Consider the following 115,343-nt stretch of genomic DNA (forward strand, 5'->3'; position numbering starts at 1 on the left):
ACCGAGATGTCCTGCGGCGCGCTCGCCATGTCGCCGATCACGACCGGCACGCCGTCGAATTCGAACGAATCGACCTTGAAGCCGCGCACGAAGTACGCGGTGGTGAGCAGCACGTAAGGCTGAACGGTCACGCCGGCCGACTGCTGCATCACCTCGTCGAGCGAGAACAGGTTCTGCTGGTCGATCCGCTCGCGCGTCGTCACGCTGACCGACTGCGGAATCTCGCGCAGCGCGAGCGGCATCTTGCCGACCGTCGCCACCGACGGATCGTCGGCCACGCCCCGCGATGCGTTCACCGCAATCGCCTTCAGCTCGCCCGCGGCAGGCGGCGCGGCGCCCGCCTCTTCCTTGCGGACTTCCGCGCCGCCCGCCGGCGCCGCATCGGCGAACGCGGCCGCCGGGTGCGCGGCGATCAGCAGGCCGAGATACAGCGACGGACGCCAGCGCCCGAAACGGGCGACGCGCGCGCCCTTCATCATCGATCTCCCAGGTTCCCGTACCTCGTACCGCATTCACGCCCCCGTATTTGATAATCATTCTCATTATCAATTAGAACCGGCAGGCGATTTTTCGATCGAGGGGCTTTTCCTATCGATTCCGGGCACGGCGGCCCGCATTGTTCACGTCACTGTTCGGATTCGGCCGGACGGGTTTCCTCGCCCCGGCCGGCGGGCGGCGCCCCGTCGGGCGGCTGGCCGGCGCGGGCGAACGTCGCGTACCACGCATCGGTCTCGATCAGTTGCGCATGCGTGCCGGTCGCCCGGATGCGGCCCGCGTCGAGCACGACGATCGTGTCGGCGGCCGCCGCGAGCGCCGGCTGGTGCGTGACGACGATGCGCGTTCGCTGCCCGCGCAGCGCGACGAGACTGTCGCGCACGCGCCGCGCGCTCAGTTCGTCGAGGCTCGCGGTCGGCTCGTCGAACATCAGCACCGGCGCCCGCGCGAGCAGCGCCCGCGCGAGGCACGCCCGCTGGCGCTGCCCGCCCGACAGCAACTGGCCGCCCGGCCCCACGTCGGTGTCGAGGCCGTCCGGCAGGCGCTCGGCGTCGCGCAGCAGGCCGACCGCGTCCAGCGCGGCGCGCAGCTGAGCATCGGTCGCATCCGGCCGCCCCATCCGCACGTTCCACGCGAGGCTGCCGCGAAACAGCCCGTTGTCCTGGAATACGAGGTTGCGCGTCGCGGCGAGCGTCGCCTCGCTCAGGTGCCGCACGTCCGAACGGCCGAGCAGCACGCGCCCGGCGCACGGATCGTCGAGCCGCGCGAGCAGGCCGAGCAGCGTGCTCTTGCCCGCGCCCGTGGGGCCGACAATCGCAACGAAGCCGCCCGCCGGACAATGCAGGTCGATCCCGTCGAGCAGCGTCGCGCCGCCGACCGACCGATAGCCGACACGCACCGCATCGACGCTCGCATCGTGTACCGGCGTGCCGCGCTCGGGGCTGTCGAAACGCGGTGCATGCAGCACCGCGAGCACGGTGTCGAGCGCGCGCCAGCCGCCGCGCAATGCCTGGTCGAGCTGCGTGAGCTGCGCGAGCGGCTCGATGAAGCGCACGAGCAGCACGAGCACCGCCACGGCCGTCGCCGCGTCGAGCCGGCCGGCCGCGACGGCCCACGCGCCGCCGACCAGCATCGCGACGAACACGCCCTGCACCGCGCCCGCGAAGCCGAGTTCGATCGGCAGCGAGCGCCGCATCAGCGCGCGCGTGCGGCGATGCCGTTCGTCGAGCGCGCGCTGCAGCGCCGCGCGCGCGTCGCCGTCCCGGCCCGCGAAGCGCAGCAATCCCTGATGCGCGGCGAAGGTCTGAAGCTGCACGGCCATGTCGCGATCGCCGGCGGCGCGCGCCTGTTCGAACGCGAGCGTGCGGGCGCCGCCACGCTCCAGCAGCGCGAACAGCAGCCCGGCCGCCGCCCCGAGGCACAGCGCGATGCGCCAGTCGATCCACGCGAGCCCCGCGACCACCGCGAGCGGCGTGACGACCGCGCCGATCAACGGCCCGAGCAGATGCGCGGGAATCGCCATCGCCTGCATCACCGGCCCACGCAATAACCCGGCCGGATGACTGTCGCGCACGGTCTGCCACGACGCGACGCGCGGCAGGTGCTGCACGAGGCGTTCGACGAGGCCGACGGCCAGCGCGCCGCCCGCGCGATAGCCGCGAAGCTGCGCGACGTACAGCACGAGCGCATGGCACAGCGTCAGCGCGCCGAGCACGGCCGTCCAGTGCAGCGCGGCCGCCTGCGCGCCGGCAAACCACGCGCGGATCAGCGGCACGAGCAGCAGCCCGCACGCGCCGTCGAGCAACGCGGCGGCCAGCGCCCAGCCCACGCCGCGCCACAGCGCGCGGCGCGTGTCGCGCGGCAGGCACTGCAAACGTTCGAGCGACTGCATCATCGTGCGGCCTCCCCGCCTGCGGCGCCGCGTTCGCGCCAGAGCCGCGCATACAGCCCGTGCGCGGCGAGCAGCGCCGCATGCGTACCGCGTTCGACGATGCGGCCGCGTTCCATCACGAGAATCTGGTCCGCGTGCCGGATCGCATCGAGATCGTGGCTGACGATCACGCGCGTGCGCGTGTCGGCGCGCAGCGCGTTGCGCAACGCGCGCCCGGTTTGCGGATCGAGCGCCGACGCCGGTTCGTCGAGCAGCAGCAACGGCGCGCGCGACAGCAGCGCACGCGCGATCGACAGCCGCTGCAGTTCGCCGCCGGACAGGCGCACGTCGCGCCCGCACACGCAGTCGTAGCCGCCCGGCAATGCGTCGATGCGTGCGTCGAGACAGGCCGCGCGCGCGGCGGCGCGAATCGCGTCGCGATCGGCATCGGGCCGGTACAGCGCGATGTTCGCGGCAATCGACACATCGTCGAGCGCCGTCGCTTGCTGGAACACCATCGCAACCTGTTCGCGGCGCGTCTGCGATGTGAGCCGCCGCAGATCGGCGCCGCCGAGCCGCACCGTGCCGCGATCCGGATCCATGAAGCGCGCGAGCAGCATCAGCAGCGTGCTCTTGCCCGCGCCCGACGGCCCGACGATCGCCGTGGTCGTGCCGGCCGCGATCGTCGCATCGATGTCGCGCAGGATCGGCTCGCCGTCGATGTCGACCTGCACGCCGCGCAGTTCGATCGACGCATCGCGCGGCACCTGCGCCGCGCTGTCGGCGGGTTCCTGCAGGCCCGGCTGCGCGAGCAACGCGTCGAGCCGCGCGGCGGCCGCGCGCGCCTCGCGCAACGCATCGGCGCCATGACCGAGCGCGCGCACCGGCGCCGCGATGGCCCAGACCAGCAGCGCGAACGCGCACAGCGTGCCGGCCGGCAACTGCCCGGCCGTCAGCCACGTCGCGCCGAACACGACCCACGCAAGCAGGAACGGCGTGCCGAGCAGCACCTGCGTGCTGGCGCCGAGCCCGCCGATGCGGCCGACCCACGCCGAGAACGCGTGCGAGAAATGCCCGGCCGACGCCAGCGCGGCCGCCTCGATGCCGGCGCCCGGATACTGCCGCACGAGCGCCGGATTCTGCGCGAGTTGCGCGTAGTCGCCCATCAATCGTTCGAGCGCCGCGTTGCGCGCCGCGAAGGCCGGCGCGAATCGCGCCGAGCGCATCCAGCGGAACAGCGCCGCACCGGCGGCGAGCGGCGCGAGCGCGAACGCGAGCAGCACAGGATTCAGGTAAAGCAGGCACGCGAGCGCCGCGCACGGCACGACGACGAGCTGCGTGAGATCGGCCGGCGCATGCGCGACGAGCTGATGCAGCGCGCGCACGTCCTGATCGACGTGGCGCGCGACGCGGTCGCTGCCCGCGCGCGCGAACCAGCCCAGCGGCAAACGTTGCAGATGATCGGCGAGGCGCTTGCGCAGGCGGTCGCCGAGATCGGCGTCGACGCGGTGCGTCAGGTGCAGCGCGACCGTCTGGCCGCCCAGCCAGCACGCGCCGGCCGCCACGGCGGCGACGAGCCAGCCGCGCGCGGCCACATCGAGCTGCGGTGCGACGCGCCATGCGTCGGCGAGCTGCGCGAGCGCGAGCCACGGCACGAGCGACGCGATGCCGGCCAGCGCCTGCAACGCCACCGCGGCGACGAGCGGCGCCGCGAACGGCCGCAACATCGAAAGCAGCGGCCCGTTCATGCGGCACGCTCCAGCAGCATGCCGAGCGTCGCGGCGCGCGCATCGCCCGGCGGCTGCTCCGGAAAACCGAGTTGCGCGGTCAACTGCTGCCAGACGCGCGCCACGTCGATGCCGCGCTGGTTGCACGCATGCAGCCTTTCGCCGGACACGAGCCGGTCGACCGCACGCACGGCGGCCTGCGGCCAGCTTCGCGCGTGAATCTCGCCCCACGTGTCCCGCGCGTCGTCGCAGATCTGGATGCTGGGCATGGTGTCGCCGGCCGGCTCGCCGAAGATCGGAAAGAGGCCGTCCTCGTCGGTCGCCGGCTCGCGCAGCCCGGGCGCCCACCACAGCGGGCCGTGCGGCGACGCGAGCGTCCAGGTGCCAGCGTCGGTCGTCAGCGTGATGCTGAACAACAGGCTCATCCGGCCGTCGTCGGCCGCCGCCATCTCGTTGTGCACGCGCAGCGACACCGGCGTTTCGGCGAGCACCAGCGCGCATTCGCGCATCGACGACAGCGCCGGCCCGATCGGTTCGACCGACCACGGCCCGACACCCTGCAACGCGGCCGCAAGCACGTCGAGCGCCGCGTAGCTCGCCTGCACCGAGCACGCCACATCCGCATGCACGGGCGCGCTCGTCTCGCGCAGCCGTCGCGCGACCGCGATGAAGCGCGCGACGACCGGCAGGTTCGGATAGAAGCTGTTGAGCAGGCAGCGGCGGCCCTGGCGCGACGCGGTGCGCAGCACGCCGTCCCATTCGTCGGGCAGCAGCGGATGCTCGATCACGACGTCGATCCCGCGTTCGAGCAGCCGGCACGCGAGCGCGGCGCCTTGCTCGCCGCGCGCCGCGCCGCCGACGGCGACGCAGGCGACGCGCACGTCGTCGGGCAGCGCTTCGACGCGGTCGAACACCGGCGCGCCGACGCGCGCGGCCAACGCCGCGGTGCGCGCGCTGCCCCGCCCGAGAATGCCGGCGACGCGATACGAACCGGACGCCGCGAGGCCCGCCGCATAGAACTGGCCGAAACGGGAGCCGGCCACGACGACCGGCAGCGGATGGACCTTCATCGTGCCTCCTTCAGGTGCGTGTCGACGAACGCGGCGTTCAGGCAGTCGAAATGACCGCCGGGAATATCGACGGCGGTGATGCCGCCGAGCGTCTGCGCCGTCCAGTAATCGGTGAGCGCCGCGCGCTGCTGCGGGATCAGCGGGTTGCAGCGCTCCGGCACGAACAGCCGCAGCGCGCCCGCATACGGCGCGTCGCCGGCCCAGTGGCACGCCTGCACCGAATGCATGAAGAGCCGGTAAAGCCGTTCGCGCTCGTCGAGCAGTGGATACGCAAGTTCGTCCTGCATCGACAGGCCGGCCGCCGCGCGCAACACGCGGCGGCGCAGCGCATCGAGCGGCTCGCAGCAATCGCCGAAGATCTCGAGCTGCGCCTGCAGGCTGCCGGGCGCGAGCCGCGCGGGGTCGGCCTTCAACGCGTCGGCGAGCGCGTCGGCCAGCACGTACGTTTCCGGGAAGCCGAGCGCATCGAGCGGCAGCCCGAGCGTCGCCGCGAAGTTGAACAGCACGAGCCGTTCGTCCTCGACCAGATACGGAATCCGGTAGCTCGACACGATGTCGAGCGTGCGCACCGCGACGCCGAGCTGCACCAGCGACTTCGCCATTTCGAGCGCGACCAGCCCGCCCGAGCAATAGCCGAGCACGTCGACCTCGCGCACGCCGCTGCGCCACAGCGCCTCCGCGTAGCGCCGGCCCAGCGTCGCGTTCAGGTGGCGCACCGGCAGGTCGAGGTAGTCCTGCGCGTCGCGCACCGCGAAGCCGAGCACCGGGCCGAGCCGCGCGAGCGCGGGAAGCACCGGACGATACGCATGCACGGTGCCGAGCCCTTCGTGCACGATCACGCGCGGCACGCCGTCGCCGGGCGCGAGCGGAATCGGGCGCACCGCCGCGCGCACGCGCGGCGCCGGCGCATGGACGACCACCGATGCAGGCGGGGTGCGCGAGGCGGCGCGCGCGGCCGTCGGCATCGCGCCCGCCGGCTGCGCGCTCGCATCGCGCAGGCATTGCGCGAACGCGGCCGGCGTCGGCTGCGCGAGCACCCAGCGCAGCAGCCGGTCGAACGGATGCGCATGCGCGAGCGGTTCCTCGCCGCGCAGCCGCGACACGAGCTGCGCGATCAGCAGCGAATCGCCGCCCGCGGCGAAGAAGTCCTGATCCGGCGAGACGTTGCGCGTATCGAGCACGGTTTCCCACAGGCCGATCAGCCGCGCCAACAGCGGATCGGCCGCCGGTGTGGGCGCCGGTCGGGCCACGGCCGGCGCCGGTTCTCGGATCTCGGCGATGCCGGCCAGCGTGCGGCGGTCGATCTTGCCGTTCGCGGTCACCGGCAAACGTTCGAGCACGCGCAGTTGCGACGGCACCATGTAGCCCGGCACGCGCTCGGCCACGAACGCCAGCAGCGCATCCGGCGCGAGGCGCGCCGCGCCGCGCTTCACATGCGCCAGCAGGATGTCGTAGCCGAGCGCGGCGAGCGGCGTGCCGGGCGCGACGCAACCGAGCGCGCGATCGCCTGCCTCCGCCTGCAGCCATTCGAGCCACTGCGCGTGCGGCACGAACAACCGCGCGGATGCGGCCCGCGCGTCGTCCGGCGTCTCCATCATCAGCGCCTGGCTGATGCTGATTTCCGGATGCTCGGCCGTCAGCTCCTGGATCACCCACCACGCGTCAGGCGCCGACAGCGCGCGCAAGCCGGCGATCAGCGCGACCGTGTCGCGCGCATTGTTCAGCGCGCCGGAGCTGATCGTCATATCGACCGAATGCGGCGCGATGCCCTGCGCGTCGCATCGCGCGTTCATGTCGAAGCGCACGAAGCGCATCCACGGATACGCGGCGAAACGCTCGCGCGCGGCTGCGAGGAAGTAGCTCGACACGTCGCTGAACAGGTAATCGATGCGCGTGCCGGCTTCGACGAGCGGCGCGAGCGCATCGACGATCGCCCGCGTCGCGGCGGCCGTGCCCGCGCCGATTTCGAGGATGCGCCACGCGCGCCGAGGCTCGCGCGCGACGACCGCCCGCACGGCCTGCGCCATCCCGCGATGCAGCGCGCGGGCGTGCTCGCCGTCGCTGTACATCGCTTCGGCGATATGCGCGGTGCCTTCCGGGAACATCAGGCCGGCCGGCGATACGCTGCCGTCGATCTGCGCATCGAGGCATCCCGCGCTGGTGCGGAAATAATCGACGAGGACGGCCGGCCACAGATCGGGCGATGCATGCTGCGCGAATGCATCCCAGCATGCGAGCGCGTCGACGACGCCGGCATCGGGCCGCATGCGCCAGCCGTCTTCGCCGTCCGCATCCAGCACGCCGTGCGCGACCAGCATCGCGAGCCAGTGGCGCAGCAGATGCCGTCGCGCCGCCGGCACACGCAGCCGCTCGCACAGCGTCGCGAAGCCGGTCGAGCCGTCGGCCGTCAGGCCGCCGGCCGGCACGATCCACGCGGCGAGCGACGCCACGCACGCCGTTTCGAGTTGCGCGACCGAGCGCGACACGTCCGCCTGCGCGGGCCAGCGCGCCGTGTCGAATGCCGCACGCACATGCGTCGCGATCTCGTGCAGCGCATCGTCCTGCGCCGACGGAGGCGCGTCCGCGCCGTGCAGCGACACGAAGCTCGCGAGCCGGCGCTCCGCGCCGTCGCCGAGCACGATCGTCGCGGCCGCGCCGACGAGCGGATGCGCGGTCAGCGCCGCGTCGATCTCGGCCAGCTCGATCCGGTAGCCGCGGATCTTCACCTGATCGTCCTGCCGGCCGAGGAATTCGAGCGAGCCGTCGGCCCGCACGCGCCCGAGGTCGCCGGTGCGGTAAAGCCGGCGCCCGTCCGGATGACGGATGAACCGTTCGGCCGTGCGCACGGGATCGTTCGCATAGCCCGTCGCGAGCCCGACGCCGCCAATGTGGATCTCCCCGCGCACGCCGGGCGGGCACGGCCGGCCAAGTGCGTCGAGCACTTCCATCGTCTGCCCGGTCAGCGCGCGGCCGTACGGAATGCTCGCGAGCTGCGTATCCTCCGGACGGATCGGATGCTCGATCGACCAGATCGACGCCTCGGTCGCGCCGCCGAGGCTGAACAGCGCGCTGTCGGGCCAGCGGCGCCACCAGCGGGCCGGCAGCGTCACCGGAATCCAGTCGCCCGACCACAGCACGCGGCGCGGGCCCGGCACGTCGAGCGCCGGCTCGCCTTCGAGGTAGTCGATCAGCATCTGTCCCTGGGCGGGCACCGAGTTCCACAGCGTCACGCGGTGGCGCGCCATCAACTCGGCCCAGTGCGACGGATCGTTGCCGCGCGCCGGGTCGGGCAGCACGACGCACGCCCCGCGCGCGGTCGCGCCGAAAAAGTCGTACACGGACAAGTCGAAGCTCAGTTCGGCCAGGCCCAGCACCACGTCGCCCGCGCCGACCGCATGCCGCGCGTTGATGTCGGCGAGCGTGTTGCACACCGCCGCGTGGCTCAGCATCACGCCCTTCGGCTCGCCGGTGGAGCCCGACGTGTAGATCACGTAGGCCAACGCATCGGGGGCGACGTCGCGCACGGCGCGCGGCGGCCATTGCGGATCGATCGGCAACGCATCGATATCGATGCGCACGCAACCATCGTGTTCGAACGCGAGCGCCTGCACGCTGACGACCGCGCGCACCCGCGCATTGCGCAGGATCGCCTGCTGCCGCAGCGCCGGCTGGCGGCTGTCGACCGGCACGTACGCGGCGCCCGCCTGGACGATCGCGAGCACGGCCGCGAGCTGGTGCGCGCACTTCGGCATCAGCACCGCGACGGTATCGCCCACGCCGACGCCGGCCCGTTCGAGCGCGCCGCGCAGCGCCGCCGCATGTTGCGCGACCTCGCGGTACGTGCGTGCGCCCCGCGCATCGATCACGACCGGCGCATCCGGCGTGCGCAGCGCCTGCGCGGCGAACCCGGCCGCGAGATGCGTATCGGCGTCCGGATGCACGTCGGCGACGGGCGCGGCGGACGGCAATACGATGTCGCCGGCGCGCGACCACCATTCGGCATCGTCGGCCAGCCGGCCCAGCAGCGCGACATACGCATCGAACATCGCGGACGGCATGCCGTGCGGAAACAAGTCGTCGCGCACGTCCCAGCCGATTTCCAGCCCGCCGAACTGGTCGGTCACCTGGCAGTCGAGCCACACCTGCGGCGTCTGGCTGATCATGTAGCGCGGCGGTTCGGCGCGCGCCGCGTGCTCGCCGAGCAGGCGCCCGACGCTGCCGATCCCGCTCGTGAACACCACCGGCATCAGCGCCGCATCCTTGCCGCGCCGCCGCGCGAGTTCGCGCATCACGTCGACGCCGGTGAACGCGCGATGGTCGAGATCGTCGAACATCCGCGCGCCGATCGCGCGGGCACGCTCGACGAAATCGCGCCCGTGCGTCGCGTCGACGGCGAGCAGGCTCAATGCGGTGAAATCGCCGAGCACCGCATCGATGCGCGGATGCACGGGCGGACGGTTCAGCACCGTCAGGTTCAGGCAGAACGCCGGCGCCTGGCTCCAGCGGCCGACGACCTCGGCGAACGCGGCCAGCGCGACGCTCGCCGCGCTCAGCCCGAAACGGCTCGCATGGCCGCTCAGCGCGGCCCATTGCGCGCGATCGAGCCGCGCATGCCGATGCGTGAAGCGCGGCCGCCCGTCGGCGCGCATCGCGGGCACGATCGGCAGATCGGGACGTGCGGGCAGATCGTCGAGCCGGGTGAGCCACCACGCCTTGTCGCGTGCATGGTCGGCACGCGTCGCGGCCAGCGCTTCATGCATCACATAGTCGCGGAACGTCGCGTCGAGCGGCGCCGGTTGCCATTGCGGATCGTCGTAACGACGCCGCCATTCGGCGAGCAGCAATTGCAGGCTCGCGTAGTCGATCAGCGTGAAATCCACGGACAGGTGCAGCACCGCGCCGTCCGGCCCGACGCTCACTTCCGGCTGCAGCACCGGCCAGCGGTCGAGCGCGTGCACCGCATGGTCGAGGCGCTCGCGCACGCGGTTCAGGTGGGCGTCGAATGCGTTCGCGTCGGCGTCGCGCAGGTCGTGCACGGTGAGCGGCTGCCACGGCACGTCGGGCAGCACGCGCTGCCATGCGTTGTCCTCGACGATCGCGCGCAGCATCGGATGGCGGGCGACGCATGCATTCCACGCGGCTTCGAAGCGCACGCAGTCGAGATCCTTCGGTTCGTCGTATTCGACGTACAGATGGCAGGCGCTGCCGCCGAAGTCGAATGATTCGTGCCGGCCGAGCACGTACGCGGCCTGTACCGGCGTCAGCGCGAACCGTTCGTACTGGTGCGCCGGATCGCTGCGCCACGCGCCGCCCTGAAGGAAACGGACGAACGCATCGCGTTCGGCCTTGATGCGCGCGGCGAGATCCGCGTCGAGCGCGCCGGCCGGCGCGCGATAACGCAACTGGCCGCCGTCGTCGCACCACAGTTCGATCTGCCGTTCGCGGCAGAGATCGAGCACGTCGTCGAAGCTCACAGCACGCCCTCCTCGATCGCCGCGAACGATGCGTCGCCATCGGCAGGCGCCGCAGGCGTCAGTGCGTCGAGCTGCGCCGCGAGACCGGCGAGCGTCGGCTGCCGGTAGAACGCGGCCATCCCGATCCGCACGCCGAGCCGCTCGCGCAGTTGCGCGAGCAGCCGTGTCGCGAGCAGGCTGTCGCCGCCGAGCGAGAAGAACGTCGCGTCACGCGCGTTCGCCGCCCGGCCGAGCGCCTGCTCCCAGCAGGCGAGCAATGTCGCGTGCCGATCGTCGGCCGGCACGAACGCGTCGTGCGCGGCCGGTGCGTCGCCGAGTGCGCGCGCGAGCGCGTCCCCCACCGCCCGGCGATCGATCTTGCCGTTCGCGTTCAGCGGCCAGCGCGGCGCCCACCACAGCGCATCGGGGCGCATCGCGTCGGGCAACCGGTCGCGCAGCCAGTCGGCCAGCGCCGCCTGCGCGATCGGCTCGCCGGTCCGGCGCGCATCGATGCACGCGAACGCCGCCGAGCGCCAGCTCCGCGCATCGACCGCAAAGCCGCATGCGTGCGCGGCCGCCGCAAGCGCGTCGTGGGCGAACGGCCGCGGCGGCGACGCATCGCCCACGACGCCCGCGACGAGTTCGCGCAGCGGCGAATCGCGCAGCACGTCGGCGAGCAGCAGGCGGCCGTCCCGCGCGAGCAGCGCGGCCGCGATCCGGAACGTGTCGCGCGGATCGTCGCGCAGGTGCGCCGCCGCGAAACTGATCACGCAATCGAATGCGCCGAGATGACGGGCGGGCAGCAAGCCGTCCTGCATCGTCTGCAACGCGGGCAGCGTTCGCGTGAAGCGCGCCCGGGCGTCGTGCAGCAGGCCGGGCGACACGTCGAACAGCGTCACGTCGAAACGCGGATCGTCGAGCACGCCGAGCCCCGCATCGAGCGCCTGGCCCGCGCGCGCATCGAGCACCGCGACGCGCAATGCCCCTGCGTGTGCCGCGGCCTGCGCGTCCAGCGCGGCGGCGAACGCGCGCAACGCGCGGGCGCCGTCCGGCAAACGCGTCGCGAACGCGAGCGGCGCCACGCACGGGTCCAGCGGCACGCGCTGCGCGGCGGTATCCGGATCGGCGGCGAGCGCGCGCAGCGTGGCCGTCAGCTCGTCGAGACCGGTTGCCTGCCAGTCGAGCCGATCGAGCGCCGCGTCGACGGCCATCGATGCGTCGCCGTTTGCGTGCCAATGCGCGCGCAGCGACGGCGGCAGACCCGCGCCATCATCGAGCAGCCGGCTGGCGACGGCGCGCGCGACGGCCGCTTCCGCCGGCATCGTGTCGGCCATGCCGGCCTCGGCGAGCGATGACGGCGCCGTGTCCGCTGCCGCGCGATCGGCCGGCACGAACGCCGCGACGATGCGCGCGGCCTCGCCGTGGACGACGCTCGCGCACGCGCCGTCGATCAGCGGATGCGCGGCCAGCGCCGCCTCGATCTCGCCAAGTTCGATCCGGTGCCCGCGCACCTTCACCTGCCGATCCTCGCGCCCGAGGAATTCGAGCGTCCCGTCCGGCCAGTAGCGGCCGCGATCGCCGGTGCGATACCAGCGCCCCGACGCGTGTTGCACGAAGCGCTGCGCGGTCAGCTCGGGATCGTTCCGGTAGCCGCGCGCGAGACTGTCGCCGCCGATCAGCAATTCGCCCGGCACGTAATCGGGCGCATCGCGCCCGTCGCCATCGACGACGCGATACGCCTGCCCCGGCAATGGCCGGCCGTACGGAATCGAACGCCAGTGCGGCGGCACGTCGTGCACCGTCTGCACGTTGGACCAGATGCCGGCCTCGGTCGCGCCGCCGAGCGCGTGGAACGCACAGGCATCGCCGCAGCGCTCGCGCAGCCGCGCCGGCAGGTCGAGCGCGATCCAGTCGCCGGACAGCAGCGCCGCGCGCACGCTGCGGCACGCGTCGCTCGCCGCCGGCACGGCCAGCGCCATTTCCAGCAGCGCGGGCGCCGAGTTCCACAGCGTCACGCGGTGCTGCGCGATCAGTTCGAGCCAGCGCGCCGCATCGCGCGCTTCGTCCTGCGTCGGCAGCACGAGTTCGGCGCCCGCCCCGAGCGCGCCGAACAGGTCGTACACCGACAGATCGAAATCGAGCGCCGACACCGCGAGCAGCCGGTCGTCCGCGCTCACACCGAGCAGCGCGTCGATCGCATCGATCGTGTTGATCGCCGCCGCGTGCGTCATCTCGACGCCCTTCGGCACGCCGGTCGAACCGGACGTGTAGATCACGTAGGCCGTCGCCTGCGGCGCGACCGCGAGCGGCGCGGCCAGCGGTGCATGCCGCAGCAACGCGGCGATGCCGACATGCGGCAGCGGCCCGTCCGCGCATGCGATGTCGCCGATCGCCGCTTTCACGCCTGCCGCGCGCTCGATCAACGCCTTGCGCGCGACCGGCTGCGCGACGTCGAGCGGCACGTAGCACGCGCCGGCCGCCAGCACGCCGAACACGGCCGCGACCTGCGCGGGACCGCGCGGCAGGCTGATCTCGACGGCATCGCCGTGCCCGATTCCGGCCGCCCGCAACCCGCCCGCGACCGCGAGCGCCTGCGCGGCCAGTTCGCCGCGCGTCACCGCGCGGTCGCCGCATCGCAGGGCCACGGCGGCCGGCTCGCGCGCGGCCAGCGCGAAGAAATCGTGATGCAGCGTGCGCGCGCGGCCGCAGGCCGGCAACGCGTTGAGCGTATCGCGCACGCGCCGCTGCGCGGACGGCAGCTCGACCGCGATCGGCCACCGCCAGTCGCGATCGCACAGCGCCTGCACGAACGCGACATACGCGCCGAACATCGCGTCGATCGTCCCGTCCGGGAACAGGCCTTCGACGCTGTCCCACGCGAGCAGCGCGCCATCCGGCACGCGATAGAGCTGATGGTCGAGCCATACCTGCGGCGTCTGCGAAATCATGTCGTGCAGATCGCCGAATACTTGCGCGAACGCGTCGGGCACGAACGATTCGTCGCCGAGGTTGCACGAGAACACGACGGGCGCCGCGCGCGGCATGCCCTGCCGACGGGCATCGCGCAGCACGTCGAGCGCCGGATACGCGGCGTGCGCGATCGCACCGTGCAGCCGCTGCTGAAACGCACGCACCGTATCGGCCGCGCTCGCATCGGCGCGCACGTCGCATTCGACGAGCAACAGCGTCGTGAAATCGGCGATCACGCGGCCCAGGTCGGGCGCATCGCCGTGCCGGTCGAACAGCGGCACGTTCAGCAGGAATGCCTGCCGGCCGCTCCAGCGCGCGAGCACGGCCGCGAACGCCGCGCCGAACACCGACGACAGCGTGACGCCGTGCTGCGCGGCGCGCGCCTGCAGGCGCGCGAGCTCGTCCGTGCTCAGCGTATGCGCGACGCGGCTGAAACGCGGCGCGCGGATCGTTTCCGGCGCACGGGCGAGCGGCAGCGCGGGCCCTTCCGGCAACGTCGCGAGCCGCGCCTGCCACGCGTCGCGCGCCGCGGCGCGTGCATCGCGCGTTTCGGCCGCGCGACGCGCGAGCCAGGCCGGGAACCACGTCGACGGCGCGGCGGGCAGCGCCGACGGCTCGGCATACGCGACGCCGATCTCCTGCATCAGCAGCCGCACGCTGTCGACGTCGGCCGCGAGCAGATCGACACTGAGCCACACGCGATCCTCGCCGCCGGGCATCTGCACGAGTCCCATCATGAACACTTGCGCGTGCTCGACGTCGAGGCATTCGTGCGACCGGAACGCACGCAGCGACACCCATTCGGCCTGCGCATCGGCCGCCGTCCGGTCGCGCCAGTCCGCATGCGCGAACACCGGCGCATTCGACTCGGCGATGATCTGCTGGCGGCCGCCGTCGAAACGCGCGCGCAGCATCGGATGACGCTCGCGCACACGCCGGCATGCGATGTCGAGACGAACGGGATCGATCGCGCGGCTGCGGAATTCGAGAAACGCGTGACAGCTCACGTTGCCGAGCACTTCGCCGTCGCAGCGGCCGAGCCAGTACGCCTGCTGCACCGCGGACAACTCGAATGGCGCGTGCACGTCGACCGCTTCGGCAGCGACGACGGCTTCCGCCTGAGCGGCTCGAGCGGCCCGAGCGACAGGCGGCGCACTCGTGAGCAACGCGGCCCACGCGCCGAGCGTCGGCGTGCGCGCGAGCGCATCGAACGTCAGCGCATGGCCGAGCCGGTTCAAGCGCGTCTGCAGATACATCAGCCGGATCGAATCGAGGCCGCAGCTCAGCAGGTCCTCGTCGTCGTCGAGCGACGCGATTTCATCGACGGATTCGTCGAGCAGCTCGGCGATCAGCTCGACGAGCCGCGCGCGAAAATCAGTAGGAGAACAACAGGAAGGATCGGAATGGTCGGTCGTGGAATCGACAACGGTCTGGCTCATGGGCACGCCTTGTATGGGTCGTTCGGCGGCGGCTCCGCGCGGCGGCGGCCACCTGTGAATGAGAATCTATCTCATTAACACCCATGCGCCCGGTCGATTCCTTTAGGCTGCCGGTCAGTTGTTTTAGATCGCCGCGCCCGCCAGTTCCTCGTGGTCGATCGCGTTCGACGACACGCGAATATCGCTCGGCGAAATGCCGTAGCGCTTGCGGAACGCGATCGAGAAATGCGCGGGGCTGTAGCCGACGCGGTACGCGACGGTCGATACGTTCGCATCCTCCGCGCACAGCATCGCGTGCGCGGTCCGCAGCCGGTATTCCTGCAGATACGCGTACACGCTCGTACCGAACACCTTGCGGAAACCGGCCGTCAGCTTGCGCGAATTCATCCCGACGCGCGCCGCGAGCGCGTCGAGCGTCGGCGGATGCTGGAGCTCGCGCGTCAGGATGTCGCTCGCCGCGTACACGCGCTCGACATCCGACGACGTGACGCGCACGTCGGCCGGCGCGGACTGCCGCTGCGTGGCCAGCAACTGCGCGCTCAGCGCGGTCAGCTCGAACGCCTTCGCCTTCAGGTAGTACTCGCGCACGGCCCCCTCGAACGGACAGGTGGCGATCTGCACGGCGAGCGCCTGCAGCGCCTTCGACGCCGGGCAACTGACGATGCGCGGATCGCCGCCCGTCGGCGCGAGCAGCTTCTCCGGCAGCAGGCTCAGGTTGCGGTCGAGCGCATCGAGGCCGAGCTGCACGATCGTGTAGCGCAGCGGCACGTCGCGGTCGTAGATCTGGTGCGTCGTGAATTCGCCGTCGTTGGCGATCACGCACAGGCCCGGCCCCTTGATGCATTGCTCGGGCTGGCCCGGCACGCGGCAGCGCAACTGCCCGCTCTGCACGAGGACGAGCTTCAGCCCTTTTTCGAGCGGCTCCTCGTACCAGTCGCGGCTATCCGAGCACAGCGTGCCGCTCATGAGTTTCATGCCCGCGTCGATGTGCACCACGCCCGGGTGATTGCCGGGCACGAGCACCGGCGGGTGACGTCGTGACGAAGCGAAGGAGGTCGATCTCATCGGAGGTCCGTTGGTTAGGCGGCACGCGCGGACCGGCACGCACCGGCAGCCGGCCGATTGTCCGGCCGGATTGGCCGGGCGCCGCGCGACCGGCGCCTGATCGAACGAAATTGCCGCGATATCGAAAGAAACGGCGCTATCGCAGCACCCGTTCCAAATGATAATACCTCTCATTTACATTTTCTGACAACTTGCCGGAACCCAAGGTCAGCGCATGCAACCCTCCCCTTCCTCCCTGGCGGCGGCCGTGCCGGCCGACGCGCCCGACTGGCCCGACGACTTCGCGCGCCGCTATCGCGACGCCGGCTACTGGCAGGACACGACGTTCTTCGACGCGCTCGACGCGTGCGCGCGGCGCCATCCCGACGCGCTCGCCATCGTCGACGGCGCGCGCCGCCTGCGCTATCGCGATCTGCTGGCGCGCATCCGCCGCCTCGCGGGCGGCCTCGCACGGCTCGGCCTCACGCGCGGCGACGCGGTCGTCGTCCAGTTGCCGAACGGCGCGCGCTTCATCGAGACCTGCTTCGCGCTGTTCCAGCTCGGCGTGCGGCCGGTGCTCGCGCTGCCGGCCCACCGTCACTACGAGATCGGCGCGTTCTGCCGCTTCGCCAGTGCGCGTGCTTACCTCGGCGCGTCGCGACTCGGCGATTTCGACTGCCAGCCGCTGGCGGCCGCCTTGCAGGCCGACTGCCCGACGCTCGAGCACGTCGTGATGGCCGGCGACGATCACGCATTCACGTCGTTCGACGCGCTGTACGACGCGCCACCCGTGCACGCCTGCGCGGCGCGCGCCGACGACATCGCGTGCTTCCAGTTGTCGGGCGGCACGACCGGCACGCCGAAGCTGATTCCGCGCCGCCATCGCGAGTACCTGTACAACGTGCGCGCGTGCAGCGCCGCGAGCGGTGTCGATGCCGACACCGTCTACCTCGCCGCGCTGCCGATGGCGCACAACTTCACGCTGTGCTGCCCCGGCACGATCGGCGCGCTGCTCGCGGGCGGCCGGGTCGTGACGACCTCCCGGCCCGAGCCCGACCAGAGCTTCGCGCTGATCGCGCAGGAACGCGTCACGCATACCGCGCTCGTGCCGCCGCTCGCGCTGCTGTGGCTCGACGAGCAGCCGCAACGGCAGGCCGACCTGTCGAGCCTGCGCGTGCTGCAGGTCGGCGGCGCCCGGCTGATGGACCACGCGGCCGCACGCGTGACGCCCGTGCTCGGCTGTCGATTGCAGCAGGTGTTCGGCATGGCCGAAGGGCTCATCTGCTGCACACGGCTCGACGATACGCCCGAGCGCATCGCGCGCACGCAGGGCCGCCCCGTCTCCGAAGGCGACGAAGTGCGCATCGTCGACGAAGCCGGCGCACCGGTCGCGCCCGGCGAGATCGGCGAACTGCAGGTACGCGGCCCGTACACGATCCGCGGCTACTACCGGCTCGCGGAGCACGACGCGACGGCGTTCACGGCCGACGGCTTCTACCGCAGCGGCGACCGCGTGCGGCGCACCGCGGACGGCGACCTCGTCGTCGAAGGCCGCGACAAGGATCAGATCAACCGAGGCGGCGAGAAGGTCTCGGCCGAGGAAGTGGAGAACCTGCTGCTCGCGCATCCGCAGGTGCACGACGCGGCGGTCGTCGCGATGCCCGACCCGATGCTCGGCGAGCGGACCTGCGCGTTCGTCGTCGCACGCGCGCCTGCTCCGTCCAGACTGATGCTGAAACGCTACCTGCGCGACCGCGGGCTCGCGGCCTTCAAGATCCCCGATCGCATCGAATTCATGCCGCGCTTTCCGGAAACCGGCATCGGCAAGACCAGCAAGAAATCGCTGCGCGACCTGTTGCGCCGCCAGTTGCAGGCGGCAGCCGCATGAGCGCGCGCCCGACCGAGTCGAACTGGATTCGCGAGTTGCGGCTGTCGCCGTGCCCGCGCGCGCAGCTCGTCTGCTTTCCTCACGCGGGCGGCACCGCGAATTTCTTTCGCGGCTGGAGCCGGGCGCTGCCGTGGGACGTCGATCTGCTCGCGCTGCAGTATCCGGGCCGCGAGGAACGCTTCGGCGAGCCGTGCCTGCACTCGATCGACGCGCTCGCCGGCCCCGCCGCCGACGCGCTGCAACGCCATGCACACGCGCCGCTCGTGCTGTTCGGGCACAGCCTCGGCGCCGCGCTCGCGTACGAGGTCGCGGTGCGGCTCGAGGCGCGCGGCGCCGCGCCGCTTTACGTGGCCGTTTCCGCGCTGCCGCCGCCGCATCGCCAGCGCCCGTCGGATCTGCACCTGCAATCCGACGACGCGCTCATCGGCGACGTCGCCCGGCTGTCCGGCGAGCACGCCGCGCTGCTCGCCGACCCGGAAATGCGCGCGATCTACCTGCCGATGATCCGCGACGACTACCGCGCGATCGAAACGTATCGGCGCGAGCGTCCGCCGCGCATCGATGCGCCGCTCGGCGTGATGCTGCCGCTCGCCGATACCGAGCTCGACAGCGACGAGGCGCATGCGTGGCAGGACGTCGCGACGCGCCCGATCCGCGTCGCGACGTTCGACGGCGACCACTTCTACCTGCGGCACCAATACCCGGCGGTGATCGCCCATCTGGTCGAACGGATCGACCAGTCCCTTCGTTACGGAAAGGAGTACACATGAAAACACCGGACGCCTGCACGGGGCTTCCCGACATTCGCGAAGCGATCGATCGCCTGGACGCCGACATCATCGACGCGCTCGGCCGGCGCATGCAGTACGTAAAAGCCGCGTCGCGCTTCAAGCCGGACGAGGCGAGCATCGCCGCGCCGGAGCGGGTGGCCGCGATGCTGCCCGACCGGCGCCGCTGGGCCGAACAGGCCGGCCTCGACGCCGACTACGTCGAGACGCTGTTCGCCCAGCTCATCGCGTGGTACATCGCGCAGCAAACCCGATACTGGCGACAACAGCGGGGGCTCGCATGACCGCCGGTCTTCCGCTGCTGCACGACACGTTCGCGCGGGCGGCCCGCCGCGCCGCCGCCACCGGCACGCCGACGCTGGCGTCGGTCTCGGTGCCGCTGCGCGCGCTCGACTTCTTCGACCTGATCGCCGCGTGGGACGACGGCGTCACGCCGTGGTGCTTCCACGAAGCCGGCGATGCATCCGTCACGCTGTTCGGCTGGGACTGCGCAGTCGAACTGAGCGCCGCCGGCGACACGCGCTTCGCGCAGATCGATGCACGCTGGCGCACGCTCGTGCGCGACGCGGTCACGGCCGGCCCGCAGCCGCCGCGGCTCGTCGGCGGCTTCCGGTTCGATTCGCGGGGCCCGCGCAGCGCGCACTGGTCGCCGTTTGCCGATGCGAGCATGACGCTCGCGAAGCTGCTGATCGTGCGCGAAGGCGATGCGCACTGGGCCATCTGCCAGCAGGTCGTCTCCGCCCACGACGATCCGGCCGCGCTCGCGCATGCGTGTCTTGCACGGATCGACTCGCTCGGCGCCCTTGCGCCGGCCGCGGAAGACGAGGCGCCGCAACTGCTGCACACGCAGGCGCTGCAGGCGAGCGAATGGCAGCACGAAGTCCGTCGCGCGGTGGACGCGATCCACGACGGCGCATTCGGCAAGGTCGTGCTCGCGCGCGACGTGCTCGAACAGTACGCGCGGCCGGTCGCGATCGCGCCGCTGCTGCGCCGGCTGCGGCGGCGCGACGCGCATGCGCACCTGTTCGCGGTCCGTCGCGAAGGGGCGTGCTTCGTCGGCGCCACGCCGGAACGGCTCGCGCGCGTCGCGGCCGGCGACGTGCGCACGCATGCGCTGGCCGGCACGATCCGGCGCGGCGCGACGCCCGACGACGATCGTGCGCTCGGCGCCGCACTGATGGCTTCGGCGAAGGAGCGGCTCGAACACGCGCTCGTCGTCGACGCCATCCGCGCCGCGCTCGGGCCGCTGTCGCGCGCGCTCGACGTGCCCGATCGACCGTCGCTGCACCGGCTGCCGAAGCTGCAGCACCTGAGCACGCCGATCCGCGCGACGCTGAACGCGGATGCGTCGCTGTTGCAGGTCGTCGCCGCGCTGCACCCGACGCCCGCGGTCGCCGGCCATCCGCGCGCACCGGCGCTCGACCACATCCGTGCGCACGAAGGCTTCGATCGCGGCTGGTATGCGGCGCCGATCGGCTGGATCGATGCGCACGGCAACGGCGATTTTATCGTCGCGCTGCGCTCGGCACTGGTCGCGGAGGGCGCGTGCCGGTTGTTCGCGGGCTGCGGCATCGTCGCCGATTCCGAGCCGGCCAACGAATATCAGGAAACCGAACTGAAGCTGTCGGGCATGCGGGCGGCGATCCGCGTGCGCGATACGGCGGCGGCCGTGCGTGGCCGCACGCACGCGTCGGCCTCGTCGACGGTCGACTGATTCGCGCCGGCCGTCAAAGCAACGGCAGCGTTTGCCGGATATGGTCGGCGAAAGCGGCCGTCAGGTGCGACGGCCGCTTCCGGTCGAACCGCAGCGTAATGCCCACGGCCGGCAACGGCGGCAAGTGCGGGTCGCCGTTGACGATCGCGAGGTCGGCCGGCACGGCCGTCTGCGTCATCACCGCGAACGCCTGCCCCGAGCGCACCAGCGCGATCAGCCCGGCGAGGCTGCTGCTCGCATACGCGACGCGATAGTCGCGGCCGGCGCGGTTCAACGCGTCGCAGGCCGCGAGGTGATCGAGCGTATCGCGATCGGACAGCGCGAGCGGCAGCGGATCGAAATGCGCGGGCTCGAGCCCCGGATAGCCGATCCACACCAGTTGCTCGCGGCGAATGATGTCGTCGGTCGCGCCGTCGTCGGGCACGGAAATCATCGCCAGATCGACCGCACGCTTCTCCAGGTGTTCGACGAGCCGCGGCGTCGGCCCGCACACGACTTCGACGATCGCCTGCGGATGCTGGCTCGAAAACTGCCGCAGCAGCGACGGCAGCCACACTTGCGCGTAATCGTCCGGGCACCCGAACCGGATCGTCCCCGACAGCCCCGTGCCGCACAGGTCGGCCATCGCCTCGTCGTGCAGCCGCAGGATGCGCTGCGCATGCACGAGCAGCCGCTCGCCCGGATGCGTGAGCACCACGCCCCGGCCGGTGCGCTGGAACAGCGGCTGGTCGACGGCCTCTTCGAGCCGCTTCATCTGCTGGCTGAGCGCGGATTGCGTGCGGCCGACCCGCGCGGCCGCGCGGCTCAACGCGCGCACCTCGGCGATCACGACGAACGAGCGCAGCAGGTCGATTTCGAGCGAAAGCGCCAAGGTATTAGCCCCTCTTCTAGCTTGCATTAGAACTATTCGTTTCCATCAAACCAGACGCGCGCCTAGACTGCAAGCGATCCCTGCCCTTTGCCCGGAGCCGCCCGATGTCCCTGAACGACGACGCAACCTTCTGGCGCAACGCCACGCAGCACATGGTCCGCTACGGCGGCACGTTCGAGCCGATGATCGTCGAGCGCGCGAAAGGCAGCTTCGTCTACGACGCCGACGGCCGCGCGATCCTCGATTTCACGTCGGGCCAGATGAGCGCGGTGCTCGGCCACAGCCATCCGGAAATCGTGTCCGTCATCGGCGAATACGCGGGCAAGCTCGATCACTTGTTCAGCGGGATGCTGTCGCGGCCGGTCGTCGATCTCGCGACGCGCCTCGCCGACATCACACCCGCCGGGCTCGACCGCGCGCTGCTGCTCAGCACCGGCGCGGAATCGAACGAGGCGGCGATCCGGATGGCGAAGCTCGTCACCGGCAAGTACGAGATCGTGGGCTTCGCGCAGTCGTGGCACGGGATGACGGGCGCCGCCGCATCGGCCACCTACAGCGCCGGCCGCAAGGGCGTGGGCCCCGCGTCGGTCGGCTCGTTCGCGATTCCGGCACCGTTCGCGTACCGGCCGCGCTTCGAGCGCAACGGCGCGTACGACCCGCTCGCCGAACTCGACTACGCGTTCGACCTGATCGACCGGCAGTCGAGCGGCAACCTCGCCGCGTTCATCGCGGAGCCGATTCTCAGCTCGGGCGGGATCATCGAGCTGCCGGAAGGCTACATGGCCGCGCTCAAGCGCAAGTGCGAGGCACGCGGGATGCTGCTGATCCTCGACGAGGCGCAGACGGGCGTCGGCCGCACCGGCACGATGTTCGCGTGCCAGCGCGACGGCGTGACGCCCGACATCCTGACGCTGTCGAAGACGCTCGGCGCCGGGCTGCCGCTCGCGGCGATGGTCACGTCCGCGGCGATCGAGGAACGCGCGCACGCGCTCGGCTACCTGTTCTACACGACGCACGTGTCCGATCCGCTGCCGGCCGCCGTCGGCCTGCGCGTGCTCGACGTCGTGCAGCGCGACGGCCTCGTCGCGCGCGCGAACACGATGGGCGAGCGGCTGCGGCACGGCCTGCTCGACCTGATGGAGCGCTTCGACTGCATCGGCGACGTGCGCGGGCGCGGGCTGCTGCTCGGCGTCGAGATCGTCAAGGATCGCCGCACCAAGGAGCCGGCGGACGGGCTCGGCGCGAAGATCACGCGCGAGTGCATGAAGCTCGGGCTCAGCATGAACATCGTGCAGTTGCCCGGCATGGGCGGCGTGTTCCGGATCGCGCCGCCGCTGACCGTCAGCGAAGACGAGATCGATCTCGGCCTGTCGCTGCTGGAGCAGGCGATTACCCGCGCGCTTTGACGTCCTCCCCCGCCTCGCGCCATCGTCGCGACGCCGACCGCGTATCCGTCCCGCGATGCAGGCGTGGGAGCAACCCGATGACGACCGCGACGCACCGGGCCGGCGCGACCGACCACTGGTTCGTCACGCGCCGCGATGCGGACACCGGCATCGAAAGCCTGCATGCGCATTTCAACGGCCATCCGTACGATGGGCACGACCACGACGACACGCAAACCGGTTATATGGAACCGGGCGGTCGTCGCGGCCGCGCAGATTTCCCTACGCCATAGTCTTGCGTGACAGGCTGGCCTGATTCGCTTGAAACAAATCGCCGATCCTGATCCATCGAGCGGCCGTGACGGCAAGCGCACCAGCGTTCAGGTACAGGCACGACAACCAGTATGGAACGCTGACGAACTGCTTGAGCGTCGGCGCATAGTCGAACAGCCCCAACATCGAGACAAATCCCTCGCCAAGAGGACCGCATACGGCAAGCACCAACGACACGACGACGATCTGCGCACGGTATTCGGACGTCAACGCGATACGCACGACCCACAACGCGATAAGCGCCAACGTCAGCTCGGTCGGGTGGGAAATGCCCCAAATCCCGGAACAAAAGTATGCCGCGTGAACGATCGCGAACGGCAATAACAACTTGGAGAACGAAGAAGGCGTCGCGTTCTTCGTAAGGAAAGACGTGAAGGCCAGTATCAGCGTGATCGCGGCGACGAAGATCGGCCAGACGAATACGGATTGCGCGTCGATAAACGGGCCGACGTTGTAGCTCAAGATGCCATTGCGGACATGATAGAAATGGTCGCCGAAACTCAATAGCCCCAATCCACCAAGCAGCACGCAGATCAAAGCCCTGTAACCAGCGGATCGTGTATCCCCGCCCGTCTCCATTGTCGTGTCGTTCATACGAGTCTCCTCCGTTTACCGGACTACGCGTCTGCGCCACCGACAACGCGCAACCATTACATTGACCACTGTAATTGTGGACGAGGCTGAGCCGTAGTCAAGGATGAAGTCGATAATTCGAGGAAGCTACCTAACGTCGTTGCATGCGTGAACGGCGCGCGCGATTCGCGATGATCGATCAGCGATGCACGGTCACGAGCTTGCCGAACGGATCGCGCACAAAGGGGCGCCGTACGCCCCTCGGCTCGTCGGCCGGGCCGTTCAACCCGCTTCCGCCGCCCACGCCTGCGCATCGGCGCCGGCCGGAATACGCATCGGGCTCGACGGATCGGTCGCCGCGCGCCACACGGCTTCGGCGACGTCCTGCGCGTGCGTGATCGGCCCCGACGCATCGAGCATCCGCGCCACGGCCTTGCCGACGAAGTCCGCATACGCTTCGTGCTCGAAGCCGTGCATGTTGGCCCGTGCGTTGTCCGCGAAACGCGTGTCGGGCGCGCGGCCCGGCAGCACCAGATGCGCGCGCACGCCGAACGGCGCGAGTTCGACCGCCATCGATTCGGTGAACGCATTCACCGCCGCCTTGCTCGCCCGATACGCGCCGACCAGCGGCAGCGCCTTCAGCGTGACGCTCGACGTGACGTTCACGACCACGCCGGCGCCGCGCGCGCGAAACTGCGGCAGCACGGCCTGCGTCACCGCGATCGTGCCGATCGTGTTGGTGTCGAACAGCGCGCGCACCGTGTCGAGCGGCGTGAGTTCGGCCGGTGCGGCCGCGCCGAAGCCCGCGTTGTTGACGAGCACGTCGATCGGGCCGGCCGCGTCGATCGCGGCGCGAATGCTGTCCGCGCTCGTCACGTCGAGCGGCAGCACGCGCAAGCGCTCCGACGGCGGCAGCACGTCGTCGGCCGGCTTGCGCATCGTCGCGACGACCTGCCAGTCGCGCGCCAGAAAATGCCGCGCGATTTCGAGGCCGAAGCCGGAGGAACAGCCGGTAATCAGTACGGTCTTCATGCGAACTCCTGGGGTGTGTTGAGCATGTGTTCGTACGATAGATGGCGGGAGCCGTATTCGCTACAATCGACAATCCGCTTTTCTTTTGCGAGAGTCCGGCGATGATCGACCCGCTGACCGAAGTCGTGACGCTGCTGCAACCGGGCGCGCGGTACTCGAAGTACGTGCGCGGCGCGAGCCCGTGGGCGATCAACCGCACGGTCGCCGGCGAGCCGTTCTATTGCGCGGTCCTCGACGGCGGCTGCCGGATCGCGATCGACGGGCATGCGCCGATCGAACTGCTGGCCGGCGACTTCATGCTGATTCCGGCGGCCTACGGCGTCGCGATGTCGAGCCTCGAACCGCCGCCGCCGGGCGTCGACACCGCCCCGCCCGTCATGCTCGAGCACGGCGAATACCGGATCGGCGATCCGGCCAACCCGGTCGATACGCGGATGATGGCCGGCAACTGCAGTTTCGGTTCGCCCGATGCATCGCTGCTGGTATCGCTGCTGCCCCGCTTCGTGCACGTGCGCGGCGAACCGCGGCTGACTACCCTCGTGCAACTGGTGCGCGACGAATCTCGCGCACAGCGGCCTGCCCGCGAGATCGTGCTGGCGCGTCTGCTGGAAGTGCTGCTGATCGAGGCGCTGCGGTTCACGACCGGCACGCACGCGTCGCCCGGGCTCGTGCGCGGGCTCGCCGACAGCCGCCTCGCGGCCGCGCTGCGCCGGATGCACGAACGCCCCGCGCACCCGTGGACGATCGTCGAACTCGCGAAGGAAGCCGCGCTGTCGCGCTCGACGTTCTTCGAACGCTTCAGCCGCGCGGTCGGCGTCGCGCCGATGGAATACCTGCTGACGTGGCGCATGGCGCTCGCGAAGGATCTGCTTCGCCGCAACGAAGGCCGCATCGCGGAAATCGCGGCGCGCGTCGGCTACAGCTCGGCGAGCACGTTCAGCGTCGCGTTCGCGCGGCATGTCGGCCGGCCACCCGCGCAATATGCGCGCGACGAACAGGCGGCGGTGAACGGAGCATGAACCGCACGCGCCTCCGCTGTTCCGCCGCCTGCTTACAGGTTCCGTCACACAACGACGACGTGAGAGGTAGCCGATGACGACAGATGCGAAAGCCACCGGCGAACCCGACCACTGGCTCGTCGCGCGCCGCGACGCGGAAACCGGCATCGAAAGCCTGCACGCGCATTTCAACGGCCATGCATACGACGCGCACGACCACGACGACATGCTGGTCGGCTTCACCGAACAGGGCGTGCAGCGCTTCCAGTGCCACCGCTCGCTGCACACGAGCGTGCCGGGCCGCGCGATCCTGATCGAGCCGGGCGCGATGCACGACGGCCACGCGCCCGAAGCCGGCGGCTTCACGTACGGGATGCTGTACCTGCCGCAGGCCTGGGTCGAGCGCGCCGCGCGCCGGCTCGACCTGCCGGGCCTCGGCAGCGTCGAAGCCACGTTCGGCCACACGCTCGTCGACGATCGCGGCCTCGTCGATGCGATCCGGAATGCGTTCTTCGCGCTCCACGACAACGAAGGCCGGCTCGCGCGCGACCAGACGCTCGACCGCCTGCTGATGCGGCTCGGCAGCCATCTGGGCGGCCCGCTTGTGCTGGAAAGCGGCGTCGTGCCGCCCGCGATCGCACGCGTGCGCGACCTGCTGCACGAACACATGGGCGACAACATCGGCCTCGACGAACTCGCGAGCGTCGCCGGCATCGACCGGTTCCGGCTGACGCGCATGTTCCAGCGCGCGTTCGGCACGTCGCCGCACGCGTACCTCGTGCGTTTGCGGCTGCGAGCCGCGCGCCGGCTGCTGGCCGCCGGCCGCACGCCCGCGCAGGCGGCCGCCGACGTCGGCTTCGCGGACCAGAGCCACCTCGGCCGCTGGTTCCGCCGCGCGTACCGGATCACGCCGGCCGCGTACCGGCAACTCTGCACAAACGTTCCAGACTGATCGCGCGCGGCGTCGGATCATGGGCGCTCCAACCAGGAGCAAGCATGTTCGATACCAAAGTAGCGCTGATCGTGCGCGACGATCTCGCCGCGTGGCAGAAACTCAATGTCGTCGCGTTTCTCGCGACGGGCGTCGCCGCCGGCGCACCCGAAGCGCTCGGCGAACCTTACGAGGACGCGGCCGGGCGCCGCTACGGCAGGATGCTGGGCCAGCCGATGCTGGTGTTCGCGGCCGATCTGAACGGATTGCAGGCCGCGCACCGGCAGGCGCTGTCGCGCGAACTGACGATCGTGCCCTACGTGCGCGCGATGTTTTCGACCGGGCACGATGCGGCCAACCGCGAAGCGTTTCGCGCCGAGGATGCGGAGAATCCCGATCTGGTCGGGTTGGCGTTGCACGGGCCGAAGAAGGCCGTGGACAAGGCGGTGAAGGGGCTGGCGTTGCATGCGTGAACGCCGGCGGCGTGCCCGGCCCGCCGTCGCCGGTCAGCGATGCGCGAGCACGTTGACGAGCTTGCCGAACGGGTCGCGCACGTAAAAGCGCCGTACACCCCACGGCTCGTCGGCCGGGCCGTATTCGACGGGCACGCCGGCCGCATGAACACGCGCAAGCGCTTCGTCGAGATCGTCGACCTCGATCGACAGATCGGGCGTCGGCGTGCCCGATCCGCCCTGCGACGCGAAGCTGATCTGCACGGCCATCTGCTCGGCGTTGCCGTAGGTCGCGATCCAGCCGTGGTCCATCAGCAGGTCGAGGCCGAAGATGTGCCGATAGAAGCGCTTTGCGTCGTCGATCGAGCGTGTGTCGATATTGGCGACGATTCGTTTGACCTTCATCGGTTTGCTCCGGGAAGCGAGGAAGTCGCCGATTCGACTACGATCGAAGCCGAATCGGCTGCGGATTCGCTACACAAACGGGAATGGCCCCCATCGTACCGACACATCCGGAAACAACGCTAAAAAGCCACCGGCCCGTTGCAGGCCAGCGGCTTCCCGCCGATCAACCGCCGAGATACGCTTGCTTGATCCGGTCGTTCGCGAGCAGGTTCGCGCCCGTGTCGGCCAGCACCACGCGCCCCGTTTCGAGCACGTAGCCGCGATCGGCCACGCCGAGCGCCTTGTTCGCGTTCTGCTCGACCAGGAACACCGTGACGCCCTCGTCGCGGATCGTCCGGATGATGTCGAAGATCTGCGCGATCACGAGCGGCGCGAGGCCGAGCGTCGGTTCGTCCAGCAGCAGCAAACGCGGCTTGCTCATCAGCGCACGGCCGATCGCCAGCATCTGCTGCTCGCCGCCCGACATCGTGCCGGCCCGCTGCGCCGCGCGTTCCTTCAGGCGCGGAAACAGCTTGAACACGTGCTCGATGCCGTCGTCGATCTCGTGACGGCTCGCGAAAAAGCCGCCCATCTTCAGGTTCTCGAGCACCGTCAGGCTCGGGAACACGCGCCGCCCTTCCGGCGAGATCGCCATCCCCTGCCGCATGATCTGGTGCGTCGACATCGCGGTGATGTCGTTGCCCTCGAACAGCACGCGGCCCGACGACGCGCGCGGCGTGCCGCATACCGTCATCATCAGCGTCGTCTTGCCGGCGCCGTTGCTGCCGATCAGCGTGACGATCTCGCCCTTGTTCACTTCGATCGACACGCCCGCGAGCGCCTCGACCGCGCCGTAGTGCGTATGGACCTGTTCCAGCTTCAGCATCACTCTTCCCCCAGATACGCCTTGATCACGCGCGGGTCGTTGCGGACCGCTTCCGGCGTGCCGATCACGATCGGCCGGCCGTGCTCCATCACGAGGATGCGGTCGGACACGCCCATCACGAGGCTCATGTCGTGTTCGATCAGCAGCACCGATACGCCGAATTCACGGCGCAGCTTGTCGATCAGGTGCTGCAGCTCGATCTTTTCCTGCGGGTTGAGGCCGGCCGCCGGCTCGTCGAGCATCAAGAGGCGCGGCTCGGTGATCATGCAGCGCGCGATCTCCAGACGCCGCTGGTGCCCGTACGACAGCGTGCCGGCCGGCCGGTTGGCGACCGCGGTCAGCCCCATCCGGTCGAGCCACACGGCCGCGCGTTCGAGCGCTTCCTTCTCGGCGCGACGATACGCGGACGTCGCGAACAGGCCGTGCAGCAGCCCGGCCTTCACCTTCCGATGCTGCGCGACGAGCAGGTTCTCGACGACGGTCAGCGACTTGAACAGGCGGATGTTCTGGAACGTGCGCACCAGGCCCTTCAGCGCGATCTGGTGGCTCGGCAGCCCGCCAATCGCGTGGCCGTCGAGCACGACATCGCCGCCGGTCGGCTTGTAGAAGCCGCCGACGCAGTTGAACACGGTGGTCTTGCCCGCGCCGTTCGGCCCGATGATCGCGAACACCTCGTTGCGGCGCACGTCGAAATCGATGCCGTCCACCGCGAGCAACCCGCCGAAGCGCATCTGCAGCCCGGCCACCTTCAACAGTTCTGCATTCGCGCTCATTGCGGCAGCTCCACGTGAGGACGGCTCGCGGGCAAGAGGCCCTGCGGACGCCACATCATCATCAACACCATCACCAGACCGAAGATCAGCATCCGGTACTCGGCGAACCCGCGCGCGACTTCCGGCAGCACGGTCAGCAGGATCGCCGCGAGAATCACGCCGAGCTGCGAGCCCATCCCGCCGAGCACGACGATCGCGAGGATCAGCGCCGATTCGATGAAGGTGAACGATTCAGGATTCACGAGGCCCTGACGCGCGGCGAAGAACGCGCCGCCGATACCCGCGAACGCCGCGCCGAGCGTGAACGCCGACAGCTTGATGCGCGTCGGGTTCAGGCCGAGCGAACGGCAGGCGATCTCGTCGTCGCGCAGCGCTTCCCATGCGCGGCCCATCGGCATGCGGATCAGGCGGCTCGTCACGAACAGCGTGAAGCCGACCAGCACCAGCGCGATCAGGTACAGGAAGATCACCATGTGCTCGCCGCTGTATTCCAGCCCGATCAACTCATGGAAAGTCTTCGCGCCTTCGACGCTCGCCGAGCGCGCCATCTCGAAGCCGAACACCGTCGGCTTCGGAATGCTCGAGATGCCGTCCGGGCCGCCGGTGAGGCTCGTCAGGTTGTTCGCGAGCAGGCGGATGATTTCGCCGAAGCCGAGCGTGACGATCGCGAGATAATCACCGCGCAAACGCAGCACCGGGAAGCCGAGCAGGAAGCCGAACGTCGCCGCGGCCACCGCCGCGATCGGCAGGCATTCCCAGAACGACAGCCCGAAATACTGGTTCAGCATCGCGTACGTATAGCCGCCGACCGCGTAGAACCCGACATAGCCGAGATCCAGCAGCCCCGCGAAACCGACCACGATGTTCAGCCCGAGACCGAGGATCACGTAGATCAGCGCGAGCGTCGCGACGTCCACTGCACCGCGCGAGCCGAAGAACGGCCACACGAGGCCAACGGCTAGCAGCACCCAGATGATCACGCGCTGCTGCTGCGCGCCCATCGCGGGCATCGCCGGCAGCTTCACCGCCGATTTCGCGCGCACGAGCCACGGCTTGAACAACTGGAACAGGAACACGGCCGCGACCGCGATCCACACCGGGCGCCAGTGCGGCGTCAGCACCACCTGATAGCCGTCGAGCTTCAACTGCAGCCCGAGCACAGGAATCGTGAGGATCGCCGTCAGGAGCGCGGCGGCCACGGCATTTTTCAGCGCCTGGCCGATCGATGCGTCGGCGGCCGGGCGGCGAACGGAAATGACTTGACTCATCTGCGTCTCCGTCAAACCTTTTCGATGTCCGACTTGCCGAGCAGGCCGGTCGGGCGGAAGAGCAGGATCAGCACGAGCAGGCCGAACGCGACCACGTCCTTGTACTCGGCCGGCATGTAGCCTGCGGCGAAGGTTTCGGCGAGGCCCAGCAGCACGCCGCCGAGCATCGCGCCCGGAATGCTGCCGATCCCGCCGAGCACCGCGGCGGTGAACGCCTTGATGCCCGCGACGAAGCCGATATACGGATTCAGCTTGCCGATCGTCAGCCCGATCAGCACGCCGCCGACGGCCGCCAGCATCGCGCCGAGCACGAACGTGAACGAGATCACCCGGTTCGTGTCGATGCCGAGCAGGTTCGCCATCTTCATGTCCTCGGCGCACGCGCGGCACGCACGGCCCATCCGCGAATGCGAGATGAACAGCGTGAGCGCGATCATCAGCACGATCGTCACGCAGACGATCAGCAGGCGCGCATACGGAACCGTCACGTCGTAGTCGCCGCCGAGATGGATCTCGAACGCGCCGGAGATCAGCACGGGCACCGACACGTCGCGCGCGCCCTGGCCGATCTGCACGTAGTTCTGCAGGAAGATCGACATGCCGATCGCGGAAATCAGCGGCACGAGGCGCGGGCCGCCGCGCAGCGGGCGATACGCGACGCGCTCGACCGCGAAGCCGTACAGGCCGGTGACGATCACCGACACGATCAGCGCGGCGCCGAGCACGAGCGGCAGCGGATAGCCGGCGGAGATGCCGATGGCCGTCAGGGTCACGAGGCCCACGTATGCGCCGATCATGTAGATCTCGCCGTGGGCGAAGTTGATCATGCCGATGATGCCGTAGACCATCGAATAGCCGATGGCGATCAACGCATAGATCGCACCCAGCGTCAGGCCGTTGACCAGCTGCTGGGCGAATTGAGGAAAGAAGTCAGTCATGTGCGGGAAGCTCCCGTTGGCGCTGGGCCGCGTGCCGTCGCCGGATCACGGCGGCCGGCCGCGCGCAGCGCACGGTGTCGTCTCGGGCCGCCCTTTGGCGCGCATGGGGCAGATGCGCGGCCAATACGCACCCGCCCCGTCCGGGTTTCGGGCGGGGCGGGTGCGCGAGCGGATACTCCGTTGTTACTTGGCGGCGGTCTTCGTCGCGTCCTTGTGCCACGTGTACACGACGAACTTGAACGCCTTCAGGTCGCCCTGCGCGTCATACGCGACCTTGCCGATCGGCGTGTCGAACGTCGTCTTGTGCATGTACGCGGCGACCTTCGTCGGGTCCGTCGTCTTCGCGCCCGCGATCGAGTCGGCGATGATCTTCACCGCTGCGTACGACGGCATCTGGAACGGGCCGTTCGGGTCGCGCTTCTTGTCCGCGAACGCCTTCACGAGCGCCGCGTTGGCCGGATCGGCCGAGAAGTCGGCCGGCAGCGTGACCAGCATGCCTTCCGAGGCCGGGCCGGCGATCGCCGTCACGTCCTTGTTGCCCACGCCTTCAGGCCCCATGAACGTCGCCTTCACGCCCTGCTCGCGCGCCTGGCGCATCAGCAGGCCCATTTCCGGGTGGTAGCCGCCGAAGTAGACGAAATCGACGCCTTGCGACTTCAGCTTCGTGATGATCGCCGAGTAGTCCGAATCGCCGGCGTTGATGCCTTCGAACAGCACGACCGGGATCTTCGCGGCTTCGAGGTCCTTCTTCACCGACGACGCGATGCCCTGGCCGTACGACTGCTTGTCGTGCAGGACCGCGACCTTCTTCGGCTTCACGTTGTTGATGATGTAATGCGCGGCAGCCGGACCTTGCTGGTCGTCGCGGCCGATCGTGCGGAAGATGAAGTGGCGCTTCTTGCCTTCCGTCAGCTGCGGCGCGGTGGCCGACGGCGTGACCATCACGATGCCTTCGTTCTCGTAGATGTCCGAAGCGGGAATCGTCGAACCCGAGCACACGTGGCCGATCACGTACTTGATCTTCTGGCTGACGATCTTGTTGGCGACGGCGACGGCCTGCTTCGGTTCGCACGCGTCGTCCATCATCACCACTTCGAACTTGTTGCCGCCCGCACCGCCTGCCGCGTTGATCTGTTCGATCGCGGTCAGCGCGCCGGCCTTCACCATGTCGCCGTATTGGGCGACCGAGCCGCTCATCGGACCGGCGATGGCGATCTTCACGGTTTCCGCTTGCGCGGCGGCGGCGCCGGCGGCGAACAGCACGGCGGCGACGGAAATGGACGTAAGACGGGACAGCGTCATCTGGGAGCTCCTCGATGTTGTTTAGTCATACGGGCAAAGGCGGCATGACTTGCGCAATCGAACAGCACCCGGGGCGAGGACAGGGGACACGCCCGAGACACATAGAAGACGGAACTCCAGCGGAATGTTGCGTAGCGGGGCCCGGCTCTTGCAGTCCCCGAAGGGGACGTCTGGTTCGGAAAGACATCGTGATGCGTCTTGCATTGCGCAAGCGTTTCGCCTGCCCCGCTTGCCAAATCGCTCGTTCGGAGGGATGGTCCGACAGCCATTGGCAAGGCAGCCGAAATTATATGGGCGTTTTTCAATCGTCTGTCAAAAATGCCTGTCGATTGAGGGAAAACACGTACGTTTTGGAGGTCGGCGGGTGGCGACGGGGGCGCAACCTCCGGAAGGCGGGAACGTTTGCTTCGGGTGCAATCGGGTTGCTATTTGGCGGGTAGACCGGGGGCTGGTTCCTTGCTGGGCGCGGCGTTCGGCGAGGGCGTGATCCGCGATGGTGCGTTTTGTGGGCGGCCCAGGAGTCGATCGCCGGAAATCAATCGACTGATGATTGTGTGGGTGCGCACCAGAACGGGCGCTCGACATCGCGGAAAATCTTACTGTTTACCTTTGACGCTAAACATTTTGAAAGCTTTTTGAGATTTCCATGAAATAATGTGGCCTCGCTTCAGCAATCCAGCCAGCCTCCCTGCAAGTCGCGCCCGCCGCGCCTCGCAGTCGCTTCAGGGACGCTTCGACGTCCCCCTTGTCGCTCAGCCGCCAGCCAGTGATTTGCCGTTTTTGTTCAATGCACATCACCTGCTTCGAATCACCGATGAATTGCCCAATCCGCCTCTCTTCCGCCGCCGCGATCGCGTGCGCGCTTTCTGTTTGTGCTGCCCATGCTTCCGGACGCGATACGCTAACCGATCGGTCGGCCAGTGCCAATGTGTTTCGCTCGGAGCGTGCGGCCGCCCGGGATGATGGGCATGCGGCGCGGTTGAGCCGCAGGCGGGTGCAGTTCGCCACGCCCGCCGAACGCAGCCCGTTCGATACGCCGGATACGCGGCCGCTGCGGGTGACGAGCGATGCGCTTGTGGCGTTGCCGCCTGCTTCTTCTGAGCGTGAACCCGATGTCATCTTGCCGCCGAATCGTGTCGCGCTCGGCGCGGGCGGGAGCGACAGTTTGGGGCGCGCTGTGCCGCGGTATGAGCAGCGCGAGCGGAACTGGAATGAATACCTGCGCGCTAATGGATCGCGGCCGGCTGTGCGTGGCGGCTCGTATGCGCCGCAGCGGCCGTACGATGCGCCGCGCGGTCCGCACGGCGCGCCGAATCCGTTCGATCCGTCGGTGCCGCAGCCAGAGACGCGGACGTTCTATGACAACGGCTCAGGGACGAAATGCACGGCTACCGGCGGTGCGGGGACGTCGCGGTCGTCTTGCGATATCGCTTGGTGATGCGTGGTTTGGGGTGGCTGCCGCCGGTTACGGCTGCTCTACCCCGTCCGGCGCGCTGCGCGACGTCGCGCAGCGCGGCCGCATCTCGCGGCGTTGCCGTTTACATCTGCGTGATGATCAGCCTGCCCGGCTCAATATCGATCCTCGCCTTGCGGCCCGGAACAAAACACGCATCGTTGATCAGCCACATGCCACCAATCTTCATGTACGGATAAAACGTCTCCGGCCTCGGATCCATGGTCTTCGGGGTACCCCACATCTCCTGGATCGTGACGAAACGTTCCGTCTTCGGTGGTCGTGCTTTATGATTCGGCTTAGCCATGGACAACTCCTGTTCAGTTGGCTGTGGTTAGCGGGTCGTGAGTGTTGGTAGCACTTGCGGCCCGCGCTCGTTTACCGCGGCGTTTTTATGGTTCGGATTCCTCCTTTGTTGGTGAATCGGTGGAAGCGATACTTCGATTGAAGATCAGTGCCGTCTGGCACTTCCGTTCACGTGCACTGCGGGCACACGACATCGTCAGTTGGACATTACCCATTAAACCATCGTTGGCACACATGTGAGCGTACGTTAGCCATTGGGTATAGGTACGCGGCTTGATCAGCTTTCTTGTTATTGCGTGCGTTGACGGCAATGGCGAGCAGGTCGATGCCTGCGCCGCCTATTCGGAACATGCTTGATCAGAACGTGACGATTTGAAACAATTCGGCGAGTTCAGACTCGACGTTGTGCGCCAGGCTCGATACTCGTGCAGCCAACGCTGGGTTTTTGAGTGCGCACGCTTGTGAATGTCACTTGTGCTGAGCGTGTGCCCCGTCATCCTCATTCAGCGGGAAAGTCCCTATTTTTATAGCTGCCCCACAAAACCCTAACTGGCCAGCTATCCGATTTCCCGGCCAACATGCTCTTTGCGATCAGTTCGACGTCGTCTGAAACTCTTCCCGCGATGTCGGAATTTCCCGAGGCTCGAAACGAGAGCTTGAATGCCTTCTCTCTAATAAAATCCAGGAATTTCCTGTCGCCGACTACGAGGTCGAGTCCGTCGACTTCGCTAAACGCTTGCACCCAGAGATCGCCGAATGATGCGGCATCCCTTTTTTCAAGTAAGCCATCGAAGTCCATGCCAGTAAAAAAATCGAAAAATCCCGGCTTGGATATCTCCGCATCGATACTATTCAAAATCTCATTGGCATTCCATAATTCCTGTTCCTTGTGCCGATGACACTACCGCGACCAAACGCTAGCCGAATGCCTGATCTTCAGAAACGAGCGAGCTGATGAATTGGTCAAATGAATCAGTCAGACGCCGATCAGCCTTCAGGCGGTTCTCCAAGTCCGTCAACGTTTCGTCGTAGGTGTCGGTCAACCAATAATGTACGGCACCGCTATCGGTGTCGACACAGAAGAGATTACCGCCAGGATCAGTGGCAAATGGAACAAAGGTTCGAGGGTATCCTCCCTTACCCGTGACTCGCGCATAAATGCTTCGAATGCTAGGCGCGCTCGCATCCTGCGTTCCGATAGGAAGGAAGTCGTGGACCCATATCGGCTCCCAATCATCCTTCATTGGAAACCAGTCGAGAACTGGCATGCACCCATTGAACTTGAGGTAGTGTCCCTTCATCGCTTCCGGTAGCTGGACGCCTAACTCTCTCTCGAGCTTCTCTATGCCCGATTTCATCGTTGTCGCGATAATAATCCACCTCCTCAAAAACCAGCCAGCACCCCACCTCCATCATCTTTATTTTTCCTAATACAGCCCAATTGATAGATCGGTCAACCAATTGCAAAAGCCCGCCCACTTGACCGTGGTGATGCCAGGTTGTACCGCTAAATGCTCTTCCTCTAAACGTACCGAGTCTCGTTGGGGCAACGTATTCGGAAATTCCGGGATACCTTGCCTCGAGTGCTGAAGCGAGCGCCGGGTCATTCTTGATCGCGTAGTGAAGCTGTCTGTTCCCTTCGCTGAAATGCTCTGCATCAGTCAAGCGATACATACCTTTCGATAGCCGAGGTGTGTATTCCTTGGCGACCTCTGCAGACCGATGCAATTTCATCGTTTCCTTTTTGCACGCCACTCTTTGAATGCAAGCGCAATCGCATCTGCTTTGTCATTGCATGCGTTTATTCCGCCTATCCACCAGTCCATCCCCTCTTTTTCAATAATCGATTTCACCAATCGCGAGTTCCATGCCACGCCTTTTTCGAGGTAGCCAGAAAGATATAAATTTATACGCCTAACAAGCTGCGGATTAGAAAATATCGTCATATCATCCAAATCCCTGCGCACGCCCGGTTTTTCAGTGAATTTCTCGCCACCCTTATAATAAATTCCCAACTCTTGATACGACGGCCCCTCAAATTCTATTTTCGAGAAGCCAGATTTATCCGAAACATAAAGAGGATCCGATGAAAGTATGGGCCATTTTACAGAGCAAAAATTTTTCCCAAAATCAAATGACGCCATAATTGGATTGAACAGACGAGACTTCTTTTCGAATTTTTCAGCCCTCCCCCCCTCCAACACCGCCGCGAAGTCAACATTAAAATCATCAAAAACCTCAATCCATTTTGTCGCCCCAACAAAAATCACTCGAGAATACACAAACCCCCACTCACCATTCACTTCTCCGGGAATTGCAACAACGTCACCCGGCGTTACTTTCAATAAAGCCATATCATTTGCCTCCACATCGACCCAACCCGATTTCCTTTGCCTTTTCATTATAAAACTTCACATGAGAAAGGCCACGCTCATCCGTTCTCAACTTGTTGATCGGCTCAATGACATTGCCTGGAAACCCGGTTTTGGTATTAAATTTTTCCCTATATGCTTGCTCATACCCCTTTGCTTGACTATATGTCAACGTCCCGCCTGGCCCTTCAAGAGAGCGGATTTCTGTTCGCCCTCGAGCGGCTCGTCCTGTGCCTACATGTTCAGAGAGGCGATCGTCGAGCGATTGTCCGGTATGGCCAACGTAGTAGGGTTCATTCGCTCCGGGCTCGTAAAGACCATACGTTGAATACCCAGGCGCATCCAGGGGAGTTACCGCCCATCCCCATGGGTCAATCCACGAAATCGGGTTGGGCGCATATTGATAAAGGTTGCGCCCACCGGCAAGCCCGATCGGATCTGGATTGATGAACCGCCCGATATCCGGATCGTAGAACCGGAACGTGTTGTAGTGCAGGCCGGTCTCGCGGTCCAGATACTGCCCCTGGAAGCGCAAGTTCTGCGGTCGCGGTGCGTGAGCCGGCGCTGACGCGGCCGCTTGAACCTCTCCCCACACCGCTGTCGGTCGCTGCGGCGCCCGCGCAACCCACTCCTCCTGCACCGCATTGCCCCACACCTTGTAGCGCGCCTGCCAAACCAGCTCGCCACCAGCGTCAGTCAGTTCCTCCGGCAACCCCGATACATCATTGTGGAAGTAGTAAACCGAATCCCGTCCATCCGCATCATTAGCCGCTGCCTTCCCTTGATCGATCCGGGCAAGCGGCACATAACTATTGGACTCGTACAAGTACGTCAGCGCTTCCTCGCCCTGACGATCGTGATACGTCTCCTGCACCAACCGCATGCCGTCCCACAGGAAATCCGTACTCGCATAACTGCCATTGAGCTTCCTGATCCGTCGACCGAACGCGTCGTATTCGAAATGCGTCGTTGCAACCCCGAGCCGGTCCTTCGTCACGACGGTCTTCAACTGGTTCCAGTCGTCGTATTCAAGCGTGAGCTCTTTAGCCGGCCCATGCCCGCTCACCTTACGAACGAGCCGCCCATACGCGTCGTACTCGAAGCGCTTGTCCTCGAACATCTTGAGCCGGTTGTGCTCGACGTAGCCACCCGGGTGATCGCTCGACACCAGGTTCGCCGCGGCATCCCACCGAAACACTTCCGACGGCAATCCCGGCCCCACCGCCTGTTCGATGCGCCCCGTCGGGTCATACCGATAGCTCGTCGTGCCGTAACGCTGGTCACGCTTCTGGATCACGTCGCCAGCGGCATCGTATTGCCACTGCTTCGCAAGCAACTCGCCGCCCGCCGCGCCGCGCTGCGCAGTTTGCCGCGCACGGCGCCCCACCGCGTCATACCCGAAGTGACTCGTCAGCTTGCCCTGCGTCCGCAGCACCTCGCGATGCAGGTCGTCCAGTTCGATGTCCGCAACCGTGGCACCGTCGAAACGAATCTGGTGTACATGCCCCGACCCGTAATGCAGCCAGTCGATCGTGCGCTCGCCGGAAATCGTCGTGCTGACACGATTGCCGAGCTCGTCGTAGGTGTGTGCGAGCCAGCCGGTCGGCGTGTATTCCTCGACGACTTCTCCACGCTTGTCGTACTTCAGGCTGACGCGATTCTTCAACGATGGTCCTCGGGCAGCAAGCGTGTACAACTCGGCCGATGTGATCCGGCCTGCCTCGTCGTACAGGTATTCGCAACGCTCGTGCGCGGCTTGCTTCGCCGTCAGCCGCCCAATCGCGTCGCGCTCGTATCGTGTCTCGAGCTGCCCATCGCGTACGATCGTGCCTAGACCGCACACGTCGTACTCGTACATACGCTTGTGGCCATCGAGACCGATCTGTGCGGAAACCAGATCGCGACGGTCATACTGAAAGCGATACGTCTCACGATTCTCGTTGGTCAGGCTCGCCAACCGGAACGCCTGGTCATAGCCGAACTGCACGACCCGACCCGCCGCATCCGTGCGAGACAAGAGCAATCCACGCGGATTGAGTTCATAGCACGTGCTGCGTTGGTTCGCATCGGTGACCTCAACCAGCCTTCCGGCCGCGTCGTAACGGAACATTTGACGTGCACCATCAGCCGTCCCGATCCCCGTGACCCGCCCCATCGCATCCGTTTCGTACACGGTGGCATTGCCGGCCGCATCGGTCACCCGCGCGAGCGCACCACGTGCGTCATACGCAAACCGCGTGACCTTGCCGGAACAATCGGTATACGCGGTCAACTGCGCCCGGCCATTCCATTCAAGGAACTTGTACCCGCCGCGCGCATCACGAATCGTATGCACGAGCCCGCGATCGTCGCGGTAATACTCGGTCGCAAAACCCGCCGGATCGCGCGTCATCGTCAGGTTGCCGCGCGCGTCGTAACGATAGATCCATCGCGCGTTGGTCGGATCGATTTCCGCAACAGGCAGATCGTAGTGCCCATTCCATTCGGTCCGCTCGACGTGGCCGAGCGCGTCGATGCGCTGCGTCTGCCGCCCGCGCTCGTCATATTCGAAGCGAGTGACATGGCCGGCCGGATCGGTCGTGCTCAACAACTGCCGCATCGCATTCCATTCGATCTGCCAGACGTGCCCTTCGGCATCGGTGTAGCGCGTCGGTTGCTGATCCTCGTTCCACGTCCAGCGCGTCACGCGCCCGATCTGATCGGTGATCGTCACCGAACGCTGCGCAAGGTCTGCATCGAACGTGTACGCTTCGCCGTCGTCGGTCCAATGGCGTACGACACGTGCGTCGCGGCCCACACCCTGCCACGCATAAAAGCAGTTCAAGCCGCCGGGCAACGTGTGCTGGACCATCAACCCATACTCGTAGGCAAACCGTCGCCCGGTGTGGCCGCTGCGATCGGTCACGGCCACGAGTTGGCCGGCATCGTCGTACGCATAACGCACCAGCGTGTCGGGTTGCTCTCCGTCGACACCGCGCGTCAGTTCGATCGTGGCAATGCGTCGAGGATGAGGCTTCTCGTAACCCAGCGTCAGCACGCGACCCGCGCTGTCATGCAACCGCACCGGCCGCACGACCTCATCTACCGCTTCCTGCTCGACCTCAATCCAGTTGCCGTTGCGATCCTCGAGCCGCCGCAGCTTGAGCATCTCGCTGTCCGCATCGCTGCCCGCGCGGCCGAAATCGCGATACAAACCATCGACCGTTTCGACCACATAGTGCCCGCCGGCGGTACAAATCAGGTAAATGCCTTCCGGCACGCTGAAATGACTCTCACCCGGCGACACCGTCGGAAACTCGATCTCGCGCCCCTGTTCGTCCCAGTACGTGATCGATGTGATGACGCCGTTCTCCCGCGCCACCCTCAACTCGACACTGATCGGCACGCTCCAGCCGACACCGAACAGGCCATCGGCGCGATCGTCGTGGCTGCTGTAAAAACGCCGCCAGACGATCGGCAGCGGGCCCGGCAACACGAAGTCGGTATCGTCGCTGCCGTCGAGAATCTTGCCGCCGGTGATCACGTTGACGGGATGGCCGGCCGACGGCTGCATCTTGCTGCCGAGCCATGTGCCGAATATGCCGGCCGCGAAATTCATCGCGAGACACGGCAGCTTGCCCTTGACGAAATCGCCCCAGCTTCCCTTGCCTCGGCCACAGAGCGCAAGCGCGATACCGATCGCCGCGCCGAGCCCGGCGACCCACGGCCGCGCCGCGCTGATGTCGCGCACTGTCTTCGTGCCGCCGCCGAAGAAAACGTCCGGCGAGCCCTTCGAGATCGTGCCGTCACAGGTGGTCTTGTCGTCGACCCGCGCCGCAGGCAGATCGTTGATGAACACCACGTCGGACCCTTGTGCGACGAATTGCGGACCGGGATGGTCGCTGCACAGCACCGGATCCATGTCCGCGCCGTCGGCCGCGCGCGCCGCCGGCTTCCCGTTGACGAACACATTGGGCGAGCCGTTCTGGATCGTGCCTTTCTCCACGGGCGGAGAAATGGCGTTGCCGAGCCCCTTCGCGGCCTCGTCGATCTTGTCGTTCAGGCCCGAGCCCTGCATGTAGGCGGCCACGCCGACGCCGATCGCCAGCACGATCGGCGTCGCCAGCCCGCCGGTGCCGATTTCGAGCGCGCCCAACGCGCCGAACACGAGGCCTTCCGCTATCGTGGTCAGCGCCCATCCGATACCCAGGCCGCCCAGCAGCGACCCGCCCATGCCGAGCAAATCGCCCGCAAGCGTCGTGTGGGTAAAGGGATCGTCCTTGCGAGCGGCCGGCTGACTCATGGGCGGCCGGCATCCGAAACGAGCGTGGGCGCAACCGGGCGCGGCTGGAAGCTCTCCAGCATGCGCGCGGCGAGCGCACGCTGTTCGTCGTTGAGCGGCGCGGCATTGGTCAACGTCATCACGATGACCTGCCCGCCGGCATCGAGCCGAAACGCCGTCTGCATCTGATGAAAGGTGCGGCCGTCCTGTTCATGCGTCGATTCCGTTTGCACGCCGGGGTATTCCGCTCGCCCGACCGTCACCGGGCGTCGCGACTGCACGTTCAGATTCTGCGCGGTGCGCGACGCCTGCGCCCATTCGCGCTCGACGAACGCGTCGATCGACTCCCGCTCGCGCAGCCGGCCGCGGGACACGACGAGACTCAGCCCGCCCGGGCCGACGGGAAGAATCAGCATGTTGACGGTGCGATCAAGCGCCGCGTCCGGCAATTCGAATGTGCCTTCATGGATTGCGTAGTGCATGGCTGGTTTCGTTCGAGTTTATTTGTTGAGATCGATGCGCTTGCCGTTGACCGTCACACCGTCGTCGGTCATCAGGATCACGGAGCCGTTGTGCTCGAGGCGAATGCCTTCCGGCGCGAGCGAGATCGAGCTGTCCTGCACCTTCAGCAGGATGCCGCGCTCGGCCACATAGACCTGCGTGCCGCCGCCGCCGTCCTTGGCCGGTGTCGCCACCTCGACGGTCGTGGCCGTGGTGCTGCGCTTCTCGGCGATCGTCTCGGTCAGGTTGCCCTGCGGAATCTGCTTTTCTTCGCTGCCCGTCGCCACCAGCACGGTACGCATCGGCCCCATCACCTTGTGCGTCTCGTTGTTCTCGACGACGGTGTTCATGTCCTTCTGCGCGTGCATGAAGAATTCCTGCATGCCGTTCGTGTCGGTCATGCGGATCTCGTTCGACCCCTGCCCCTTGTGCGTCTGGCTCTTGATCCCCATCGTCTGGCCGGCCGCGCCGTGATACGGGTTGCCCTGCTCGCCGTTGAACACGCGGCCGACGATCACCGGGTTATCCGGATCGCCCTGATTGAACGCCACCAGCACTTCCTGCCTGATCCGCGGAATCGCGGCCGCGCCCCAGCCGTCGCCCGCCCACGGCTGCGACACGCGCACCCACATCGAATCGGAGCCGTCCTTCTTGCCGCGCCGGTCCCACGGGAAATGCACCTTCACCGCGCTGCCGTTCGTATAGATTTCCTCGCCCTTCGGCCCGACGACGATCGCCGAATGCGTGCCGTGAATCACCGGCTTCGGCGTCGCGCGCGGCGCACGGTACGGGATCTTCTTCGGCAGCAGCGAGAAGCTGTTGCGGTACGGCAGCTTCGCGCTGTGCTGCGTGTAGTCGTTCACGGCCTCGTGACGCACGTGCAGGATCACGTACTCCTGGTTGTTTTCGAGCACCGGGTGGTTCGCGACTGCCACGGTGCCCGCCGTGGTCATGCGCCACGCATAGCCGCTGCCCGTATAGCGATGCGCCTGCGCCTCCTCGGCCTCCATCGCGAAACGCGCGTAGCGGTTACCGTCGTCGCCGTGGTCGTACAGCGACTGGTGCTCGAACCGCTCGGTCGCGTCGAGCCGTGCGTGCTTCAGGTTCTGCGGCCCGGCCTCCACCAGCATCAGCGGCGACGACGGATTCTGGTGATTGAAGTCGCGGAACGTGATCTTGCCGACGCCGAAACGCCGACCTTCGTGCAATTGATCGATGCCGCTGTCCTCGCTCGCCTCGGTCGCCGCGAACGGCACGGTGGCGAGTCCGTCGATCGGGCGGAACAGCAGGTTCGTGTCGCCGATCACGAGAAAGTGCTTGTCCTTCTCGTAGCGGTGCGTCCACACGAGCCCCTCCTGCTCCATCAGCCGCGCGCAGAAGTTGTAGTAGCTCTCCTGGTACATCACGACGTATTCGAGCGGCTTCTGGCTCGTCCGGATATCGAACACGAAATCGGAAAAACCGTGTTCCTGGAAGATCTCGGTGAGGATGTCCTGCGCGGTCTTGTTCTGGAAGATCCGGCAGTCGGTGGAACGCGTGAGGAACCAGAACCACGGCACGGCCGTCAGGTGGTATTGCGTGACGTTCCCGGGGTTGCCGGCGCGGTCGAACGACGCGACGTAGCCGTCAAAGTAGCGGTCGTTGTCGCCGGTGCCCGACGCCACGACGCGTTCGAGGGTCGACAGGCGCGCCTGCTGGTCGAAGCGGATCTTGACCTGCTGGCCGATCAGATCGTCCGGGCGCAGGTCGTGGCGATGCGATAGCAGGTCGAGGTGGATCTCCGGCAACCGGTTCACATGCTCGTCGATGACAGCCGCGCTGACGAGCAGCACATCCGGTCCGAGCGGCGTATCGAGCGTGACGTAGCGGTTGAGCTGGGTCAGGCGCGCGGGGTTGGCGGCGCCGTTGATCGCTTCGGCAATCGCGCCGGGCGTCTTCTCCATCAGCGAGAAGCCGGTCTGTGCGAGTTGCAGCGCGCGCTGGACGGTGTCGACGTGCCCGGCCAGCCCTGCGAGCGGCCCGAGACTGCCGGCCACACTCGACGCGACCGGGCCGGCGAGGCCCCCGAGCGCGCTCAACGAGCCGAGCGCACCACCGCCCAATCCATTGGGAATACCCCCGTTCGGAGCGAAACTCATTGTTGTTCCTTGCGTGTGATCTCAGGTTCCGTTAGCCGGCTCGCCGGCCCGAAGCCTCGATAATGTAGGGTAAAACCCGGCGGCTTGAAAGACGTCCGCAAACGTTTTCGTTCGGGCCCTGAAAATCGGGAAACTAGACCAGTGGCTGGGTGCCCGGACGCGGCGCCCCACGCCGAAGCACCGCACCGGTAGCGGCCGAAAACAGCACGACCTGCACGAAGCTCGTGACCGGCACGTAGGGCGCGAAAAACCGGTCCATCACGTGCGCGAATCCGCTCAGGCTGAACGCGGCGAAACGCTGCTCGTCCACGACCAGCCGCACCTCCAGCCCGTGCACGAACGCCGATGCCGGCTTGCCGGGCAGCCAGCCCCGCACGCGCACGGTCGACAACGACACGATCGCATCGAAGCGCCGGCCGGCGTCCATCGAGTTCTCCGCCCAGCGCGCGCAAAGCCGCCTGAGCTGGGTCAGGCCGCCCTTGTCCAGCCGGACCGCCTGCGGCACGAGAAGCGACAGCAGATCCCACAGCTCCCCATGGCGGAAAGCGGTCGGCCGGCTCGCGGTCGGCCGGTTCAGCAACATGACCGTTCCCGCCGGATCGCCCGCGGGCAACGCCAGTTCGCGCTCGCGCATCGCGGACAGATCGCCCTGCGTGCAGGACAGCCGGATCTCCAGCTTGCGATGGCCGGGGTCGGCAGGTCGCCCGTCCTGGTCAACGAGTTCCAGTTCGACACCGCGGAGCGATTCGGCAGCGTCGGCCGGGGACGGCGCCGGGCGCGCGTCCGTCTCCTTGGCGCGCGGATCGGCGGGTTCCTTCGGTGCCCGCCTTGCCTCGTCGTGCAACACCGTCCAGAACAACCCGGCACGCCTGTCCGTGCCATGGCTTAGCGACCGAAACGGCGCCAGCGTCGACGTTCCCGAGTCGCAAACATGACGCACGGCATCGATCGACCAGATAGCGGTGCGCGGCGCGCCCGCCTGCGCGAGCGCCCTCACCGCATAGTGCGCGCAACCCGCGCGCGTCTCGATCGGCTGGGCCTCGTCCTGAAACAGGTTGACGATCGGCGTACAAAACAACCGGACGTGGTCGGCCGTGGCGGCGGCCAGGCGCCGGGCGCGGTGCGAATCCGGATGCACGCCCGCGATCGCGAGGTGAAGCGCGACGCGACGGCTGCCGCCGGCGATTCGCTTGATCTTCCGCATGTCCACGTCGACAAAGTCGAAACGCTCCGGCATCGCGCAATACGCCATCAGCAAATGGAGCGGCCAAAGCGCCTCGTCCGGCCGCACGTCGAGCAGCGCATCGGCAGGATCGAAGCCGGCGGCCGTGAACGTTGCCTCCGGCAGACGCTTCCAGCGCGTCGAATCGCCTGCTTCGGCAAAGCTTCGGCCAGCAAGGAGCAACGCGGCGTCGGTGAGCGCCGCGACGATTTCGCGCGCGCCGGTGAAATGCACGCGCACGGTGTCCGGCACGATGGCGAAGGTGGCGTTCGGCGTGGTGAGCTCGAACGTGAAAGTCAGCAAGCCGGTAGCTTCCGCAGGCCACGCGACGTCGCGCGGCGCCATCGACGATGTCGTGTAACGCACCGACGACACCGTGAGCGGCACGATCGCGACGTCGTCCGCGACGCGGAATACTTCCTTGCCGATGGGCGCGATCAGCTTGTCGCCGCGCGGCACGACGCGCGGCGCAGTCAGGTCGCTGCTGCGGTCGCCCAGAAATTGCGCAATCGCGCATGAAGGAAACGGGCGCAGGAAAACACCGTGCAGCGTGTCGAGAAAACCGTGCGTAAACGCCGGCACGTCATCTTCGATGCGCATGTCGTGGCTCGCCGCCATCAATGCGAACGACTGCAACAGGCGTTCGACGTGCGGATCGTCCGAATGCTCGCCGTTGATCGCCAGCCGGGCGGCAATTTTGGGGAAGCGCTGGGCAAACGTCTGCACTGAACGGCGCAGCAGCGTCAGTTCACGCTCGAAGTGCGGCAGCAGATCCTTGGGTTCGATGGCCATACTCGTTCCGTCCGTCGCCGCATGTGCGTATGACGATGCAGCGTTAAAAAAGCGGAACGATTTTATTTGGACCACCTATTGTTTCATTCGCGACGCATCGAACGGGCGTCATTTCTGCGATGACGAATACTGCCGATGCCGCGCCTGAATGCTGCGAACATCAAGGCTCGCCGCTTGCAAACGGCCGCTCGGGCACTTTCGCGTCAATGGTGGCGAACCGTTACAGCGGACGGCACGGCGTGCGTGTCGGCGCGTCTACACACCACCCATGCGCGGCGTACCACCTCACCGCGGCGAGACCACAATCGCCGCCCGCCGATTCTGCGCGCGCCCTGCCGGCGTCCTGTTATCCCCCACCGGATCGCGCTTCCCTTTCCCGGCAATCGCGATCTGCTTCGCGTCGAGCCCGACGTCGACCAGTTCGATCGCCACCGCCTCCGCCCGCCGCCTCGACAATTCGATGTCGTACTTCTCCGTGCCCTCGTTATCCGAATACCCATAAACCCGCACGCCGTTGATGCCCGCCGACCGCAACGTTCGCCCGATCCGTTCGACGATCCGTCTGACATCCGGCTTGAGGTTGTATCGATCGAAATCGAACAGAATCGGCCCGGTCGAACCGAACTCGAACCCCTGCCCGGTCTCCTGGAACCCGGCCGACTTCAGCGCCGTCACCTGCGTCTGCGTCAGCCCCCGATGAAGCGTCGGCGGCGTCTTGCAGCCCCCCAGCAGCATGCACAGCAGCAGCGCACTCCCGACGCACATCCGCCCCGTGCTCACAGGAAACGAGTGGTTCATTTCGCATCCCCTTCCATCGCGCCCGCTCTGCAAGCGCTTCTTTTAACCGCCGCCGCGGCCTCGCCCGCGGCGCGAGTCGATCGACATCACACCGGCCCTGCCACGCTCTCCGCCAGTTGCCACGATCCCGGCCGCGCGCGCTTGGCGCGGTACATCGCGATATCCGCCGCGCGCAGCAGGCCGCTCGCGTCGGATGCGTGATCGGGAAACAGCGCAACGCCGGCACTCATCATGGTGGCCACCACGCGGCCGTCGGACAGCTCGATCGACGGCGCCATGCCGGACAGAATCTCGTCGGCGATCCGGCACACGCTGCCCGCTTCAGGCACCGCCGCCAGCATCACCGCAAATTCGTCGCCGCCCAGGCGCGCGACGAGATCGGCCTCGCGCACCCGCGTACGCAGCCGCGACGCGATGCCGATCAGCACCGCGTCGCCCGCATCGTGGCCGAGACCATCGTTGATCTCCTTGAAGCGGTCGCAGTCGAGATAGAGAACCGCGACCCGCTGCCCCGTCAACGTGGCGTCGCACAGCGCCAGCGCGAGACGCGATTCGAACTGCACGCGGTTGGGCAACCCGGTGAGCGCATCGTGCGTCGCCTTGTGTTCGAGCGACGCGTTCTCGTCGCGCAGCGTGTTCTGCCAGTCTTCGAATTCGTCGAGCAATGCGTTGAAGTCGTCGCCGAGCTGGTTCAGTTCGGCGATCGCCGCCGGCTCGACGCGCCGCGCGAACGCACGCTCGCGCCGCACCGCGTGCGCGACGCCCGCCAGCGCGCGCAGCGGCGAAACGATGTTGCGCAGCAGGCGCTTCGAACTGACGTACGCACCGAACACGCTGACGGCCAGGCAGCCGAGAATGCCGCCGACGCCGCCGAGCAGGAAGCCGAAGAACTGGTGCCCGCGGCCGCGCACGACGACGTGGCCGACGATGATGCCGTCGTGCATCACCGGGACGGTCACCGGCCCGGGCAGCGCCACGTCGGCGACCGCGCGCTCGAGCCGCGCGATCCCGCTTCCGGCCGGCAGCTGCCACGTGGCGAACAGTTGCCCGTTGCTGTCGGTGACGACCACCTGCGCGACGTCCTCGTCGCCGGCGATCATGCCGATCGCCTCGTTCGCCGCGACGCGATCGCCGAACACGAGCGCCGCCTCGACCGTGTAACCGAGCGAGCGCGCGAGCAGGTTCAGGTTGTTGCCGGCATACGCGCGCAACGCGATCACGGCGACGACGATCAACGACACGGCGGCCATCGTCACGGCGACGAACGCGAGCCGCAGGTGTGCGCGACGCAGCACGCTTTGCAACGTCGGGCGCGGCACGGGCGAAGCGGGAACGGGAAGCGAGGGCCGTGTCATGGCGTCACCGGCCGTCGTGCGAGATTGAGGACGTTCGGATGCACGCGCACGCCGCTGCGCGCGACGGCATCGAGGTTGATGTCGAACGACACGCGATCGCCGTCGACGTCGAGGCAGAACATGCCGCCCGCGGTGCAGAACGGATCGTGTTCCGCGATCGTCAGCACCGGATGGCCGGCCAATGCGGCTCTCACCCGCGCGCGCTCGTCGTTGTTCAAGGCGCCGAGATAGACGACGTCGCATACGATGCCGAGCGACGGATCGTCGAAGCGGACGCGTTGCACGTCGAGCAGCGTCGAGCCGGCCTGCAGCGTGTCGGTCAGGCCGCGCGCGTAGTCGGGGCGCCCGGTGATGCACAGATGCAGGCGCACGGGCGTCGTCGGCCAGCGCGTGAAGCTGATGATGCCGAGTACGACGTGGCGCACGGCCGCGTCATGTGACGAAATGGCGGGATCGGCCGGGCTCGCGGCGGCGGCTGCGATGAACCCATTGTCGGCCGGGCCGTCCGTATCGGCGAACGCTCCGGCGAGCACGGCAGGCGCGGCGCCCAACACGCAAACGATTGCGAACAACGCGTGGCGCAGCGAAGTGATCCGGCCGGGCCGGCGCGTCGTCCGTGCGGCGCCCTGCGCCGCGCCCGTCGGCGTCGCTGCCGTCGCAAGACAGGCAGCAGCCGCACACACTTTCGCTTCCATGATCGCAACATCCGCCGGCATCGCTCTGGCGCTGCCTCCTGCCTCCCTCCATGCGCGCAAGCACCGAACGACGCGCACGATTTCTTCATCTTAGGTAAAAATTCGGATCACCAAGCAGTGGGAAACACCCGCGAAAAACACCCTGAATGGTATGGATCCGGTGCCGCGGCACGACGAGGCTGGCAATCGCGTCGACCGAAGCCGATCGGGTGTCGACGCGTGCAGATTGATCAGTGGATTGGACGCCCGTGCGCGGAAAACCTCATACGTTCCCACGCGTCAGGTGAGCGCCGGCAAATCGAATGACATCTCGCAACGGCTTTCGGGTCGGCCGGAACACTGCATTCGCAACCGGAGAAGTCGCGCGTGCGGCACGCGGCATGGACCTACGGTTGTATGCGCACCGGCCCGAAACGACGCACCAGGTCGTCATCGCTTGTCGGCTTCCTCGACGAAAATCTCGAACCACGCGTTCATCACGGCCCAGAAATCCACCGGTTCGAGTTCGGTCGGGTTCTCGTGCCACCAGATCCGCCCTGCGTCGCTCCCGTCGCCGGCGCTGTTGCGCAGGTCGAGGCACAGATAGTCGCCGCCGCCATTCTGGAACACCGTCCACACGAGATCGGGATTCACGCCGAGCTGGCGCGTCTCGTCTGGCGTCAGGTCGAGCTTGTCGGTCAACGCGGTCTGGTCGCCAATCGGCAACGGGCCCATCGAGTTGGCCGGGAAGAACGTCCAGCCGTTGTGCGTGAACTGGTAGAAGCTGCGCAGATCGTCGGGTAACGCGCGCCACAGCGGCATGTCGTCCGATACGAGCTCGCCGAGCGGCGGATGGCCGATGAAGAAGTTCAGGTCGTCCTGTTCGACCGTGTACGGATACAGCAGGCACAGATCGCCGCTCTCCTTCTGGAACACGGCGGGGCGCCGCAGCTTCTCCGCAAAGAACTGCTCGACCGCCGGCAGGCGGCCGGCGACGCCCGCCCACATCTTCGCGAGCCAGTTGCCGAGCGCGGCGTCGGGCGTATCCAGCAGCACGCGCCACGCGGTCGGCACCTGCACGTCGGCGGGAATCTCGTTCGCTGCAAGCCAGACCTGGCCGCGCAGCTTGAAGCGCTTCAGTTCGGTCGTGTAAGTCGTTGCGGAAAGCTCGATCATTGCCACTCACACCGCCGTCTTCGCCGTGTGCTGGATGTGTTCGTCCTGCGACTGCACCGAAATCGCCTTGCGCACGATGCTCGCGTGCTGGCCCTGCGTGACGATGTTCGTCTGGTTCGGGCCGTTCACGACCGTCACATGATTGTTCTGGACCGTCGGTGCGATCTTGCCGACGGCGGGATTCGCCGCCGCGGCCAATTGCATCGCGCCCGACTGCAGCGCGCCGGCAAGCGGGGACGATCCCGCGGACTCGGCCAATCCGGCGATTCCTGGCAACTCTTTCATGGGCCCTCTCGCTTTCTTTTTCGATTGCCGCGGCGCATGCGACGCGGCATTACTACATGTCGGTGTCCGAAATATTAATTTCGGAATGCGTCTCCGACGAAACGCGATTCGCGGCTTTCAGGCCATCAACGCAATCGCATTCGCCAGCAGACGGACATTCGAGAAAATCGCCATCTTCTCCCACGTTTATGTCTTTTTCTTGGCGCGGTCGGCTGTCTCTCAGGGCAAGCGGCGCCATCATAACGGCCCGCCTCGGACGAGTCCATACCTTTCAATTAAGCAGTCCCTCGAATTACGCCGGTAAGCCGGCGGTGCAGCGGGACCTGGATCTTCCGGAATGACGCAACGGGTAAATTTGGCAATTCCGCGATGCAGCATCGTACGATTTACCGATGCCCCGGATCAAATGATCAACACGATCGGCGGCTTATGACAGGGTGTCGACACGTGGTGTGCAACGCATCGAGAATCGCGGGCGCCGGCGCGCGCATGCCGTCGCCATCGACGAACGTCAGTCCCGCCCGCGCCTGGCGCCCGGTTAGAATCCGGAATATCGCGAATCGTAAGTACGCATCCGGCAAGCCGAATCGGTTTTTGCGAATCGCATGACATCGCGGGTATCCTGACGGCAAGCTGTCCGTCGGCAGCCCTCCTCCGGAATTCGCCCCGACTGCAACGTCGGTTTCCAACCTGTCTCGACCGTTGTTCACTCATACCGATGGATTTCGACGTCATCGTTCTCGGCGCCGGCATCGTGGGCGTCTGCGCCGCGCTGCACCTGCAGGATCGCGGCCGCAAGGTCGCCCTCGTCGATCGCGGCGCGCCCGGCGAAGGCACGAGCTTCGGCAATGCCGGGCTGATCGAGCGCTCGTCGGTCGAACCGTACCCGTTCCCGCGCAGCCCGTTCACGCTGATGCGCTATGCGCTGAACCGCTCGACCGACCTCTACTGGCACAGCGCGTCGCTGCCCGCGTTCGCACCGTGGCTCGCGCGGTTCTGGTGGGAATCGGCGCCGCTGCGTCACGCGGCGGCCTCGCGCGACATGCTGCCGCTGATCGAGCGCTGCATCGTCGAACACGACGCGCTGATCGCGCGGGCCGGCGCCGGTGAACTGGTCCGCGCCAGCGGCTGGCTGGAAGCGTTCCGCACGCCGGCCGCATTCGAGCGCGGCGTGGCCGACGCCGGCCTCACCGCGCGCCGCCACGGGCTCGGCATCACGCCGCTCGACGCGGCCGCGCTGCGCGCGCACGAACCGAGCCTCGCACCGGGCTTCTGCGGCGCGCTGCACTGGCTCGACCCGAAAAGCGTCGTCGATCCGGCCGCGCTCGTCAAAGCGTATGCGCAACTGTTCGTGCAGGGCGGCGGCACGCTGCTGACCGGCGACGCCGCGAGCCTCGACGCGCTGTCGCCCGGCTGGCAGGTCCGGACCGACGACGGCCCCGCGGCCGCGCCGGCCGTCGTCGTCGCGCTCGGCCCGTGGTCCGACACGGTGTTCGGCAAGTTCGGCTACAAGATCCCGCTGCGCGAGAAACGCGGCTATCACATGCACTATGCGCCGTCCGCGCGCGGCGTGCCGTCGGCGCCGATCGTCGATCGCGAATACGGCTACGTGATCGCGCCGATGCGGCGCGGGCTGCGGCTGACGACCGGCGTCGAGATCGCGCGGCGCCGCGTGCCGCCCACCGGCGTGCAGCTCGAACGCGCGGAACGCGTCGCGCGGCCGGTGTTCGGTTTCGGCGAGCGGCTCGACCCGCATCCGTGGCTCGGCTTCCGGCCGTGCACGCCCGACATGCGCCCGGTGATCGGCCCCGCGCCCGCGCATCGCGGGCTGTGGTTCGCGTTCGGGCACAACCATCACGGGCTGACGCTCGGCCCCGTCACCGGTCGCCTGCTCGCCGAGATGATGACCGGGGAAGCGCCGTTCACCGATCCGGCGCCGTATCGCGCGGATCGCTTCTGAGCGGGCGATGCCGGCCGGCACGCAGGCCTGACGGCGTCGTGCCCGCCGCCGTCAGCGAAAACGAAGCTGGCCCCGCCCGAGCTGAGAAACGGACGCGCAGCCCATCAGCCGCATGTCCCGCTCGATCTCCGTGCGCATCAGTTGCAACGCGCGCTCGACGCCGGGCTGCCCGGCGGCGGCGAGCGGGAACAGGTAATAGCGCCCCAGCCCGACGGCCTTCGCACCCAGCGCCAGCGCCTTGAGCACGTGCGAACCCCGTTGCACGCCGCCATCCATCATCACGTCGATCCGGTCGCCCACCGCGTCGACCACCTCGGCAAGCTGGTCGAACGCGGCGCGCGAGCCGTCCAGTTGCCGTCCGCCGTGGTTCGACAACACGATGCCGGTACAGCCGATGTCCACCGCCCTGCGCGCGTCGTCGACCGACATCACGCCTTTCAGGCAAAACTGCCCGTTCCACTCCCGCACCATCGCGGCGACGTCGTCCCACGACATCGACGGATCGAGCATGTCCGTGAAGTAGCGGCTGATCGACATCGCGCCGCCGCCCATGTCGACATGCTGGTCGAGTTGCGGCAAACGGAACCGCTCGTGGGTCAGGTAGTTGATCGCCCAGGCCGGCTTCAACGCGAATTCGGTGAGCCCCGCGAGCGTCAGCCGGAACGGAATCGAGAAGCCGGTGCGCTTGTCGCGCTCGCGATTGCCGCCGGTGATGCTGTCCACCGTCAGCATCATCACGTTCACGCCGGCTTGCCTGGAACGGTTCATCATCTCGCGGTTGAGGCCGCGGTCCTTGTGAAAATAGAACTGGTAGACCTGCGGGCCCGGGCTGATCGCACGGGCTTCTTCCAGGCTCACGGTGCCGAGCGACGACACGCCGAACATCGTGTCGAATTTCGCGGCGGCGGCGGCGACCGCGCGCTCGCCGTCATGGTGAAACAGGCGTTGCAGCGCGGTCGGCGAACAGTACACCGGCATGCCGAGCTTTTGCCCCATGACCGTCACCGACAGATCGACGTCGCGCACGCCGCGCAACACGCTCGGCACGAGATCGCAGCTTTCGAACGCGCTCGTGTTGCGTCGATACGTGGTTTCATCGTCGGCCGCGCCGTCGATGTAATTGAAGATCGGCCCCGGCAACCGTCGCCTGGCCAGCTCGCGGAAGTCGTGGAAATTGTGGCAATCGTTCACGCGCATTCGTCACACTCCATTCGGCGCGCGAGCGGCATGCCGATCGACCGGCGCGCATCGCTCGCATCGCAGCGTTCGTTCTGTCCCGGCGGCCGATACCCTCGCGCGATGCGCACGCCGCATCGGCACGCGAAAATCCGCATCGCGTCGGCCGCGGCCGACCATGCGGCGAATCGGCTCGCGCTCAGTCGAGCGCACGGCCAAAGATGCGGATCACTTCATCGAGATGCTCGGCCATCGCGCGACGCGCGGCGTCGGGGTCGCGCGCGCGGATCGCGTCGAGGATCGCGCGGTGTTCCAGCTCCGAGCGGTGCGGCATGTCGTTCGGCATGTACAGCGACTGCAGCCGCTGGAACATCGGGTCGTACTTGTGTGCCAGCAGTTGCTTGATCATCAGCGCATACGCGGCGTTGTCGCTCGCTTCCGCGATGCGGATATGGAACAGCCGGTCGCCCGGGTGCGTGAGCGAGCCGCTGCGGTTGTCGTCCTGGTTGCGCAGGAACGCTTCGTGGATACCTTCGATCTGCGCGTCCGAGCCGTGCCGCGCGGCCAGCGAAGCGGCTTCCGGCTCGATCAGCCGGCGCGCCTGCAGCAGCGCGAACGGCGGGATTTCGGTATCGAGATCGAGTGCGATGCCGAGCTCCGGATCGATCTCGACGATCGAGAACGGCGCGACCGTCCCGACCGGTGCCGGCGCGGGTTCGGGCGCGGCCGCCGTTTCAGGAAGGCGCACCTTCACGCCGTCGCCGACGCGCACGCTGACGAGCCCGCTCACCTCGAGCGCGATCAGCGCCTCGCGCACCGACGTGCGCGACACGCCGAACTGTTCGGCGAGCTCGCGCTCGGGCGGCAGATAGCTGCCCGGCGGGAAATCGCCCGACTCGATCATCGCGCTGAGCTTGTCGGCGATCTGCTGGTAGAGGCGGCGGTTCTGAATCGGCTGGATGGACATACGTTGACGCTGGTAATCGGTTTCGTTGCGGACGGCCCGACGCATCGCACAGACCGCTCGCGCCTATTCTATATGCCGCGCTTCACATCGCCCGGCACCGCGTAGCAACGCGCGGCCGTGCCGCCCCACAACGCGCCGCGCTCGGCCGCCGACAGCCGCGATTCGGCCCAGCGCTCGACCAGCGACGCGACCTCGTCATACGACGCCGCGAGCAGGCACACGGGCCAGTCCGATCCGAACATCAGCCGCTGCGGGCCGAATGCGTCGAGCGCCGCGTCGAGGCACTGCTCGATATGCCGGATGTCCTGCGCGCGCAGGCCGCGCCGCCAGTCGGCCTCGGTCACGAGCCCCGACAGCTTGCATGCGACGTGCGGCAGCGCGCCGAGCTCGCGCAGCGACGCGCGCCAGCGTGCGAACGCCGTGTCGTCGCGCCCGAACTCGGCGAGCGCCGGCTTGCCGCAATGATCGAGCACGAGCCAGTGCGCATCGTGCCGCGCGCAGAACGCACGGACCTCCGGCAACTGGCGTTCGAACACGAGCACGTCGTACACGTAGCCGTTCGCCTGCAGCCACGCCACACCGCGGTTGAAGCCGGGATCGGCGACGAACGCGCCGACGTCGGCTTCGTCCTGCACTTGATGACGAAAGCCGCGCAGCTTCGGGCTGCGCCACTCGGCGACGCGGTCGGCCAGCGCCGGCGCACCGAGATCCTCCCAGCCGACCACCGCCGCGACGCGCGCGTCGTCGCGCGCGAGGTCGAGCAGGAACGCCGTCTCGTCGCGCCCGGCGCGCGCCTGCACCGCGATCGACGCGCCGAGCGCCTGCGCATGCAGTTGCGGCCAGAGCATATCGGGCAGGTAGTCGCGCGCGAGCACGCCCATGCCCGGGCCGATCCACGGATAGTCGGCCGCGCGATAACGCCAGAAGTGCTGATGCGAATCGATACGCACTGCGCCCATGATCCCCTCGTGTTCAATCGCCCCGGCGGCGGCGCGCATCGTCGCGATCGCCGCCGGCACGCCACGCTCAGTCGTACAACACCGCCGCGATCTTCGGATCGTCGATATTGGTCTTGTCGTACCAGTAGAAGCCGGTATCGATGACCTTCGGCAGCTTCTCGCCCTTGATCGCCTTCACGGCCGCCTCGACCGTCTTGTAGCCGATCCCGATCGGGTTCTGCGTGATCGCGCCGGCCATCAGCCCGCTGCGGATCGCATCCTTCTGCTGCTTGCCGGAGTCGTAGCCGACGATCACGACCTTGCGCTTCATCTCGCGCACGCCGTTGACCACGCCGATCGCCGAGCCCTCGTTGGTGCCGAACAGCCCCTTGAGCTTCGGATACGCCTGCAGGATCGACTTCGTCACTTCGGTCGATTTCAGCTGATCGCCTTCGCCGTACTGCACGGTCACGACCTGCACCTTCGGGTGCGCGGATTTCATCCGTTCGAGGAAGCCGTCGCGGCGGTCGATGCCGGTGCGGCTCGTCTGGTCGTGCGCGACCACGGCCACCTGCCCTTCGTCGCCGATCAGCGCGGCGAGCTTGTCGGCGGCGAGCGCGGCGGCCGCCTTGTTGTTGGTCGCGGCCGTCGTCACCGGAATGTCGCTGTCCACGCCCGAATCGAACGCGATCACCGGGATCTTCTCGGCCTGCGCCTTCTTCAGCAACGGCAGCGCGGCCTTGCTGTCGAGCGCCGCGAAGCCGAGCGCGGCCGGCTTCTTCGCGATCGCGGCCGACAGCATGTCGATCTGCTTGTCGACCATCGCCTCCGTTTCCGGCCCTTCGAACGTCACCTTCACCTTGTAGTCCTTCGCGGCCTGCGTCGCGCCCGATTTCACGGCCTGCCAGAACTGATGCTGGAAGCCTTTCGAGATCAGCGGGATGTACGTCTCCTGCGCCTGCGCGCCGGCCGTGACGCCGACGGCGAACGTCAGCCCGACGATCGCGTTCAACACCTTGCTCCTGATCACTTCGCGTCTCCTTGGTTGGTATCGACTGAAATGCCGGCCCGGCCGGCGGTGCAGCGCCTGGGTGCCCGTGTTCGTTTCTTCCTGCGCGCGTGCATCAGCGGCGGCGCCGGCGCAGAATGTCCACATAGACGGCGAGGATGATGATCACGCCCGTCACGACCGTCTGCCATTCCTGCGCGACCGACATGATGCGCAGCCCGTTGGTCAGCACGCTCATGATGAACGCGCCGATGATGGTGCCGACGATGCTGCCCGCGCCGCCCGACAGCGACGTGCCGCCGATCACGACGGCCGCGATCGCATCGAGCTCGTAGCCCTGCCCGAGCGCCGGCTGCGCGGAATTGAGCCGCGACGCGATCAGCAGGCCGGCGATCCCGCACACCGCGCCGCTGAACGTGTACACGGCGATCTTCCACGCGTCGACGTTCACGCCGGACAACCGCAGCGCTTCCTCGTTGCTGCCGAGCGCGAACGTGTAGCGGCCGAAGATCGTCCGATTCAGCACGATCGATGCGCCGATCGCGACGAGGAACAGGATCAGCACCGCGTTCGGGATCGGCAGCGCGGGGATCAGGTTGCCGATCAGCGAATCCTGCGCGATCGACGTGAAGCCCGGCGTATCGTTGAAGTAGATCGGCCGCGTGCCCGAGATCACGAGCGACAGCCCCTTGAGCAGCATCATCATGCCGAGCGTCGCGATGAACGGCGGCACCTTCATCTTCGCGATCACGAAGCCCGACACGCAGCCCGACAGCGCGCCGAAGCACAGCGCGGCCAGGATCCCGAGCGGCAGCGGCATCCCCCACTTCGTCAACACGACGCCGGCCATCACCGCGCAGAACGTCATCAGCGTGCCGACCGACAGGTCGATGCCGGACGTGATGATCACATACGTACAGGCGACGGCCAGCACGCCGTTCACGGCGGTGGCCTGCAGGATCGACACGAGGTTGTCGACTTCGAGGAAGTTCGACGACGCGAAGCTGAAGAACGCGATCAGCAGCACGAGGCTCGCGAACGCGAGCAGCTTCTGCCGCGCGGCCGGGTTGAAGAAGCGCGACTTCAGGCTCGATGCGGCGGCCGGCGTGTCGCCGGTGGCCAGGGGCGGAACGGGATGCGTATCGTTGGACATGATCGTTAGGCGTCTGAGCGTCTGATTCAGGACAACACGGTCGACTCGCGCTGCGTCGCGAGCTGCATGATCTTTTCCTGCGTGGCGTCGGCCGCGCGCAATTCGCCGGTCACGCGGCCTTCGCACATCACGAGAATCCGGTGGCTCATGCGCAGCACCTCGGGCAACTCCGACGAGATCATCACGATCGCCTTGCCGTCGGCGGCCAGCGCGTCGAGCAGCTTGTAGATCTCGCTTTTCGCGCCGACGTCGATGCCGCGCGTCGGCTCGTCGAAGAACAGGATGTCGCAGTCGCGCAGCAGCCACTTCGCGATCACGATCTTCTGCTGGTTGCCGCCAGACAGCAGTCGCGCGGGCTGCGCGACCGACGGCGTGCGGATCGCGAGCCGCCGTACGTACGACTGCGCGGCGTCGCGCATCGCGCGCGCATCGAGGAACAGGCCGCGGCGCACGAAGCGGCGCATGCTCGACAGCGCGATGTTGTTCTGCACGTCCATCCCGACCGCGAGCCCGAAGTGCTTGCGATCCTCGGACAGGTAGCCGATGCCATACTTCACCGCATCGGCGGGCGTGCGGATCGTCACGGCCCGGCCGTGCACGCGGATCTCGCCCGCGTCCACCGGATCCGCGCCGAACACCGCGCGCGCGACCTCGGTGCGGCCCGCGCCCATCAGCCCGGCGAAGCCGAGGATCTCGCCGCGCCGCAGCGTGAAGCCGACGTCGCGGATCGCGCGGCCGCGCGACAGCCCGCGCACCTCGAGCGCAATCTCGTTCGCGGACGTATCGGGCGGCGTGCGGCTTTCCGTATCGAGCTGGCGGCCGACCATCATCGAGATGATCGATTCCATCGACGTACCCGCCATCGGCACGGTCGCGACATACTTGCCGTCGCGCATCACGGTCACGCGATCGGCGATCTGGCGCAGCTCGTCCATCTTGTGCGAGATGTACACGATGCCGACCCCGTTCGCGCGCAGGTCGCGGATGATGCGGAACAGTTCGGCGATCTCCGCGTTGTTCAGCGCGGCGGTCGGCTCGTCCATGATCAGCGCGCGCGAGTCGAACGACAGCGCCTTCGCGATCTCGACCATCTGCTGCTTCGCGACCGTCAGCCGGCCGACCGGCGTGCGCGGGTCGAGATCGAGCCGCATCCGCCGGAAGATCGCGGCCGCGTCGCGGTTGAGTTTCTCTTCGTCGACGAACACGCCGAAGCGTCCGCGCGGCTCGCGGCCGATGAAGATGTTCTGCGCGACGCTCAGGTGATTCATCAGGTTCAGCTCCTGATGGATGATGCCGATGCCGAGCGCCTGGGCGGTGCGCGGATCGGCGATCTCCACCGCGCGGCCGTCCATCCGGATCTCGCCTTCGTCCTTCTGGTACACGCCCGCGAGAATCTTCATCAGCGTCGACTTGCCGGCGCCGTTCTCGCCCATCAGCGCATGCACTTCGCCCGCGCGCAGGTCGAAACGGCAATCGTCGAGCGCCTGCACGCCCGGAAAGCGCTTGCCGATGCCGGTCAGCGCGATCAGCGGCGGGGCGGTGTTCGGGTTCAGGTCGGGTTGCATCGCGCGCGGCCCTCAGCTGATCGCACGATCGAGATGCGTATAGCCGCCATCGACGAACAGCCACTGGCCCGTCGTGTGCGATGCGCGCTCCGACAGCAGGAACACGGCCGTGTCGGCAATTTCGTCGGCCGTCGTGAAGCGCCGGCCGAGCGGCACCTTGCCGGCAATCTCCGCGACCTTCGCTTGCGGGTCGTCGAAGCCGGCGATCCAGTTCTGGTAGAGCGGCGTCATCACTTCGGCCGGGATCACCGCGTTCACGCGCACGCCGTCGTCGCGCAACGCGACCGCCCATTCGCGCGTCAGCGCGAGCTGCGCGCCCTTCGACGCGCAATAGCCGCTCGTGTTGCCCTGCCCGGTCACGGCCGTCTTCGACGAGATGTTGACGATCGCGCCGCGCGCCGCCTTCAGGTGCGGCACGCAGTAATGCGCCATCACGTAGTAGTGGATCAGGTTGCGTTCGAGCGATGCGACGAACGCGTCGCGCCCGGCGTCGAGCCCGATGCTGTCGTTGATGCCCGCGTTGTTGACGAGCCCGTCGATGCGGCCGAAGCGCGCGATGGTTTGCGCGACGCCGTCGCGGCACTGCGCGTCGTCCTGCAGTTCGACCGTGACGCACGCGGCGCGCGGCTGTTTCCGCGTGAGTTCGCGCCAGAAGCCGTCGTCCGGTGCGTGGCGCGCGAACACCACCGGTATCGCGCCTTCGGCGGCCAGCCGCATCGAGATCGCGGCGCCGATGCCCGACGCGCCGCCGGTCACGATCACGACCTTGTCTTGCAGATTCAAATCCACTTCGCGTCTCCGTCGTTCATGTTGTCGCCGCGCACGGCGCGCGGGGTGCGCCCGACGCGCACAGCGCGCGCCGTCGTGCGTCGCCCGCGTCAGCCGCGGAACCGGTACTGCTCCAGCGATTCGGGCTTCATCTCGATCGAGAAACCGGGCGCGGTCGGCGGCATGTACGCCGCGTTACGCACCACGCACGGCTCGACGAAATGCTCGTGCAGGTGATCGACGTACTCGGTCACGCGCCCTTCCTTCGTGCCGGAGATGCACACGTAATCGATCATCGACAGATGCTGCACGTATTCGCACAGCCCGACGCCGCCCGCATGCGGGCACACCGGCAGCCCGTATTTCGCGGCCATCAGCATCACCGCGAGAATCTCGTTCACGCCGCCGAGCCGGCACGCATCGATCTGCACGACGTCGATCGCGCCGCGCGCGATGAACTGCTTGAACAGCACGCGGTTCTGGCACATCTCGCCCGTCGCGACCTGCACCGGCGCGATCGCCTCGCGGATCTTGCGATGCCCTTCGACGTCGTCGGGGCTCGTCGGCTCCTCGATGAACCACGGCCGCGCGAACGCGAGCTCGCGCACCCAGTCGATCGCCGCGTCCACTTCCCACACCTGGTTCGCGTCGATCATCAGCTTGCGCTCGGGGCCGATCACCTCGCGCGCGATCGTCACGCGGCGAATGTCGTCCTCGAGGTTCGCGCCGACTTTCAGCTTCACGTAGTCGAAACCCTCGTCCACCGCCTCGCGGCACAGCCGGCGCAGCTTGTCGTCGCTGTAGCCGAGCCAGCCGGCCGACGTCGTGTAGCACGGGTAGCCGTCGCGCTCCAGCGCGGCGATCCGCGCGGCCTTGCCGGGCGCTTGCCGGCGCAGCAGGTCGAGCGCTTCGTCCGGGCGCAGGCAGTCGGTCAGGTAGCGGAAGTCGATCGCCCGCACCAGCTCCTCCGGGCTCATGTCGGCGACGAGCCGCCACAGCGGCTTGCCGGCGGCCTTCGCCCACAAATCCCATACCGCATTGACGACGGCGCCCGTCGCCAGATGGATCGCGCCCTTGTCGGGGCCGATCCAGCGCAACTGGCTATCCGACGTGACGTGCCGCCAGAAGCGGCCCATGTCCTCGCGAATCCAGTCGAGGTCGAGGCCGACGACGAGGTGACGCATCGCATCGATCGCCGCGCAGCAGATTTCGTTGCCGCGGCCGATGGTGAACGTGAGCCCGTGACCTTCGAGCCCGTCGCGGTCGGTTTCGAGCACGACGTAGGCCGCCGAATAATCGGGGTCCGGATTCATCGCGTCGGACCCGTCGAGCTGGCGCGAGGTCGGAAAGCGCACGTCGAGGACGCGCATCGATCGAATGATAGGCATGACGAACCGTCCGTTAAAGGGAATCAGGCCTGCACGGTGCGCTGGCGTTGCTCGCCGAGCCCGTCGATGCCGAGCGTGATCACTTGTCCGGCACGCAGGTAGACGGGCGGCTTCTGCCCGAGGCCGACGCCCGGCGGCGTGCCGGTCGAGATCACGTCGCCCGGCTGCAGGCTCATGAAGCGGCTCAGGTAGCTGATCAGGTACGGCACGCGGAACACCATCGTCGCGGTCGTGCCGTTCTGGTAGCGGTGGCCGTCCACCTCGAGCCACAGCCGCAACGCGTGCGGATCGGGCACTTCGTCGGCCGTCACGAGCCACGGGCCGATGGGGCCGAACGTGTCGTTGCCCTTGCCCTTGTCCCACGTGCCGCCGCGCTCGAGCTGGTATTCGCGCTCCGACACGTCGTTGACGACGCAGTAGCCGGCGACGTGCGACAGCGCATCGGCTTCGTCGATATAGCGGCCGCCCTGGCCGACCACCACGCCGAGCTCGACTTCCCAGTCGGTTTTCTCCGAGCCGCGCGGGATCTCGACGTCGTCGTTCGGGCCCGAGATCGCGCTCGTCCACTTGCCGAACACGACGGGCTCCTTCGGCACCTCCATGCCCGATTCGGCCGCGTGATCCGAGTAGTTGAGCCCGATGCAGATGAACTTGCCGACGCGGCCGACGCACGCGCCGAGCCGCGGCGTGCCGTCGACGCGCGGCAGCGACGACGGGTCGAGATCGCGCAGCCGCGCGAGCGACGCGGGGGTCAGCGCGTCGCCGGCGATATCGTCGATCACGCCGGACAGGTCGCGAATGTGGCCCTGCGCATCCAGCAGGCCCGGCTTTTCATGGTGTTTGTCGCCAAATCTCAGCAGTTTCATGTCGTTGTCTGAACGGAAAGTGAATGGGAAGGCGCGGTCGGGCAGACGCGGTCGGCTAGACGCGGTAGGCCAGACGCGGTCAGTTCGACCAGCCGCCGTCGATCAGGTGAATCGTGCCGGTGGTGAACGACGCTTCGTCGGACGCCAGATACAGCGCGAGCGCGGCCACTTCGTCCGCGGTGCCGATGCGGCCGATCGGCTGGCGCGCGACGAATGCCTGGCGTACCTCGTCGGCGGACACGTGGCGCGTGCGCGCCTGGTCGGCGATGCGCTGCTCGAGCGACGGAGATTCGATCGTGCCCGGGCAGATCGCGTTGCAGCGGATGCCGCGCTCGACGAAATCGGCCGCCACCGCCTTGGTCAGCCCGATCACGGCGGCCTTGGTGGTGCCGTACACGAAGCGGTTCGGCACGCCCTTCACGCTCGACGCGGCCGACGCCATGTTGACGATCGACGCGCCGCCGGCTTCGAGCATCGCGGGCAGCAGCGCGCGGATCAGCCGGTACATCGACGTGACGTTCAGGTTCAGCGAGAACGCCCACGCGTCTTCGTCGCACTCGAGGATCGAGCCGTGGTGCACGTAGCCCGCGCAGTTGAACAGCACGTCGAACGCGCGTTCGCTCGCGGCGAGCGCGGTGATGTCGCTCGCGTCGGTGACGTCGAGCCGCCGCGTGACCAGCCGACCGCCCGCACGCTCGGCGTCGGCCTCGAGCCGCACCAGCGCGGCTTCGTTGACGTCCGTCGCCAGCACGTCGGCGCCCTCGCTCGCGAACCGCAGCGCGGTCGCGCGGCCGATGCCCTGCCCGGCCGCCGTCACCAGCGCGCGTTTGCCCTGCAATCTCATGAGCATGTCTCCGAAAAAGCCGGCCGCCAGTCGGCCGATTGGCACAAAGGACTAAAGGTCCAACCAATCATAGGAAGGGACGGCGTGTTTGTCACGAACTTGGGATTCAGTATTTACCCAGGGCTGCTCAATCCGTCGGGCGCGAGAATTCGGCGGGCGAGCGGCGTTGAAGCACCACCCCGCGGTCCGCTCAAACCCAATACCAGCGGGCCTTCCAGCCGATCACCGGGCAACGCCCGGCGCGGCGGACAACGTAAACTGACAAAAAAGTCATGTTCGCGTCAGGGTGTCAACGGGTGGCGCACGTCATCATGGTGCTGCCGGACCGCGCTTCCGGTACATCGCCCCCCTGCCCGCGCCGGATCCCTGCGGGCACCTCCGTCCCCCGGCGATGTATCCCGTGACTGGGCGAGCAGACACGGCGCGCGGCCCGATTTTCCGCCCCGGACTTTCCGTCCGGGGCTTTTTGTTCATGGTTTTTCAAGAAAATACGCGTGGATTGTTTCTAAATCGGCAAAAGGTAATTCGAGCCGGACAGGATGTTTTTTCCGGTCACAGACGCTTACATTTAGCGCACCACTCATGGAAACCGCTACGGATTCGCCATCGGGTAGTGACATCCACTGCCACGGCCGAAACCGCACGAGCTTTAGGAAACGGCAAAATGAAGGCCTCCAAATCCCTGCCTGCGCTCGATCCCGCCGACGTCCACGTCGAAATTCTGGAACGTTCCGATACGCTGCTCGTCGTGCGCTGGGTCGAACCCGGCCGCTGTCACTACGGCGAACAACGCTGGCGCCGCCGCTTCGCGCAGCGCACCGGTACCTGCGCGTTGTCGCGCCAGGTCATCCACCGCGGCGACGAAGTGTTCCGCCCGGCCGAGCGCCCGGCCCCCGCGAACGCCGCCGCCATGATCTCCGCCGCCGAGGTGCTCGCGCTGGCCGGCAGCAGGTAACGCCTGCCGGCCGTGCGCCGGGCTGGCGGTGCCACGCCATATGCCAGCCCTAGAAGCGCCGGTCTAATTCTCCTGCTTGTCTGCGACGTCCGTCCGCACTATCGTTACATCACTCGATGTAACGATTACGTGTCGCGGCCGACCGGTCGCGCCGATGGAGGCAGACATGCATTCATGGAGCGCGCGCCACGTGCCGGCGCAAGGCGGCAAGGTCGCGGTCGTGACGGGCGCCAACAGCGGCCTCGGCTGGCAGCTCGCGGAGACGCTGGCCGCGAAAGGCGCGACGGTCGTGATGGGCTGCCGCGACGCCGCGCGCGGCGCGCAGGCGGCCGACGCGATCCGCCGGCTTCATCCTCACGCACGCGTCGAAGTCGATCCGCTCGACCTCGCCGATCTCGCGTCGATCGCGCGCTTCGCGGCCGACGTCGGCGAACGCCACGGCCGCGTCGACATCCTGTGCAACAACGCCGGCGTGATGTTCCTGCCGCTGCGGCACACGCGCGACGGCTTCGAGATGCAGTTCGGCACCAACCACCTTGGCCATTTCGCGCTGACTGGCCATCTGCTGCCGGCGCTGGGCGCCGCGCGCCGGCCGCGCGTCGTCACGATGTCGAGCGGCTTCAACCGCGGCGGCCGGATTCGCGTGGACGACCTGCGCGCCGCGCAGCGCTACAACCGTTATCTCGCTTACTGCGACAGCAAGCTCGCGAACCTCGTGTTCGCGATCGAGTTGCAGCGCCGCTTCGAACGCGCGGCGTTCGCCGGCATCAGCGTGGCCGCGCACCCCGGCTACGCGGCGACCAACCTGCAGTTCGCGGGCCCGGCGATGGACCGCTCGCCCGCTCGCGCCGCGCTGATGCGTGCCGCGAACCGTTATCTCGCCCAGCCGGCCGACCAGGGCGCGCTGCCGGCGATTCATGCGGCGACGTCGCCCGATCTGGCCGGCGGCGCGTACATCGGTCCGTCCGGCTGGTTCGAATCGCGCGGGCTGCCGGCGCCGGCGAGCGTGCCGCGCGCGGCGCGCAATGCGGCCTCCGCGGCGTTGCTGTGGGAAGCATCGGAAGCCGCGACGGGTGTGCGCTTTCTCAGCGCCGACGCGCCCGCCGGACGCTCGCAGCGCCGGCCGTTCGACACGGCGGCCGAGGCACGCTGAACCGCGCACCGCCCGCCGCAACATTCTTCATACTTATTGCGCCCACCGAAAAGAAAGCCCGTTGAAAGACTGATTCGACGCCGTACTGTTACCAGCCAGGAAACAATTTATCGTCAAAATCAGCGTTTACCCTGAACACGCCGGTGACTAAGATTTGATCAATCGCTCAAGACATGGTGTCGAAAGCGAACTCAATAAAACACCGGAGGTCACCATGAAATCGCTCGTTTCCGCAGTCGTTGCCGCTGCCGCCCTGTCCGCTTCGTTCGGCGCGTTTGCCCAAAGCACCGTGACGCGCGCTCAAGTGCGCAACGAACTCGTCCAGCTCGAACAAGCCGGCTACAAGCCGGGCGTGTCGAGCCCGTACTACCCGAACGACATCCAGAGCGCCGAAGCGCGCGTGCATGGCGCCGACACCAGCGGCTACGGCGCGCAACCGGCGCCGCTCGTCCACTCGGGCGCACCGGCCGCCGCTTCGTCGAACGCACGCGACTCGATCTTCTTCGGCCAGTAAGCCGAGGCGCCCCGGCGGGCGCCGCGCGTCGCGCGATGAAGTCACGCAGTCCTGACGAGCCCCGTTCGCGGGGCTCGTGTTCTTTGTGAAACGCATACCTCCGCCGCCCGGCAGCGGGTGGCTTCGCCCGGACGCCTCGCGTCCGGGTGCTTTTTCCCCGAAAAGGCGTGCGTGAATGCGCCGTGTGCGCGGGTCAGCGCACCGCGGCCGGCACCGACCGCGACAGCACCCGCCACCGCGACAGCAACTCGTCGCGATCGACGTAGCAGCCCTGCAAGTGCCGGCGGCCCGTCGACGGCTCGAACGCCGTGCGCGCATGCAGCACGCGCCGGTTGTCGAACGCCCACATGTCGCCCGCCCGCAGTCGGCGCTGCACGCGAAAGCGCGGTTCGCGCGCCAGCGCGAGGAACCGCCGGTACGCGCGATAGACGGCCGCCACCGAGCCGGCCGGCGCATCGAGCGGCCCGCGCAGGAAGTTCGCGACACGCACTTCCGTCACGTTGCCGCGCGCATCGCGCCCGATCACCGGCGCCGAACAGCGGTAGTCGCTGTTCGCGCTCTTGTTCCAGAACTCGAACGGCGTCGACGCGAGCCGCTCGAAATCGTCCGGATGTTCGCGCCGCAGCGCATCCGCGAGCGCGAAGCCGTCGAGGAAGATGCTGTCGCCGCCCGTCGCATCGTTCGCAAGGCAATGCAGGAACTGCACGCCCGGCTGCAATTCGCGCGTCGGCAGGTCGGTGTGCGGCGGCAGATTCAGCGACGTATACGCATTGCTGTCCGGGCGCGGCTTCGATTCGACGTCGAACAGCACGCCGAAATTGCTTTCGCGGATCAGGCCGACGCGGCGCGCGATCTCGTCCACGCGGCCGCGCTCGGCCGGCACGCCCTCGACGAGCGTGAGCCCCGTGCGCTGCAATGCGCCGAGCCATGCGAACAACGCGCGGTCGTCATCCATCACGTCGCGCCACGCGAACACACCGATCGCCGTTGCATCGTCGCCGGTCCATACGTGCCGCCCGTGCGCGGCCACGCGCTCGGCGCGCGACGCGTCGTCGTACGCATGCGCACGCAACCATCCCGGCGACCACGCGCTGCGGTGCCCGTCGTTCCATTCCACATGCAGCGCGCCGTCGGTTTCGACGTGCACGGTGAGCGCGGACAGATCGTCGCGCGCATCGGCGATCTCGAACACCTGTTCGCGCGTGATCGCATGCACGCACGCCGAACACGCGCAGTTGTCGCGCAGCCAGTCGAAATGAAATGGCGATCGTCGCGCGTCGCTCCACTCGACGTGCACCGCGCCATCGCCGATCGTCGCCGCCGCGATGGCCGCGTCGGCCGAAAACGTCCGCCAGTCCTCGATACGGTGTTGCGCTGCTGCCTGCATCGTTGCCTCCCGGAAAACGCCCGCTACGCGTATGGTGCGAGCAAGAACCCGCCGACCGTCCGGTGCATCCGTGCGGCCTGCGGGCTCGTCCCGAGCGCGCGCCAGCAGCCGTGCACCAGCCCCTCTCCCATCCAGTAGTGCGCGACGCCGCCGGCCGCGCGAATCCGCTCGACGTACACGCGCGCATCGTCGCGCAGCGGATCATGCTCCGCGCCGATCGCCAGCACCGGCGGCAGCCCGTCGAAGCGAGTGGCTTCGAGCGGCACCGACGCACGCAGCAGCGGATCGCCGTCGCGCAGCACGTCGCGAAGGCTGCCGCTCCAGTACAGCTCACGATAGCGGTGCACGTCGTCGAGCGTCAGCATCGGCGCGTGCGCTTCGGCTTCGCGCGCGGGCGATTGCGGTTCGAAGCCGAGCATCGGATAGACGAGCGCGATGCCGTCCACGCCGCTTTCGCCCGCATCGCGCAGCGCGGTCGCCACCGCCGCCGCGAGCATCCCGCCCGCGCTGTCGCCCGCGAGCGTCAGCGGATGCACGCAGCGCCCGAACGGCCAGCGGGCATCGCGTGCGGCACGCGTGACGGCCAGGCAATCTTCAAGGGCGGCCGGCGCACGGTGTTCGGGCGCCAGCCGATAGTCGACCGCGATCACGTCGAGGCCGGTATCGGCCGCCAGTTGCGCGGTGATCAACGCATGGCTGTCGAGCGAGCCGACGACGAAACCGCCCCCATGAAAAAACAGCACCGTGCCGCGCGGCGCGCCGTGCACGGACGTATAGCGCCGCAGCGCGATCGTGCGGCCGTCCGGCGCGTGCCACTCGGCGTTCTGCTGCACGATGCCGGCCGGCAGCGCGGCCGGCGTCCATTCGGCCGCGAAGCGGTCGTAGAGGCGGCGCTGCTCGCCGGCCGAGCGCGCCGCCGCATCGGCCGGATACCACGCGTCGACGGCCGCGACGAACGCCGCGATTTCCGGTTCGAGCATCGTGTGCGCTCCGCGGCGGAAGTTGAAGGTCGAAGATCGACGGTAAAGCGCGCCGCTAGCGACGCGGCGGCAGCGCGATCACGCGGCCCGCATACGCGGGCGCCGCGCAATCGCGCTGCAACGCATGCAGTTCCGCCACGCGCGCGGCCACGTCGTCGTCGAACGGCGCCGATTTCGCGCCGTCGCGCGTATCGACGTGCAGCAGCATCTGCTCGCTCGCCGATACTGCGTCGTCATGCCCTTGCGCGAACAGTTCGAGATACAGGTGCAGCCGCTTCGCGTCGTGCGCGAGCACGCGCGCATCGACGCGCACCGGCGTGCCTTCCTTGATCTCGTGCAGGTAGTTCACGTGCGCTTCGAGCGTGTAGACCGAGCGGCCCCGCGCGCGACGCGCGGCGTCGTCGAGGCCGATGCGATCCAGCAACGCATCGGTCGCGAAGCTGAAGATCAGCAGGTAGAACGCATCGCGCAGGTGGCCGTTGTAGTCGACCCATTCGGGCCGCACCACGTCGCGGTAAATCGTCAGCGGGGTATCGCCCGTCATCGCCAGTCCTTTATTCCTCGAATCGCATCCCGTGCCGCGCCTTCACCGCGGCGATCGCCTTCAGCACCTCGGTGATGCACTCGTCGCGATAGCGTTCGAGTTCCTTGATGCTGCGCGCGCCCTGCTGTTCGGTCGTGCCTTCGACGACGCTGTCGATCAGCGCGTCGGTGAGCTTCGGCGCGACCAGCTTCGTCCATGGCAGTTCGAGCGCGGGGCCGAACTGCTGCATGAAGTGTCGCATGCCCGCGTCGCCGCCGGCGAGCGTATAGGTCAGGAACGTGCCCATGAACGACCAGCGGATACCCGCGCCGAAACGGATTGCGTCGTCGATCTCGCCGGTCGTCGCGACGCCTTCGTTGACGAGATGCAGCGCCTCGCGCCACAACGCTTCGAGCAAACGATCCGCGATGAAGCCCGGCACTTCCTTGCGCACGTGCAGCGGCCGCATGCCGAGCTTGCGGTAGATCTCCATCGCGGCTTCGACCGCTTCCGGCGACGTGCGCGCGCCGCCGAGCACCTCGACGAGCGGCAGCAGGTAGACCGGATTGAACGGGTGGCCGACCACGCAGCGCTCCGGATGCGTCGCACGCGCATAGAAGTCGGTCGGCAGCAGCCCCGACGTCGACGACGCGATGATCGCGTCCGGCTTCGCCGCGCGGCTGATCTGCTCGTGCAGTTCGAGCTTCAGCGCCTCGCGCTCGGGCGCGCTTTCCTGGATGAAATCGGCATCGGCGACGCACGCTTCGATCGTCGACACGAACCGCAGCCGCGCCGGATCGGCGCCCGGCGCGAGGCCGACGCGCTCGAGCGCGGGCCACGCGTTCGCGACGTTCGCGCGCAGCCGTGCTTCGGCGCCGGGCGCCGGGTCCCACACGACCACGTCGAGACCGTGCGCGAGCGCACGGCAAATCCATCCGCTGCCGATGACGCCGGTGCCGATCGCGGCGAACGTCTTGATGTCGGTCTTCACAGCCATGTCAACGCATCCTTCGAATCAGGGGAAATCGATGGCGGCCGCGCGTGGACGCACGCCGCCGTGTCATGCCGGTCAGTAGGTGAAAAAACTCACGCGAATTCGGCGATCGCGCGGCGTTCGAGCGGACGCTCGCCGCGCGCCGGCAAGCCGAGCTTGCGGCGGCCTTCGGCCGGCGTCAGCACGCGCCCGCCGAGCCGTTCGATGATTTCGCGCGCGCGCTCGACGAGCGTGCCGTTGGTCGCATGCACGCCGCGGTCGAGCCAGATGTTGTCTTCGAGGCCCACGCGTACGTGGCCGCCGAGCAGCATCGCCTGCGCGACCATCGGCATCTGCATGCGGCCGATTCCGAAGCCGGCCCAGTGCGCGCCCGGCGGCAGGTTGTCGACCATCGCCTTCATCGTGCCGGTGTCGGCCGGCGCGCCCCACGGGATGCCGAGGCACAGCTGGAACAGCGGCGGATCGTCGAGCAGCCCTTCCTTCAGCAACTGCTTCGCGAACCACAGATGGCCCGTATCGAAGATCTCCAGCTCCGGCTTCACGCCGAGCTCCTGGATGCGCTTCGCGCCGGCGCGCAACTGCGCGGGCGTCGACACGTAGATGTAATCGCCGTCGCCGAAATTCAGCGTGCCGCAATCGAGCGTGCAGATCTCGGGCAACAGTTCCTCGACGTGCGCGAGACGCGTGAGGCCGCCGACGAGATCGGTGCCCTTGCCGAAGCGCATCGGGTCCTCGCCGGGGCCGATCTCGAGATCGCCGCCCATGCCGGCCGTCAGGTTGATGATCACGTCGACGTCGGCCGAGCGGATGCGGTCGACCACCTCGCGATACAGGTTCGGGTCGCGGCTGCCGCGCCCGGTTAGCGGATCGCGCACGTGGCAGTGGGCGACCGTCGCGCCGGCCTTCGCGGCTTCGATCGCGGCGGCCGCGATCTCCTTCGGCGTGACGGGAATCGCCGGATGCTTGCCGACCGTATCGCCCGCGCCGGTGACGGCGCAGGTGATGATGACTTCGTGATTCATGCTGGATGCCTCGCTTGATTCGGGTTGTGTCGCATTGCGGGTAGCGCGCGGGCGCCGGCCATCACAGGCCGAGATACGCCTTCACGGCTGGCAGGCCGTCCTTGCCGTCGAACGTCTTGACGCCCGCGAGCCACGGATCGAGCACCTGCGGGTTCTTCTTCAGGTACGCCTTCGCGGCCTCGGCCGGCTTGGTCTTGTTCATCACCGACTGCATCAGCTGGTTCTCGAGCTGCGTCGAGAAGCGCAGGTTCGTCACGAGCTTGCCCGCGTTCGGGCAGCGCGCGATGAAGTCGGGCGCGGTGAGCGTGTACACGCGCGCCTCGCCGTAGTTCGGCCCGAACGCCGCGTCGCCGCCCGACAGGTAATTCATGCTGAGCTGAATGTTCATCGGGTGCGGCTCCCAGCCGAGGAACACGACCCACTTCTTCTCGCGAATCGCGCGCTCGACCGTCACGAGCATCCCGGCCTCGCTCGATTCGACGAGCTTGAAGCCGCCGAGCCCGTACTGGTTCGTGTCGATCATCTTCTGGATCGTTGCGTTCGCGCTGCTGCCCGGCTCGATCCCGTAGATCTTGCCGTCGAGTTCCGCGCGGTGTTTCGCGATGTCGTCGAAGGTCTTCAGGCCGGCCTGGTACACGTAGCTCGGCACCGCGAGCGTCGCCTTCGCGCCGGACAGGTTCGGCGGCTCGACGACGTTGATCGATTTGCTGTCGAGGAACGGTTGCAACTGCTTCTGTTGCACGGGCCACCAATAGCCGAGCGACACGTCGAGCTGCTTGCTCTTGAGGCCGGCGAACGAGATCGGCACCGATGCGATCGTCGTGGTCGGCTTGTAGCCGAGCGCCTCGAACACGGTCGACGCGAGCGCGGTGGTCGACGTGATGTCGGTCCAGCCGATATCCGCGAAACGCACGGTGCGGCAGGTCGCGGCCTCCGTCTCGGCCAGCGCGGCCTGCGTGAACGCGCCCGTCGCCAGCACGGCCGCGGCGAGCGCGGCGATCTTCGTCGACTTCATGGTTCGATTCCTCCCGGTTGGTCTCGCGGCAGCCGGTGCGCGAAGTGTGCGCCGGCCTGCATCGTGGGAGTAAAAGTAACGAGCCATATTCGCCGCGAGAAGACCGGCGGCGACCTGTTCTTGCCTGTTTGCGACTATGAGTGGAAACCACTAGGTTTCGTCTGAGGCTTGACCGACGGGGGTTTGGGGTTTTTATGGAGATCCGCCGGATTGCCCGGATGCGGCGCGCACCTTTCGATTCCGCCACGGCGTTGCTGACGGATTTCCGACGCGTTGCCGGATGTCGTGGGCCGGCCCTATGCTGGCAGTCGCCGGGCGTTCGCGCGCGGCTCGCCCCGTTGCCGTGCCGCACCGGGCCCGGACGTCGCGCGTCGCCGGAACGAATGCAGACGGACACGGCCGCCCGTCGCGACGTCAGTCTTCGATCTTTCCGCCAAGGAACACCATGATGCTTGCCGCTTTCTTCGTCGTCGCCCTTGTCGCCCTCATCGCGCCCATGTACCGCGGCGTGATGCGCGGCGCGGATGCGAAACTTCGCGCGCGATTCGATGAGGAGGCCCCGCGCGGCGATGCGGCACGCCAGTTGATGCGCGACGCGGGATACAACGTCTGATCGGCATACCCCGCATCGCGCGGCATTCAGCGAGCGCGATCCGCGTCGCCGGCGCGGCGTGCGTCATTGTCGGGGGGGTGCTGATCCGCGCGTGACGGCCGCGCTTGCGTTCCCGATACGCCGGAAACGCACGCATTCGCCGCGACGCTCACGCGTAGTTCATCATCACCGACTTGCTTTCCGTGTACTGGTCGATCACCGCACGGCCGAGCTCGCGGCCGAAGCCCGACTGCTTCATCCCACCGAACGGCAACGCGTTGTCGAGCAGCGAGTGGCAGTTGACCCACACGGTGCCGGCCGCAATACGCGGAATCAGCTTGTGGATCGCCGCAAGATCGTTCGACCAGATGCTCGCGCCGAGGCCATACGGGGTGTCGTTCGCGAGCCGTACGGCCGTGTCGACGTCGTCGAACGGCATCGCGACGAGCACCGGCCCGAAAATCTCCTCGCGCACCACGCGCATCGCATGCGTCGTATCGACCAGCACCGTCGGTTCGACGAAGAAGCCGGGGCCGTCGATCGCGCGGCCGCCCGCCGCCGCGCGCGCACCCTCGCCGAACCCCGAGTCGATGTAACCGCATACGCGCTCGCGCTGCTTCGCCGACACGAGCGGGCCGACCTGCGTGGCCCGATCCATCCCCGGGCCGATCTTCAGGCTCGCGGCGATCTTCGCGACGCGCTCGATCACGCCGTCGAACACCTTCGCGTGGATGTACGCGCGCGACCCGGCCGTACACACCTGCCCCTGATTGAAGAAGATCGCGTTCGCGACGCCCAGCGCGGCCTTGTCGAGATCGACGTCGGGCAGCACGATCACCGGCGACTTGCCGCCGAGTTCCAGCGACATCCGCGTCATGTTGTCGAGCGCCGCGTGGCCGATCGTCTTGCCCGTCTGCGTCGATCCGGTGAACGCGATCTTGTCGATGCGCGGATCGCGCGACAGCGCCGCGCCGGCCGTGTGACCGTAGCCGGTGACGATATTGACGACGCCGTCCGGGAACCCGGCCGCCTGGATCAGCTCGCCCAGCCGCAATGCGCTCAGCGGCGTGTCCTCGGCCGGCTTCAGCACGACGGTGCAGCCGGTCGCCAGCGCCGGCGCGATTTTCCATGCGGCCATCAGCAGCGGGAAATTCCACGGAATGATCGCGCCGACCACGCCGACGGGCTCCTTGCGCGTATAGGCGAAGATCTCGCTGTCCGGCAGGTACGGCATGCCGGCATCGATCACGCTGCCTTCGATCTTCGTCGCCCAGCCGGCCATGTAGCGGAAGCACTGCGCGGCCATCGCGACGTCGAGCCCCTGCGCGACCATCACCGGCTTGCCGTTGTCGAGCGATTCGATCTCGGCAAGCTCGCGCGCGTGGGTTTCGATCAGGTCGGCGAGCGCGAGCATCAGGCGCTCGCGGTCGGTGGTCTTCGCGCTGCGCCACGGGCCCGCATCGAAGGCGCGGCGCGCGGCAGCGACCGCCTGCTGCACGTCGCGCTCGTCGGCTTCGGGCACCCGTGCGATCACGGTGCCGTCGGCCGGGTTCACCACATCGAGTTCGCGACCCGACGCGGCATCGCACCATTCGGCGCCGATCAGCATCTTCTTCGGCTTCGCGAGAAACGCGCGCGTTGCGTCGAGCAGCGCAAAGGTTTCGTTCGTCTTCATGTTCACGTTTCCTTGATTCGTTGAATGAGTCGGTCAATAGCGATCCGTGACGCCGTCGATCCCGCGCGCCTGCAACGCGCGGACGAGGCCGGCGCGCACGGTCGCGACGTCGGACAATGCGGGACGGCGGTGCGCGGCGACTTCGGCGGCCGTATACGGCTTGAAGTCGCGCGGCAGCGCATCGCGGTTCATCGTCGTCAGCACCCAGTTGAGCACGTCGGCCAGCTCCCGATCCGACAGCGCCGAGTTCGACGCGCCGGGCACGCGCATCACGTACTCGCGCCCGGCCGGCAGGTGCGTGAAATAGCCGAGCGAATTCGCGAGCGGCGGCACCTTGCCGGGAATGCCGCCACCCGTGGCCGTGTGGCAACCCATGCAGTTCAGCACCCAGTGCTGCCGCGCGAGCGCGGCATCGGCCGCGCCGTCGGCCCGTGCGGGCGTGGCGAACGCGCAAGCCGCCGCGCCCGCCAGCAGCAGCCGGGACGGCAGGCGATGCGATATGCCGCCGAGCCGCGACGCCAACGCGCACCGCCTGCCGCGTGCCGGCGCGCCAACGCCGCTCACAGGCCGAGCCCCTTGATCACCGCCGCGCGCTGCGCATGCACGGCCGCGCCGTCCATCGGCTTCGCGCGCGCCGCGCGGATATCGGCGGCCGTGAACGGCTTCGCGTCGGCGTGCTGCGCGTTGAGGTCGAACACGACGTAGTTGAGCACGTGCGCGATGTCGTCGTCGCTCGCGCTCGCGAACGACGGCATCTTGAAGTTGTAGCGCTTGCCATGCACGTCGATCTCGCCGAACATCCCGTGCAGCAGCGTCGCGATCAGTTGCGCTCGCCCCGCTTCCGCCGCCGCATACTTGCCCGGATACTCGGTCAGCGGCGGCGCGAGGCCGTCCTGCCCTTTCCCGCCCGCCTGGTGACACACCACGCACTGCGCGTCGAACAGGCCTTTTCCGGCCGGGTAATGGACGGTTGCCTGTGCGCCCGCCGCGGCGGGCCACGCGAAGGCCGCCACGGCCGTCATGCACGCCACGACGATCTTTCCTGCCTGCGTCACTTTCATTGTTTTGCCGCTCCCAGCAGAACCGAAACCGAACAGTGGTAATTCGAATTACCGTTCGCCATGCACCAGTTGATGTCGTTGTTCAGCGACAGCTTGTACAGCGGCTTCTCGCGCTCGTTGCGGTTGCAGAAGCATTTGCCGCACGAGGTCTTGCCGCAGCAGTCGTTGTACGACACGATGTAGTCCGAACCGTCGTGCGGATTGCGGCAGGTGCCGATCCACGTGATCGGCGAAGGCGTCGTGCCCGGTGGACAACTGCTCGACGTGCCGCCGCAGCAGCTGCAGAGCCAGCCGTCGATCGCGCAGTATTTCCAGTAGTCGCAGCTCGTCGGGTCGTCGCTCGCGCCCGCCGCGGCGGCGCCGGATGCGCCTGACGCCCCCGACACCGCCTCGGCCGCATACGCGGTACGGTCGACGGGCAGCAGCGGCAACAGCGCCGACCCCACCAGCACCTTGCCGAGCTTCGCCATCGCGCCGCGCCGCGAGCTGTGCTGCGCGACGCCGCGCGCCGACCGCTCGAACCATGAATCAAACACGCCCATGTCGTCGTTCTCCAATGACGTTGAAAAAGGTTCGGCCGGTCATGCGTGCCGCGCGTGCGCGTCGTGGGCATCGTGGCCGTGATCGCCGTGCACGAACTGCTGCAACGACGCGACGCCGCGCTCCTTCGCCTCGAACAGGCTCTCGAGATGCTCGCGCGTGTTGACGAGCCCCTTCGCGCGCACGGTGCCCGTTTCGTCGAGCAGGACCGCATACGGCAGCTTGCCGATCTGATAAGCGAGGCCGAGCTCCTGCGACAGCACGTACGGGAAGCGCCCGAGGTCGTGCTTTCGCGCGAAGCGCGTGTGTTCGTCGGCATCGCCGTCGCTCGCGAGCACGATGTTCACCGGCGTCGCCTCGCTGGCCTGCAGCGACGGCAGCAGCGGCAGCAGCTTCTTGCAGACCGGGCACGTCGGCGACAGGAAGAACAGCAGCGTGGCCTTGCCCGCTGCATCGATGCCGCCGACCTTCACATGCGACCCGCGAATGTCGGCCAGTTCGAACGTCGGCGCGATCGCGCCGACCGCCGGCCCCTTGTCGATCATCAGCGCGCCGGCCGGCATGATGCGTTCGTACAGGATGCCGATCTGGCGCACCAGCGCGAGGCAGATCGCGCCGAGCGCGAGGACGGCCACCCACAACAGGGCGGTGGAAACGGTGAGAGCGGTTTGCATCATGAATTCCTCAGATGAGAAAGGCGCGGGACGTTGGCGAGCAGCACGTCGACGGTGAGCAGCGCGCAGACGATCAGCAGCACGGAGAAGAACAGCGTCAGGTAGTCGAGCCACACGATGGCGCGCACGCCCGGCTCGACGAAGGCGGTCGCCGCCAGCGCGACGAGCAGCAGCACGCGGCCGACATGCAGCCAGCCGATGCCGCGCAGTGCGTCCGCACGCGCGGCCGTGAAGCCGGAACAGCCGCAATCGATGTCGGTGCGGCCGCGCAGCAGATTGATCGCGAGCCCGGCGGCAAACGCCGCGAGCAGCGCGATCAGGCCGCTCGCGCCGGCCGCGCGTGTGTCGGGAAACAGCAGCGCCACCGCGGCGACCACTTCCGCGAGCGGAATCGCGAACGCGACGGGCGCGGTCAGCGCATCGGGCAGCAGCCGGTAGCCGGCAAGCGCCTGGCGGAACGCGGCGGGCCGGCGCATCTTTGCGAAGGCGCCGAGCAGCACGACGGCGGCCGCGCCGGCCTGCGCGCTGGTGGCGAGTACGGGATCGAGTGTCATCGCGGCCTCACGGGTTGACGAGCAGCGACGACGTATTGCCGACCTGCTTCTCGACGTGCCGCAGCGCGCCGGTGAGCGCGTCCATCACGACGAGGTCGGAGGTCGCCGTCAGCCCGTAGAAGAGCGGCTTGTCGTCTTCGCTGACCTGAATCGACACGAGCGGCTCGACCTTCATCTGCGCGAGATCCCAGCGCGCGACGCGCTGTTTCGTCTTCAGGTCGTATACCCACACCTGCGTGCCGGGATCCTTGTGCGAACCGTCGGCGCCCTTGTGCATCAGCACGTAGTAGCGGTGCTGCTTCGCGTGCACGGCCGTCTGCTGCAGGCCGCCCGGGCGCCAGCCCTCGGCGCGCTCGGCGTCCGTCAGCAGTGGCCACGGCTTGCCGAACGCCGGCTTGTCGCCGCTGAAATCGGCGCTACGCACGTTGCCGCCGTAGGTGGTGAACAGATAGCCGCCGTCGTACCGCGACGCGTTCACGAACGCCGGATCCCTGTCGACGTCGATAAACGCGTCCGACATCGTGCGCTTCGCCTCCTTGCCGTTCGCGTCGAGCGTGACGGTCAGCGCCTTGCCGCTTTCGCACAGCGCGGTGAAGCGGTCGTTACCCGACGGATAGGCGAGCACGCACGCGGCCATGTCGATCTCCGACAGCACCTGCTTCGAGACGGCGTCGATCACCGTCACGGACGCGGCCGGCGTGATGTTCGCGACGTACAGCCGCTTGCCGTCCGCGCTGAACGCGGTGTTGTACGGCGACGGCACGTGTTGCGCGTGCTTCGCCGGAATCACGATCTCGCCCGCGTGATCGAGCGTCGTGTTGTCGATCATCTCGACGACGTCGGTGCGCGTGCCGTGCGAGCCGCGCGAGAAGTAAGTCGTCGCGACGAAGCTCGTCTTGCGGTCCGGCGAGATCGCGAAACCGGGGGCGAAGCCGCCGTCGATCTGGCCGAGCAGCTTCTTCGCATCGGCGTCGTACACGTGGATGCGCCCGTCGGTCATCGACGGCATCGAGATGTCGACGACATAGACCTCGTGCGGATGCCACGGCGGCATCTTCCGCACGGCCAGCTCTTCGGGTTTTTCCGTCGCGTTCGCGCTGCCGGCCCATGCCGCCGCCAATGCCAGCGTCGCCGCGAGCGCCGCGGTTCGTCGCCTTGTCCTCATGCCGCCTCCAGTGGGGAATTCACGTTGTGTGAGGCGACTGTAGTTCGACAATAAATGCGTCCAGCACCCGGACCGGCAACGCGTACGTGCCGATTCGGGATATCGGAAATGTGCGTGAAAGCCTCGCGGCGGCATGCGTTGCGCCCCTCTGAAGCACGCGCACGGAATAGCGCTGGCCCGTATTGCGTCGACCGCCCGGTCGGTTTAATCTTGCGCGGTCCGAACGATCGCCGGAGGTGCCGTGCTCGCGTTTCATCAGAGGTTCGACGACGCAGATCGGCATGCGGAGGCGCTGCGCGGCTGGAATCAGCGTTACGACCAGATCGGCTCCGGCGCGTATCGCAGCGCGGTCAAATACGCGGTGCTCGATGGCGTCCAGCTGTTCCAGGAAGCGGCGAACGTGCGCATCATCCAGCGCGGATGTTTGCCGCACGGCCATACGGTGTTCGGCATGCCTCTGACCGGCTCGGGCACCTTCGCGTTCGGCGACGCGCGCCTCGAACGCGGCACGATCGTGATGGCGCGCGGCGGCATACCGTTCGAACTCCATTCACCCGACGACATGTCGCTGATCGGCGTGGTCATCGAACCCGAATTGATGCAGCAGATCGAAGATGCCGCCGACGTCCGGCTGGATGCACGCGCGCTGCGGCGCGGCGTCGTCGAGGTGCCGGTCGCCGCACGCGAACGCGCGAGCGTGCAGCTCGCGACGCTGCTCGAACGCGTGCTGTCGGCGCCCGACACGTTCGATTCGGCCCGCGCGCAGTGCTCGATGCGCGCCGACGTCGGCAACGTGCTCGTCGATCTCCTCACGTACCGGATGCCCGAGCCGTCGAACCGGCTCACGCACGCCTGCCACGCCGACATCGTGCGCCGCGTGCACGACTACGTGATCGAGCACCCGGAAGCGCCGGTCGACATCCTGAGCCTCTGCACGCAATTGCGCGTGAGCCGGCGCACGATGCAGAACAGCTTTCAGTCGGTCGTCCAGACGAGCCCGCTCAACTACACGCGCTCGCTGCGCCTCGCGCAGGTCCGGCGCCTGCTGCTCGACCCGCGGCAATCCGACCTGCCGATCAGCGAGGCGGCCGCGCGCTGGGGCTTCATGCATCTCGGGCATTTCGCGAACGCGTACAAAGCCCAGTTCGGCGAATTGCCGTCGACGACCGTGCGCCGGACGGTGCATCGTGCGAAAACGCGCTGAGCGCCGGCAAAACCCGCGATAATCGGGCTTGAACGTCCGGCGAGCGCGCCGGGCGCGGCCCGCTCGCCGCGTCGCGCGGTGCGCGACGACCACCCGCTTCCACCCACGCTCCGATGCCCGAGGATTTCCACTTCCTGCTGCTGCCCGGCTTCTCCGCGCTCGGCTTCATGTCCGCGGTCGAGCCGCTGCGCGTCGCGAACCGCTTTCGCACCGAGCTCTATCGCTGGCACGTGATCAGCGCGGACGGCGCGCCGGTCGCCGCGAGCAACGGCATTCCGGTCGCCGCCGAAGCCGCGTGCGCGGACGTCCCGCGGGTCGATACGGTGTTCGTCGTCGCGGGCTTCGATCCGCTCGTCTGCTACACGCGTACGCTCGGCGACTGGCTGCGCCGCCAGCACCGGCATGGCGCCACGCTCGGCGGCATCGATACGGGCAGCTTCGTGCTCGCGGAAGCCGGGCTGTTCGACGCGTCGCAATCGCTCACGCTGCACTGGGAAGCGCTCGCCGCGTTCCGCGAGCGCTACCCGGGCCTGAACGCGACGCAGGAGCTGTTCGAGATCGACGACCGGCGCATCACTTGCGCGGGCGGCACCGCGTCGATCGACATGATGCTCGACCTGATCGGCCGCCGGCACGGCGCCGACCTCGCGGCGGCGATCTCCGAGCAGTTCGTCGTCAGCCGCATCCGGCAGCGCTCGGACAGCCAGCGGCTCGAGATCGCCGCGCGCTACGGCGTGCACAACCGCAAGCTGATCCAGGTGATCGGCACGATGCAGCGGCACATGGAGAACCCGCTCGGCTCCGACGCGCTCGCGCGGGAGGTGTCGATCACGCGGCGTCAGCTCGAACGGCTGTTCAGCGCGACGCTGAACGACACGCCGACGCGCTTCTACCTGAACCTGCGCCTCGATCGCGCGCGCGAGCTGCTGCAACAGACCGACATGAGCATCACGTCGGTCTGCGTCGCGTGCGGCTTCGAATCGCCGTCGCACTTCTCGCGCACCTATCGCGCGCGATTCGGGACGAGCCCGCGCAACGACCGGCGGGCAACGCGCTGATCGTCGCGGCTTTTGACTACAATCCGGCGCGGTATTGCGGGTTCCGGCAGCGTTTCCCGCCGTTCGCTCAACAATGCCGGCGATTGAACGGCCAACCGAAGCGGTCGTCGAAAATAATCTGGAATGTCGTTGAAAATATTCTGTAACATACCAAACAAAGTTAGATAGGTAGCCTAACGACACGCATGCGTCATCTCCACGCACGTCGGGTCGTGCAGGCTGCCAACCGATATCCGATATCGATCCGAGGGGTATGACATGACGATGCTCGATTCGCCGTCGCCGCACCTGCCTGCCGTTCGCTTCTCCTCCGCTTCGCCTGCCCGCTTCTTTTCGACGTGACAGTTAGGTTTCCTTAGTCAGTCGAGACTCCCAGCACCGCTTCGCCGCACCGGTTCCATCGAACCGGCGCGCGGGCCGTGTCGTGCCTGCTCGCCACGAGCGCGCGGGCGTGTCCAACCGTTGAGATGAGGATCACGTATGCAGACATCACGCAAAGCATTGCCGCTCGCCCTGGGTCTCGCGCTCGGTTTCGGCATCGTCGGCGGCACCCTGGCCGATACGAAAGTGTCGAATCCGCAGGCCGCGAGCCTGCGCGAAAGCCTGACGCGCGGCGTCGCGCCGCCGCCCGCGAAGGCCGATACGGCCGCCGGGCAATTCCGCGCGGACGGCGTCGCCGTCACGCTGTACAACCCGGCCTATCGCGCCAGGAAGGCCGCCGCGACGCCCGCCGCCACCGCGCGCGACTTCATCGCGTCGCAGGCGGCGCAGCTCGGGCTCGACGCCACCGCGCTCGCGAGTCTCGTCGTCACGTCGGAACGCGACGACGCCGACTTCACCGTCGTGCGCCTGCAGCAGCAGGCCGCCGGATTGCCCGTGTACGGCAGCGACATCGCGGTGACCGTCGCGAAGGACGGCCGTATCCTGTACGTCGCGAGCAACACGATCAACGGCGTGGTCGCGACGACGCGCAAGTCGCAGGCCGTCGACCAGCAGCAGGCGCTCGACCGCGCCCGCGCGTATCTCGGCGTGAGCGGCTTCACGCATCTGGATGCGCAGCTCGTCGCGTTCGTCGACAAGGCCGGCACGCATACCGCATGGAAGGTGCGCGGCCGCCCGCAGGACGGCCCGAAGGGCGACTGGGAGCTGCTGATCGACGCGGGCAGCGGCGAAGTGCTGCGCGCCGAGGACAAGGCGTTCTACGCGACCGACGGCACCGGCTTCGTGTTCCGCCCCGATCCGCTGTCGCCGACGAAGAGCAGCTACGGCAGCACTGGCTACAAGGACGGCAACGACGCCGATTCGACGCAGCTCACGGCCGCGCGCGTGCGCGTGACGCTGAAGGATGTCGCGCAGTCGGGCACGCGCTACACGCTGACGGGCCCGTACGCGGCATGCGTCGATTTCGACGCGCCGCTCGACAAGGCCTGCCCGTCGCAGTCCACACCCGCGTTCGAATTCACGCGCGGCAACCTGTATTTCGAGGCGGTGAACGTGTACTACCACATCGACACGTTCCTGCGTTACGTGAACCAGACGCTCGGCATCAAGGCGCTGCCGTACCAGTACACGGGCGGCGTGCAGTACGACCCGCACGGCGAATCGGGCGACGACAATTCGTCGTACTCGTCGAGCAGCGGCCGGCTGACCTTCGGGCAGGGCGGCGTCGACGACGCGGAAGACGCGGACGTCGTGATCCACGAGCTCGGCCACGGCATCCACGACTGGGTCACCAACGGGGGCCTGTCGCAACAGGAAGGCTTGTCCGAAGGCACCGGCGACTATCTCGCCGCCGCGTACAGCCGCGACTTCAACCAGTGGAGCCCGTCGGACGCGCAGTATCACTGGGTCTACAACTGGGACGGCCACAACGAGTTCTGGGCCGGCCGCGTGACCAACTGGAACGTCGGGCGCACCTATGCGCAGGCGCGCGGCGCGGAGATCCACACGGCCGGCCAGTACTGGGCGTCTTGCAACCTCGTCGCGCGCGACGCGATCGGCGCGCAGGCGATGGACAAGGCGTTCCTGAAGGGGCTGTCGATGACCAACAGCTCGACCAACCAGAAGGCCGCCGCGCAGGCCGTGCTGACGGCCGCATCCGCGCTCGGCTACAGCAGCGCGCAGCTCGCCGCGATCGGCAACGCGTACAACAAGAGCTGCACGTACGGCGTGACCGTCCCGCAGAAGTCGTAATACCGCAGCAGGCGGGAGCACATCGCACGACCTGCGGCGCGCTTCCTTCATCGACATCGCCATCCTCACGAGATCGAACATGCCTACTCTGACACCGACCCGCCTCAGCGCCGCGCTGGGCGGCATGCTGCTGACCGCCGTCGCGCACGCGACGCCCGTCTGGATCACGCTCGGCGACACCGCGTTCCGCCAGCTTCAACGCATCGATGCGTCCGCAACCGCGCAGTACAGCACGACCGTCGATGCCGGCAAGGCGGCCGACGGCGCCGCGCGCCGCGAAACCGTTCACGTCGTCGAGATCGACGATTCCCGGCTCGGCGAACTGGCCCACGCCGTCCACCATACGCGCGGCCACGGGCCCGGCTACGTCGTCCACGATTCGTTCGACGACGCGCGGCAGGCGCTGCAGCCGTTGCCGGCGACGCTCGCGAAACAGGCCGCCGCCCCCGCGTACACGGTGTCGAACGTGCCGCAGATCGGCGCGTGGATCCAGCAACTGCAGGCGAGCAACATCGTCGGCACGATCACGTCGCTGTCCGGCTTCACGAACCGCTACTACACGACGTCGCACGGCGTCGCGGCGTCCGACTGGCTCGCGCTGCAGTGGAAGCAGCTGGCCGGCTCGCGCGCCGACATCACCGTCGAACAGTTCGCGCACACCGGTTTTCCGCAGAAATCCGTGATCCTGACGATCCGCGGCAGCGATCCGGCCGCGGGCACCGTCGTGCTCGGCGGCCACCTCGATTCGACCGTCGGCCGCACGACGGAGAACACGCGCTCGCCCGGCGCCGACGACGATGCGTCTGGCATCGCCAGCCTGACCGAGGCGCTACGCGTGCTGCTCGCGAACAACTACCGGCCGAAACGGACGATCAAGTTCGTCGGGTACGCGGCCGAGGAAGCCGGCCTGCTCGGCTCGAAGGCGATCGCGAAGCAGTTCCGCACGCAGAATGCGAACGTGGTCGGCGTGCTGCAGCTCGACATGACGAACTACAAGGGCGATCCGAAGGATATCTACCTGATCACCGACTACACGAACGCGGCGCAGAACACCTACGTGAAGAACCTGGCGGCGACCTACCTGCCCGAGCTCGCGATCGGCACGTCGCAATGCGGCTATGCGTGCTCGGATCACGCGTCGTGGAATGCGCAGGGGTATCCGGCATCGTTCCCGTTCGAGGCCGACCAGAACGACAGCCCGTACATTCACACGGTGAACGACACGCTGGAAAACTCGGATCGACAGGCGAACCATGCGCTGAAATTCGGCAAGCTGGCGCTGGCCTATGCGGTCGATCTCGGCGGCATGGCGGGCGCGACGATCAAGCGCTGAGCATTCGTCGTCGAGCGGCTTTCTCGTTCGGCAACGAAACGGGCGTTCACCCGCGCGGGTGCGCCCGTTCGCATGCCTCTGCTCCGTCCGGCTAGAATCGTCGTTCGACCACTCGCTACACGCTCGCCCACCATGACCGAATCCACCCGCTCCATCGACGACCTGTCGCCCGATCGCGTCACGACCGCGTTCGACCTGCCCGGCCATACGACCGTCCGCTCGCTCGGCGTCGCGCAGGGTATCGTCGTGCGCTCGCGCTCGATCGTCGGCTCGTTCGGCGCGTCGCTGCAGACGATCTTCGGCGGCAACATCACGCTTTATACGTCGCTGTGCGAGAAGGCGCGCGAACAGGCTTTCGACAAGATGCTCGCCGATGCGCGCAAGCTCGGTGCGAATGCGATCGTCGCGATGCGCTACGACTCGACCGAGATCGGGTCGGGCGTCACGGAAGTCATCTGCTACGGCACGGCCGTGCGCGTGACGCAGGACGCGTGACGGGATCGCGCATCACGCGTCACGCGTCACGCATCGCGTTCGAGCGACTTCATGTTCGTGAGCTGCGGAAACAACCGCATCCACGCCAGCGCGACGGCGATCGTCGCCACGCCGCCGACGACGATCGCGGCCGGCGCGCCCCACCATGCCGCCGTCACGCCCGATTCGAATTCGCCGAGCTGGTTCGACGTGCCGATGAACAGCGAATTGACCGCGCTCACGCGACCGAGCATGTCGTCGGGCGTGCGCAGTTGCACGAGCGACAGCCGCACGACGACGCTCACGACATCCGATGCACCAAGTGCCGCCAGCGCGACGAGCGACAGCACGAAATGCCTCGACAGCCCGAACACGATCGTCGCGATGCCGAACGCGATCACGCCGCCGAACATCGCCCGGCCCGGCCGCCCCTTCAACGGGAAGCGCGTGAGCCACAGCGTGCCCGCGAGCGCGCCGACCGCCGGCGCCGCGCGCAATGCGCCGAGCCCCCACGGGCCGACCTGCAGGATGTCGCGCGCATAGATCGGCAGCAGCGCGGTTGCGCCGCCGAACAGCACGGCGAACAGGTCGAGCGACAGCGCGCCGAGAATCGCCGGTTCGCGCCGGATGAACGCGATGCCCGAAAACACCGAGCGCAGCGTGACCGGCTCGCGGGCGGGCGGCGCGCCGCGCAGCGGAATCGTGCCGCTCAGCACCGCCGCGATCGCGAAGGCCGCGACGCTCGTGCCGAACGCGACGGGTGCGCCGACACCGTAGAGCAACCCGCCGAACGCGGGCCCGAGGATCTGCGCGGCCTGGTTCGCGGACGTCGACAGCGCGGTCGCGCGCGGCAGATCGGTGCGCGGCACGACGGCCGGCAGCAGCGACGACACCGACGGCGACTCGAACGCGCGGGCCGTGCCGACGACCGCCGCGAGCGCGTACACGGCCGGCGCGGCCAGCCACCCTTGCAGCGCGCCGAGCAGGAACACGCCGGCGGCCAGTGCTTCGACGCTCTGGCAGATCGTCGCGATGCGCCGGCGGTCGTAGCGGTCGGCCACCTGTCCGACGACGAGCGTCAGCGCGAACATCGGCACGAACTGCGCGAGGCCGACGAGGCCGAGCGCGAACGCACTGTGCGTGAGCGCGTACACGTACCAGCCGATCGCGACCGACAGGATCTGGAAAGCCAGCGACGACATCACGCGCGTGCCCCAGAAGCGCTGGAACGGTGCGTGGCGGAACAGGTCGGCGGGTAACGAGGATAAAGGACTGGAATCGGGCACGGGGGTGGTCATCGGGGTCTCGGCGGTCGGCGGTGCACACCGCAACCGTTCGGGAAACGACGACACACGCGAATGCGTGCGTGCGGCAACGGTGCAGGCGCGGCCAAACCGCGATGATATGCCAACCGCCGAAAACCGGCCGGCCGCCGGCCACGCGCCCCGTCGAGCCGCGGCATCGCACAAAAAAAAGCGCGAACCACGGTTCGCGCCAAAGAGAGACCTCGCTGAAGACGTCACATCACTACACTGCACCTACCCGCTCAGAACGAATGCCGCATCCCGATCCGCACGTCGGCCTGCGTCTGCGTCGTCGACGGCGTGAAGCTGTAGCCGATCACCGCATCGACGCCCTGCGACGCGCGCAGGTAGTCGCCGGAGATGTACACGTCCGTGCGCTTCGACAGCAGGTAATGCAGGCCCGCCGTGCCCTGGTTCCAGTGATGGCCTTCGAAGCGCGTGTGCTGGTAGCCGGCGATGAAGCTCAGCGCCGGCGTGAACTGGTACAGGCCGCCGCCTTCGTACACCTGCATGTGCGACGACTGGCCGAAGCCCTTGATCGTCGTGTACGAGTAGTTGGCATCGAGCGTCAGCTTGCCGATCGTGTAGCTCGTGCCGATGCCGAACGTGCCCTGGCTGTCGACACCCATCGGCGTGTTCGCGAACAGGTCGGTACGTGCGCCGGTCGCCGGATCGACGGTGACGGTCTGCTGGCCGAGGAACGTGTGCGTGCCGATCATCGCGTACGGGTCGAACGCGTAGATGCCGTTCGGGTTGTTCAGGCGCGTGTACGCGGCGCCGATCGAGAAGTCGCCCTTCGTGAAGCTCGCGCCCGCGCTCCATGCGCTGTTGCGGTGGAAGTTGCCCGCGACATTGCCGAACGAGTACATCGCGCCGAACTTGAAGCCGCTCATGTCGTTCGACAGGAACTTCACCGAATTCGGCAGGCGGTCGCCGTTGAAGCGGTCGAAGTCGCCCTGGTGGATGGCGTAACCGCTGCCCCAGGCCGAGATGTTGTAGATCGACACGAGTTCGTTCGTGATGTCGAGCTGGTTGCCGAACGACAACGTGCCCCAGTCGTTCTGCAGGCCCACATACGCCTGCCGGCCGAATTCCGCGCCGCCGAAGCCGAGTTGCCCGTTGCCGAGACGGAAGCCGCTCTCGAGCACGAACACCGCCTTCAGGCCGCCGCCCAGGTCTTCGGTGCCCTTGAGGCCGAAGCGGTTTCCGTACGCGACGCCGTCGTCGAACTTGACCACGTGCGAGCCGCCCGTGTTGTTCACGTACGTGATACCGGCGTCGAGAATCCCGTACAGCGTCACGCTGCTTTGCGCGTGTCCGATGGCGGGAATACAGGCCGCGCATGCAAGCGCGGCGGCTACGGCAACTTTCGTGTGCTTCATTGTCGACCACCCTCCCTGAACCATTCGATGGATAGAATCTCGTCCCGGCGCGTGCCGCGATGCGCCGGTGGATTCGAATTCAGACCGCCCCGCTGGCTTCGGTATTTCGTTTTCCGCAATAACGCAGCCATTGGCGAAAAATACAAACCCATATTTCGGGTCACCCGTCTGAAGGCGACACTAAATGGTCACGATGCGACGGGTCGGGAAAACACGTAGACAGGCGGCACGGCGAAAACCGGCCGCCCGGAGGGAGGCGATCAGCGGCCGTCAAGGGCCGCGCGCACCGCCGGCAGGCCCGGCGCGCCGGCCGCGGTCGTCACGCCGTCGAGCCAGCCGGCGACCAGCGCGGGCTCGGCTTTCAGCGCATGCTGCGCCGCGAGCGCGGGCGGCGTCTTGTTGTCGAGCATGTCGGCGATCATCCGGTTCTCGACGTCGACGGAGAACGTCATCTGCCGGAACAGCCGCGCGAGGTTCGCGCACTGGCCGGCGAACCCGGCACGCGCGACCGTGTTGACCGTCGCACCGCCGTAGTTCGGGCCGAAATACGCGTCGCCGCCCGACAGATACGTCAGATGAAACTTCGTGTTCATCAGATGCGGCTCCCACGCGAGAAACACGATCCAGCGCTTGTCGCGCACCGCGCGCTCGACCTGCGTGAGCATGCCCGTCTCGCTCGATTCGACGAGCGACCAGTTCGCGGACCCGAGCGCGTGGTCGGACAGCATCCGCTTGATGTTCTGGTTCGCGGGCGCACCGGGCTCGATCCCGTAGATCTTGCCGTCGAAGCGGTCCGCGTAGCGCGCGAGATCGGCGAACGTACGCACGCCGGCGGCGGCCACATAGTCGGGCACCGCGAGCGTGAATTTCGCGCCGCTCAGGTTCGCATGCAGCACGTCGATCGATTTCTCGTCGACGAACGGCTTCACGAGCGGCGCCTGCGCGGGCATCCAGTTGCCGAGGAACACGTCGACCTGGCCTTTCTTCAAACCCTGGTACGTAATCGGCACCGACAGGTTCGCCACCGCCTGCCGGTAGCCGAGCGCCTTCAGCACGACGCCCGCCATCGCGTTCGTCGCATCGATGTCGGTCCAGCCGGGCGCCGCCATCTTCACGTCGCCGCACGTGCCCGGATCGGCGGCAGTCGCAGGCTGCGTCGCCGCCACGCACGCGGCGGTGGCGAGCGCCGCGCCGATCCTTCGAATTGCTGCATCGCATTGCCGTTTCATCGTCCGCTTCCTCCGTCGTTCGTCAATGTTCGCACTGCCGGACGTTCAGCGCCCGACGCGCGGAAAACGCGCCATCGCCTCGAGCGTGTCGAGTTCGATGTGATTGCGCATGTAGCGCTGGCTCGCGTCGGTAAACGGCTGCCAGTCCCACGCGTGGATGCGGCCCTGCGTCGTCGCCGCGTAATGGAAGCGCCGGCGCCGCTGGCTCGCGCGCACCTGCCGGTCCAGCTCGGGCAGGTTCCAGCGCTGCCCGGCCTCCGCACGGAACGCGGCGAGCACGTCGGCGGCTTCCGGCCGACCGGCCAGATTCGTGAGCTCGCGCGGGTCGTCCGACAGGTTGTAGAGCTGGTCCGGATCGGCCGGGCAATGCACGTATTTCCAGTCGCCGCGGCGGATCATCACGATCGGCGCGAGCGCCCCTTCCGCGAGGTATTCGCCGAACGCGACGTCGTGCGCGGGCGTGCCGTGCAGATGCGGCACGAGGCTCGCGCCGTTGACCGGGTCCGGCCAGCCGCCGGCGGGCGCCGCGCCGGCCAGATCGACGAGCGTCGGCAGCAAATCGACGTGCGACACGGGCCCGCGCACGCGCGCGGCGCCGAAGCGGCCCGGCGCATGCACGATCAGCGGCACGCGGCAGCCGCCCTCGAAGAACGTCATCTTGTACCAGAGCCCGCGCTCGCCGAGCATGTCGCCGTGGTCGGACGTGACGATCACGATCGTGTCGTCGGCGAACCCGCATTGCTCGAGCGCGGCCAGCACGCTGCCGAACTGCGTGTCGACATAGGACGTCGCGCCGTAATACGCGCGGCGTGCGGCGCGGATCTGCGCGTCCGTCGGCGGCGTGCGGTCGTTCTCGCAGACGAAGCGCAGCCGCTGCGAATGCGGATCGCTTTCGGCCGCATCGAGCCGCACGGCCGGCATGTCGATCTCGTCATCGTCGTAGCGATCCCAGTATTCGCGCGTGATCGCATACGGGTCGTGCGGATGGGTGAGCGACACGACCATGCAGAACGGCCGCGCATCGTGTCCGGCCGCACGCTCGCGCGCGACGTCGTATAGCTTCTGCTTCGCGGCGAACGTCACTTCGTCGTCGAAGTCGAGCTGGTTCGTGCGCACGCACGGGCCGGCGTCGAGCACCGAGCTCATGTTGTGATACCAGCTCGGCCGCTCGGTCGGGCTGTCCCAGTCGGGCACCCAGCCGAAATCGGCAGGATAGATGTCGGTCGTGAGGCGCTCCTCGAAGCCGTGCAACTGGTCGGGCCCGCAGAAGTGCATCTTGCCGGACAGCATCGTCCGGTAGCCGCCCGCGCGCAGGTAGTGCGCGAACGTCAGCGTTTGCGCGGGCAATTCGGCGGCGTTATCGTAGGCGCCGATGCCCGACGGCAGCTTGCCGGTCAGCAGCGAGAAGCGCGACGGCGCGCACAGCGGGCTCGCGCAGTACGCGGCGTCGAACACCACGCCTTCGGCCGCAAGCCGGTCGAGCGTCGGCGTGCGGGCGACGCGGTTGCCGTACGCGGGCAGCGCGAACGGCGTGAGCTGGTCGGCCATCAGGATCAGGATGTTGGGTGTCGGGTTCGTCATCGGCGATCGTGGGAAAAGCGGTGTTCGAATGGAACGGCTCGCCGCTCGGGCAGCGAGACGTCCGGCATGACGGAGGCGGCCCGCGGAAACTGCCGCGCGCCGGGGCCGCGCTGGCTAGAATCGCGGAATCCGTTGCCGCCGGCGCGTGAAGCGCATGTGCCGTACCGTCCGCTGCACTATCGCCCGCCCGAATTCGTGCGGGTAGGCGTCCGGCCCTTATGGGGCCATTAGAGGGACTTATGTCGAAACCCGAACCGTTACCGTCGATGCAGGCGCTGCGCGCGTTCGAATCGGCCGCCCGGCTCGCGAGCTTCACGGCCGCCGCGCGCGAGCTCGGCTCGACGCAGCCGGCCGTGAGCCAGCAGGTGTTCCAGCTCGAAGCCGAACTCGGCGTGCCGCTGTTCGAACGCAGCCCGCGTGGCGTCACGCTGACGGCCGACGGCGAGTGCCTGTACGAAGCCGTGCGGCTGAGCCTCGACACGCTGCGCGGCGCGACCGCGACGCTGCGTGCGCGCCGCGAGCACGGCGCGCTCACGATCGTCACCGACTTCGGTTTCGCGACCTACTGGCTGATGCCGCGCCTGGCCGGGCTCAAGCGCGTGATGCCGGACGTCGACGTGCGCGTCGTCACGTCACAGGATTACGACGCGCAACGCGACCACGGCGACATCGCGATCCTGTTCGGCGACGGCCACTGGCCGTCGTGCACGGCCGCGCGGCTGTTTCCGGAATCCGTCACGCCCGTGTGCTCGCCCGCGTTTCGCGACGCGCACCGGGGCGTCGCGCGGGCCGACCACCTGCTCGCGCTGCCGCTGCTGCACGTGCAGCCGACGCGCCCCGAGCGCTGGCTGTCGTGGGCGGGCTGGTTCGACGCGCACGGGCTCGAACCGCCGGCCGCCGCGCGCGGCGTGACCTTCAACAGCTATGCGCTCGTGATCCACGCGGCGCTGCTCGGCGAAGGCGTCGCGCTCGGCTGGTCGCCGCTCGTCGACGAACTCGTCGCGAGCGGCCAGCTCGTGAAGCTCGTCGATGCGCCCGTCGTCACGTCGCGCGGCTACTTCCTGGTGCGGCCGCCGCAGCGGCCGGAGCCGGACGCGACCCACGTGTTCCGGCGCTGGCTGCTCGACGCGTGCGCGGGGGCCTGACACGGCCCGCACCCTGCGGCCCTCGCCCGCCCGCTGGCGCACCGATACCAGCCACACGGCGCGTTGGTTCTATCCGCCGCGAAATCGTCCTGATTTACTTGAGCCTCCCGCTACCCACGCGGCGCGGCGCTGTCGTGCGCCGCCGCGCGGCCGTACGCCCCCTGCCATCCGAGGAGTCTCATGACCGCCGAGCACCGCCCCGATCAATTCGTCCTGACACTCTCGTGCCCGAGCGCGGCCGGTCAGGTCGCCGCCGTCGTCGGCTTTCTCGATCGCCATCGCTGCTATGTCGATGCGCTGAACGTGTTCGACGACGATCTCAGCAACCGCTTCTTCGTGCGCTGCGTCTTTCATCCGACGGATGAGACGTTGCAGATCGACGCGCTGCGCCAGGAATTCGCGCCGATCGCGGCCGGACTCGCCGGCCACGATGGCGGCATCCAGTGGGCGATCCACGATGTCAACGCGCGGCCGAAGGTGCTGATCATGGTGTCGAAGCTCGAGCACTGCCTCGCGGATCTACTGTTCCGCTGGCGCATGGGTGAGCTGAAGATGGACATCGTCGGCATCGTGTCGAACCACCCCGACTTCGAGCCGCTCGCCGCGCAGCATGGATTGCCGTTCCGGCACTTCCCGATCACGGCGGAGACCAAGGCGCAGCAGGAAGCGCAATGGCTCGACTTCTTCGAATCGAGCGGCGCCGAGCTCGTGATCCTCGCGCGCTACATGCAGGTGCTGTCGCAGGAGACGAGCGCGAAACTCGCGAACCGCGCGATCAACATCCATCACTCGTTCCTGCCCGGCTTCAAGGGCGCGAAGCCGTATCACCAGGCGCATGCGCGCGGCGTGAAGCTGATCGGCGCGACCGCGCACTTCGTGACCGACGATCTCGACGAAGGCCCGATCATCGAGCAGGTCGTCGAGCGTGTCGATCATGCGCTGCGGCCGGAGCAACTGCTTGCGGTGGGGCGCGATGTCGAATCGCTGACGCTCGCGCGCGCGGTGAAGGCGTTCATCGAGCGGCGGGTGTTTCTGAACGGCGACCGGACGGTGGTGTTTTCGTAAACGGGCGCCGCGCCGGCCTCTATCAGGCGTTGCCCGCCAGGAAATCGGCGGGAAGGCTGTGCGCCAGCACCCTGTCGACATTGATCAGATCGTTGCCGTCCAGCTTCGCGCGCAGCAGGCGTGCGGCCAACGCCTCGCGGTCGATGTGTCGCGCGCCCGTCGACGCGCCGCTCATGGCAGACGGCTCCGCTCGGCCTGCTTCAGTGCCTCGCGCGCGGACTTGAGCTGCACGCGCGTGAAGGTCAGCGCGTGCGCGGCGAGATCGTGGCTGTCTTCCCACAGGTTGCGCCAGATCGCGAGGATGCCTTCGAGCGGCTGGCCGACGACGCGCGACGAAAAACTCTCGAACGTGATCGGCCCCGTGTAGCCGCTGAACACCAGCGCGCGGAACACCGCGGTGAAATCGACGTTGCCCGATCCGAGATACCCGCGATGCGAATCGCCGACATGCACGTAGCCGAGATGCTCGCCCGTATCGCGGATCGCCGACGTCACGTCCGACTCCTCGATATGCATGTGATACGTGTCGAGATGCACCTTCACGTTCGGCCGCGCGATGCGTCGGCACAGCTCGACACCCTGCGACGCGGTGTTGAGCACGTTCGACTCGTAGCGATTGACGACCTCGAGCCCGAGCGTGATGCCGCTTTGCGCGGCCATGTCGGCCACCTGCGCGAGGATGTCCGCGGACATCGCGACGCCGGCAGCCGTCGTCGGCGTGACATTCTTCTGGAACGCCGAATACAGGATCCCGCATACGTGCGTCGCGCCGCAATCGCGCGCGACACGCAGCGCGGCCTCGAGTTTTTGCTTGCCGCGCGCGGCCTTCTGCACGTCGCCGCTCGAAATGTCGGATTCCGCGTCTAGCCCGAGCGAGAACGTGATGCCGAGGCCGGATCGTTCGAGTTCGCGCCGCGTGAATTCGGCATCGATCGAATCGGGATCGAGCGCGGGCACCTCAATGAAATCGAAGCCCGTCTCGGCCGTGTTCGCGATCGCGCGCACGCACGCGTCGCGGCTCCAGCCGGCTTCCCACACCAGTGCATGTACGCCAAGCTTGTTCATTTCGTCTCCTTCCGTTGAGGGGGTTCGAGGGCGCCGAGCGCAGGCGCCGCACTTGAACTGGGCCTGCGCGGCCGCGACGCATGCCGCGCCCATGCCCAGCGCACCAGCATCACCGCGAGCAGGAACGCGCCCCACAGCGCGGTCGCGAGATGCTGGCTCGCACCGAGCAGGTTGAGGCCCGATGCGATCACCTGCAGGATCACGAGCGCGATCACGACCGGCGCGACGCGACCGAAGCCGCCGAACGGATCGACACGCCCGAGAAAGCAGGCAAGCACCGAGATCAGCAGGAACGCCTCGCCGTGGCCGACACGCACCGAGTTGAAGCGCGACAGCATCACGACGCCGGCGACGCCGCACATCAGCCCCGACAGCATGTAGATGCGCGTGATCGCGCGCGTGGTCGAGATGCCCGAGTAGCGCGTCGCCTCCGCGTTCGAGCCGATCATCCGCGTGACGAAGCCGAGCCGCGAATACGTCATCACGATGTGCCACAGCAGCGCGCAGCCCGCGAAGATCCACAGCGGCACCGGCACGCCGAGCCACAGCCCGTTGCCCATCGCACGCACGACCGGCGGGAACCCGGAAATGTCGCCGCCGCGCGTCAGGAATTCGCCAAGGCCGCGCAGGAAGATCATCGCCGACAGCGACACGAGGATCGGGCTCGCGCCCGTCCAGGCGATCACCGCGCCGATCAGCCAGCCAGCCGCGGCGCCCGTCGCGAGCGCCGCCGCGATGCCGAGCGCGACCGCTGCGATGCCGGCCTCCGGGCCGCCGTGCGACTGGATCACCCACGCCATCGCGAGCCCCGCGATGTTCGCGGTGAACGTAACGGCGAGATTGAAGCCGCCGGACACCAGCGGCATCAGCATCGCGAGCGTGAACAGCCCGAGCTCGGGAAGCTGGAACGCGATCGACACGAAGGTTCCGTCCGTGAGGAAGCGATCCGATGCCAGGCTCATCGCCACGACGACGCAGGCAAGGAAGCCGAGCAGGCCGGCCACGTCGGCCGGCACGGACAGCACTGCCAGGCGCCGGGATTGCCCATGTTTCATGATCATGCCCTCGCACGCGGCGACAGGAAGCGCGAGCCGGCCAGCCGGGCGACGCCGTCGCTCGACACGGTGATCGCAATCAGGATGACGGCGCCGACGATCATCTTGAACGCATACGGCGACACGCCGAGCAGGTTGAGCCCGTTCGCGGTAATCGATACGAGCAGGATGCCGAGGATTGCGCCGAGCACGGAGCCACGCCCGCCGCCGAGCCGCGCGCAGCCCAGCACGACGGCCGCGAGCACGTCCAGTTCGCGGCCGTACAGCGCATTCGGCACGACCTCCTGCACGTAGTGCGCCTGCATCAGCCCGGCGATGCCCGCCATCATCCCGAGCCAGCCGTATGCGACGTAATGCATCGTCGCGACATCGATGCCGACGCGCCGTGCGGCTTCCGGGTTGTCGCCCGTTGCGTAGAGCTGACGACCGAGCGTCGTGCGGCGCAACAGGAACCACGTCGCGACGACGGCGATGGCCATCACCGCGACCGGCAGCCCGAGCGACGCGACGCCTCCCGTCGTTTCGACCTGCACGATCGCGATGCGATTCATCCACCAGTCCGGCAGGTCGTAGATCGACACGCCGCCCGTCACGAACATCAGCCCGCCGAAGAAGATATTGAAGGTCGCGATCGTCGCGACGATCGACACGACGCGGAACCGGTAAATGATCGTCGCATTCACCGCGCCGAGCAGGATGCCGAAGCCGGCAGCGAACGCGAAGCCGAGCGCCCAGTTGCCGCCGCCGAGCCGCATGAGCGACAGCGCGGCGAGGTATTGCACCACCGACGCGCCGACCGCGAACGAGATGTCGATGCCGCCCGCGATCAGCACGATCAGCAGCCCGACCGCGAAGATGATGTTGACCGCGCTCTGGTTGAGCAGGTCGAACAGGTTGGACAGCGTCAGGAAGGTCGGCGTCGCGAAGCCGAGGCCGACCGCCATCGCGACGATCACGGCGAGCAGCCACGCTTCGCTCGCGCCGATGCCGAAGGGTTGCAGGTTACGCATGAACGTCTCGCTCGATGTGGTCGATCGGCTCGCGGCCCGGCACGTATTCGGCGACGATCCGGCCGTCGCGCATGTGCAGGATACGGTCCGCGTTGAAGTAGACCTCGGGAATCTCGTCGGAAATCAGCACGATCGCCATCCCTTCCGACGCGAGCCGGTGAACGATCGCGAAGATGCCGGCGCGCGCGCCGACGTCGACGCCGACCGTCGGCGAATCGAGGATCAGCAGCTTCGGCTTCGTCGCGAGCCATTTCGCGAGCACGATGCGCTGCTGGTTGCCGCCCGACAGCGTCGATACCGCGTCGTCGGGACCGCCGATCTTCACCGCGAGCCGCGCGACCCAGTCGCGAATCAGCGCGTCGCGCCGCCGCGGCGAAATCAGACCCGTCGCGCCAAGCAAGCTGTCGAGTACCGCGATCGCGGTGTTGTCGCCGATCGATTGCGGCTGCACCAGCCCCAGTTGCAGGCGGTCCTCCGACACATAGGCGATGCCGGCGCGAATCGCGTCGCGGTTGGAGCGCAGCGACAGCGGCCGACCGTCGAGCGTGATCGTGCCGGCATCCGGTCGCGTCATTCCGAACAGCGACAGCGCCAACTCGGTGCGCCCGGCGCCGAGCCGCCCCGTCAGGCCGAGGATTTCGCCGCGCCTCACCTCGAACGACACCGCATCGTATTCGCCGCGCCGCGACAGTCCGTCGACACGCAGCATGGCCGGTGCGGTCGACAGGTCGGTCGTGCGCACCGCGTAGTCGAAGGTGCGTCCCGTCATCAGTTCGGTGAGCCGCGTCTGCGTCATCCCGGCCGTCGGAAACGTGCCGACATGACGACCGTCGCGTATCACCGTCACGCGCGCGCAGACGTCGAGCACTTCCGCGAGCCGATGACTGACGAACACCACCGCGATGCCGTCGGCCGACAGGCGGCGCACGATCGCAAGCAGCGCCTGCGTCTCGGCGTGACTGAGCGACGCGGTAGGTTCGTCCATGAACACGAGGCGCGCCTGCGCCACGAGCGCGCGTGCGATCGCGACGACCTGCCGCTGCGCGATCGTGAGCGTGCGCACCGGCCTGTCGAGATTGAGCTCGACGCCGAGCCGCGCGAGAATCTGCCGCGCGGCCGTCTTCATCCGCCCGTAGTGAACCAGCCGCGGACGCGCGCCGAGGTTCTGCTCGAACGCGATGTTCTCGGCGACCGTCATCTCGGGAAACAGCGCGAGGTCCTGCCAGATCACCTGGATGCCGAGCGCGCGCGCCCGCATGGGATCGAGATCGACCGCCGGTTTGCCGTCGAAGCGGATCACCGCGCCGGGTTCCGGACGATGGACACCGCTCACGATCTTGATCAGCGTGCTCTTGCCGCAGCCGTTCTCGCCGGCCAGGCACAGCACTTCGCCCGGCATCACGTCGAAACGCACCTGCTGCAGCGCCTGCACGCCGCCGAACGTCTTCGACACGTTGTCGAGCTCGAGCAGCGGCGCGCCGGCCGCGCACGCGGCCGATGGCCTGACCGACCGGCCGGACGCCGCGGCTTCGCGGGAATGGGCAGACATCATCGCTATGCTCCGTTAGGGCCTGCAATCGAACATCGGGCGAGTGGAACGACCGCGTCACATGACGCGTCGCGCCGGGGTGCGTCGCTCACAGCCCCTGCTTCGCGAGATCGTCGACGGTCTTCGCGTTCAGCTCGACGAGCTGGTTCACGATCAGGTTGTGGCCGTCCGGATGCACGACGCCGAGCCCCGGAATCGTCGTGCCGTCCTTGACCGGCTGCCCCTTCGCGAGCATCGTGCCGAGCGTGACGAACACCTCGCCGGCCTGCGCCGGATTCCACATGTAGCCGCCGCTCAGCACGCCGTCGTGCACGAGGCGCCTGCCTTGCCCCGGGGAAAACGGCCCGAGCACGATCACCTTGCCCTTCGCCTGCCGCTCGGCAACCGCGCGCGCGGCGCCGATCGGCCCCTGACTGCCGAACGCGAGGATCGCCTTCAGGTCCGGATGCGCGCGCATCAGGTCGAGCGCGGTCTTGCGCGAAGCGTCCACATCCTCGGCCACGCCGTAGCGGTCGCCCACGAGCTTCATGCCCGGATAGTTGGCCTTCAGGTAAGCGATCGCGGCATCGGCCCATGCGTTGTGCAGCGGTACCGTCAACGAGCCGACGAACACCGCGTATTCGCCCTTGCCGCCTACCGCGGCGGCGAGATTCTTCGCATACGCTTCGCCGAACCCCTTCGCGGACGCCAGCTCGAAATTCCAGTCCGTATTCTTTTGCTTCGGCGATTCGTGCGTGATGACCTTGATGCCAGCGGCCCGCGCGCGTTGCAGCACCGGCTCGAGCACCTCGGCATCGTTCGGCACCACGCCGATCACGTCGACCTTCTGCGCGATCAGGTCCTCGATCGCGCGCACCTGCAGCGCTGGATCCGCGCTGGTCGGCCCGACCATGAACGCCTTCACGCCGAGTTGCTCGGCGCGCTTCCGGATGCCCGCATCCATCGCGTTGAACCATGGAATGCCGCCGATCTTCACGACGACGCCGATCACCGGCTTGTCGGGCGACGCCGACGCGATACCGGTTGCGAGCGCGAACGCAGCCACGCCCGCGCATACCGTGCGCAAGAAGTTCACAGACATGTCTCCTCCATCCGAAGGCGACCGTCGCCGGGCTCTCGAGCCGCGACATGGCGGTCAGTTGCTAAATCCATTCAGCAAACTGTTTCATGTATGCTGAATCCATTTAGCTCCGACGGGAAGCATGGGAAAACCCTGATAGGGAATCGCGTCCCGAAACGCATACCGTCGGCATCATCAGGACCAGAACGCACTCGAGGGGAGCAACGACGCAGATGGCCCGCACGACTACCGGACGCAAGTCCACGATCTACGACATCGCGAAGGCGACCGGCGCATCCACGTCCACGGTCAGCATGGTGCTGAACGGTAACTGGGCGCGCTACCGGATCAGCGAGGAGACGGCCGCCCGCGTTCTCGACAGCGCCAAGACGCTCGGCTACAACGTCAACCTGAGCGCGCGCGGCCTGCGCCTGTCGCGTTCGGGGCTGGCGGGTATGGTCATCCCGCACTACCGCAACCGATTCTTCGCGGGGCTCGCGGAAACCTTCGAGGACGAGGCGCGCCGGCGCGGCCTGTGCCCGATCGTCGTCGGCACGCAGCGCGACCGGGACGTCGAACTGAACGTTACACAGACGCTGCTCGCGCAGCGCGTCGAGTTGCTGTTCATCGCTGGCGTACGCAATCCGGCTCCGCTCAACGCGCTGTGCGACGCGGCCGGCATACCGTCGATCAACGTCGACCTGCCGGGAGAAGGCGCGCCGTCGGTCGTGTCGGACAACCGCGCGGGCGCGCGGGCGCTGACCGACGTGCTGATCGACAAGATGATCGCGCGCGGCAATTCGGCAAACGAACTGATGCTGCTCGGCGGCATCGCCGGCGAATACGCGACGGAGATGCGCATCGCGGGCTTTCACGACGCGTTCGCCGCGCGCGGCCTGCCGCCGCCGCCGCACGACGCGATCGAGCGTTGCGGCTACGCGCCCGCCGCCGCGCGCGAGGCGCTCGCGCGACGCTACGAGACGCTCGGCCGGCTGCCTGCCGGCATGCTGACGAACTCGATCACGTCGTTCGAAGGGCTCGTCCGTTTCGCGTCGGAGTTGCCGTGGGATCTCTGGCAGCGCACGGCCGTCGGCTGCTTCGACTGGGATCCGTTCGCCGCGCGCTTGCCGTTCGACGTCACGATGCTGCGGCAGGACGTGCAGCGGCTGATTGCCGAAGCATTCGCACTGCTCGATACCAATGACGCCGAGAGCAGCGCGCCACATCCGGTCGTGATGGTGCCGACGCGTTTCATGCGCACGCTCGACGACGACATGCGCGCGAGCGACGAAGAGCCGGCCGGCTGACCACGCGCACGCGGCATGAAAAAAAACGCCCGACCGGCCTTGCGGCCAGCCGGGCGTTCTTCATTCAGGTCGCGCGACATCGCGACGCCGCGCCGAAACCGTGTGCGTGCGCTCCGGGCGAGCGAGTCTCAGGCGCTCACTTCACCCAAGCAAAGTAGTACGACAACCAGATCGTGAGCGCCGCGCCGATCAACGCCGCATACGGCATCAGGCTCAGCCACGGCGCGCGCTTCGGCACTTCGAGCTCCATGTCGCGCTGCATCTGCGCGGGGAATCGGCCGCGGTCCTGCCAGTAGTGGCGATACAGGAACACCGGCACGATCAGCAGCATCGCGATCAGCCCGTTACGCAACGTGCCCTCGCCCTGCAGGTTCGCGCCCGCGCCAACATAGACGAGGTTCGCATACCCGCAGATCGAGCCCGCGACGAGCAGCCACGTCGGGCAGCGGAACGGCCGATCCCAGTCGCCGCGATCCATCCGGTGTATCCAGCCCGACTGAAGATTCAGGAATACGAACAGCATGTAGCAGACGTTCGAGATCGACAGCACCGTCATGTAGTCCGACATCATCAGCAACACGAGGTTGAAGCCGAGGTCGGTCCACATCGCGCGCGTGGGCGAGCCGTGCTCGTTCACGTGCGACAGGTACTTCGGCAGCCAGCCGTCGACCGATGCCTGGTACAGCGTGCGCGACGAGCCCATCATCGACGTCATCACGATCAGCAGGATCGACAGCATCAGCATCACGACGACCGCATTCGCGACCCACGCGCCACCGCCGACGATCTTCGCCATCGCGGCTGCGACGCCGGTGCCGTCGCCGATCGCCGGATCGAGCATCGCCTGGGTGCCGAGCGCGCCCTGGAACGCCATCGGCACGAGCGTCATCACGACGAGGCACAGCGCGCCCGACCAGAAGATCGCCTTCGCGGTATCGCGCCGCGGATCGCGGAACTCACGCGTGTAGCAGACGGCCGTCTCGAAACCGTACGACGCCCAGCCGGCCATGAACATCGCGCCGAGCGCCATCGTCACGCCCTGCCCGTTCCATGAGCCGAAGGTCGCGGCCGTGAGGTTGCCCTGCGCGTCGTGACCGAGCGGCAGCAACGGGAGCAGGTTCGACATCGGCACGTCGCCGGTGACGAACGGCACGATGCCGACGATCAAGAGCGGCGTGAGCGACGCGATGCCGAGAATGCGCTGCGTACGCGCGGCCTTCGACGCACCGCTGTGCTGAAGCTTGAACGTGATGAGAAGCAGAATCGTCGCGATGATGAACGTCGCGTTGATCCGCAAAGACAGACCGGGCTTGATGAATCCGAGATCCGCAACCTTGAGCTGCCAGTGCAGCACCGCCGCATTGGCGGGAAAGAGACTCGTGAGCGCATAGCTTGCCGCGAGGCCGCAGCCGAGCGCGAGCATCGGCGACCACGCGAGCCAGTTGCACCACACGGACACCGGGGCAATCAGCTTGCTGTAACGGACCCAGCCGATCGCGCCATACACCGACGCACCGCCCGATTTATGCGGAAATAGCCCCGATATTTCCGCATAAGTCGCGCTTTGAACCAGCCCCATCGTGATCGCGGCGATCCAGATCGCCCACGCGGGCTGGCCGATCGTCGCGCATACGCCGCCGATCGTGAACAGCACGCCTGCCGGCACGCCGCTCGTTACCCAAAAAGCGTCTTTCCAGGTCAGGCCACGATGCAGCGTGTGGCCCGTCGAATCATGTGAGATGGTTGCCTCGACATCACTGGTGCGATTAGCACGCAGTCCTGCTTGACTCATCCAATTCCTCCTCTCGATCAGCGTAAGCGCTTCAACGTTTACGCTGCTCCGATACAAAGCGGGATGACTCCGCACAAGGGCGCTAGTGTAACAACTTACGCGCTTTTTTGCAGAATCCGAAAAAGAATTCCGGGATATGGCTGCATTTCACCCTCATTGTTTCGGATTCCTGCATGCCATTCCCGGCGTGTTGTTATGATGATTCGTACGGCGTATGCGGGGAGGCTTACTGCGCGCCTTCCGTCCACGCATTCACGCGGTCGGCATGCGCCGCGATCCACGCATCCGCGGCCGCTTCGGGCTTCGAGCCGTTCTGGATCGCCAGCATCACGCTGTCGATTTCACCCGGCTTCCACTGGAATTTCTTCAGGAACGCGACGACCGGCTTCGCCTTGGTTTCGAGGCCCGGATTCACGACGCTGTCGACGTGCTCGGCGCCGCCGAACACCTTCTTCGGATCCTCGAGGAAGCGCAGCTTCCACTTCGCGAACATCCAGTGCGGCGCCCAGCCGGTCACGATCACCGGCTTGTTCGCGCCGACCGAGCGCGACAACTCGGCCGTCATCGCGCTGCCCGAGCTCGGCATCAGCGTGTAGCTCAGCCCGTAGTTCTTGATCGCTTCGTCGGTCTTGCGCATCACGCCCGCACCGGCATCGATGCCGACGATGCGGCCGCCGAAGCTGCTCTTCTCGGCGTTCAGATCGTCGATGCTCTTCGCCTTCACGTAATCGGGGACGATCAGGCCGATCTTCGCGTCGGGAAAGTTCGCGCCGAGGTCGACGACCTTGCTCTTGTATTCGCTCCAGTAGGAGCCGTGCGTGACCGGCAGCCATGCGGACAACGTCGCATCGAGATCGCCGCGTGCGACGCCCTGCCACATGATCCCGGCGGCGACCGGCACGAGCTTCACCTCGTAGCCGAGCTTCTTCTCGATCACGCGCGCGGCGACGTTCGACGTCGCGACGCTGTCATCCCAGCCTTCGACGTAACCGATTTTCAGCGTCGGCTTCGTATCGGCGAGCGCCGATGCGCTCAGTGCCGCCATCGCCGACAGTGCGCCGGCCCAAAACAGTTTTCCGAACAATTTCATGGTCGATCTCCTTGGTCTGCGCACCGTGCGCGTTGTCTCTCTAGGTTCTTCAACCACAAATCCGCGGTATCGTTGTTTTCCGACAGATGCTTGTCCGGACGCGACGCGCCCGGACAGCCGATGGCGCCTGCGACTACTTGTCGATCACGAGATCCGACAGCGGCTTGCTGCAGCACAGCAGCACCATCCCCTGATCGATCTCGCGCTGGCGGATGCCGCCGTTGTGTTTCATCTCGACCTGCCCCGACACGAGCTTCACCTTGCACGTACCGCACATGCCCTGCGTGCACGATGCCGGCAGCCGCACGCCCGACTGGCGCGCCGCGTCGAGCACGTGCTGCTCCGAGCCGCACGAAATCTCGCGATTGCTCTTCGCGAAGCTGACCGTGTACTGCTTCGTGCCGGCGGCGTCGCCTTCGGCCGGCGGCGCGAGATCGGCCAGCAGCTCGTCGCTCGCGGTCTGCGCGAGCGTCTCGAACGAGAAGCTTTCCTCGTGATACTGCTTGCGATCGAAGCCGGCTTCGTCGAGCAGGTCGCGCACCGCCTTCATGTACGGTGCGGGGCCGCACGTGAAGATTTCGCGTTCCATGAAATCCGGCGCGATCAGCTTCAGCAGCGGCAGCGTCAGGAAGCCGGTGACGCCCGGCCAGTTGGTGCGTGCGCCGACGCGCTCGACGACGAACGACGTGCGGAAATTCGTGTGGTTCGACGCGATCAGGTCGAGCTCGCGCGCGAAGATGATGTCGTCCGGCGTGCGTGCGCTGTGCACGAACAGGATGTCGCGATCTTCCGCGAGATCATGGTGTGCACGGCTCATCGACATCAGCGGCGTGATGCCCGAGCCGGCCGACAGGAACAGGTACTTGCGTGCCGGATGCCTTGCACACGTGAATTCGCCGGCCGGGCCGAGCACGCGCACCGACGCGCCCGGCTGCAGGTTGTCGTGCAGCCAGTTCGACACCTTGCCGCCCGGCACGCGCTTCACCGTGATCGACACCGTGTGCGGCCGCGCCGGCGACGACGAGATCGTGTAGCAGCGGTTGATCGTTTCGCCGTCGATGTCGAGCTCGAGCGTGAGGAACTGCCCGGGCTCGAACGAAAACGTGCGGCCCTGCGGCGAACGGAAGAAGAAACTCTTCACGTCGTGCGTTTCCTGCCGCACGTGGCAGCACACCAGCGTTTCCTCGACGTCGCTCGTCCAGCGCTCGGGCAGCGCGTTCCAGAACGCCGGGCGCGTCACCCGGCTGTCCGCCGGCTCGAAATTGGCCGCATCTCGCATCATGTCAGCCTCCGCAGGGCCGCCCCAAGGAGGCTGACCGCCCCCGCGGGGGGCAGTGAACGAAGTGAACGTGAGGGTCGTTTCATCAGTTGCTCCGCTTGCTGTTCCGCTGACGACTACGCGCCGGTTTGTTCGGCGAGCCGGCCGATGTACCAGGCCGAGAATTTTTCGACGAGACCTTCCGTGTACGGCGAATACGGGCCCGGCTCGTACGCGCTGCTGGTCGCGCCGCGCTGCGAGAATTCGACGAGCGCGCGATCCTGGTCGTTGGTCGCGTTCCACACGGCCGTGAGGTTCTTCACGTCGTAGTCGATGCCTTCCTTCGCGTCCTTGTGCACGAGCCACTTCGTGCGCACGAGCGTCTTGCCGGCCGACAGCGGGATCACCGAGAACGTCACGATGTGATCGCTCATGAAGTGGTGCCACGAGTTCGGCTGCGTCCAGAACGACAGCCCGCCGAGGTCGGCCTTGTCGAAGCCGCCGAGCAGCTTCTTCGACGCGACCTTCGCGTCGAGCGTCTGCGATTCGCCGTGGCGGTCGAGCGGCAGGCGCTGCGTGCGGAAACCCGTCACGTCGAGCAGCTTTTCGATTTCGGCGGACGGCAGGCCCATCTCCGCCCACTCCTTGCCGCGGCGCACGCAGGTCTCGGCGAAAGCGTCCATGCCTTCGGCGTTCGCGTCGGAACGCTGGTAGCCGAAGCCGTATTCGTACAGCGAGATCGTCAGCTCCGGATGGTTCGCGACGCAGTGATAGCACTCGCGGTTGTTCTCCATCGTGAGCTTCCAGTTGCCTTCCTCGATGATGTCGATCTGCGCGGCGATCTTCGTGTTCGGCAGATCGTGCGGCAGCAGGTACGGTTCCATCTCGGCGCGCATCTGCGCGAAATCGACGGGCGGCTCGTCGGCGAGGCAGATGAAGATCAGGCCCGCGAGGTTCTCGACGTGCACCGACTTCAGGCTGTGCTTGCAACGGTCGAACTTCTCGCCCATGTGCTCGGCGAACATCAGTTGGCCCGTCAGGTTGTAGGTCCAGCTGTGGTACGGGCACACGATGTTGCCGACCGAGCCTTTATCTTCGTTGCACAGGCGCGCGCCGCGGTGACGGCACACGTTGTGGAACGCGCGGATCGCCATGTCGTCGTCGCGCACGATCAGGATCGAATCGTTGCCCAACTGCACGGTCACGTAATCGCCCGGCTCGGGAATGTCCGGTTCGATCGCCACCTGGATCCAGTGCTGGCGGAAAATCGCCTCCATGTCGAGCGCGAAAATGTCCTCGCTCGTGTAGAACGGCGCTTCGAGGCTGTAGCCTGCCTTGCGGCGTTCGATCAATGCACGAATGTCTGCCGATACTTTCATCGTTTGCTCCGGATTCCTTGCATCCCTGGGTTCTTGCCGACAGGCATCAAAATCAGTAGTCGATGAGCTGATGCTCGCGCAAATACGCAAGGATCACTTGTGCTTTTTCGACCGAACTCCCTTCATTTACGACGTTGCCGCCGCGGCTTTCTGTCGTCGTCGCGGACAGCATCCGGGCATGCCCGGAGCGCTTCTCGGCGGCGACCAGTTTTACGGGTTTACGCTCGACCGGGCCGACCGTCCACGCGGTCGCGTCGGCGTCCGCGCCGCTCGCCGCGAGCGCCGGCCGGATCGCGCCGGCGCGCAGCCGCGCATAGGCATAGCGCGGCTCGACACCGGCGAGCGGATGGACGGCCACGACGGCCGGCAGCGCCGCGTCGACACGCCGCCGCAGCCCTTTCGGCAAAAATTGCCGGACTGCCACGCGACCGCCATCGACCGTCACGTCGACGGCCGAGCCGACGAGCGGATAGCCGAGCGCCGCGGCGACGCGGTACGGCAGCATCCCGGTGTCGTACGCGCCCTCGGCGCGCGTGCCGGTCAGCACGAGGTCGTAGCCTTCGATGCGCGCGGCGAGCGCGTGCACGGCATCGTCGCCGTCTCGGCAGGCCAGCACTTCGACCTCCCGCGCGCCGAGCGCCAGATACTCGGCGAGCGCGGCGTTGGCGGGGTCGCCCGCGTGGATCACGTCGAGCGTCGCGCGATGTTTTTCCGCGAGCTGGCGGCCGGTTTCGAGTGCGGCCGCATCGTTGCGGCTGTAGCGCGCGACGCCGCTGACCGGATGCCGGCCGACGGACACGAGCACCGCGATGCGTTGCAAGGGGCGAGGGGCATTCATGCGGCGACTCCTTCGGGTTCACGGGTACCGACCGCGGCCGGCGATTCGCCGCGCGCGGCCCGCGCGGCCTGGACCTGTTCGATCAGCGCGGCGATCGTCGCCTGCGCGTCGCCGACCACCGTCAGGTTCGCGCGCTTCGCGATCGGCGCGCTGCCGTCGAGGTTCACCGCGATCACGTGGCGGCAATCCTTGATCCCCTGCAAATGCTGCACCGCGCCCGAGATGCCAAACGCGATGTACACGCTCGCCTCGACCGTCTTGCCGGTCGCGCCGACCTGCTTGTCGCGCGTGAAGTGGCCGTTGTCGACCGCGACGCGGCTCGCGCCGATCGCCGCGCCGAACACGCCGGCCAGCCGCTCGAACGCAGCGATGTCGGACACGCCGTTGCCGGCCGACACGATGAAATCGGCTTCCTCGAGCGCGACCTGGGCCGCATCGATTTCGTCGAGGCCGAGATCGCGGTACGGCTGCGCGGCGTCATGCGCCGGGCGGATGAAATCGGCAGCCACGCGTTCGCCGGCGCCGACGAACGGCAGCTTCGCCTCCACCGCGTTCTGCGCGAGCAGGATCACGTCGGGCAGCGCACGGGTCGCGAACGCGCGCCCGGCCTGCGCGTACGCGCCCACGTGCTTCGCGTCGATCTCGACGACGTGGGTCGCGACGCTCGCGCCGGCCGCCGCCGCGTAACGGCGGCCGAGATCGCCGTCACCGGTCGCGTTGTCGGGCACGAACACATGCTTCGGGGCGAGCGCGGCCACACAGGCCTGCAATGCTTGCAGTTCGCTTTCGGGATCGAACGCGCGGCGATCGAAGCCGGTCAGCTCGAGCAGCTTGTCGACACCCAGTTCGGCCACGTCGTCCTTGATTTCGCCGAACGCGAGCAGCGCGACTTCGGTCTGCGCATCGGCGAGCACGGCCGCGGCGGCGATCGCCTGCCGCGAATGGTCGTCGAGCGCGCCGCGTTCGCCATGGGCGACCACCAGCATCACGTGCTTCGGATCCTGCAGCGCACGGCGCGGCTTCGCCGCCGCGGCGCCATGACCGTGCGCGGACCACTGCGCGGCGTTCGCATCGGCGCTGCCTTCCTCGCCGAGCGTGATGCGTTTCAGGCCGGCGGCCGTGATGATGAACGGCCGGCGCGGATCGATTCGTTTGATCGTATTCATCGATTCACTCCAGCGAGGCGGCGACGAGTTCGGCGACGTCGAGCACATCGGGGCGCGGGCCCACGACGCCTTCGAGCATGGCCGTGCAGTTCGGGCACGCAACCGCGACCACGTCCGCGCCGATCGTGCGTGCGTCGGCGATGCGGATGTCCGGAATGCGCTGCTTGCCGGGGATGTCGGTGAGCGGCGCGCCGCCGCCACCGCCGCAGCAGCGGCCGCGCATGCCGTTGCGCTCCATCTCGACGACCTGGATGCCGATCGTCTTCAGCAGCTTGCGCGGTGCTTCCGTCTCGCCGTTGTAGCGGCCGAGGTAGCACGGGTCGTGATACGTGGTGCGCTTCTCCTGCAGCGCCTCGACCGCCTTCGGCGCGATCTTGCCGCTGTCGGCCAGTTCGGCCAGATACGTCGTGTGATGCTTGACCGTCACGCGCAGCCCGAGCGCACGGTATTCGTTGCGCAGGCTGTGCATCACGTGCGGGTCGGCCGTCACGATCTGCTTGTACGACAGCGTGCCGAGCGTGCCGATCAGGCGCTTCGCCATCTGCTGGAACGTCGCTTCGTCGCCGAGCCGGCGCGCGACGTCGCCCGTGTCGGTCTCGGTCGGGCCGAGCACCGCATAGTCGACGCCCGCCTTGTTCAGCACCTTCACGAACGCACGCAGCGTGCGCTGGTAGCGCATGTCGAACGCGCCTTCGCCCGCGACGAACAGCACGTCGACCGGCTTGCCGGGCTGCGCGACGGGTGCGCTCAGGTCGACCGACCAGTCGTAGCGCGCGGCCGTGTCGTAGCCGCCCATCGTGCCCGTCTCGCGCAGGTTCGCGAGTACTTCCTGGCCCTTGCCCGGCACCGTGCCGTGCACGAGCGTGCGGTTGCGGCGCATGTCGACGATCGCGTCGACGTGTTCGATCAGCATCGGGCATTCCTGCACGCACGCGCGGCAGGTGGTGCACGACCACAGCGTCTGTTCCTCGATCAGGCCCGACACGATCGGGCCGTTCGGCTCGCCGCGATGCTGGCCGACAGGCAGGCCCGGCGTCGGGCTGCCCGCGTACGCCGCATCGGTGCCGCCGGCCATCCCGACGACGAGATCCTGGATCAGCTTCTTCGGGTTCAGCGGCTGACCCGACGCGAACGCGGGGCATGCGGCTTCGCACTTGCCGCACTGCACGCATGCGTCGAAGCTCAGCAACTGGTTCCAGCGGAATTCGACCGGCTTCGCGACGCCGTACTCCTGATGGTCGATGTCCGGCAGCTTCAGCGCGGTCGGCGGCGTGGCCGTGCCGTTGCCGGTGAACGATTCGCGGGTGGCCGCGAAACGCTCCTGGCGCGGGTGGAACGCGAGGTGCAGCAGGCCGGCGATCGCATGCTTCATCGGGCCGCCTTTCGCCGCGCCGACCGTCATCGTGAACGCGCCGATGCCGATCAGCAGCGCGCAGAGCACCGCGAACGCACCCGACATCGCGCCGGTGGGCACCAGCATGAACAGCACGAGGCCGAGCGCGAACGAACCGAGCAGCCAGGGCAGCGTATTCCACGGGCCGCGCGACAGGCGCGCCGGCACGTTCTTCGCCGCGCGGCGACGCCACACGAACACCGCGCCGACCAGCATCGCGAGCGCCGCGAGGAAGATCAGCTTGTCGAGCCACGGCGAGTAGATCGCGAGGCCGTAGTTGACGAACACCAGCGCGAGCGCGCCGATCGCGCCGCCGGCGGTCGCGACGTGGGTCTTCGCGATGTACGGATCGCGGGCGACCACGTGGTGCAGGTCGACGAAATAACGCTTCGGAATCGCGAACAGGTTCGCGACGCCAAACGCGCCGGGCGCGGTGGCGCGGCCCAGACGCCAGTAGGACGAGCGCTTCGCGACCGCGAACGCGAGCCCCGCCACCGACAGCCACAACAAGGCGGTAATGAGGAAGGACGGATTCATCTTTTAGAAATCCTTCACGAGACGCAGCGAGTCGTAGATCGCACCGTGGACGTTGTGCATCGAGATGCAGTCGCCGACACGGAACAGCAGGAAACGGCCGTTGCCGAGTTCTTCCGACAGGCACGGCTGCGGCTCGGCCGCGAACAGCGTGTGCGGATCGATCTGGCCGCGGTTCACCGATTCCGGCTTGAGCTTCCAGTACAGCTCGTCGTTCGGCGACGAGCCGTTCTCGATCACCACCTGGTCGACCGCGCGCTCTTCCAGTTCTTCCGTGTACTCGTTGCGCAGCACGGCGATCATCTTGCCGTTCTCTTCATAGACGCGATCGAGCATCGTGTTCGGCGTCGGGATCACGCCGAACGCGTACAGGCGGCGATAGAAGATCGGGAACGTCGTGCCGCCGCAATCGTCGGCGACCTTCACGTCCGGCGTCACCACCTCGACCTTCGAGCCGCGGCTCGCCATGAAGTCGGCCACGCCGGCGCCCGCATGCGTGCTCACGCCGTCGAACAGCAGCACGTTCTGCTTCGGCTCGACCTTGCCGGTCAGGATGTCCCACGAGCTCACGGCAAGGCCTTCGGCCACGCCCCACGCCGGCACCTGCCACGTGAAGCTCGAACCGCCGGTGGCAAGCACGACGATGTCCGGCTTCTCGGCCATGATCATCTTCTCGTCCGCGGCCACGCCGAGACGCCGGTCGACGCCCAGGCGCTTCGTTTCCATGTCGAACCAGCGGATGATCCCCGACATCTGCTCGCGCTGCGGCGCCTTCGCGGCGATCATCACCTGGCCGCCCACTTCCGCGTTCTTCTCGAACAGCACGACGTCGTGGCCGCGCAGCTTCGCGACGCGCGCGGCCTCGAGGCCCGCCGGGCCCGCGCCGACCACCACGACCTTGCGCTTCGGGCCGCGCGACTTCTCGATGATGTGCGGCATCGTCGCTTCGCGCGACGTCGCCGCGTTCTGGATGCACAGCACGTCGAGCCCGTTGTACTGGCGGTCGATGCAATAGTTCGCGCCGACGCACTGCTTGATTTCGTCCTCGCGGCCGTCGCGGATCTTGATCACCATGTGCGGATCGGCGATCTGCGCGCGCGTCATGCCGACCAGGTCGATCATCCCGTTCGCGAGCAGGCGCTCGGCCTGCCCCGCGTCGCGGATGCTCTGCGCGTGCATCACCGGAATCTTCACGACCGACTTGATGCCGGCCGCGAGATGCACGAACGGCTCCGGCGGCAGCGCCATCGGCGGCATGCAGTTGGCGATCGTGTTGTGCGTGTCGCCGCCCGAGCCCACCACGCTCAGGTAGTCGATCAGGCCCGTCTCGGACATTGCCTGCGCGATTTCCTTCAGCGCTTCGTGATCGAGGCCGTCCTCGTGGAATTCGTCGCCGCACATGCGCAGGCCGACGCAGAAATCCTTGCCGACCGCCTCGCGCACGGCCGTCAGCACTTCGATACCGAAGCGCAGGCGGTTTTCGAGGCTGCCGCCCCATTCGTCGGTGCGATGGTTCGAACGCTTGCTCCAGAACTGGTCGATCAGGTGCTGGTGCGCGGCGGAGATTTCGATGCCGTCCATGCCGGCCGCCTTCACGCGCTTCGCGGCCGCCGCGAAATCGCCGATGATGCGGCGGATTTCCTCGATCTCGATGATCTTCGCGTTGCCGCGGTGCACGGGTTCGCGCACGCCCGACGGCGACATCAGGTGCGGCCAGTGCTCGCCGTGAAACGACGAGCGGCGGCCCATGTGCGTCGCCTGGATCATGATCTTCGCGCCGTGCTTGTGCATCGTGTCGGCCAGGCGCGTGAGCGGATCGATGATCTTGTCGGTCGACAGGTTCACCGATTTCCACCAGCCTTGCGGGCTGTCGATCGACACCGGGCTCGAGCCGCCGCAGATGGCCAGGCCGACGCCACCCTTCGCCTTTTCTTCGTAGTAGCGGATATAGCGGTCGCCCGGCAGGCCGCCCGGCTCGGCATACACCTCCGCGTGCGCGGTGCTGACGATCCGGTTGCGCAGCGTCAGCTGGTTCAGCTGCATGGGTTTGAACAGGTGGGGATAACGCATCGCTGGCGACCTCTGGCGTTCGAATGTCTCGTGTTGCGGGTGTTGTTCTGCTTCAGTGAATCAATGCATCAGTGCGCGATCGGCGACACTTCGAAGACGCAGTGGTCGTGATGCTCGGCCGCGCACTGCACTTCCTTCGATTGCGCGCGCGGCGCATGCTTGCCTTCCGGCGTCGTGTCGTTGACCCAGTCCATCGCGCCCGCGAACCAGCCCGCGAACATGTAGCAGAGCTTGCCTTCCTTGCCCGGCTGCTGGAGCACGAACGACGAGTGGCGCAGCTCGATCTTCGCGCGTGCGCTCGCCGGATCTGCCTCGATGATCGAGAACAGCCCCCAGCCGCGTTGCGACAGGCGCTTCAGGTAATGCTCGAACACGGCCATGCCGGTGATGCCGTGCTGCTTGGCTTCCTTGTCGCACCAGTGGTAAGCCGACTTGTAGCCGGCCTTGTAGAGGATCTCGGCATACGCTTCGACGCCGAGCGCTTCCTCGACGGCGACGTGGTTGTTCGTGAAGAAGTGGCGCGGCACGTACAGCATCGGCAGCGCGTCGGTGGTCCAGACGCCGGTATCGGGATCGACGTTGATCGGCAGTTGCGGTTGCATCGTGGTGACTCCGTGAGGAAAGTGGCCGCGCGGCTCGGCGCGCAGGCGCGACATCGTCCGCGTGCCCGCGCGGCAAGCGCTGGCACGTCCCGATTTTTTTATGTTGAAACGAAGGGAGCGGTTCGGCTCGGCGGGCGCTTACGCGCCCCACACGTCCTTGAACACGCGTACCCAGTTCTCGCCCATGATCTTGCGGATGCGCGATTCCTTCCAGCCGTGACGTTCCATCGCGGCGGTCAGGTTCGGGAATTCGCCGATCGTGCGGATGCCGTCCGGGTTGATCACCTTGCCGAAGTTCGTCAGCTGGCGATAGCGGCCCTTGTCATGCGTGAGCATGTCGAAGAATTCCTTCGCGAAATCCTGCGTGAAGTCCGTGCCGATGCCAACCGCGTCCTCGCCGATCAGGTTCACGACGTAGTCGATCGCCTCGATGTAGTCGTCGATGTTCGCTTCGATGCCGCGCTTCAGGAACGGCGCGAACATCGTCACGCCGACGAAGCCGCCCGCATCGGCGATCTCCTTCAGTTGCGCGTCGCTCTTGTTGCGCGGATGCTCCTTCAGGCCCGACGGCAGGCAGTGCGAGTAGCACACCGGCTTCTTCGAGAACGCGATCGCTTCCGACGACGTGTTGCCGCCCACATGCGACAGGTCGACCATGATGCCGACGCGGTTCATCTCGGTGATCACTTCGCGGCCGAAATCCGACAGCCCGCCGTCGCGCTCGTAGCAGCCGGTGCCGACGAGGTTCTGCGTGTTGTAGCAAAGCTGCACGACGCGCACGCCCATGTCGGCGAACGCCTCGATGTAGCCGAGGTTGTCCTCGAACGCATGCGCGTTCTGGAAGCCGAGGATGATCCCCGTCTTGCCTTCCTTCTTCGCGCGGAAGATGTCGTCCGTCGTGCGCACGAGCGTCAGCAGCTCGCCGTTGTCGCGGATCTTCTTCTTCATCACGCCGATGTTGTCGACGGTCTTGGTGAAGTTCTCCCACACCGACACCGTGCAGTTCGCGGCCGTGATACCACCCTTGCGCATGTCCTCGAACACCGGCTTCTCGAACTTCGAGATGTTCAGTCCGTCGATGATGATGCTGTCCTGATGCAGCGTGCTCATATCTGCTCTCGCTCGTGTGACTGTTCTTGTGGGGTCGATCAGTAGATCGGGAAGCGCTCGCAGAGCGCGAAGATCTCGCGGCGCACGCGCTGCTCGGTTGCCGGGTCGCCTTCCGGGTTCGCCCGCAGCGCGTCGAACACTTCGAGGATCAGGCGGCCGATCTCGCGGAACTCCGCGACGCCGAAACCGCGCGTCGTGCCGGCCGGCGTGCCGAGGCGAATGCCCGACGTGACGGTCGGCTTCTCGGTGTCGAACGGGATACCGTTCTTGTTGCAGGTGATGCCCGCGCGTTCCAGCGCCTGCTCGACCGGCGCACCCTTCAGGCCCTTCGGGCGCAGGTCCACGAGCAGCAGATGGTTGTCGGTGCCGCCCGTGACGAGATCGACGCCGCCGGCCTTCAGCACTTCGCCGAGCGCCTGCGCGTTCGCGAGCACGTTGTCGATGTAGGTCTTGAAATCCGCATGCAGCACTTCGCCGAACGCGACGGCCTTGCCGGCGATCACGTGCATCAGCGGGCCGCCCTGCAGACCGGGGAACACGGCCGAGTTGATCTTCTTCGCGATCTCCTCGTCGTTGGTCAGCACGAAGCCGCCGCGCGGGCCGCGCAGCGTCTTGTGCGTGGTCGACGTGACGACGTGCGCGTGCTCGACCGGGTTCGCGTGGCGACCCGCGGCGATCACGCCCGCGATGTGCGCCATGTCGACCATCAGCTTCGCGCCGACGCTGTCGGCGATCGCGCGAAAGCGTGCGAAGTCGAGCGCGCGCGGGTACGCCGAGAAGCCGGCGATGATGAGGTTCGGCTTGTGCTCGTGGGCGAGCGCCTCGACCTGATCGTAGTCGATGCGCAGCGTGTCGCGGTTCACGCCGTACTGGACCGCGTTGAACCACTTGCCCGACAGTGCCGGCTTCGCGCCGTGCGTCAGGTGGCCGCCGGCATCCAGCGACATGCCGAGCACCGTGTCGCCCGGCTTGGCCAGCGCGAGCATCACCGAGCCGTTCGCCTGCGCGCCCGAGTGCGGCTGCACGTTCGCGTAGCCGGCGTTGAAGATCTGCTTCACGCGATCGATCGCGAGCGCCTCGACCTCATCGGCGAATTCGCAGCCGCCGTAGTAGCGCTTGCCGGGATAGCCTTCCGCGTACTTGTTGGTCAGTACCGAGCCCTGCGCCTCGAGCACGGCGCGCGACACGATGTTTTCCGACGCGATCAGCTCGACCTGCGACTGCTGACGCTCGAGTTCCTTCAGGATGGCGCTGCGCACCGGCGCGTCGCGCTCGGCAAGGGGCTGCGAGAAGAAAGGCTGGGTGTTCGACATAGTGCGTCCGTGACGAAGAATAAAGGGCTGCAACCGAAGCTCAGGGCCCGCCGTGCCTGGGTTTGCCGCTCGTCCAGTGCAAGGCTGCCGACGGCTCTATTCTTGTCGTTCGGATTTTCGGCGGATTGATGAATTTAGACGCGTTCTTTGCCTTTTCCGCCATGCGCGTCCGTTTTATACAAGTGACCGGTCGTGCTTTTCGGTACGGCCGCTCGAAACGGCATTGGACGTTCACCTATGGACACGCACACCGGCAGTGCGTTTGCCGCACGTTCGAGTGCGCCGTCTCCCGGATACGGTGCAGTGCAGCAACGCGCCGATGCCCAGACGACGTATGGGGCTAGGGTTTAGCCGTATGGCACGCTTGTTGCACTCGCTCACACAATACCGCAGCCCGATTCGTGCCCCGGGCCAAAAGCTATTAGAGATTCAAGGAACGCTCCCCATGTCGCCCGACCGCACAGCGTCGCTGTCCCACTTCGCGTTCATGCCTTTACCGAACTTCACGATGATCGCGTTCACCAATGCGATCGAGGTGCTTCGGATGGCGAACTACCTGAGCGGCCAGCCGCTCTATCGCTGGTCGGTGATCAGCCCGGACGGCGGCCCGGTCACGGCGAGCAACGGCCTGACGGTCGACACGGGCCCGGCCGAGTGCGCGGGGCAGCCCGACATCGTGTTCGTGTGCGGCGGCGTCGACGTGCAGCGCGCGACCACGCCCGCCCATCTGTCGACACTGCGGCGCTTCGCGCGCTCGGGCATCCCGCTCGGCAGCCTGTGCACGGGCACCTATGCGCTCGCGAAATCGGGGCTGCTCGCGGGCTACGCGTGCGCGATCCACTGGGAGAACATGTCGGCGCTGAAGGAAGAGTTTCCGGATACGCGCTTCCTGAAGGAACTGTTCGTGATCGACCGCGACCGCATCACGTGCACGGGCGGCGTCGCGCCGCTCGACATGATGCTGAACCTGATTGCCGCGCGCGTGGGCACCGCACGCGTCACGCAGATCGCCGAGCAGTTCATCGTCGAACACGTGCGCGATACGAGCGCACAACAGCGCATGCCGCTCGTCGCGCGCCTGGGCTCGGCGAACAAGTCGCTGTTCGAAGTGATCTCGCTGATGGAGAACAACATCGAGGAACCGCTGTCGCGCGAGGAGCTCGCGCGGCTCGCGAACATGTCGCAGCGGCAGTTGCAGCGCCTCTTCCGCGAGCACCTCGGGATGACGCCGACGCACTATTACCTGACGCTGCGGCTGCGCCGGGCGCGCGAGTTGCTGCTGCAGACCGACATGTCGATCATGCACATCACGATGGCGTGCGGCTTCCAGTCGGCATGCCACTTCAGCAAGAGCTATCGCGACGCGTTCGGCGTCGCGCCGACGCGTGAGCGCCGCAAGCAGGTGGCGCCGCTCGCGCAGGGTGCGGCGAGCGCGGGGCCTGCGTTTCCGGCGCATGTGCTGCATGCGTGAAGCAGGCAGTACCTGAAAAAAAAGCGGCCTCGAAGGCCGCTTTCCGTTTGTGCTTACGATCCCCACACCTGCATTTCGTCGAGCGAATACCCCCACTGCGTCGCCCGCTTCGTGCCGAGCATCCGCACGTAGCGGCCCTGCGCCTTCAGGTTCGGCAGCGTCACATGCCCGTACGACACGCCGTTGCTCGTCGAGTAGATCGTCGTCCAGTTCGCGTTGTCGTTCGACGTCTGGATCTGGTAGACGAGCGCACCCGCATCCCAGTACAGATCGATGCTGCTGATCGCCTTCGTCGCGCCGAGATCGACCGAGATCCATTGCGGATCGACGCCGGCGCCTTCGGGTGAATCCCAGCGGGTGCTCGTCGTGTTGCCGTCGAACGCCTTGTCCGGCGTCAGCGACGCGTTGTAGCTCGCCGACGCCGCGGCCGGCCGCCCCTGCGACAGCAGCGTGCGTGCGGCGGCCGGGCCGCCGTAGTAGTTCGCGCCGAGCTTCGCCTTCGTCGCGTCGGCATTCACGCCGAACTGCGACAGGCTCCAGCGCTGCCCGGTCGTCACGTCGCCGACGTACAGCTGATAGCCGCCCGCTGTCGTCGACGAGAAGAACAGGTAGTTCGTACCGCTGACCGGCGCCGGATCCGAGTTGTTGCTCATGCAGTCGTTGAGCGCGAGCGCGCTCGGCGTCGAGGCCGGGTCGGCCGTCTTCGCATAGATCTGGTCGGCCCCGCCGCTGTCCTTCCAGCGTGCGTAGTACACCATGCCGTCCGCACGCACGGTCGGGTAGTACGTCTGCAGCCCGGCCGGACGATCGAACACGGCGGTCGCGCCGGTCGCGAGCGTGCGCTTCATCAGCCCCATGTTCGCGCCGGTGCCGGTCGCGTAGTACACGGCGCTCGCGTCCGGCGCGAGGAACGGCATCGAGTACTCGGCGCCGGCCGGTGCGTTCGTCAGGCTCACCA

The 115,343-nt window shown here is 67.4% G+C and carries 99 protein-coding genes (2 of these 99 running past the window's edge); 24 read left to right on the forward strand and 75 right to left on the reverse strand.

What is annotated here, in order from left to right:
* The 7 genes from CFB52_RS25310 to CFB52_RS25340 all read right to left on the reverse strand — a co-directional run.
* On the reverse strand, positions 1–479 hold the start of the coding sequence (locus tag CFB52_RS25310; protein ID WP_218964208.1) for a TonB-dependent siderophore receptor. The gene continues 1,705 nt to the left of window position 1, outside the view; only the first 479 of its 2,184 coding nucleotides appear in the window; the start codon lies at positions 477–479; its stop codon lies beyond the left edge, outside the window.
* A gap of 146 nt (positions 480–625) precedes the next feature.
* Positions 626–2,389 carry an ABC transporter ATP-binding protein gene (locus tag CFB52_RS25315; protein ID WP_099317751.1) on the reverse strand — a complete coding sequence of 588 codons (1,764 nt, stop codon included), beginning with the start codon at positions 2,387–2,389 and terminating at the stop codon, positions 626–628.
* Positions 2,386–4,113, reverse strand: coding sequence for an ABC transporter ATP-binding protein (locus CFB52_RS25320; protein ID WP_099317752.1), 1,728 nt, complete (start codon positions 4,111–4,113; stop codon positions 2,386–2,388). The genes CFB52_RS25315 and CFB52_RS25320 overlap by 4 nt, the downstream gene beginning before the upstream one ends.
* Positions 4,110–5,162 (reverse strand): Gfo/Idh/MocA family oxidoreductase, encoded by a 1,053-nt coding sequence (locus tag CFB52_RS25325; protein WP_099317753.1) that lies wholly within the window; start codon positions 5,160–5,162, stop codon positions 4,110–4,112. Before CFB52_RS25325 ends, CFB52_RS25320 begins: the two co-directional genes overlap by 4 nt.
* Complete coding sequence (locus CFB52_RS25330) at positions 5,159–10,636, reverse strand: non-ribosomal peptide synthetase (protein ID WP_099317754.1); 5,478 nt, start codon at positions 10,634–10,636, stop codon at positions 5,159–5,161. The genes CFB52_RS25325 and CFB52_RS25330 overlap by 4 nt, the downstream gene beginning before the upstream one ends.
* The gene (locus CFB52_RS25335; protein WP_099317755.1) at positions 10,633–15,024 is read right to left on the reverse strand and encodes a non-ribosomal peptide synthetase; all 4,392 of its coding nucleotides are present in this window, start codon (positions 15,022–15,024) and stop codon (positions 10,633–10,635) included. Before CFB52_RS25335 ends, CFB52_RS25330 begins: the two co-directional genes overlap by 4 nt.
* Positions 15,025–15,147: 123 nt before the next feature.
* A complete protein-coding gene (locus CFB52_RS25340) occupies positions 15,148–16,089 on the reverse strand; it encodes a helix-turn-helix transcriptional regulator (RefSeq protein WP_059584474.1) in 942 nt (313 codons plus the stop codon).
* A 214-nt stretch (positions 16,090–16,303) separates the two neighbouring features.
* Here CFB52_RS25340 and CFB52_RS25345 point away from each other — a divergent pair, with 214 nt between their 5' ends.
* The 4 genes from CFB52_RS25345 to CFB52_RS25360 are packed head-to-tail and all read left to right on the forward strand — an operon-like array spanning position 16,304 to position 20,458.
* Positions 16,304–17,956 (forward strand): (2,3-dihydroxybenzoyl)adenylate synthase, encoded by a 1,653-nt coding sequence (locus tag CFB52_RS25345; protein ID WP_099317756.1) that lies wholly within the window; start codon positions 16,304–16,306, stop codon positions 17,954–17,956.
* Positions 17,953–18,726 carry a thioesterase II family protein gene (locus CFB52_RS25350; RefSeq protein ID WP_059584469.1) on the forward strand — a complete coding sequence of 258 codons (774 nt, stop codon included), beginning with the start codon at positions 17,953–17,955 and terminating at the stop codon, positions 18,724–18,726. The genes CFB52_RS25345 and CFB52_RS25350 overlap by 4 nt, the downstream gene beginning before the upstream one ends.
* Entirely contained in the window at positions 18,723–19,028 is a 306-nt protein-coding gene (locus tag CFB52_RS25355; RefSeq protein ID WP_059640806.1) for an isochorismate lyase, read from the forward strand. The genes CFB52_RS25350 and CFB52_RS25355 overlap by 4 nt, the downstream gene beginning before the upstream one ends.
* On the forward strand, positions 19,025–20,458 hold the full coding sequence (locus tag CFB52_RS25360) for an isochorismate synthase (RefSeq protein WP_099317757.1): 1,434 nt from the start codon (positions 19,025–19,027) through the stop codon (positions 20,456–20,458). Before CFB52_RS25355 ends, CFB52_RS25360 begins: the two co-directional genes overlap by 4 nt.
* Positions 20,459–20,471: 13 nt before the next feature.
* Here CFB52_RS25360 and CFB52_RS25365 read toward each other — a convergent pair whose 3' ends face one another.
* Positions 20,472–21,356, reverse strand: a complete 885-nt coding sequence (locus tag CFB52_RS25365) for a LysR family transcriptional regulator (protein WP_180278257.1) — start codon at positions 21,354–21,356, stop codon at positions 20,472–20,474.
* Positions 21,357–21,433: 77 nt separating this feature from the next.
* Between CFB52_RS25365 and CFB52_RS25370 the strand changes: the two genes are divergently transcribed.
* Positions 21,434–22,735, forward strand: a complete 1,302-nt coding sequence (locus tag CFB52_RS25370; protein WP_099317759.1) for an aspartate aminotransferase family protein — start codon at positions 21,434–21,436, stop codon at positions 22,733–22,735.
* Positions 22,736–22,812: 77 nt separating this feature from the next.
* Positions 22,813–23,007: a hypothetical protein gene (locus CFB52_RS25375; RefSeq protein WP_099317760.1), complete on the forward strand. Its 195-nt coding sequence runs from the start codon at positions 22,813–22,815 to the stop codon at positions 23,005–23,007.
* On the opposite strand, the gene CFB52_RS25380 is transcribed toward CFB52_RS25375, so the two are convergent.
* Together CFB52_RS25380 and CFB52_RS25385 are read right to left on the reverse strand one after the other, a co-directional pair.
* The gene (locus tag CFB52_RS25380; protein WP_099317761.1) at positions 22,997–23,641 is read right to left on the reverse strand and encodes a DUF2878 domain-containing protein; all 645 of its coding nucleotides are present in this window, start codon (positions 23,639–23,641) and stop codon (positions 22,997–22,999) included. The two genes, CFB52_RS25375 and CFB52_RS25380, sit on opposite strands and share 11 nt — an antisense overlap.
* 261 nt (positions 23,642–23,902) lie before the next feature.
* The gene (locus tag CFB52_RS25385) at positions 23,903–24,652 is read right to left on the reverse strand and encodes an SDR family oxidoreductase (RefSeq protein ID WP_099317762.1); all 750 of its coding nucleotides are present in this window, start codon (positions 24,650–24,652) and stop codon (positions 23,903–23,905) included.
* Positions 24,653–24,693: 41 nt separating this feature from the next.
* On the opposite strand from CFB52_RS25385, the gene CFB52_RS25390 reads away from it, so the two are divergent.
* From CFB52_RS25390 to CFB52_RS25400, 3 genes are all read left to right on the forward strand, one after another.
* Positions 24,694–25,671 (forward strand): AraC family transcriptional regulator, encoded by a 978-nt coding sequence (locus CFB52_RS25390; RefSeq protein WP_099317763.1) that lies wholly within the window; start codon positions 24,694–24,696, stop codon positions 25,669–25,671.
* Positions 25,672–25,744: 73 nt separating this feature from the next.
* Positions 25,745–26,602 carry an AraC family transcriptional regulator gene (locus CFB52_RS25395; protein WP_059584450.1) on the forward strand — a complete coding sequence of 286 codons (858 nt, stop codon included), beginning with the start codon at positions 25,745–25,747 and terminating at the stop codon, positions 26,600–26,602.
* 44 nt (positions 26,603–26,646) lie between these two features.
* Positions 26,647–27,054: a DUF2000 domain-containing protein gene (locus tag CFB52_RS25400; RefSeq protein ID WP_099317764.1), complete on the forward strand. Its 408-nt coding sequence runs from the start codon at positions 26,647–26,649 to the stop codon at positions 27,052–27,054.
* 33 nt (positions 27,055–27,087) lie between these two features.
* Here CFB52_RS25400 and CFB52_RS25405 read toward each other — a convergent pair whose 3' ends face one another.
* From CFB52_RS25405 to CFB52_RS25430, 6 genes are all read right to left on the reverse strand, one after another.
* Entirely contained in the window at positions 27,088–27,438 is a 351-nt protein-coding gene (locus tag CFB52_RS25405) for a VOC family protein (protein ID WP_059640790.1), read from the reverse strand.
* Between the two features lie 163 nt (positions 27,439–27,601).
* Complete coding sequence (locus CFB52_RS25410; RefSeq protein ID WP_006484776.1) at positions 27,602–28,303, reverse strand: ABC transporter ATP-binding protein; 702 nt, start codon at positions 28,301–28,303, stop codon at positions 27,602–27,604.
* On the reverse strand, positions 28,303–29,076 hold the full coding sequence (gene livG / locus CFB52_RS25415) for a high-affinity branched-chain amino acid ABC transporter ATP-binding protein LivG (RefSeq protein WP_059584445.1): 774 nt from the start codon (positions 29,074–29,076) through the stop codon (positions 28,303–28,305). Before livG ends, CFB52_RS25410 begins: the two co-directional genes overlap by 1 nt.
* Positions 29,073–30,344, reverse strand: a complete 1,272-nt coding sequence (locus tag CFB52_RS25420; RefSeq protein WP_099317940.1) for a high-affinity branched-chain amino acid ABC transporter permease LivM — start codon at positions 30,342–30,344, stop codon at positions 29,073–29,075. The genes livG and CFB52_RS25420 overlap by 4 nt, the downstream gene beginning before the upstream one ends.
* Before the next feature lie 11 nt (positions 30,345–30,355).
* On the reverse strand, positions 30,356–31,282 hold the full coding sequence (gene livH, locus CFB52_RS25425) for a high-affinity branched-chain amino acid ABC transporter permease LivH (protein WP_059584442.1): 927 nt from the start codon (positions 31,280–31,282) through the stop codon (positions 30,356–30,358).
* 183 nt (positions 31,283–31,465) lie between these two features.
* On the reverse strand, positions 31,466–32,584 hold the full coding sequence (locus tag CFB52_RS25430) for a branched-chain amino acid ABC transporter substrate-binding protein (protein WP_006484706.1): 1,119 nt from the start codon (positions 32,582–32,584) through the stop codon (positions 31,466–31,468).
* A gap of 787 nt (positions 32,585–33,371) precedes the next feature.
* On the opposite strand from CFB52_RS25430, the gene CFB52_RS25435 reads away from it, so the two are divergent.
* Positions 33,372–34,022 (forward strand): hypothetical protein, encoded by a 651-nt coding sequence (locus CFB52_RS25435; protein WP_099317765.1) that lies wholly within the window; start codon positions 33,372–33,374, stop codon positions 34,020–34,022.
* A 100-nt stretch (positions 34,023–34,122) separates the two neighbouring features.
* Here the strand turns inward: CFB52_RS25435 and CFB52_RS25440 are convergent, their stop codons facing one another.
* The 14 genes from CFB52_RS25440 to CFB52_RS25495 all read right to left on the reverse strand — a co-directional run bounded on the left by CFB52_RS25440 (position 34,123) and on the right by CFB52_RS25495 (position 49,917).
* On the reverse strand, positions 34,123–34,344 hold the full coding sequence (locus tag CFB52_RS25440; RefSeq protein WP_059584438.1) for a hypothetical protein: 222 nt from the start codon (positions 34,342–34,344) through the stop codon (positions 34,123–34,125).
* 498 nt (positions 34,345–34,842) lie between these two features.
* Positions 34,843–35,199 (reverse strand): hypothetical protein, encoded by a 357-nt coding sequence (locus CFB52_RS25445; RefSeq protein WP_124657680.1) that lies wholly within the window; start codon positions 35,197–35,199, stop codon positions 34,843–34,845.
* A gap of 61 nt (positions 35,200–35,260) precedes the next feature.
* Positions 35,261–35,644, reverse strand: coding sequence for an SMI1/KNR4 family protein (locus tag CFB52_RS35445; protein ID WP_373680978.1), 384 nt, complete (start codon positions 35,642–35,644; stop codon positions 35,261–35,263).
* Positions 35,577–36,077, reverse strand: coding sequence for an HNH endonuclease (locus CFB52_RS35220; protein ID WP_257220630.1), 501 nt, complete (start codon positions 36,075–36,077; stop codon positions 35,577–35,579). Before CFB52_RS35220 ends, CFB52_RS35445 begins: the two co-directional genes overlap by 68 nt.
* On the reverse strand, positions 36,074–36,697 hold the full coding sequence (locus tag CFB52_RS34370; protein ID WP_124657679.1) for a hypothetical protein: 624 nt from the start codon (positions 36,695–36,697) through the stop codon (positions 36,074–36,076). Before CFB52_RS34370 ends, CFB52_RS35220 begins: the two co-directional genes overlap by 4 nt.
* Position 36,698: 1 nt before the next feature.
* The gene (locus tag CFB52_RS25455; protein ID WP_257220631.1) at positions 36,699–40,997 is read right to left on the reverse strand and encodes an RHS repeat-associated core domain-containing protein; all 4,299 of its coding nucleotides are present in this window, start codon (positions 40,995–40,997) and stop codon (positions 36,699–36,701) included.
* Positions 40,994–41,458, reverse strand: a complete 465-nt coding sequence (locus CFB52_RS25460) for a DcrB-related protein (RefSeq protein ID WP_099317767.1) — start codon at positions 41,456–41,458, stop codon at positions 40,994–40,996. Before CFB52_RS25460 ends, CFB52_RS25455 begins: the two co-directional genes overlap by 4 nt.
* Before the next feature lie 18 nt (positions 41,459–41,476).
* Positions 41,477–43,615, reverse strand: a complete 2,139-nt coding sequence (locus tag CFB52_RS25465; RefSeq protein WP_099317768.1) for a type VI secretion system Vgr family protein — start codon at positions 43,613–43,615, stop codon at positions 41,477–41,479.
* Between the two features lie 133 nt (positions 43,616–43,748).
* Positions 43,749–45,629, reverse strand: a complete 1,881-nt coding sequence (tssF, locus tag CFB52_RS25470; RefSeq protein WP_099317769.1) for a type VI secretion system baseplate subunit TssF — start codon at positions 45,627–45,629, stop codon at positions 43,749–43,751.
* 285 nt (positions 45,630–45,914) lie between these two features.
* Positions 45,915–46,427 (reverse strand): OmpA family protein, encoded by a 513-nt coding sequence (locus tag CFB52_RS25475; RefSeq protein WP_099317770.1) that lies wholly within the window; start codon positions 46,425–46,427, stop codon positions 45,915–45,917.
* 86 nt (positions 46,428–46,513) lie between these two features.
* Positions 46,514–47,782, reverse strand: a complete 1,269-nt coding sequence (locus tag CFB52_RS25480; protein ID WP_059584426.1) for a diguanylate cyclase domain-containing protein — start codon at positions 47,780–47,782, stop codon at positions 46,514–46,516.
* Positions 47,779–48,477 (reverse strand): YfiR family protein, encoded by a 699-nt coding sequence (locus CFB52_RS25485; RefSeq protein ID WP_099317771.1) that lies wholly within the window; start codon positions 48,475–48,477, stop codon positions 47,779–47,781. The genes CFB52_RS25480 and CFB52_RS25485 overlap by 4 nt, the downstream gene beginning before the upstream one ends.
* A gap of 429 nt (positions 48,478–48,906) precedes the next feature.
* A complete protein-coding gene (locus tag CFB52_RS25490; protein ID WP_059584425.1) occupies positions 48,907–49,632 on the reverse strand; it encodes an SMI1/KNR4 family protein in 726 nt (241 codons plus the stop codon).
* 6 nt (positions 49,633–49,638) lie between these two features.
* Entirely contained in the window at positions 49,639–49,917 is a 279-nt protein-coding gene (locus CFB52_RS25495; RefSeq protein WP_124862821.1) for a hypothetical protein, read from the reverse strand.
* 718 nt (positions 49,918–50,635) lie between these two features.
* Between CFB52_RS25495 and CFB52_RS25500 the strand changes: the two genes are divergently transcribed.
* Positions 50,636–51,877 carry an FAD-binding oxidoreductase gene (locus tag CFB52_RS25500; protein ID WP_059584421.1) on the forward strand — a complete coding sequence of 414 codons (1,242 nt, stop codon included), beginning with the start codon at positions 50,636–50,638 and terminating at the stop codon, positions 51,875–51,877.
* A gap of 51 nt (positions 51,878–51,928) precedes the next feature.
* On the opposite strand, the gene CFB52_RS25505 is transcribed toward CFB52_RS25500, so the two are convergent.
* The 10 genes from CFB52_RS25505 to CFB52_RS25550 all read right to left on the reverse strand — a co-directional run bounded on the left by CFB52_RS25505 (position 51,929) and on the right by CFB52_RS25550 (position 62,551).
* Positions 51,929–53,074 carry an alpha-hydroxy acid oxidase gene (locus CFB52_RS25505; protein WP_099317772.1) on the reverse strand — a complete coding sequence of 382 codons (1,146 nt, stop codon included), beginning with the start codon at positions 53,072–53,074 and terminating at the stop codon, positions 51,929–51,931.
* Positions 53,075–53,252: 178 nt separating this feature from the next.
* Entirely contained in the window at positions 53,253–54,020 is a 768-nt protein-coding gene (locus CFB52_RS25510; protein WP_060314314.1) for a FadR/GntR family transcriptional regulator, read from the reverse strand.
* Positions 54,021–54,088: 68 nt separating this feature from the next.
* Positions 54,089–54,979, reverse strand: a complete 891-nt coding sequence (locus tag CFB52_RS25515) for an amidohydrolase (protein ID WP_099317941.1) — start codon at positions 54,977–54,979, stop codon at positions 54,089–54,091.
* 67 nt (positions 54,980–55,046) lie between these two features.
* A complete protein-coding gene (locus CFB52_RS25520; RefSeq protein ID WP_059502372.1) occupies positions 55,047–55,988 on the reverse strand; it encodes an ABC transporter substrate-binding protein in 942 nt (313 codons plus the stop codon).
* A gap of 94 nt (positions 55,989–56,082) precedes the next feature.
* On the reverse strand, positions 56,083–57,120 hold the full coding sequence (locus tag CFB52_RS25525; protein ID WP_059584416.1) for an ABC transporter permease: 1,038 nt from the start codon (positions 57,118–57,120) through the stop codon (positions 56,083–56,085).
* Positions 57,121–57,146: 26 nt separating this feature from the next.
* Positions 57,147–58,685: a sugar ABC transporter ATP-binding protein gene (locus CFB52_RS25530; protein ID WP_099317773.1), complete on the reverse strand. Its 1,539-nt coding sequence runs from the start codon at positions 58,683–58,685 to the stop codon at positions 57,147–57,149.
* 12 nt (positions 58,686–58,697) lie between these two features.
* Positions 58,698–59,474, reverse strand: a complete 777-nt coding sequence (locus CFB52_RS25535) for an SDR family oxidoreductase (RefSeq protein WP_059584413.1) — start codon at positions 59,472–59,474, stop codon at positions 58,698–58,700.
* A gap of 89 nt (positions 59,475–59,563) precedes the next feature.
* Positions 59,564–60,841: an L-fuconate dehydratase gene (locus tag CFB52_RS25540; RefSeq protein ID WP_059643162.1), complete on the reverse strand. Its 1,278-nt coding sequence runs from the start codon at positions 60,839–60,841 to the stop codon at positions 59,564–59,566.
* Positions 60,842–60,864: 23 nt separating this feature from the next.
* Entirely contained in the window at positions 60,865–61,707 is an 843-nt protein-coding gene (locus CFB52_RS25545; protein ID WP_059584409.1) for an ureidoglycolate lyase, read from the reverse strand.
* A gap of 79 nt (positions 61,708–61,786) precedes the next feature.
* The gene (locus CFB52_RS25550; protein ID WP_059643244.1) at positions 61,787–62,551 is read right to left on the reverse strand and encodes an SDR family oxidoreductase; all 765 of its coding nucleotides are present in this window, start codon (positions 62,549–62,551) and stop codon (positions 61,787–61,789) included.
* Positions 62,552–63,215: 664 nt separating this feature from the next.
* On the opposite strand from CFB52_RS25550, the gene CFB52_RS25555 reads away from it, so the two are divergent.
* The 3 genes from CFB52_RS25555 to CFB52_RS25565 all read left to right on the forward strand — a co-directional run bounded on the left by CFB52_RS25555 (position 63,216) and on the right by CFB52_RS25565 (position 65,173).
* The gene (locus CFB52_RS25555; protein WP_006484717.1) at positions 63,216–63,506 is read left to right on the forward strand and encodes a DUF3331 domain-containing protein; all 291 of its coding nucleotides are present in this window, start codon (positions 63,216–63,218) and stop codon (positions 63,504–63,506) included.
* 166 nt (positions 63,507–63,672) lie between these two features.
* Complete coding sequence (locus tag CFB52_RS25560) at positions 63,673–64,659, forward strand: oxidoreductase (protein ID WP_099317942.1); 987 nt, start codon at positions 63,673–63,675, stop codon at positions 64,657–64,659.
* A gap of 214 nt (positions 64,660–64,873) precedes the next feature.
* A complete protein-coding gene (locus CFB52_RS25565) occupies positions 64,874–65,173 on the forward strand; it encodes a DUF4148 domain-containing protein (protein WP_050012329.1) in 300 nt (99 codons plus the stop codon).
* 193 nt (positions 65,174–65,366) lie between these two features.
* Here the strand turns inward: CFB52_RS25565 and CFB52_RS25570 are convergent, their stop codons facing one another.
* The 6 genes from CFB52_RS25570 to CFB52_RS25595 form a co-directional block, all read right to left on the reverse strand.
* On the reverse strand, positions 65,367–66,560 hold the full coding sequence (locus tag CFB52_RS25570) for a TauD/TfdA family dioxygenase (RefSeq protein WP_059584408.1): 1,194 nt from the start codon (positions 66,558–66,560) through the stop codon (positions 65,367–65,369).
* Positions 66,561–66,583: 23 nt separating this feature from the next.
* Positions 66,584–67,540 (reverse strand): alpha/beta hydrolase, encoded by a 957-nt coding sequence (locus tag CFB52_RS25575; RefSeq protein WP_099317774.1) that lies wholly within the window; start codon positions 67,538–67,540, stop codon positions 66,584–66,586.
* A 55-nt stretch (positions 67,541–67,595) separates the two neighbouring features.
* Complete coding sequence (locus CFB52_RS25580; protein ID WP_060011924.1) at positions 67,596–68,084, reverse strand: thioesterase family protein; 489 nt, start codon at positions 68,082–68,084, stop codon at positions 67,596–67,598.
* 10 nt (positions 68,085–68,094) lie between these two features.
* Positions 68,095–69,060 (reverse strand): L-carnitine dehydrogenase, encoded by a 966-nt coding sequence (locus tag CFB52_RS25585; RefSeq protein ID WP_059643173.1) that lies wholly within the window; start codon positions 69,058–69,060, stop codon positions 68,095–68,097.
* An 89-nt stretch (positions 69,061–69,149) separates the two neighbouring features.
* Positions 69,150–70,079, reverse strand: a complete 930-nt coding sequence (locus CFB52_RS25590; protein ID WP_059584402.1) for a 3-keto-5-aminohexanoate cleavage protein — start codon at positions 70,077–70,079, stop codon at positions 69,150–69,152.
* A gap of 61 nt (positions 70,080–70,140) precedes the next feature.
* Complete coding sequence (locus CFB52_RS25595) at positions 70,141–71,094, reverse strand: choline ABC transporter substrate-binding protein (RefSeq protein ID WP_060968452.1); 954 nt, start codon at positions 71,092–71,094, stop codon at positions 70,141–70,143.
* Between the two features lie 445 nt (positions 71,095–71,539).
* On the opposite strand from CFB52_RS25595, the gene CFB52_RS34790 reads away from it, so the two are divergent.
* The gene (locus tag CFB52_RS34790; RefSeq protein WP_155644555.1) at positions 71,540–71,707 is read left to right on the forward strand and encodes a hypothetical protein; all 168 of its coding nucleotides are present in this window, start codon (positions 71,540–71,542) and stop codon (positions 71,705–71,707) included.
* A gap of 148 nt (positions 71,708–71,855) precedes the next feature.
* Here CFB52_RS34790 and CFB52_RS25600 read toward each other — a convergent pair whose 3' ends face one another.
* The 7 genes from CFB52_RS25600 to CFB52_RS25630 are packed head-to-tail and all read right to left on the reverse strand — an operon-like array spanning position 71,856 to position 77,355.
* Positions 71,856–73,361: an aldehyde dehydrogenase family protein gene (locus CFB52_RS25600; RefSeq protein WP_099317775.1), complete on the reverse strand. Its 1,506-nt coding sequence runs from the start codon at positions 73,359–73,361 to the stop codon at positions 71,856–71,858.
* Between the two features lie 33 nt (positions 73,362–73,394).
* Positions 73,395–73,883 (reverse strand): cytochrome c, encoded by a 489-nt coding sequence (locus CFB52_RS25605; protein WP_257220633.1) that lies wholly within the window; start codon positions 73,881–73,883, stop codon positions 73,395–73,397.
* A gap of 38 nt (positions 73,884–73,921) precedes the next feature.
* Complete coding sequence (locus CFB52_RS25610) at positions 73,922–74,422, reverse strand: cytochrome c (protein ID WP_099317777.1); 501 nt, start codon at positions 74,420–74,422, stop codon at positions 73,922–73,924.
* Positions 74,419–74,964: a methylamine dehydrogenase light chain gene (locus CFB52_RS25615; protein WP_059643247.1), complete on the reverse strand. Its 546-nt coding sequence runs from the start codon at positions 74,962–74,964 to the stop codon at positions 74,419–74,421. The genes CFB52_RS25610 and CFB52_RS25615 overlap by 4 nt, the downstream gene beginning before the upstream one ends.
* Positions 74,965–75,003: 39 nt before the next feature.
* Positions 75,004–75,639 carry a methylamine dehydrogenase accessory protein MauD gene (gene mauD, locus CFB52_RS25620; RefSeq protein WP_060011939.1) on the reverse strand — a complete coding sequence of 212 codons (636 nt, stop codon included), beginning with the start codon at positions 75,637–75,639 and terminating at the stop codon, positions 75,004–75,006.
* Positions 75,636–76,190, reverse strand: a complete 555-nt coding sequence (locus CFB52_RS25625; protein WP_060011941.1) for a MauE/DoxX family redox-associated membrane protein — start codon at positions 76,188–76,190, stop codon at positions 75,636–75,638. The genes mauD and CFB52_RS25625 overlap by 4 nt, the downstream gene beginning before the upstream one ends.
* 7 nt (positions 76,191–76,197) lie before the next feature.
* Positions 76,198–77,355 carry an amine dehydrogenase large subunit gene (locus CFB52_RS25630; protein WP_099317778.1) on the reverse strand — a complete coding sequence of 386 codons (1,158 nt, stop codon included), beginning with the start codon at positions 77,353–77,355 and terminating at the stop codon, positions 76,198–76,200.
* A 241-nt stretch (positions 77,356–77,596) separates the two neighbouring features.
* Here CFB52_RS25630 and CFB52_RS25635 point away from each other — a divergent pair, with 241 nt between their 5' ends.
* From CFB52_RS25635 to CFB52_RS25655, 5 genes are all read left to right on the forward strand, one after another.
* Entirely contained in the window at positions 77,597–78,559 is a 963-nt protein-coding gene (locus CFB52_RS25635) for a helix-turn-helix domain-containing protein (protein ID WP_059584388.1), read from the forward strand.
* A gap of 113 nt (positions 78,560–78,672) precedes the next feature.
* Positions 78,673–79,617, forward strand: a complete 945-nt coding sequence (locus tag CFB52_RS25640; RefSeq protein ID WP_099317779.1) for a GlxA family transcriptional regulator — start codon at positions 78,673–78,675, stop codon at positions 79,615–79,617.
* Positions 79,618–80,097: 480 nt separating this feature from the next.
* On the forward strand, positions 80,098–81,810 hold the full coding sequence (locus CFB52_RS25645) for a M36 family metallopeptidase (protein ID WP_099317780.1): 1,713 nt from the start codon (positions 80,098–80,100) through the stop codon (positions 81,808–81,810).
* Positions 81,811–81,889: 79 nt separating this feature from the next.
* Entirely contained in the window at positions 81,890–83,143 is a 1,254-nt protein-coding gene (locus CFB52_RS25650; RefSeq protein WP_060011949.1) for a M20/M25/M40 family metallo-hydrolase, read from the forward strand.
* A 132-nt stretch (positions 83,144–83,275) separates the two neighbouring features.
* Positions 83,276–83,638 carry a YbjQ family protein gene (locus CFB52_RS25655; RefSeq protein ID WP_059584382.1) on the forward strand — a complete coding sequence of 121 codons (363 nt, stop codon included), beginning with the start codon at positions 83,276–83,278 and terminating at the stop codon, positions 83,636–83,638.
* Between the two features lie 26 nt (positions 83,639–83,664).
* On the opposite strand, the gene CFB52_RS25660 is transcribed toward CFB52_RS25655, so the two are convergent.
* The 4 genes from CFB52_RS25660 to betC all read right to left on the reverse strand — a co-directional run bounded on the left by CFB52_RS25660 (position 83,665) and on the right by betC (position 89,113).
* Complete coding sequence (locus CFB52_RS25660) at positions 83,665–85,140, reverse strand: MFS transporter (RefSeq protein WP_373680970.1); 1,476 nt, start codon at positions 85,138–85,140, stop codon at positions 83,665–83,667.
* Between the two features lie 23 nt (positions 85,141–85,163).
* Positions 85,164–86,303 carry a porin gene (locus CFB52_RS25665; protein WP_059584379.1) on the reverse strand — a complete coding sequence of 380 codons (1,140 nt, stop codon included), beginning with the start codon at positions 86,301–86,303 and terminating at the stop codon, positions 85,164–85,166.
* Positions 86,304–86,563: 260 nt separating this feature from the next.
* On the reverse strand, positions 86,564–87,532 hold the full coding sequence (gene choX, locus CFB52_RS25670; RefSeq protein WP_099317781.1) for a choline ABC transporter substrate-binding protein: 969 nt from the start codon (positions 87,530–87,532) through the stop codon (positions 86,564–86,566).
* A 45-nt stretch (positions 87,533–87,577) separates the two neighbouring features.
* Complete coding sequence (gene betC / locus CFB52_RS25675) at positions 87,578–89,113, reverse strand: choline-sulfatase (RefSeq protein ID WP_060011953.1); 1,536 nt, start codon at positions 89,111–89,113, stop codon at positions 87,578–87,580.
* Between the two features lie 239 nt (positions 89,114–89,352).
* Between betC and CFB52_RS25685 the strand changes: the two genes are divergently transcribed.
* Together CFB52_RS25685 and purU are read left to right on the forward strand one after the other, a co-directional pair.
* Positions 89,353–90,258: a LysR family transcriptional regulator gene (locus CFB52_RS25685; protein ID WP_059643217.1), complete on the forward strand. Its 906-nt coding sequence runs from the start codon at positions 89,353–89,355 to the stop codon at positions 90,256–90,258.
* A gap of 180 nt (positions 90,259–90,438) precedes the next feature.
* Positions 90,439–91,323, forward strand: coding sequence for a formyltetrahydrofolate deformylase (gene purU / locus CFB52_RS25690; protein WP_059584373.1), 885 nt, complete (start codon positions 90,439–90,441; stop codon positions 91,321–91,323).
* 22 nt (positions 91,324–91,345) lie between these two features.
* On the opposite strand, the gene CFB52_RS34795 is transcribed toward purU, so the two are convergent.
* The 6 genes from CFB52_RS34795 to CFB52_RS25720 all read right to left on the reverse strand — a co-directional run bounded on the left by CFB52_RS34795 (position 91,346) and on the right by CFB52_RS25720 (position 97,083).
* Entirely contained in the window at positions 91,346–91,498 is a 153-nt protein-coding gene (locus CFB52_RS34795) for a hypothetical protein (RefSeq protein ID WP_180278258.1), read from the reverse strand.
* Positions 91,495–92,388, reverse strand: coding sequence for a sugar phosphate isomerase/epimerase (locus CFB52_RS25700; RefSeq protein ID WP_060012028.1), 894 nt, complete (start codon positions 92,386–92,388; stop codon positions 91,495–91,497). The genes CFB52_RS34795 and CFB52_RS25700 overlap by 4 nt, the downstream gene beginning before the upstream one ends.
* On the reverse strand, positions 92,385–93,443 hold the full coding sequence (locus CFB52_RS25705) for an ABC transporter permease (RefSeq protein WP_180278259.1): 1,059 nt from the start codon (positions 93,441–93,443) through the stop codon (positions 92,385–92,387). The genes CFB52_RS25700 and CFB52_RS25705 overlap by 4 nt, the downstream gene beginning before the upstream one ends.
* A gap of 2 nt (positions 93,444–93,445) precedes the next feature.
* Complete coding sequence (locus CFB52_RS25710) at positions 93,446–94,453, reverse strand: ABC transporter permease (protein WP_060011956.1); 1,008 nt, start codon at positions 94,451–94,453, stop codon at positions 93,446–93,448.
* Positions 94,446–96,005, reverse strand: coding sequence for a sugar ABC transporter ATP-binding protein (locus CFB52_RS25715; protein ID WP_060011957.1), 1,560 nt, complete (start codon positions 96,003–96,005; stop codon positions 94,446–94,448). Before CFB52_RS25715 ends, CFB52_RS25710 begins: the two co-directional genes overlap by 8 nt.
* Positions 96,006–96,090: 85 nt before the next feature.
* Positions 96,091–97,083, reverse strand: coding sequence for a substrate-binding domain-containing protein (locus tag CFB52_RS25720; protein ID WP_059643225.1), 993 nt, complete (start codon positions 97,081–97,083; stop codon positions 96,091–96,093).
* A 212-nt stretch (positions 97,084–97,295) separates the two neighbouring features.
* Between CFB52_RS25720 and CFB52_RS25725 the strand changes: the two genes are divergently transcribed.
* Positions 97,296–98,369, forward strand: coding sequence for a LacI family DNA-binding transcriptional regulator (locus tag CFB52_RS25725; protein WP_099317782.1), 1,074 nt, complete (start codon positions 97,296–97,298; stop codon positions 98,367–98,369).
* Positions 98,370–98,505: 136 nt separating this feature from the next.
* On the opposite strand, the gene CFB52_RS25730 is transcribed toward CFB52_RS25725, so the two are convergent.
* The 11 genes from CFB52_RS25730 to CFB52_RS25785 form a co-directional block, all read right to left on the reverse strand.
* A complete protein-coding gene (locus CFB52_RS25730) occupies positions 98,506–100,161 on the reverse strand; it encodes an APC family permease (protein ID WP_060011959.1) in 1,656 nt (551 codons plus the stop codon).
* 226 nt (positions 100,162–100,387) lie between these two features.
* Positions 100,388–101,251, reverse strand: coding sequence for a glycine betaine ABC transporter substrate-binding protein (locus CFB52_RS25735; protein WP_059642386.1), 864 nt, complete (start codon positions 101,249–101,251; stop codon positions 100,388–100,390).
* A gap of 133 nt (positions 101,252–101,384) precedes the next feature.
* Complete coding sequence (locus tag CFB52_RS25745) at positions 101,385–102,533, reverse strand: hybrid-cluster NAD(P)-dependent oxidoreductase (protein WP_059583194.1); 1,149 nt, start codon at positions 102,531–102,533, stop codon at positions 101,385–101,387.
* A 113-nt stretch (positions 102,534–102,646) separates the two neighbouring features.
* Positions 102,647–103,888, reverse strand: coding sequence for an SRPBCC family protein (locus CFB52_RS25750; RefSeq protein ID WP_059583196.1), 1,242 nt, complete (start codon positions 103,886–103,888; stop codon positions 102,647–102,649).
* A 52-nt stretch (positions 103,889–103,940) separates the two neighbouring features.
* Entirely contained in the window at positions 103,941–104,726 is a 786-nt protein-coding gene (locus CFB52_RS25755) for an electron transfer flavoprotein subunit beta/FixA family protein (RefSeq protein WP_059583197.1), read from the reverse strand.
* Complete coding sequence (locus tag CFB52_RS25760) at positions 104,723–105,892, reverse strand: electron transfer flavoprotein subunit alpha/FixB family protein (RefSeq protein WP_099317943.1); 1,170 nt, start codon at positions 105,890–105,892, stop codon at positions 104,723–104,725. The genes CFB52_RS25755 and CFB52_RS25760 overlap by 4 nt, the downstream gene beginning before the upstream one ends.
* A gap of 4 nt (positions 105,893–105,896) precedes the next feature.
* The gene (locus tag CFB52_RS25765) at positions 105,897–107,822 is read right to left on the reverse strand and encodes a (Fe-S)-binding protein (RefSeq protein ID WP_059642375.1); all 1,926 of its coding nucleotides are present in this window, start codon (positions 107,820–107,822) and stop codon (positions 105,897–105,899) included.
* Between the two features lie 3 nt (positions 107,823–107,825).
* Positions 107,826–109,889: an NADH:flavin oxidoreductase gene (locus tag CFB52_RS25770; RefSeq protein ID WP_006488987.1), complete on the reverse strand. Its 2,064-nt coding sequence runs from the start codon at positions 109,887–109,889 to the stop codon at positions 107,826–107,828.
* Positions 109,890–109,957: 68 nt separating this feature from the next.
* Positions 109,958–110,491, reverse strand: coding sequence for a DUF5943 domain-containing protein (locus CFB52_RS25775; RefSeq protein ID WP_059583203.1), 534 nt, complete (start codon positions 110,489–110,491; stop codon positions 109,958–109,960).
* 138 nt (positions 110,492–110,629) lie between these two features.
* Complete coding sequence (locus tag CFB52_RS25780; protein ID WP_034186088.1) at positions 110,630–111,601, reverse strand: dipeptidase; 972 nt, start codon at positions 111,599–111,601, stop codon at positions 110,630–110,632.
* A gap of 38 nt (positions 111,602–111,639) precedes the next feature.
* Entirely contained in the window at positions 111,640–112,914 is a 1,275-nt protein-coding gene (locus CFB52_RS25785) for a serine hydroxymethyltransferase (protein ID WP_059642373.1), read from the reverse strand.
* 355 nt (positions 112,915–113,269) lie between these two features.
* Here CFB52_RS25785 and CFB52_RS25795 point away from each other — a divergent pair, with 355 nt between their 5' ends.
* Positions 113,270–114,385 (forward strand): GlxA family transcriptional regulator, encoded by a 1,116-nt coding sequence (locus CFB52_RS25795; protein WP_081066474.1) that lies wholly within the window; start codon positions 113,270–113,272, stop codon positions 114,383–114,385.
* Positions 114,386–114,438: 53 nt separating this feature from the next.
* Here CFB52_RS25795 and CFB52_RS25800 read toward each other — a convergent pair whose 3' ends face one another.
* Positions 114,439–115,343, reverse strand: the 3' portion of a protein-coding gene (locus CFB52_RS25800) for a discoidin domain-containing protein (protein ID WP_060011969.1). It continues 505 nt past the right edge of the window; the window shows 905 of its 1,410 coding nt (coding positions 506–1,410); its start codon lies beyond the right edge, outside the window; the stop codon is at positions 114,439–114,441.

This window comes from Burkholderia sp. AU18528 (assembly GCF_002223215.2).
Taxonomy (GTDB): domain Bacteria; phylum Pseudomonadota; class Gammaproteobacteria; order Burkholderiales; family Burkholderiaceae; genus Burkholderia; species Burkholderia semiarida.

Excerpts from the sequence above, each read along its gene's own strand:
- CFB52_RS25315 (WP_099317751.1), bottom strand. The coding sequence starts at position 2,389 with ATGATGCAGTCGCTCGAACGTTTGCAGTGCCTGCCGCGCGACACGCGC.
- CFB52_RS25320 (WP_099317752.1), bottom strand. The coding sequence starts at position 4,113 with ATGAACGGGCCGCTGCTTTCGATGTTGCGGCCGTTCGCGGCGCCGCTC.
- CFB52_RS25325 (WP_099317753.1), bottom strand. The coding sequence starts at position 5,162 with ATGAAGGTCCATCCGCTGCCGGTCGTCGTGGCCGGCTCCCGTTTCGGC.
- CFB52_RS25335 (WP_099317755.1), bottom strand. The coding sequence starts at position 15,024 with ATGAGCCAGACCGTTGTCGATTCCACGACCGACCATTCCGATCCTTCC.
- CFB52_RS25340 (WP_059584474.1), bottom strand. The coding sequence starts at position 16,089 with ATGAGATCGACCTCCTTCGCTTCGTCACGACGTCACCCGCCGGTGCTC.
- CFB52_RS25345 (WP_099317756.1), top strand. The coding sequence starts at position 16,304 with ATGCAACCCTCCCCTTCCTCCCTGGCGGCGGCCGTGCCGGCCGACGCG.
- CFB52_RS25350 (WP_059584469.1), top strand. The coding sequence starts at position 17,953 with ATGAGCGCGCGCCCGACCGAGTCGAACTGGATTCGCGAGTTGCGGCTG.
- CFB52_RS25355 (WP_059640806.1), top strand. The coding sequence starts at position 18,723 with ATGAAAACACCGGACGCCTGCACGGGGCTTCCCGACATTCGCGAAGCG.
- CFB52_RS25360 (WP_099317757.1), top strand. The coding sequence starts at position 19,025 with ATGACCGCCGGTCTTCCGCTGCTGCACGACACGTTCGCGCGGGCGGCC.
- CFB52_RS25365 (WP_180278257.1), bottom strand. The coding sequence starts at position 21,356 with ATGCAAGCTAGAAGAGGGGCTAATACCTTGGCGCTTTCGCTCGAAATC.
- CFB52_RS25370 (WP_099317759.1), top strand. The coding sequence starts at position 21,434 with ATGTCCCTGAACGACGACGCAACCTTCTGGCGCAACGCCACGCAGCAC.
- CFB52_RS25375 (WP_099317760.1), top strand. The coding sequence starts at position 22,813 with ATGACGACCGCGACGCACCGGGCCGGCGCGACCGACCACTGGTTCGTC.
- CFB52_RS25380 (WP_099317761.1), bottom strand. The coding sequence starts at position 23,641 with ATGAACGACACGACAATGGAGACGGGCGGGGATACACGATCCGCTGGT.
- CFB52_RS25385 (WP_099317762.1), bottom strand. The coding sequence starts at position 24,652 with ATGAAGACCGTACTGATTACCGGCTGTTCCTCCGGCTTCGGCCTCGAA.
- CFB52_RS25390 (WP_099317763.1), top strand. The coding sequence starts at position 24,694 with ATGGCGGGAGCCGTATTCGCTACAATCGACAATCCGCTTTTCTTTTGC.
- CFB52_RS25395 (WP_059584450.1), top strand. The coding sequence starts at position 25,745 with ATGACGACAGATGCGAAAGCCACCGGCGAACCCGACCACTGGCTCGTC.
- CFB52_RS25400 (WP_099317764.1), top strand. The coding sequence starts at position 26,647 with ATGTTCGATACCAAAGTAGCGCTGATCGTGCGCGACGATCTCGCCGCG.
- CFB52_RS25405 (WP_059640790.1), bottom strand. The coding sequence starts at position 27,438 with ATGAAGGTCAAACGAATCGTCGCCAATATCGACACACGCTCGATCGAC.
- CFB52_RS25410 (WP_006484776.1), bottom strand. The coding sequence starts at position 28,303 with ATGCTGAAGCTGGAACAGGTCCATACGCACTACGGCGCGGTCGAGGCG.
- livG (WP_059584445.1), bottom strand. The coding sequence starts at position 29,076 with ATGAGCGCGAATGCAGAACTGTTGAAGGTGGCCGGGCTGCAGATGCGC.
- CFB52_RS25420 (WP_099317940.1), bottom strand. The coding sequence starts at position 30,344 with ATGAGTCAAGTCATTTCCGTTCGCCGCCCGGCCGCCGACGCATCGATC.
- livH (WP_059584442.1), bottom strand. The coding sequence starts at position 31,282 with ATGACTGACTTCTTTCCTCAATTCGCCCAGCAGCTGGTCAACGGCCTG.
- CFB52_RS25430 (WP_006484706.1), bottom strand. The coding sequence starts at position 32,584 with ATGACGCTGTCCCGTCTTACGTCCATTTCCGTCGCCGCCGTGCTGTTC.
- CFB52_RS25435 (WP_099317765.1), top strand. The coding sequence starts at position 33,372 with ATGCACATCACCTGCTTCGAATCACCGATGAATTGCCCAATCCGCCTC.
- CFB52_RS25440 (WP_059584438.1), bottom strand. The coding sequence starts at position 34,344 with ATGGCTAAGCCGAATCATAAAGCACGACCACCGAAGACGGAACGTTTC.
- CFB52_RS35445 (WP_373680978.1), bottom strand. The coding sequence starts at position 35,644 with ATGAAGGGACACTACCTCAAGTTCAATGGGTGCATGCCAGTTCTCGAC.
- CFB52_RS35220 (WP_257220630.1), bottom strand. The coding sequence starts at position 36,077 with ATGAAATTGCATCGGTCTGCAGAGGTCGCCAAGGAATACACACCTCGG.
- CFB52_RS34370 (WP_124657679.1), bottom strand. The coding sequence starts at position 36,697 with ATGGCTTTATTGAAAGTAACGCCGGGTGACGTTGTTGCAATTCCCGGA.
- CFB52_RS25455 (WP_257220631.1), bottom strand. The coding sequence starts at position 40,997 with ATGAGTCAGCCGGCCGCTCGCAAGGACGATCCCTTTACCCACACGACG.
- CFB52_RS25460 (WP_099317767.1), bottom strand. The coding sequence starts at position 41,458 with ATGCACTACGCAATCCATGAAGGCACATTCGAATTGCCGGACGCGGCG.
- CFB52_RS25465 (WP_099317768.1), bottom strand. The coding sequence starts at position 43,615 with ATGAGTTTCGCTCCGAACGGGGGTATTCCCAATGGATTGGGCGGTGGT.
- tssF (WP_099317769.1), bottom strand. The coding sequence starts at position 45,629 with ATGGCCATCGAACCCAAGGATCTGCTGCCGCACTTCGAGCGTGAACTG.
- CFB52_RS25475 (WP_099317770.1), bottom strand. The coding sequence starts at position 46,427 with ATGAACCACTCGTTTCCTGTGAGCACGGGGCGGATGTGCGTCGGGAGT.
- CFB52_RS25480 (WP_059584426.1), bottom strand. The coding sequence starts at position 47,782 with ATGACACGGCCCTCGCTTCCCGTTCCCGCTTCGCCCGTGCCGCGCCCG.
- CFB52_RS25485 (WP_099317771.1), bottom strand. The coding sequence starts at position 48,477 with ATGGAAGCGAAAGTGTGTGCGGCTGCTGCCTGTCTTGCGACGGCAGCG.
- CFB52_RS25490 (WP_059584425.1), bottom strand. The coding sequence starts at position 49,632 with ATGATCGAGCTTTCCGCAACGACTTACACGACCGAACTGAAGCGCTTC.
- CFB52_RS25495 (WP_124862821.1), bottom strand. The coding sequence starts at position 49,917 with ATGAAAGAGTTGCCAGGAATCGCCGGATTGGCCGAGTCCGCGGGATCG.
- CFB52_RS25500 (WP_059584421.1), top strand. The coding sequence starts at position 50,636 with ATGGATTTCGACGTCATCGTTCTCGGCGCCGGCATCGTGGGCGTCTGC.
- CFB52_RS25505 (WP_099317772.1), bottom strand. The coding sequence starts at position 53,074 with ATGCGCGTGAACGATTGCCACAATTTCCACGACTTCCGCGAGCTGGCC.
- CFB52_RS25510 (WP_060314314.1), bottom strand. The coding sequence starts at position 54,020 with ATGTCCATCCAGCCGATTCAGAACCGCCGCCTCTACCAGCAGATCGCC.
- CFB52_RS25515 (WP_099317941.1), bottom strand. The coding sequence starts at position 54,979 with ATGGGCGCAGTGCGTATCGATTCGCATCAGCACTTCTGGCGTTATCGC.
- CFB52_RS25525 (WP_059584416.1), bottom strand. The coding sequence starts at position 57,120 with ATGTCCAACGATACGCATCCCGTTCCGCCCCTGGCCACCGGCGACACG.
- CFB52_RS25530 (WP_099317773.1), bottom strand. The coding sequence starts at position 58,685 with ATGCAACCCGACCTGAACCCGAACACCGCCCCGCCGCTGATCGCGCTG.
- CFB52_RS25540 (WP_059643162.1), bottom strand. The coding sequence starts at position 60,841 with ATGCCTATCATTCGATCGATGCGCGTCCTCGACGTGCGCTTTCCGACC.
- CFB52_RS25545 (WP_059584409.1), bottom strand. The coding sequence starts at position 61,707 with ATGAAACTGCTGAGATTTGGCGACAAACACCATGAAAAGCCGGGCCTG.
- CFB52_RS25550 (WP_059643244.1), bottom strand. The coding sequence starts at position 62,551 with ATGAGATTGCAGGGCAAACGCGCGCTGGTGACGGCGGCCGGGCAGGGC.
- CFB52_RS25555 (WP_006484717.1), top strand. The coding sequence starts at position 63,216 with ATGAAGGCCTCCAAATCCCTGCCTGCGCTCGATCCCGCCGACGTCCAC.
- CFB52_RS25560 (WP_099317942.1), top strand. The coding sequence starts at position 63,673 with ATGCATTCATGGAGCGCGCGCCACGTGCCGGCGCAAGGCGGCAAGGTC.
- CFB52_RS25565 (WP_050012329.1), top strand. The coding sequence starts at position 64,874 with ATGAAATCGCTCGTTTCCGCAGTCGTTGCCGCTGCCGCCCTGTCCGCT.
- CFB52_RS25570 (WP_059584408.1), bottom strand. The coding sequence starts at position 66,560 with ATGCAGGCAGCAGCGCAACACCGTATCGAGGACTGGCGGACGTTTTCG.
- CFB52_RS25575 (WP_099317774.1), bottom strand. The coding sequence starts at position 67,540 with ATGCTCGAACCGGAAATCGCGGCGTTCGTCGCGGCCGTCGACGCGTGG.
- CFB52_RS25580 (WP_060011924.1), bottom strand. The coding sequence starts at position 68,084 with ATGACGGGCGATACCCCGCTGACGATTTACCGCGACGTGGTGCGGCCC.
- CFB52_RS25585 (WP_059643173.1), bottom strand. The coding sequence starts at position 69,060 with ATGGCTGTGAAGACCGACATCAAGACGTTCGCCGCGATCGGCACCGGC.
- CFB52_RS25590 (WP_059584402.1), bottom strand. The coding sequence starts at position 70,079 with ATGAATCACGAAGTCATCATCACCTGCGCCGTCACCGGCGCGGGCGAT.
- CFB52_RS25595 (WP_060968452.1), bottom strand. The coding sequence starts at position 71,094 with ATGAAGTCGACGAAGATCGCCGCGCTCGCCGCGGCCGTGCTGGCGACG.
- CFB52_RS34790 (WP_155644555.1), top strand. The coding sequence starts at position 71,540 with ATGATGCTTGCCGCTTTCTTCGTCGTCGCCCTTGTCGCCCTCATCGCG.
- CFB52_RS25600 (WP_099317775.1), bottom strand. The coding sequence starts at position 73,361 with ATGAAGACGAACGAAACCTTTGCGCTGCTCGACGCAACGCGCGCGTTT.
- CFB52_RS25610 (WP_099317777.1), bottom strand. The coding sequence starts at position 74,422 with ATGAAAGTGACGCAGGCAGGAAAGATCGTCGTGGCGTGCATGACGGCC.
- CFB52_RS25615 (WP_059643247.1), bottom strand. The coding sequence starts at position 74,964 with ATGGGCGTGTTTGATTCATGGTTCGAGCGGTCGGCGCGCGGCGTCGCG.
- mauD (WP_060011939.1), bottom strand. The coding sequence starts at position 75,639 with ATGATGCAAACCGCTCTCACCGTTTCCACCGCCCTGTTGTGGGTGGCC.
- CFB52_RS25625 (WP_060011941.1), bottom strand. The coding sequence starts at position 76,190 with ATGACACTCGATCCCGTACTCGCCACCAGCGCGCAGGCCGGCGCGGCC.
- CFB52_RS25630 (WP_099317778.1), bottom strand. The coding sequence starts at position 77,355 with ATGAGGACAAGGCGACGAACCGCGGCGCTCGCGGCGACGCTGGCATTG.
- CFB52_RS25640 (WP_099317779.1), top strand. The coding sequence starts at position 78,673 with ATGCCCGAGGATTTCCACTTCCTGCTGCTGCCCGGCTTCTCCGCGCTC.
- CFB52_RS25645 (WP_099317780.1), top strand. The coding sequence starts at position 80,098 with ATGCAGACATCACGCAAAGCATTGCCGCTCGCCCTGGGTCTCGCGCTC.
- CFB52_RS25650 (WP_060011949.1), top strand. The coding sequence starts at position 81,890 with ATGCCTACTCTGACACCGACCCGCCTCAGCGCCGCGCTGGGCGGCATG.
- CFB52_RS25655 (WP_059584382.1), top strand. The coding sequence starts at position 83,276 with ATGACCGAATCCACCCGCTCCATCGACGACCTGTCGCCCGATCGCGTC.
- CFB52_RS25665 (WP_059584379.1), bottom strand. The coding sequence starts at position 86,303 with ATGAAGCACACGAAAGTTGCCGTAGCCGCCGCGCTTGCATGCGCGGCC.
- choX (WP_099317781.1), bottom strand. The coding sequence starts at position 87,532 with ATGAAACGGCAATGCGATGCAGCAATTCGAAGGATCGGCGCGGCGCTC.
- betC (WP_060011953.1), bottom strand. The coding sequence starts at position 89,113 with ATGACGAACCCGACACCCAACATCCTGATCCTGATGGCCGACCAGCTC.
- CFB52_RS25685 (WP_059643217.1), top strand. The coding sequence starts at position 89,353 with ATGTCGAAACCCGAACCGTTACCGTCGATGCAGGCGCTGCGCGCGTTC.
- purU (WP_059584373.1), top strand. The coding sequence starts at position 90,439 with ATGACCGCCGAGCACCGCCCCGATCAATTCGTCCTGACACTCTCGTGC.
- CFB52_RS34795 (WP_180278258.1), bottom strand. The coding sequence starts at position 91,498 with ATGAGCGGCGCGTCGACGGGCGCGCGACACATCGACCGCGAGGCGTTG.
- CFB52_RS25700 (WP_060012028.1), bottom strand. The coding sequence starts at position 92,388 with ATGAACAAGCTTGGCGTACATGCACTGGTGTGGGAAGCCGGCTGGAGC.
- CFB52_RS25705 (WP_180278259.1), bottom strand. The coding sequence starts at position 93,443 with ATGAAACATGGGCAATCCCGGCGCCTGGCAGTGCTGTCCGTGCCGGCC.
- CFB52_RS25710 (WP_060011956.1), bottom strand. The coding sequence starts at position 94,453 with ATGCGTAACCTGCAACCCTTCGGCATCGGCGCGAGCGAAGCGTGGCTG.
- CFB52_RS25715 (WP_060011957.1), bottom strand. The coding sequence starts at position 96,005 with ATGATGTCTGCCCATTCCCGCGAAGCCGCGGCGTCCGGCCGGTCGGTC.
- CFB52_RS25720 (WP_059643225.1), bottom strand. The coding sequence starts at position 97,083 with ATGTCTGTGAACTTCTTGCGCACGGTATGCGCGGGCGTGGCTGCGTTC.
- CFB52_RS25725 (WP_099317782.1), top strand. The coding sequence starts at position 97,296 with ATGGCCCGCACGACTACCGGACGCAAGTCCACGATCTACGACATCGCG.
- CFB52_RS25730 (WP_060011959.1), bottom strand. The coding sequence starts at position 100,161 with ATGAGTCAAGCAGGACTGCGTGCTAATCGCACCAGTGATGTCGAGGCA.
- CFB52_RS25735 (WP_059642386.1), bottom strand. The coding sequence starts at position 101,251 with ATGAAATTGTTCGGAAAACTGTTTTGGGCCGGCGCACTGTCGGCGATG.
- CFB52_RS25745 (WP_059583194.1), bottom strand. The coding sequence starts at position 102,533 with ATGATGCGAGATGCGGCCAATTTCGAGCCGGCGGACAGCCGGGTGACG.
- CFB52_RS25750 (WP_059583196.1), bottom strand. The coding sequence starts at position 103,888 with ATGAAAGTATCGGCAGACATTCGTGCATTGATCGAACGCCGCAAGGCA.
- CFB52_RS25755 (WP_059583197.1), bottom strand. The coding sequence starts at position 104,726 with ATGAATGCCCCTCGCCCCTTGCAACGCATCGCGGTGCTCGTGTCCGTC.
- CFB52_RS25760 (WP_099317943.1), bottom strand. The coding sequence starts at position 105,892 with ATGAATACGATCAAACGAATCGATCCGCGCCGGCCGTTCATCATCACG.
- CFB52_RS25765 (WP_059642375.1), bottom strand. The coding sequence starts at position 107,822 with ATGAATCCGTCCTTCCTCATTACCGCCTTGTTGTGGCTGTCGGTGGCG.
- CFB52_RS25770 (WP_006488987.1), bottom strand. The coding sequence starts at position 109,889 with ATGCGTTATCCCCACCTGTTCAAACCCATGCAGCTGAACCAGCTGACG.
- CFB52_RS25775 (WP_059583203.1), bottom strand. The coding sequence starts at position 110,491 with ATGCAACCGCAACTGCCGATCAACGTCGATCCCGATACCGGCGTCTGG.
- CFB52_RS25780 (WP_034186088.1), bottom strand. The coding sequence starts at position 111,601 with ATGAGCACGCTGCATCAGGACAGCATCATCATCGACGGACTGAACATC.
- CFB52_RS25785 (WP_059642373.1), bottom strand. The coding sequence starts at position 112,914 with ATGTCGAACACCCAGCCTTTCTTCTCGCAGCCCCTTGCCGAGCGCGAC.
- CFB52_RS25795 (WP_081066474.1), top strand. The coding sequence starts at position 113,270 with ATGGCACGCTTGTTGCACTCGCTCACACAATACCGCAGCCCGATTCGT.